The sequence below is a fragment of the Rheinheimera baltica genome (assembly GCF_030731985.1).
Classification (GTDB): domain Bacteria; phylum Pseudomonadota; class Gammaproteobacteria; order Enterobacterales; family Alteromonadaceae; genus Alishewanella; species Alishewanella baltica.
On sequence record NZ_JAPJDY010000001.1, the window covers coordinates 336,144 to 451,486 of the forward strand.

The following is a 115,343-nucleotide window of genomic DNA, read 5'->3' on the forward strand; positions in this document are numbered from 1 at the left end:
TGGTGGATTGTACTGGGTTCGAACCAGTGACCCCCGCCTTGTAAGGGCGGTGCTCTCCCAGCTGAGCTAACAATCCATGGGATAAGTCTTTAATATCAAATTGGTGCATTGTACTGGGTTTAATCAGTGTCAATCGTCTCGTCGTAAAGAGCGGGCGGCTCTTCATGATAAGACATCAAGTGGTGGATTGTACTGGGTTCGAACCAGTGACCCCCGCCTTGTAAGGGCGGTGCTCTCCCAGCTGAGCTAACAATCCACGCTGTTTGATGGCGCTCATTATAGGGAGCATGAAAAAGCTGTCAACATTATTTTGGTAATTGTGGTTTGCTTGCTGCAAAAGTAGACACTAGGGGCGATTTTCCAGCAAAACAGATCGCCATAGAACACCTTAGCGGGTGCATCCTACCTTGGGCATTGTTACAATACCCTACATTATTGCACTGTGATGGATAAACTATGTCTCTTGTTACCCGTTTTGCGCCAAGCCCCACTGGTTATTTGCATGTAGGCGGCGCTCGTACTGCGCTGTTTAGCTGGTTATACGCCAAAAAGAAAGGCGGTAAATTTATATTACGTATTGAAGATACTGATTTAGAGCGTTCGACGCAGGAATCAGTTGATGCAATTATAGAGGGCATGGCATGGTTAGGTTTAGACCATGATGAAGGCCCGTATTACCAAACAAAGCGTTTTGATTTATATAAAGAAGTGGTTGCGCAACTGCTAGCAGAGGGTAATGCTTATAAGTGCTTTTGTACCATAGAAGAAGTTGACGCTATGCGTGAAGCACAAACTGCAGCAGGCGAAAAACCGCGTTATAACGGTATGTGGCGCGACCGTACCGACCACCCGGCGGATAAACCCTTTGTCATTCGTTTTAAAAATCCACAAAGTGGCGTTGTGGTTATTGAAGACATGATCAAAGGTCGTATTGAAATTGCTAACGCTGAATTGGATGATCTGATCATTGCCCGAAGTGACGGTACTCCAACTTACAACCTAACCGTAGTGGTAGATGACTGGAAAATGGGCATTACCCATGTTATCCGCGGAGATGATCACGTCAACAACACGCCACGACAGATGAATATTCTGGCGGCTTTAGGTGCGGATATTCCTAAATATGCTCATGTGCCGATGATTCTGGGCGACGACGGTAAGCGTTTGTCTAAGCGCCACGGTGCGGTAGGCGTTATGCAATATCGTGATAATGGATTTCTACCAGAAGCCTTACTAAATTATTTGGTTCGGTTGGGCTGGTCTCATGGCGATCAGGAAATTTTCAGCAAAGATGAGCTGATACAGTTATTTGATCTTGATAGTTGTAACCGGGCGCCATCGGCGTTTAACACCGACAAGTTGATTTGGTTAAACCAGCATTACATGAAAACTTTGCCGGCAGAGCAGGTCGCGCATCAGCTGCAATGGCATATTACTGAGCAAAAACTGGATATAAGCCAAGGACCTTTGTTAACCGATTTAGTTGTGGCCCAGGCTGAGCGGGTGAAAACGCTGAAAGAAATGGTTGAGGTTAGCCGTTATTTCTATGAGGACTTCTTAGAATTTGATGCTGATGCAGCAAAAAAACATTTACGTCCGGTCGCTTTGGAACCATTGCAAACCGTTGCTGCCAAACTGGCAGAGTTAACGGATTGGTCGGTAGAAGCTATCCATCAGACTATTAATGCGACGGCAGAACAACTTGGCGTTGGCATGGGCAAAATTGGTATGCCGCTTCGTGTCGCAGTAACCGGTGGTGGTAACTCGCCTGCATTGGATATCACCCTGGCATTGGTGGGTAAAACGCGCAGTCTTGCTCGTTTAGAACAAGCTATCGCTTATGTACAACAACGCGCAGCTGAGTAAAGCCTGGCGTAAAACACGTTAAATGCACAAATTGCTCAGTCCGGGCTACTGGGCTGAGCAAATCTACTTGATACAATACCAAGATTAGCAGTGGCAAAAAATTGTGGTCTACAATTATGTGCATTTATAGGTCAATGCATAAACAGGAGTGATGTAACGACACAATGCAACGTTTCTTAACGGCTATTAGCCTTACACTGCTGTTACTCTTGTCTGAGGTATACGCTGCAGAAACCGACATCTCGGCGAGTAGCGAAGAACCTTTACAGCCTATTGGCTTTTTTGGCACGGTTACCGGCGATGTTGAACTGGGTTTTTTGTTTAGCTCTGGTAACACTGATTCCTTTGCCATTCGGGCAAACAGTGAATTGGTGCACGATATGGAATACTTTCGTAACCGCTATCAATTTCAAAGTTTGCTGCAAAAAAATAATGTCGTAAATAGCGATAGCAGTGGCAAGCATCAAGTCACTACAGCCAGCCGATACGGTTTTACCAGCCAAAGCAACTATAAGTTAGTCAAAGGGCGTGAGTCTATTTTTGGTCGTGCAGCCTATGCACATGATAAATTTGGTTCGTTTCGGCAGCAGGCCTCGCTGACTGTTGGTTATGGTAATAGGTTGTATGAGAAACTTAGCAGCTATTTAGATTTAGAAACTGGCCCGGGTTTTTCTTATCAACAAACGGCAGCTGGCGTTAGTCATGGCGGTCTGATTTGGTTTTTAGCGGCGAATCTTGATTATGCTTTATTTGATACCACCAGTTTTCGCCAGTCGTTAGAAAGCGCGATGTCACTGGATGGCGAAAACTCTACCGTATTAAGCCGTAGCAGCATTACGGCAAAGATGGCCGATAAGCTGTCTATGCGGTTTAACTTTGTGGTTAAGTATAACTCTCAGCCGGAAGGCAATTTACGTACCACGGATACAGAAACATCGGCATCACTGGTATACACCTTCTAAGCCGGGTGGTACTTCATTGTGCGATCTATTAAACCAGCTTACTTAATCAGCTTAGTTAACCAGTTCATTCCCAGTTTCGGTATTGCTGGCAAATGCGAGTAAATTGTCGCTGGTGATCTGACTGATTTCCTGTAATGCCTCTTTGGTAAAAAACGCTTGATGCCCTGTAATTAATACATTGGGAAATGTTAGTAAGCGCTGAAATATATCATCATCAATCATTTGATCAGACAGGTTTTCAAAAAACAAATCGGCTTCCTGCTCATATACATCCAGCCCTAAATAGCCAATTTTACGGTTTTTTAAACCCGAAATAACCGCTTTTGTATCAATGAGAGCACCACGACTGGTATTAATAAGCATTACACCATCTTTCATACTGCCAATACTGTAATGGTTAATCATATGTCGGGTGTCAGGTGTCAGTGGGCAGTGCAGGCTAATAATGTCACTTTGCGCATATAAATCGGCCAGGGGCACATAGCGTCCACCCAGCTCAAGGATGGTATTTGACGGTGTGGTATCGTGGCATAATAACTCACAGCCAAAACCGCGCAGAATACGTGCGGTTGCAAGCCCTATGCGGCCGGTGCCAATTAAACCAACGGTTTTGCCGAATAGATTAAACCCCAGCAGGCCATCAAGGGCAAAGTTGTCATCACGTACCCGATTGTATGCTTTGTGCAGTTTACGGTTTAAGCAAAGGATCATGCCAACAGTATGTTCCGCTACCGCTTCTGGCGAATAAGCCGGTACGCGTGCAATGCGGATCCCCAATTCTTTTGCCGCAGCGATATCTACATTGTTAAAGCCTGCACAGCGCAGTGCTACCATCTCTATACCTAATTCAGATAACTGCCGAAGCACCTGTTCATTAAGCTCGTCGTTTACAAAGACACAGATAGCATGGCAGCCTGCAGCCAACTTAACACTGTCTGCTGTCAGGCGAGTGTCCAGGTACTGAAATTGTAAGCTAGTGTCGGCCCATCGGCTGAATCCATCTTGATCATATTGTTTGGCGCTGTATACGGCAACTTTCATGGCATGTCTCCCATTATTTGCGCTAAAGCTTAGCGCAAATATCAGTGCGGTTTTTAGCGCTGGATCAAAGTTACAGCAAGTCTTCTATTGTTGCAGCGATACTGGTTGGTTTGGTGCGGGGCGCGTAACGTTTAACGACATCACCGTCTTTATTGACCAAAAACTTAGTGAAATTCCATTTAATCGCGCGGGTTTTCATCAGGCCACGGGCACTGTCTTTTAAATGTTCAAACAAGGGTGAAGCATCAGGGCCGTTTACTGCCAGTTTGGCCATTACGCCAAAGCTAACACCATAATTAAGTTCACAAAACTGTTGGATGTCGCCATTGGAGCCGGGCTCTTGGGCACCAAACTGATTACACGGGAATGCTAAAATCACTAAGCCTTTGTCATGATATTTCTGGTGCAGCTCTTCCAGCTCTTTATATTGCGGTGTAAATCCGCATTTGCTAGCCGTGTTCACAATTAACAATACCTTGCCACGAAACTGACTTAAATCAATGTCGTTACCCTGACCGTCTTTTATCTTGTACTGATGCACATTTGGCATAATGTTTCCTTCTGTTAGTGCTTTCAATCCGGCCGATATCTTTGTAAGCTCAGCGCCACAGTATGTCACAGTTTTAAGTCATTAATATGTCAAATAACAGTGTTAAAAAAGTTGCCTTTATTGGTTTGGGTGTAATGGGTTACCCCATGGCTGGGTATTTGCAACAGAAAGGCTACCAGGTTTCGGTGTTTAATCGCACAACGGCTAAAGCACAGCAATGGGCTAAGCAATATGGTGGCAACTTTGCTGACACCCCGGCTAAGGCGGCGCAAGGCGCTGAGCTGGTGTTTATGTGTGTTGGTAACGACAATGATGTTCGCTCGGTTGTTTATGGCGAGCATGGTGTGCTAGCTGGTATGCAGGCTGGTGCGGTTATGGTTGACCATACAACTGCCTCTGCCAACTTAGCGCGAGAGCTATCTCAGGCCGCTAAGCAACAGGGTATTGGCTTTTTAGATGCGCCGGTATCGGGCGGTCAGGCAGGCGCTGAAAACGGCGTACTCACTGTTATGATTGGTGGTGAACAAGGCGACTTTGCACAAGCTGAAGCGGCAATTATGTGTTATTCACGCTGTGCTAAGTTGCTGGGGCCAGCCGGCTCAGGTCAGTTAGCCAAAATGGTGAATCAGATTTGTATTGCCGGGATAGTGCAGGGGCTTGCTGAGGCATTAAATTTTGCCCAAAACGCGGGCTTAGATACTTCGGCAGTTGTCGAGGTGATATCGCAAGGTGCGGCGTCATCGTGGCAGATGCAAAATCGATCGTTAACAATGCTTGATGGCAAATACGATTTTGGTTTTGCTGTAGACTGGATGCGTAAAGACCTAGGTATTGCATTAGCCGAAGCGCGTGAAAACGGTAGCCATTTACCGGTAACGGCATTGGTAGATCAATTTTACAGTGAAGTACAGCAGATGGGCGGTAGCCGCTGGGATACCTCCAGTTTGCTGGCACGGCTAAAGCGTTAATCTGGGATCGGGCAGAAAGTCTAGTTCGGTAATATTACTGATACATTGATTAAAATCTTTGTGCTGCGGGTTAAGCAAAATATTGTTTTCCCGCGGCGCAACAACACTGGGCACCGCTAACGCCAGACTGGCACATTCTGTAAGCCAGCTGTCACCAATACGCGCTGTTTCTGCTGTAGCGGGTTGTTCACGCCAGCTTAATGGCAAGCTGTTAATACCAATTCGCAATAAATCGGTATCCTGAAGCGTCAGTTGGAATAGCCTGTACTGTGCCAGGGCAATACGGTTATTTAAGTGTACCAGCACTTCTAACATCGCCAGTGCTTCTGTTCCTGCAGTATAAATACATAACTGGCCTTTGCTATTCCAGCGGCCACCATATAAGCGAGCGCCTTCACCATCAAATGCCTGAGAAGCCCATTTAGTATGCACTAAGCGGTAAATGTTGAACTCAGCCATGGGCTAATTGTTGCTGAACAGGGAAGGAAGGTGTTCGGTGATACATTACGCAAACACCCCATGCTCTAAACGGCCAATTAAATCCAGTATGGCTTGAGTTTCAGCAGAGGTTGCCAACATATCCAGCGGGGCCTTGTCACCCAAGCCATATACCGGTTCGGTTAACCAGCGTTTAGTTGCTAGCATGTCGTCGTTAAATAATGCTGTCGCGGCAACTAATACCGTTGCAAAGCGAAACAGTCGGTCACTTTCATCTTGAGAGAATTTACCGCTTTTTGCCCGGCGAGCTAAAGTAGCGGGTGCAAGCTGACATACTGACGCCAACTGTTTTTTGTCCAAAGCTGAAATTAAGGCAAGACGTTCAAAAACGCTGTAGGCGAAACCGTTGTGTAATGCTTGATAAAGCTTAGGGCCACGTTCAGCTATACCTAACTGTTGCCAAATAGTATTGCCAGCATATAGCTGTGGCGTAAATTCTTTTACCAGCGCAATCATAACCACCTCGCTATCAAATGATAGCTATAATTTTATCAGTTGATTTTGTTTTGGTCAAAGTATAGGTAGAGTTATAACAGAGGTGGGTATAAAAAGGCGCGTAGCTGCTACAGCAACGCGCCTTTGGCGTTAATTAAATACCATTTCAGGAATATCGCCTGTAATGACCAACTTACCGGCGGTTTTTTGCTGGATCTCTTCAACAGAAATACCTGGTGCGCGTTCTAACAAATGGAAAGCGCCCTCACGTACTTCTAATACAGCTAAATCAGTAACAATTTTTTTCACGCAGCCTACGCCCGTTAAGGGCAGGGTGCAGTCGCTCAATAGTTTACTGTTACCGTATTTGTCAGCGTGGGTCATTGTCACCACAATATTTTGCGCGCCGGCAACTAAATCCATCGCGCCGCCCATGCCTTTTACCAGTTTGCCTGGGATCATCCAGCTGGCGATATTGCCGTTTTGATCTACTTCAAAGGCGCCCAGTACGGTTAAATCAACATGGCCGCCGCGGATCATGGCAAAGCTTTCGGCGGAGCTGAAAATTGCCGCGCCTTTAATGGCGGTGACGGTTTCTTTACCGGCATTAATCATATCGGCGTCAAGTTCAGCTTCGGTTGGGTAGGGGCCCATACCTAATAAACCGTTTTCTGATTGCAGCATAACTTCTATACCAGCCGGCACGTAGTTAGCTACAAGTGTAGGAATGCCGATGCCTAAGTTAACGTAGTAACCGTCTTGCAGCTCTTGCGCGACGCGCATGGCAACCTGTTCACGAGATAAAGCCATTGTTGCCTCCTTAACCTTGACGAACCATACGACGTTCAATGCGTTTTTCAAAGTTGCCTTTGATCACGCGCTGCACGTAAATACCCGGGGTGTGAATTTGTGAGGGGTCCAACTCGCCCGGCTCGACAATCTCTTCTACTTCAGCCACAGTAATTTTGCCGGCGGTAGCCGCCATCGGGTTGAAGTTCATTGAGGTGTGGCGAAACACCAGGTTACCGTAACGGTCTGCTTTCCAGGCGCGCACTATGGCAAAGTCACCTGTAATGGCAGGCTCTAACACATAGTGACGGCCGTCAATTTCACGGGTTTCTTTACCTTCAGCAACTGGGGTGCCGTAGCCGGTGGCCGTAAAAAATGCCGGAATGCCAGCACCGCCAGCACGCATTTTTTCTGCCAGGGTGCCTTGTGGTGTCAGTTCTACTTCTAACTCACCATTAAGCAGCTGTTTTTCAAACAAGGCGTTTTCACCCACGTATGAGGCGACCATTTTTTTGATCTGGCGATCTTCTAGCAGGATACCTAAACCAAAGCCGTCTACACCGCAGTTGTTTGATACTACGGTTAAGTCTTTGGTTTTCATTTCTTTAATCCGGGCAATTAAGCCTTCAGGAATACCGCATAAGCCAAAGCCACCAGCAATAACGGTCATGCCGTCTTGCAGGCCTGCCATGGCGTCTTCGTAACTGTGTACGACTTTATTAAACCCTGCCATTTGTTGTCCTCTGTTCTTTGCTGAACTATCTGTTGCGAACTGCTCTTCGACTGCGCGGCTGCTGCGTGAAGTTTTTTCTGCGACACGCCATAAACCATCCATGGGGCTCGATTCTGGCCATCCATGGCCTCCAACGGTCGCCGAAAAAATCACATCCGCATCCGCTGGCATCTGTGCCAAGGTAAGCGCGCAGTACACTTTGACCGGAACCGTGTTTTTAAGGGACGAAAAACACGAGCCTACAGGGACGTATTTACGGCGTGTTCCGGCAAAGTAGTACGGAGTGATTACCGTGTTCGAAGAACCTTAGTTGTTGCTGTTAACTAACTACCAGTTTGCGTGCACTTGGCCCTAAGTGCCAATCCTACTTTAGAACTAGGCTGCTTCCCCAGCTTGTCGGTAATAAACCAGCCGGCTTTGGCCAGCGCAGTTAAATCTATACCGTGCGAAATGCCAAGCCCGTCAAGTAAATACACCACATCTTCAGTGGCAACATTGCCTGACGCCCCGGCGGCGTATGGGCAGCCGCCTAAACCGGCCACGGCACTGTCAATTACACGAATACCACGGCTTAGCGCGACGTAAATATTGGTTAACGCCTGGCCATAAGTATCATGAAAATGCACGGCAAGTTTATCTGCTGGTACCATCGACAATACCGCATCCAGCATGGCATTGACTTTGTCTGGGGTGCCGACACCAATGGTATCGCCCAGTGAAATTTCATAGCAGCCCATTTCCAGCAATGCTTTGGCAACCAGCGCTACCTCAGTGGGTGCTACATCACCTTGATAAGGGCAACCGACAACACAAGACACATAACCGCGTACTTTAATGCCATCGGCTTTAGCTGCAGCCATCACAGGCGCAAAGCGTTCTAAGCTTTCAGCGATAGTACAGTTAATGTTTTTTTGACTAAAGGCTTCAGAAGCCGCACCAAAAATAGCCACTTCGCTGGCGCCCGCCGCTTTAGCAGCTTCATAGCCTTTTAAATTAGGCGTAAGTGCCGCATAGGTAACACCGGCTTTACGTGTAATGCCGGCAAATACCTCTGCAGAGTCTGCCATTTGCGGCACCCATTTTGGGGATACAAAGGCGCCGCTTTCAATGTAACTATGACCTGCAGCCATTAGCATGTTAATCAATGTGATTTTATCTGCTGCACTGACACTGGCTTCGTTTTGCAGGCCATCACGTGGGCCTACTTCAACAATGCGGACGTGTTTGGGGAAACTCATGCGTCCTCCGGTGTAAAATCAACTAACTCAGCGCCGTCTTTAACCAAATCACCTGCCGCGTAAAATACGTCATTCACTACGCCATTTTTTGGCGCTTTAATGCTGTATTCCATTTTCATCGCTTCCATAATTATCAGGGTATCGCCGGCATTCACGTTGGCCCCTTTTTGCGCGATCACGGCAACGATGGTGCCATTCATCGGTGCGGTTAAGCTGCCGGCATGCTCGGCGCCGTCGGTTAGCACCGCGACTTCTGTTTGATAAATAAAGTCGTAGCGTTGGTGTTTAATAAACACGCTAATAGTGTCTTGATATTGGCTGACCCGCACTTTGCTGCGGTGATCACCCAGCACCGCGCTAAGCTCATCGCCGTTCAGCTGCGCCGTACAGCAAAGCTGTTGGCCTTCAACATCAACGATATAGTGCTGCTGTAATTGTTGAATGGTTAACTGATGCGTTGTTTCTCCCTCAAGCAAGGTAAGATTGACCGTTGGCGTTTCATTCAGTCGCCAGCCATGGCTAAACTGCCAGGGACTAGACAGGTTTGCTTGCGTCGAAGGTACTTTTTGCTGTTGTAAAATAAACAGAGCGGCTAACACTAATGCCTGATTATTTTGCTTATTCGCCGGGGCAAATAAACTATCTTGATGCTGGTTAATAAAGTTGGTATCCAGCTCTGCCGCTTTAAATGCCGGGTGCTCGGTTAAACTGGTTAAAAAGCTCAGGTTGGTAGTAACACCGGCTATACGGTAATCATCTAAAGCTCGCAGCATACGGGCGATAGCACGATCACGGCTTTCATCCCAAACGATAAGCTTTGCGATCATAGGATCGTAAAACGGTGATACTTCGTCATTTTCTACCACACCGGTGTCTACCCGCACATGGCGGTTGGCTTCAGGCTGGCGTAAGTAAGTTAGTTTACCGGTAGCGGGCAGGAAATCGTTTTCTGGATCTTCAGCGTACACACGCACTTCAATGGCATGGCCATCAATTTGTATTTCATCTTGTGTTAACGGCAAAGGCTCGCCTGCGGCGACCAGTAATTGCCAATTAACCAGATCCTGACCGGTAATCATTTCCGTTACCGGATGCTCAACCTGCAGGCGGGTGTTCATTTCCATAAAATAAAATGAGCCGTCTTCGTCAAATAAAAACTCAACGGTACCCGCACCACGGTAATCAATGGCCTTGGCGGCTTTTACCGCAGCTTCACCCATCGCTTTGCGCTGCTCTGCGCTGAAGTTTGGTGCAGGGGCTTCTTCAATGACTTTCTGGTGACGACGCTGAATAGAGCAGTCGCGTTCAGCCAGATAGACGGCGTTGCCATGGTTATCAGCAAATACCTGAATTTCGATATGGCGCGGTTTGGTTAAGTAGCGCTCAATCAGCATTTTATCGTTACCAAAACCGGCTTTGGCTTCTCGCCGGGCACTGGCCAGGGCATCGGCAAACTCTGCTGCTTTCCACACCACACGCATACCTTTTCCGCCGCCGCCATAAGCTGCTTTTAGCAGTTGCGGGTAGCCAATTTTTTCTGACTCTTTGGCCAGTAACGCATCGGATTGATCATCACCATGATAGCCAGGCACTAGCGGAACGCCTGCCTGTTGCATGATTGCTTTAGCCGCGCTTTTCGAGCCCATAGCCGTAATGGCGCCTACCGGAGGGCCAATAAAAACAACGCCGGCAGCATCACACGCTTTGGCGAACTCTTCGTTTTCAGATAAAAATCCGTAGCCTGGGTGAATCGCTTCAGCGCCACTTTGTTTGGCAATAGCGATTATTTTGTCTGCACGTAAATAGGAGTCTTTGCTTGGCGCAGGGCCGAGCAAGTAGGCTTCATCTGCCATTCTTACATGACGGGCGTTGGCGTCAGCCTCGGAATATACGGCAACACAACGGATACCGAGTTTATGCGCGGTATCTATTACGCGGCAGGCAATTTCGCCACGGTTAGCGATTAAAATTTTGCGAAACATTATGATCCTTCCTTGCCAAGCCAGGCGGGTGTGCGTTTTTCTAAAAACGCTGATAACCCTTCCTGGCCTTCGTCTGATACACGAATTTCAGCAATAGCTTGTGTGGTATGCGCGATAACATTATTGCTGATTTTACGGTTATAAATATTATGAATTAGGGCTTTTGCCGCACTCATGCCTTGCGGGCTATTTTGTAACAGACTGCTAATGAGGTGCTCGGTACTGGTGGCTAATTCGCCTTCACCAACCACTTCATGTAATAAGCCCATTTCGTGTGCGACTGTGGCAGAAAAACGCTCTGCGGTTAAAAAGTAACGCCGGCTTTGGCGCTCGCCTATGGCGCGCATAACATACGGGCTAATAACGGCGGGGATTAAACCAATTTTGACTTCGCTTAAGCAGAAGCTGGCTTTAGACTCAGCAATGGCGATATCGCAGCAGGCAACTAAGCCAAGCGCACCACCAAATGCTGCGCCTTTCACCTGTGCGATGGTTGGCTTGGGAAATTTATCTAGCTTGTGCATCAGGTTTGCCAGTTCATCGGCATCAGCCAAGTTCTGCTGGTAGTCTTTTTGCGCCATCGAACGCATCCAGTTTAAGTCGGCACCGGCAGAGAAGTTTTTACCACTGGAGGTAAGTACCAATAAACGTACGTCGTCGTTATCGGCAAGGCTTTTAAGCACGGCTAATAACTCTGCAATCATGGCGTCGTCAAAGGCATTATGCACTTCTGGGCGGTTTAGCATGAGTGTTGCTACGCCGCGGGTATCGATACTGACTTGTGTGTAAACCTGGCTCATTCGTGGTTCTCCGACAGTGTTAGTGTTCTTTGAGCGAAAATATTCATTCAACCGGCAATCTCTCAGTACGACTTTGCCAGAACACGCCGTGAATACATCCGTGTAGGCTCGTGTTTTTCGTCCTTGAAAAACACGGTTCTGGTCAAAGTGTACTGCGCGCTTGCCTTTACCGCTGAACCAGCAAGTGCGGATGTGTTTTTTTCTGAGACCGTTGAAGGCCATGGATGGCCGGAACCGAGCCCTAGGGACGGTTTATGGCGTGTCACAGAAAAAAAACACGCAGCAATTGCGTGCTATTTCAGCAGCACTGCGCATTACATCCTAAACACACCAAACTTCGTCTCTTCAATGGGTGCATTTAATGCAGCAGCCAACGCCAAGCCTACAGTCATCCGCGTTTGTGCCGGATCAATAATGCCATCGTCCCACAAGCGGCCGCTGGCGTAGTAGGGGTGTCCCTGCTTTTCATACTGCTCGATAATCGGTTTTTTCAGCGCTTGCTCAGCGTCTGCTGACAAGGTTTCCCCCTTACGGGCCAACCCGTCTTTGGTAACCTGCGCCATTACGCCAGCAGCTTGTTCACCACCCATTACTGAAATGCGTGCATTTGGCCACATCCACATCATTGTTGGGTCATAGGCGCGGCCACACATGCCGTAGTTGCCTGCGCCATAGCTACCACCAATAAGTACGGTAAATTTCGGTACCTTGGCACAGCTTACTGCCATCACCATTTTTGCACCGTGTTTAGCGATACCTTCGGCTTCGTATTTTTTACCTACCATAAAGCCGGTGATGTTTTGCAAAAACAGCAGAGGAATTTTACGCTGCGCACACAACTCAATAAAGTGCGCACCTTTTTGTGCAGATTCAGAGAATAAAATCCCGTTATTTGCGACGATACCTACCGGATAGCCGAAAATGCGTGCAAAGCCGCAGACCAAGGTTGCACCGTAGTATTGTTTAAACTCATCAAAATCAGAGTTATCGACAATTCTGGCTATTACTTCTTTTACATCAAACGGCTTACGCAAATCCGTGCCGACTATGCCGTATAACTCTTTGGCGTCATACAGAGGTTCTTGCGGTGTTTTAACATCCATCACTTGCGGCGCGGGGCGATTTAACCGCGATACGGCATTGCGTGCCAGTTGCAGCGCATGTTCATCGTTCATGGCGTAGTGATCGGCAACACCGGAGATTTTACAGTGCACATCAGCACCACCAAGCTCTTCAGCAGAAACTTCTTCACCCGTAGCAGCTTTAACCAGCGGTGGGCCAGCAAGGAAAATAGTGCCCTGATCTTTTACAATAATGCTTTCATCTGCCATTGCCGGTACGTAAGCACCGCCTGCCGTACATAACCCCATTACCACGGCAATTTGCGGAATACCTTTAGCCGACATATTGGCCTGGTTAAAGAAGATGCGGCCAAAGTGCAGTTTGTCGGGGAACACATCGTCCTGACGTGGCAGGTTAGCGCCGCCAGAATCGACTAAATAAATACAGGGCAGGTGACAGCGCTCGGCAATTTCCTGCGCGCGCAAATGTTTTTTCACAGTAAGCGGGTAATAGGTGCCGCCTTTTACCGTGGCGTCGTTGGCGACAATCATGCACTCAACACCGCTAACACGGCCAATGCCGGCAACAACACCGGCGCTTGGTACGTAGTCGTCGTAGCATTCCCAACCGGCAAACTGGCCAACTTCTAAAAACGGTGAGCCGGGATCGAGTAGTTTTTGAATACGGTCACGAACAAACAGTTTTCCACGCGAGGTATGACGTGCGATTAACGCTTCGCCACCACCGAGTTTAATTTGTTGTACTTTGCTATTAAGATCATCAACAACCGCTTGCATGGCCGCGGCGTTTTTTTGAAAGTCCTCAGAGCGAGGATTGATTTTTGAGGTGATTCTGGTCACTTAAGTTACCTTTTGTGCCACAAGTGAGAGCCAACGGCTTCGCTGCTTCCGCACATTTAACACGCTCGCCGGCTCGGATCTCCCATCCTCGCTCTTGATCGCTCGCTACGTTAAATCTGCTCCGCGCTTCGCCTCGTCCGTATTTCAAACACTTGCCGGAATATCCGACCGGCGGGGAACCGGAACAACTAAGCAGACGATCAAGAGCGAATTTGGGAGAGATTCGCGGGTCTGCGTGATGTTACGGTGGAAGCGCAGGCTTACACCGTAGTCCGGTCTGAAGTGCTTTTTATGCTAGTTTGATTCAGTAAACAATTCCCGGCCAATCAGCATACGGCGGATTTCCGAAGTGCCAGCGCCAATTTCATACAGCTTGGCATCCCGCAGTAAGCGTCCGGTAGGATACTCGTTAATGTAGCCATTACCGCCGAGTAACTGAATGGCATCCAAGGCCATTTTAGTTGCCAGCTCCGCCGAATACAGAATAACGGCTGCTGCATCTTTACGCGTGGTTTCGCCACGGTCACAGGCTTTAGCTACGGTGTAAACGTAAGATTTAGCGGCATTCATCTGGGTGTACATATCGGCCAGTTTGCCCTGTACAAGCTGGAATTCACCAATGGCTTGGCCAAACTGCTTACGGTCATGGATATAAGGCACTACCACATCCATACAGGCTTGCATAATGCCCAGTGGTCCAGCGGCCAGCACGACACGCTCGTAGTCCAGGCCACTCATTAATACTTTAACGCCACCGCCAACCTCGCCTAGCACGTTTTCTGCCGGAACTTCGCAGTCTTCAAAAACCAATTCGCAGGTGTTAGAGCCGCGCATCCCCAGCTTGTCCAGTTTTTGTGCGGTACTAAAACCTTTAAAGCCACGTTCAACAATAAAAGCGGTAATACCTTTGCTGCCGGCATTAATATCGGTTTTGGCATAAATAACATAGGTGTGAGCGTCAGGACCGTTGGTGATCCACATTTTGTTGCCGTTTAAAATGTACTTATCGCCTTGCTTTTCAGCGCGCAGCTTCATGCTAACCACGTCTGAACCGGCGTTGGGTTCGCTCATCGCCAGTGCACCAATATGCTCGCCAGAACACAATTTTGGCAAATACTTAAGTTTTTGCTCTTCGGTACCGTTGCGGAAAATCTGATTAACGCACAGGTTAGAATGCGCTCCATACGATAAGCCTACAGAGGCTGAGGCACGGCTTATTTCTTCCAGCGCCACTACGTGTTCTACGTAGCCTAAGCCTGAGCCACCGTATTTTTCATCGACAGTAATGCCTAATAGCCCTAAGTCACCGAATTTACGCCATAAATCATTTGGGAATTCGTTTACTTCATCAATTTGTGCGGCACGCGGTGCAATTTCATCACGGGCGAAGGCGTTAACCTGCTCACGAATCATATCAACGGTTTCACCTAAATCGAAATTAAGCCCTTTATAACTGCTTATCATTGTGTCAATCCCCGTTTGCTATGTCTTCTAACCGGTGCTGTATTAATTCAGACCGGTTTTATGTTGTTTGGCGTCTGTTAAAGTATCGCGGCAACGTTTCTCCACCGTTACCAGCTCCATTAACACCACTTTGATGTCGTCCAGTTGCTGATGCAGCTCGGCTTTTTTATGCTCTATCAACTTCAGCATGGTATTTAATTGGGTAACACTGCTCTTATCAGCGTCATATAGTTCGAACAGCTGACCGGTTTCTGCCAAACTAAAACCTAAGCGTTTACCGCGTAAAATAAGCTTTAGCCGCACTCGGTCACGTTTACTATAAATACGGGTTTGGCCGTTACGTAAAGGCGTTATCAGCCCCTGATCTTCATAAAAGCGGATACTACGCGTGGTAATATCAAACTCTTTGGCCAGTTCGCTGATACTGTATGTTTTTTCTTCTTTTTCTGTCATAACCGCCATCCCCGAAAACGCAGTCAATATAAGTGAAGTTTACGTAAAGGTAAAGCTGTTGCCTTGGTATTGCAGCCAGCGACGACGCATTTTTTATCACTTTGTAAAGCAAAAATGCCAGTTAGCGCTGGTAAAACTGTACAAATAAATGAACCAAACGTATCGCATCCTACCATAGTGTTAGGTAGTTGACGTTGGCGTAAACGTAAATTTGGTGTAGGCTCTGGAGCAACTTTTTTCGCCGACAGATTTTTTGGAGATGTTATGGCTTCTGACAATATTGTAATCGTTGCTGCTAAGCGCACTGCCATGGGTGGTTTCATGGGCGGTTTGTCTGATGTGGATGCAACCGTATTGGGCGCGACTGCGATAAAAGCGGCAATTGAACAGGCCGGGATCAGCGGTGACAAGGTTAGCGAAGTCATTATGGGTAATGTATTGCCTGCCGGATTGGGTCAGGCCCCAGCTCGTCAAGCTACGTTAAAAGCCGGTCTGCCTTTGACTGCTGGCGCAACCACTATTAATAAAGTGTGTGGCTCAGGCTTAAAAGCGGTGATGTTGGCCAGTGATTTATTAAAAGCGGGCAGTGCAGACGTTGTGGTTGCAGGTGGCATGGAGTCGATGACTAACGCGCCATACATTTTGCCAAAGGCCCGTGCCGGTTATCGTATGGGGCACGGCGAAATTAAAGATCACATGATGTTAGATGGCCTGGAAAACGCCTACGATGGTAAAGCCATGGGCTGTTTTGCACAGAGTACTGCAGATGAAAAAGGCATAACGCGTGAACAAATGGATGCCTTTGCTGTGCAATCGACGACCCGTGCGCAACAGGCTATTGCCAGCGGTGCTTTCACTGCTGAAATTGCACCAGTTACCTTTCAAACGCGTAAGGGCGAAATGACCTTCTCGGTTGACGAGCAACCAGGTAACGCCAAGATTGATAAGATCCCAAGCCTGCGTCCGGCATTTGCCAAAGACGGTACTATTACCGCGGCAAACTCCAGCTCGATATCAGACGGTGGTGCAGCGTTGGTGTTAATGCGTGAGTCTGATGCGAAAGCACAAGGTTTAACGCCATTAGTCCGTGTTGTTGCGCACGCGACCAATTCAATGGAGCCAGCATTATTTACAGTGGCTCCGGTTGGCGCGATGCAAAAAGTATTACAAAAAGCCGGTTGGGATAAAGAACAGGTAGACCTGTGGGAAATTAACGAAGCCTTTGCCATGGTCACCATGCTGGCGATAAATGAACTGGGTTTAGATGCTGCAAAAGTAAACGTGAATGGCGGCGCCTGTGCGCTGGGGCATCCTATCGGTGCTTCAGGAGCGCGTATTCTGGTTACTCTGATTCATGCGCTGCGTAACCGCGGTTTAAGCAAAGGTGTGGCCTCACTGTGTATCGGTGGCGGTGAAGCCGTAGCGCTGGCAGTAGAAGTTTTATAGTAAAGAAGAATCAGGCTTCGTGCGAAGCAGATTTAACTTAGCGAGCGATCAAGAGTGAGCCGGGGAGCGGCGAACGGGCGAGCGTGTTAAATGTGCGATAGCAACGTAGCCGGGAACCGGAGAACGGTGTAAGCCGACGCTTCCACCGTAACAACACGCAGACCCGCTCGGATCTCCCATCCTCGCTTTTGATCGTCTGCTTAGTTGTTCCGGTTCCGCTTTGGCTGGATAGTCCGGCTAAACATATTAGAAGCTCGCCAGCATAGATTGATAATTAGACATACAACAAGCTGGCGGCATACCCAAACAATCGGGAGAAGCAACATGACACAACAGGTTAAGCATTTTATTGACGGCGAGTTTGTCGCACCAACAGGTGACAAACTGATCGCTGTTACCAACCCGGCAACACAAGATGTGATTGCTCAGGTAGCGTGTGCTACACCAGCGGAAATGGAACGTGCCATTGAATCAGCCAAAGCCGCCTTTTTAACGTGGAAAGAAGTGCCGGTTTCGGAGCGCGCCCGTCTAATGATGCGTTTTGCTCACCTGTTGAAAGAGCATCAGGGCGAAATTGCCGACATTATCTGCCGTGAACTGGGTAAAACAGTAGAAGATGCTAAAGGCGATGTGTGGCGTGGTATAGAAGTGGTAGAGCAGGCAGCGAATATTCCGTCATTAATGATGGGTGAGACGGTAGAAAACGTAGCACGCAGCATTGATACCTACAGCTACATTCAGCCTCTGGGTGTATGTGCCGGTATTACCCCGTTTAACTTCCCGGCGATGATCCCGCTGTGGATGTTCCCAATGGCAATCGCTTGCGGTAATACCTTTATTTTAAAACCGTCAGAGCAAGACCCTATGACGGTAAACAAAATTGCCGAGCTGTTTGTACAAGCTGGCGCGCCCAAAGGCGTGTTACAAGTTGTGCACGGCGCCAAAGAGCAGGTTGATGCCATTTTGCATCACCCGGACATTAAAGCCATTTCATTCGTTGGCTCGGTTAATGTGGGTCAGTACATTTATAAAACCGGTACTGATAACTTAAAACGCGTGCAAGCTTTTGCCGGTGCGAAAAACCACATGGTAATTATGCCGGATGCCAATAAGCAGCAGGTGGTTAATGCCTTAGTGGGTGCCTCTGTTGGCGCCGCCGGTCAGCGCTGTATGGCAATTTCTGTTGCAGTATTTGTTGGCGCAGCAGCTGACTGGATCCCAGAAGTTGCCGCAGCTATTAGCAAAGTACGCCCGGGTGTTTATACCGACCCTGACGCTGCATACGGCCCGCAAATTAGCCCACAGGCGCGTGCGCGCGTGTTGTCGTTAATTGAGCAAGGTAAGAAAGAAGGCGCAACCTGTGTGCTGGATGGTTCAGGTGTCAAAGTTGACGGTTACCCGAACGGTAACTGGGTTGGCCCAACGGTGTTCTCGAACGTGACTACCGACATGGAAATTTATAAGCAGGAAATTTTCGGTCCGGTGTTAACAACAATGCATGTTGCCTCACTGGATGAAGCATTAAAAGTAGTCAACGACAGCCCGTACGGCAACGGAACCTCTATTTTCACGGCCAGCGGTGCAGCTGCGCGTAAGTATCAGCATCAGGTTGAAGTGGGGCAGGTGGGGATTAACATTCCTATTCCGGTGCCTCTGCCATTCTTTTCATTTACTGGCTGGAAAGGCTCGTTCTATGGTGATCAGCACGCCTACGGTAAGCAGGCAGTACGGTTTTATACAGAGACGAAAACCATTACAGCGCGCTGGTTTGACGACGATATTCCGGTGTCAGGCCCGAATATGTCGATTAACTTGCGTTAAGTCAGATTAAAGTGAATTTGTAGTGCGGCGCTTCCACCGTAACAACACGCAGACCCGCGAATTTCTCCCAAATTCGCTCTTGATCGTCTGCTTAGTTGTTCCGGTTCCGCCCGCCTGCAAGTCCTGAGTAAATTACTAATCGGAACAAGCGCAGCGTAAGGGGAATTAATTAGCGAGCGATCAGAAGTGAGGCTGGGAGAGCCGAACGGGCGAGCGTTTAAATCCCCTGAAAGCGTAGCGATTGGTTAAGCGGTAAGGTCCAAACAGATGAATTTCAATTTAACAGAAGACCAACAAGCCTTTGTCGATGTGGCCAAACAGTTTGCAGAACAAGAACTGGCGCCACACGCAGCGCAGTGGGATCGTGAGCATCACTTTCCTAAAGACGTCATTCAAAAAGCCGGTGAGCTGGGTTTTTGCTCATTGTATACGCCCGAAGAAGACGGCGGCATGGGTTTGTCGCGGTTAGACTCCTCAATTATTTTCGAACAGCTTTCGATGGGCTGTACGGCCACCACCGCTATGCTGACCATTCACAATATGGCCACCTGGATGATTGCCACCTGGGGTACCAGTGACGCTAAAGCCGAATGGGTTGAGCATTTAGTTACCGGGCAAAAACTGGCATCGTACTGTTTAACCGAGCCTGGTTCGGGTTCAGACGCAGCAGGCTTGCGTACCAGCGCGAAAAAAGATGGCAATGAGTACGTGTTAAACGGCTCGAAAATGTTTATCTCAGGCGCAGGCGAAACCGAAGTGTTAGTCGTTATGGCGCGAACCGGTGAAGCCGGGCCAAAAGGCATTTCTGCGTTTATTGTACCGGCAGACGCCAAAGGCGTAATTTACGGCAAAGCCGAAGAGAAAATGGGCTGGAATGCACAGCCTACCCGGCTTATTACCTTTGATGAGGTGCGTATTCCGGCACATTACCTGTTAGGTAACGAAGGCGAAGGTTTTAGTTTCGCGATGAAAGGCTTGGACGGCGGTCGTATCAATATTGCCACTTGCTCTATCGGTACTGCACAGCAGGCACTGAATACCGCACGCAATTATATGTTGGAGCGTCAGCAATTTGGTAAGCCACTGGCAGCATTTCAAGCGCTACAGTTTAAGTTAGCGGATATGGCCACTGAACTGGTTGCGGCTCGGCAGTTAGTGCGTTTAGCCGCGTTTAAACTAGATCAAAAAGACAGTGAAGCCACGGCCTATTGCGCTATGGCAAAACGTTTTGCTACTGATGTGGGTTTTCAGGTATGCGACCAGGCGCTGCAACTGCATGGCGGTTATGGCTACATTAAAGAGTACCCATTAGAGCGGCATTTCCGTGATGTGCGTGTGCACCAAATTTTGGAAGGCACCAACGAAATTATGCGGCTGATTATCGGCCGGCGTTTACTGGATGAAGCCGCAGGCGAGATTCTGTAAAAGGAGACAAAATGGCTCAATTAAAACTCGAAAAACGCGGCCACACGGCGCTTATTACCATGTCAAATCCGCCTGCCAATACCTGGACGGCTGAAACATTAACGCAACTGCGTGACGCGGTAAAAAGCCTTGATGCTGATAAAAATATCTACGCGTTGGTGCTCACTGGTGAGGGTGATAAGTTTTTCTCTGCCGGCGCTGATTTAAAGTTGTTTGCTGATGGCGATAAAGCAGTGGCCAGCAATATGGCACGTATTTTCGGTGAAGCCTTTGAAACCTTAAGCGCTTTTAGTGGCGTGTCTATCGCCGCAATTAATGGTTACGCTATGGGCGGCGGCCTTGAAGTTGCATTGGCCTGTGATATTCGCATTGCCGAACAGCAAGCTCAAATGGCGCTGCCTGAAGCTAAAGTAGGTTTACTACCTTGTGCCGGTGGTACACAAAATCTGGCGTGGTTGGTTGGCGAGGGCTGGGCTAAGCGTATGATCCTATGCGGCGAGCGGTTAAATGCTGAAAAAGCACAACAAATTGGCCTAGTTGAAGAGGTTGTTGCAACTGGGATGGCGTTGGAAAGTGCGCTGGCACTTGCAGATAAAGCCGCTGAACAAAGCCCATCGTCGGTTACCGCCTGTAAAAAGCTGATTCAGCAAGGTCGCAGTGGCAGCATTCAAAGTGCCTTGCCATTAGAGCGAGAGCTGTTTGTTAGTTTGTTTGATACCAAAGATCAGGTTGAAGGTGTGCAGGCGTTTTTAGAAAAACGCAAAGCAAAATGGGTAAACGGCTAATGGACGGACAAAATGATGTCGTGATGTATCAGGAACTGACCGCGCAAAACGGGAAGAAAATTGGTATAGCCACGTTAAATTCAGAAAAGTCATTAAACGCACTTAGTTTGCCAATGGTTGAATCGCTTCTGCCTAAATTGGCCAGCTGGCAAGCCGATAACAGCATCAGCATGGTTTTGCTGCAGGGCAGTGGCGAAAAAGCATTTTGTGCCGGTGGTGATATCCGCGATTTATACAAAGCCATGCTGGATAAACCTGGTGAATATGCGCCCTATGTCGAAGAGTTTTTTACCAAAGAATACACACTGGATTACTTAATCCACACCTTTGGTAAACCGGTTTTGGTGTGGGGTAATGGCATCGTAATGGGCGGTGGTCTGGGGTTAATGGCCGGAGCGTCGCATCGTGTCGTTACTGTCAGCAGCCGCATAGCCATGCCTGAGATGGCTATTGGTTTGTATCCTGATGTAGGTGCCAGCTGGTTCTTAAATCGCATGCCTGCTGGTTGCGGTTTGTTTCTGGGGCTTACTGGTGCGTCAATTAATGCAGCTGATGCAAAGTTTATCGGCTTAGCAGACAACTTTTTGCTGCATGAGCGCAAAGACGCATTAGTGGAAAAACTGTTGCAGATTAAATGGGGCGATACCGTTGCGCTTAATCATCAGAAGTTAAGCGATGCACTACGTAGCGAAGAAGATCAGTGCCGCACTCAGATGCCGTTAAGCCAAATTCGCCCGCATCAAACTGAAATTGAAATGCTGGCTAAGCACAGTAGTTTAGCTGATGTTATTGCCGCTATTAACGCTATGCCAGGCGATGATAAATGGCTGGTCAAAGCCAAAGCTTCATTGGATTATGGCAGCCCAATTACCGCTCATATTGTGTTTGAACTGCTAAAACTGGGGCAGAGTAAAATTCTGGCTGACAGTTTCCGTTTAGAACTTGGCTTAAGTGTGCAATGTGGCAAGCTGGGCGAATTTACCGAAGGCGTGCGTGCGCTGTTGATGGATAAAGATTTAACACCCAACTGGCAGTACAAAACAGTGAGTGACGTGCCGCAAAGCATTATTGACGAGCTGTTTACATCGCCATGGGCGGCAAACGAGCACCCGCTGCGCGAACTGGGTCAACTGGATAACTGATTAGGAAAATATCATGGCTAAGGTTGCATTTATTGGTTTGGGAAATATGGGTGGCCCTATGGCCATCAATCTGGTTAAAGCCGGGCACGCCGTTACGGCGTTTGATTTATCAGCGGCGGCACTGGCACAGGTCAAAGCTGAAGGCGCAGTGGTTGCTGCTACAGCAGCAGAGGCCGTAACAGGCGCGGAGTTTGTGATTTCCATGCTGCCGGCCGGTAAGCATGTCATCGGCTTATATCTGGGCGAGCAGGGTGTAGCAGGCAATATCAGCAAAGAAGCACTGGTCATTGATTGCTCTACCATTGATGCTGACAGTGCGCGCAAAGTTGGCTCAGGTTTAGCTGCACAAGGCATTGCCTTTATTGATGCGCCGGTTTCCGGTGGTGTCGGCGGTGCTAAGGCGGGGACCTTAACCTTTATTGTTGGCGGTGAAGCAGAGCATTTTGAGCGTGCTAAAACTGTGCTCGGTAATATGGGTAAAAACCTGTTTCACGCCGGTGAAGTTGGCGCCGGTCAGGTTGCGAAAATCTGCAACAATATGCTGCTAAGCATCTTAATGGTCGGTACCTCAGAAGCGCTGCAAATGGGTGTGGATAATGGTCTGGATCCTAAAGTGCTGTCAGACATTATGCTGAAAAGCTCCGGCCGTAACTGGACGCTGGAACTTTACAACCCGTGCCCGGATGTGATGCCCAATGTGCCATCATCAAACGGTTATCAAGGCGGCTTTATGGTCGATTTAATGGCCAAAGATTTAGGCCTGGCACTGGAAGCGGCGATGCAAAGTAGCAGCAGTACCCCGATGGGTGCACTGGCACGCAGCCTTTACGTGGCGCATCAGCGGGCCGGCAATGGCAAGCTGGATTTTTCCAGTATTTTTAAACTGTTTGAAAAGAAGTAATTGGTTAAGTAGTGAAGTCACGCGGCTACTGCGGCTTTTTTACGCCGCCGGGCGTTACTTCAAAGACAGACGCGGATGTACTTTTTTGGCGGACCGTCTTTTTCATGGATGAAAAAGAGGAGCCTATAGGGAAGTATTTACGTCGTGTCCGACGAAAAATGTACGCAGCGGCTGGCGGTGCAGAACAATACTTGTAAATTAAGGTAGAAAAATGAACCTGCAAAACAAAACCATCGTTATAACTGGCGGAGCACAAGGCCTTGGCCTGGAAATGGCACGTATGTGCGCAGCTGAAGGCGCCAAGTTGGCATTGATTGACATGAATGCAGACCAGTTAGCGGCTGCTAAAGCCGAGCTTACAGCCAGCACCACAGTACATACTTATAGCGCCAATGTTGCCGACGAAGCTCAAGTTGAAGCAACTTTTAGTCAAATCGACAGCGATTTTAATGGCATTGATGGCCTGATTAACAACGCCGGTATTTTACGTGACGGCCTGCTGCTGAAATACAAAGACGGTGAGTTGGTTAGCAAAATGTCACTGGCGCAGTTCCAGTCAGTTATCGATGTTAACTTAACCGGTGTGTTCCTGTGTGGCCGCGAAGCTGCTGCCATTATGGTTAAACGTGGCACTAAAGGCGTTATCATCAATATGTCCAGCGTCGCCCGTGGCGGTAATATGGGGCAAACCAATTACGCCGCCTCTAAGGCCGGTGTTGTTGCTATGACCGTAACCTGGGCACGTGAACTAGGTCGCTTCGGTATCCGCGTGGGCGCAATTGCGCCGGGTGTTATCCGCACCGCGATGACTGATGCCATGAAGCCTGAAGCGCGTGATCGCTTGGAAAAAATGAAGCCGGTAGGGCGCTTAGGCGAGGCCAGTGAAATAGCTCATACCGCCAAATACATCTTTGAAAACGATTTCTTCACCGGCCGGGTAGTGGAAATTGATGGCGGCATCAGCATGTAAGCGGAGGCTATTGATATTATAAAAGGCGCTATGGCGCCTTTTTTAATACTCGTTTATCACACATACGGTTATGCAGAATTGCCAAAGATGATAATTAGTGTATATAAAAGATACATTTACATTATTTATAACCACAGGAAACGTATATTGAAAAACTATTTTTTACTTAGCGCGCTGCTTTTTACACCCACCTTGGTTCTGGCAGATGATAAGGCTGAACTTAGCGCACTACTGGCCGAGTTTTTAGACGGCGCTACGCGTAACGACCCGGCAATTCACGATAAATACTGGGCCGATGAGCTGATCTATACCAGCTCACGCGGCACCCGCTTTGGCAAAGCCGAGTTAATGAAAGGCGTCACTAGTAGTGGGGTATTAAAACCAGAAGATATTGAAACGGTTTACGGCAGTGAAGATGTGCGTATTATGCAATACGGCGACGTTGCAATTGTAGCGTTTACTCTGGTGGGTAAGTCTGAAACTGAGACTCAGCGCTACTTAAACAGTGGCACCTTTGTAAAGCGCAGTGGTAAGTGGCAGGCCGTGAACTGGCAAGCCACGATTAAAAGCGAATAATTTGCAGCAATAAGCCTTAAGCATACCAGAATGCTAGTATTGGGTTTCACGTGGTAATTGTGGGGTTTGGCTGTGTTATGCGGCTTTTTTTTAACGCTTTGCTCTATACTCAATGCTTGTTATTGCAATCTTAATTTTTGTAGAGTCAGCTATGTTTTCAAGACGACAGTTTATTTTTAGCGCAGGTACGCTTGCGTTTATGGGGCTTACACGCAGCGCATTTGGTAAAGTATCCTTAACGGGAGTGACGAATACAGTTCCCGCTTATGGCCCCTTAATAGCGGATGCTAAAAACTTACTCGACTTACCGGCTGGCTTTAGTTACCAGGTTATTTCACAGCTTGGTGATAAAATGAATGACGGACTTGATGTGCCAGATAAAGCGGATGGTATGGGGTGTATTGCTCTTGATGATGACCGGGTAGCGCTTATTCGAAACCATGAGTTATCGCCGGATAACATTAAAAGAGCGTCAGCGAGTATTCAGTCACATAGAACGCCATTAGCTTATGACGCCTTTGATGATGGCGTTGCTTTGCCGGGCGGCACCAGCCACATTATTTATAATGTAAAAACGCAAAAACGTGAGCAGGAGTTTTTAAGCCTTTGCGGCACTATGCGTAATTGCTCTGGTGGTATTACGCCATGGGGCAGCTGGCTTACTTGCGAAGAAAGTGTCCTCAATGAAAGTGATGGTTTTGCCAAGCCACACGGTTTTATTTTTGAAGTACCGGCCACCGCAAAAGGGTTAGTCAATGCTGAACCTATAGTTGCAATGGGCCGCTTTAATCATGAGGCGGCTGCGGTAGACCCTCGCACAGGTATTGTTTATTTGACCGAAGATAGAGGCGATAGCCTGTTTTACCGTTTTATTCCTAACCAAACCGGTAAGCTGAATAAAGGCGGTAAACTTCAAGCTATGGCAGTAAAGCGAAAACCTCAATTTGATAGCCGAAATTGGATCGATGCAGCCATGGCGTTGCAAGTGAATATGGACGTTGAATGGGTTGATTTAACTGAGCCTGAAAGTCCAAAAGATGATTTAAGACTGCGTGGTTATGCCCAAGGTGCTGCACTTTTTGCCCGAGGTGAAGGAATACATTGGGGTGACAAAGAGCTCTATTTCTGCTGTACCAATGGCGGTAAAAAACAGCTGGGCCAAGTGATGAAGTACCAACCTTCCCCCTTTGAAGGAACAGACAAAGAACAGGCGGTACCGGGTCAAATTCAGTTGTTTTTGGAAAGTGTCGATAAGTCGTTATTTAATTTTGGTGACAACTTAACCGTTGCACCTAATGGCCACTTAATTGTGTGCGAAGACCAGTATACAGCTATTGTGGATAACCATTTACGCGGTGTAACACCACAGGGAGACGTATACAACTTTGCGCGTTTAACCGCGCAAACAGAACTTGCCGGAGCCTGTTTTTCTCCAGACGGTAAAACGCTGTTTGTTAATGTGTATTCGCCTACTAAAACCTTGGCAATCACCGGCCCTTGGGATCATTTTGAACGGTGAAATGGGTGTTGCTCGCTTGCAAAAATATAACGCACACTTTTTATCAAATTAACCTGACATATTGTCAGGTTTGCTATTGTTCTCCCACTTGAATTTAGTTGTCTGTTGAAATACAGTGTTAATTTTGTCTTGAAATTAGTGCCAGAACCATGCAGAGTTGATAACAAATGTTAAACAATTTGGCTGTGGCGATAAATGCTGAGTGCCAGGTAGTTTTCGCTGTCGGCTAATTCCATGCAACAAAAGATGCCGGCAGACATAATTATCAGCTAAATGCAGCGCTAATGCTTTTAAGTGAGAATAATTCTATGGATACTCAGGCTCTGTTGTCTGGCACCAACCAAGCGGATATTGTGGTTCTTGAAGAAAAGTTTGTTGTGAAGCCTGATGATCGTGTGCAGGTGTCTGAGCAAAAAAGCTTTATTCGTGGGCAATTCAATACTCTGCAAAACCCGGTAACCCGCGAACTTACGGTAACCAGTACAGTATTGCACTGGAATGGTTCTAACCCCGTACTCGAAGCCTTATGCGTTTCTCGAGATGTTACCCGAATTGTATTAATTGCAGATGAAATTCGGATAGAGCAAGCATTGCAGTGGAAAGGGGCACAAGTTGAGATTTACGCTCGATCGTTGGTGTTTCGTGGTAATGGCCACATTGATACCAGCCCGGAACCATATGCGGGCCCAGCCTTCAGTGAAAAGCGCAATGACCACGATTACCCATTGAACGGCGCAAATAAGATTGAAGCTGCTGACGGGCGTGATGGCGAAGATGGCGGTGATATCAGTCTGTTTATCGCTAAGCTGGATTTGGGAGACAGCACTAAGCTTCGGCTGAAAACAGACGGTGGTGCCGGACAGATTGGTGAAAAAGGTAATACGTTGCCGTTTGTACCCCGCAAGAATGGCCCGCCAACCAAAGATGTAGTGCCGGTCACTAAAGACCAACTGCTGGCAGTATTTAGTGATAGCGAAAATTCAACGAATGACCTGAAACATATCAAACATTGGAAAACCATAGGTGGTGTGGGTGCTACCGGACTTAATAATACCTGGAAGTCCTTGAACCGTGATGCCATTGTTGATGGTGAGCTTATTGACTGCAGCGATTATAAAGTTACCGATGTGCGTGTGGGCTTAGCCTTTATGAAGGTTCTGCAAGATTTTTATAATGAAATGCCATTACCGGCGAGACAGAGGTCTGGTCGAATTAAGGTGCCGCAACAGCTAACCTTTGGTAAAGCATGGGAAAACACCAGCAAGCTTAGTAACCCTTGGATACCGTCTGATGGTGAGGATGCTTATCCATCTGGATTCACTGGACATGGTGGACGCGGCGGCGCTATTTCTATTACTACTTTGCTTGCAGCCCCTGATGTGTTCGAACCGACCGATGGAACGCCTAACTGGTATTCTTGCTGTGGTGGTAGTTCGCAACTTTCGCCTGACGTTGAAGGAGGCAAACCGGGTCAACCTCAATACTATATCTGTGCCGCGTTTAGTGCGGAACAATTTGTCAATGATTCTGCAGACACAGGTATAAATCTTTTTCGATTTTTTGATCGACTGTCAGATAGCCGCATCATTGGTGCCACTAAGCCTGGAAAAAAAGCTTCAGGACACGCCAAAGGTAAAGGAAAGGATGGCATGCTAACCCATGCAGCAGGGTTAAGTTGGTTAGATACGCGATTGTTGCGTACTATGGCTGATTATGCCCGGGAATATTATGCTGCCGGGCAACGCGAACGCGCGTGGGAAGTTATAGCACCTTATTGGCAGGCGTGTCGCGAACTGCCAGATGCCACACTGAGCACGGAGGCTCTGAGCACCCGTCAGGCCATCGAAAGCCTGGTGCAGAATTATCAAGCCAACCTCGATCTTTATGGCAATCCACCAGGTTGGGTACCCCGTTTTAGCGCATCGAGTTATCTGCGCACTTATCTGGCAGATCGTCGCTTTAGCTATCGTTTTGTCGGCATAATGGAAAATGCGACTCAACTGATGGGAGGGCTGGAACAGGCCAATGCGATGCTGGGCGATATTGCGGCATCTGCTGAAACGGTAATTGACCAGCTACGCGAAGAACTATACAGCGCTTTTGTGCGTTACGACGCCGCGCGCGAGTTGCTTGATAAAGCCAACGCGACACTAATGAGTGTGCAACAGCAGCTTGCTGCATTGGAAAACGATGCTGAGCTCGCGTCTATTATAAAGGTCCACGATAAAGCTGTGGTTAAGGCGATTTTTGACATTTCTGGTGCTGTACTAAAGGCTATACCAGTTTACCAACCTGCTTTAGCCGGCGTAGGCGCCGTTGTGGAAAGTATTGGCGGCGTGGTTGTCTCCGGCATGGATCCTGATCCGGAACAGCCATTTGACGGTTGGCAGGCGGTGGCGACTATTAGCAGCTCTGTCGGTAGTGTACTAAAAGATAATGCGGGCAGCTTCAAGAGCCAGCTTGAAGATAAGTTACGTACCCGTTATAAAGACCAGCTTGACCCTGACGGCGCAGATTTGCGTACTCAGGTTAATCAGCTGCGCACGGCCCTTGCGCAAGGCCAAGCGGAGCATGACGCTGCTGTCATTGAAGCTAACGCCACACTTGAACGCGACGAAGTACTGGCTGACTTGCTAAACACCGATCAGGCACTTAGCGAGCGTTTAGTCGGAAACTCTCAACAGCGTGAACATATTCTGCAAGAATTAAAACACTTTAACCAGACGCTGAATGACTTGCGTGTAGATAGCGATGACAATAATTCTATTAAAAATGCTGCAGCAAACCGAGCTAAGCAGCGTTTACTTATTGCCCGCGCAAAACTTTACACTTTGCTGGCCAATAGTCAGAACGAAAGCCGTGAATTGGAACTTCAGATTGCCGGCAATGGCCAAAAACGTGCAGAACTAGAGGCTCCGCGCCAAGCGCTTGCGACAAGACGAAGTGAGCTGGAAGCTCAGCAAAAGGCGTTAGATAAGCTACTACCTGATTTTGAAGAATCAGCTGCTAAAACTAAAATTAAGAAAGCTGGTGTTACTGCGGGCAAAGCACTTGAAGGTGCTCAGCGCATGGCGGAAGGGGCAGCTTCCATTGCAACAGCAATCAGCAGCGTATCCCGTATGCCAGAACATGACAGTGATGAAGTTCAAGCGGTTAAAGCACAGATCCTCAAAGGCAAATATGGTGAGCGTTATACTGAACTGCAAGATCAGGTAAAGCAAGCCACAGCAACAATGACTGAAGCATTAAGCGAGTTGATGAACTGTAATCAGGGCGTCACGACCTTAACCGCGGACTTTTCCAGCGCGATTCAGGCGAGCATCGATATTAGCCGTAATCGACTGGCGTTCGCACGCGGGCTTGATGCCAACTTGAAAAATTCACTGGTTGCGATGCAACGTCAGGCACGGCAACGCATGGATTACTATCTGTATTTGCTTCGTAAGGCTTATATGTATGAATACTGCGAAACCGTGGGAAATGATGTAGCCAGTTTAAATGGTTTTATTGAGCAGGCAGATAAATGGCTGCGCAACAGCCGGGAAGCCATTAGTGACGCCCGTCAGACCGCAAAAAACGGGAATGCTTTGGCAGATATAGCTCAGTTGTCGGTAATGACCGATTCGAGTATTGAAGCTTTTGGTAACGATGCATTGCGCAATACTTTAAGTGAACTGGCGAGTAAGCTTTTACGCCAGCGACAAGAGCAGGGTATACCTCGGGGTAATGTCTTACGTTTTGAAATAGATGCAACTCGACGTAATGCGCTGGCGCGTGAGCGACGCGTGGTATTTGGACCCATGCTGGATCTTATCCCTGCTGCGGATGAGTTCTTTCGCAATAATCGACTGCTTAAAGTAACCGGTATTGAACTTGCAAACGGCGGTTTGCGTTTTCGTGCTTCTGAGACGCCACGCTCTTCGGTGCGTATCGTGTTTGAATTTGGGCGTGAAATGCTACTTTGGGATGGTCGACGGTTTGTTATGTTTCGCATTGGAAAATCAGAGCGTCCGCTCAGCATCGGCTTTGTCGCCAATAATTTTACATTAGATGCTAATGGTGAGTGGAGCGGTGATTTTAAAGCTGACAGTAGTGGCAGCGCAGACGAATTCTTTAAGACAGTGAGTGCTGAAGCCCTGGGGCAATCTGTTAGTTATACTGAAATTAACCCGTCTTTCCTGTCTACCCTTAACGCTACCATTACTTTGGGGGGCAGTCAGATTGAAGAAATTACGTACTTGTCTTTGAACTTAGGTTGGCAGGCAAATTGAAAACTGAAGTTGTAATTTAGTCCTAGCCTATCGCTTAGTGCAAGGTCTTAACATAACCTTAATTTTAAGGAGAAACACATGCCCAGAATCCACCGTGCTGATCTGCGTGGTTTAACCCTCCAACAACTGATGGATCTGCTGCAAGCTGCTGCTGATGATGGCACCTATCCGCGCCACGATATTGAGAAAGTGCTAGCCAAAATCCGCAAACGCATACTGGATGGCAACGCCCAGGATTATGTCGATGATGATACCATTGACGATATAACTAAACCGGGCGGCGGGTTAGGGATGGCGTAACCGTTTCTAACAGGAGCAAGCTACGAGTCAGCTTGCCGCAGTAAGATTACAAAGCTTCGCGTTCTTTAGGCCTGCGCCGGGGGATAACCTCCGGGTGCATTTCTTTAATTTGATTAAGATAACGTTTAAATCGTTGCATGATCTCATCATCAAGCTCGCTTCGTGCCAGTAACTTTACTGCCATTCGAACGTATCGTTGAGTGAAAGGGGTTACCTTGGCGCCTTTAACCATGCTTTGCATTAAATTTAACGCGATAGATGGACTGGTAGGCATATAATCAAATGTCTCTGCAAAACGGTCAAAAGCTTCGTTGTAGTTTTCACGTTGGTAGGCTTCATTGGCTTCTGCATTTATAATTTTTAGCTTAGCTTTAAGTTCTTCATGCCGTGCTTGCTCCATTTCGAGCATAATGCGTTGCGTTTCAGTAAGAAAGTCATCCCGGTCTAAAATATGTTGTAGTTTGTCGATATAGCTTTGGCTTGCGAAGAGATCGCCCAGTTCAAAATAGGCTTTTGCGGCGTCCATGCAACTGTCAATGCTAAGCTGCTGTTGATATGACAGCGGAATGTCGCTTATCAACTGTTTGGCTTCAGCCAGTTCACCTTTGGCCGCCATAAAACGGCTGCGCAGTATGGTTATTTCGCCTTTTAATTTACTGATATCAAAGCGCTTGGCTAGCTGATCCACAATCTTGGCAGCATTGTTAATGGTCACTGCGCGTTCCAATACGTTACCGCAATAGGCTGCGTCTACTAGTGCTCTAGCTTGGTTTAAGTAGTTATCTGCGATGTCGTGAATAGAGTGGCGTGCGGCACTAACAATTTTGGCATTTATGCGTGCTGCTGCAGGTTTATCGCCAACAATGGATGCCAGATTGGCCAGTGTTTTTTGCCGGGTTATGTTTTTCGGGGATAGTAACACTGCTTCATACAAGGTATCGTGTGCAATTTGAAACCGGCGATACTTCACATACAGGCGTGATAGCCAATCCAGCGACTCCACTTTGGTTTCATCAAATTGTGTTAAATCGGCTAGTTGTAACTCAGTATCATCCCATCGCTCCTGATAAAAACAGGCTAGAGCATAACCAAGCCTGGCCCAGGTTAATGGTTTATATTGTTGCTGGATTTGCTGATAAAATTTTTCGGCTTTAGCAAATTGACGCTGGTTGAGCAACAATTCGCCTTTGATACGTAATGCAGCAAGAGCAAAATCTGGTTTAGCTTGCACCACGCTATCGCATTCTTTTATCGCGTTGACAAAATCATGCTCGAATAAGCTGACGTATATTTTGCGCAGGGCAATACGATTTTTAACGGCTCGGTCTATGCGCTCTTCTAGTTGTTGATAAGTAAAGGGTTTGAGCAGATAGTCGTCAGGTTGTAATTCAATCATGCCGTGCACAATTTGGCGTTGGTTTTCGGCACTAACCATAATAAAACAGCCAAGTGGTGCTAATAATTGCTGTGCTTTTAATGTTTCAAAGACTTGGTAGCCATCTTTACCATCACCCAAATTAAAGTCGCATAGTATAAAATCGAACGGGATTTCATGACATTTGGCGATAGCTTCATTAGCATCACGTGCGAGATGGATAGATTCAAAACCTATTTGCTGCACCATTGCTTTTATTGATGTACGCACAGGCGCGCAATCATCAATCACTAATATTTGTTTGCAACGGTAAAAGCTAGCATCCATAAAGGCCACATCTTAATGACATTGAGCTGTTAATACTATGGCATGTTAACCTCTTTAGTAAAGCATCTAGTAGCTATGACCGGTTTTTCATTCTTACGCGTTGGCAATAATGAACGTTTAGCTATACTTATTTTGCAAAAGTTAAAATATAACAATGGAGCTTGCTATTATGAACTTTCATCGGGTTAGTCACTTAAACAGGCAAGATGTGCGAATTGAAGAATTAACTGTTCATTCGTTGGAAATGGGCATGTATTTAGCAGAAGTAAACTATGATGACCGTCTAGGCTTTTTGGTTGATGAAAATAACAAACCACAACAGTTTCATAGCGTAGAAGAGGTAAAACAGGCGTTGAACCGGTGTACTATTTATAATGCTCACTTGGTGCATAAGTCTGCATATGACGAAATGTGTGGCGGTACCGAAAAAGTCGATAACACGTTAAAGGTGCCTTTGTTTGTTGCTGCAGTAGGCTAATACGGCTGCTTTATCATCGTTTTACTGTAGTCAATATATTAACCTTTCAATAGGCTTATAAATTACCCGTAGAATACACAGGCTATATTATAATTTAATTTAGCCTGTGTATTAGTTTGGTGCTGTCACTCTTTGTGCTTAATTAACGGCGTGATATAAGCGCTGCCACATTTCAGCATTTTTCTGTTTTAACGCCACAGCATTCGTTTTAATCTCATTAGTCAAAGCAACTTTATTTTCTAGCAATTGTTGTAATGCATTTAACAAGCTTTGGGCGCTTAAGTCGGCCACACAATAATCACCCATACCAAAATCAGTCATCATAGCGTGATACTTATGACTCCAACTGGTTGCTATGCATGGCACGCCCTGACTAAGCGCATTAACGGCGCCATGAAAACGCGAGCTTATGGCCAGTTCAGCACTGCCAATAAAGGCCTTTACTGCTAATGGATCTTCAATTTGTACAATGTGGCAAGGGGCTAAAGCAGCAATCTCTGAACACAGTAGCGCATCCTCCTTACCTTCGTGGTTAACTAATACACATTGCATGCCATGGTCGGCCAGCTTATTGGCGGCAGCGGCGAAAGCATTGATATAGTCGCTACGTAACTGCTCAGCATTGGCGTGATTAAACTTCGACACCACTTTGTTGTTGGGGATAAGTGCAGCGTAGGGTGTGGCGATAACGGGTATTTCATCGTTAGGCCGTGCGGTTAATCCTACGGTAAAGTCCGGGGTTAATACTACAGAGTCTGGCAAGGTATCTACACAGCTTTTCACATGCTGAAGAGATACCGGATCACGCACAAATAACAGGGTGGCATGCTGAATTATGTCGCGCATAGCGGCTTTGCTCTGGGTACTGCTAAAAGGGCCTAAAGCCTGGGGCATAAAAATAAACGGTTTACCGGCTTTGGCAAAGCGCACAACTTCTTTTGCGGTATTTTGTAAAAAGCGCAGCGGCCATTGATCGCCGTAAGCAAAACCGCTGGCTTCCAACACCATATCAACTTGTTGTTCGCTTACCATGCCATAGCGGTTAAAGGTGCGCTGCACTGCGGCCGGTAGTTTGCCAATAAGAGGCGTTAAATCCAAGCCGCCGCGGCGTAAAGACAGTTTTTGCCAGGCGCCCAAGCGGGCGCGTTCAGGGTAGGGCAGATTAGGACCGGGCGACAATACCAGTTCTACAGGGCGCTGAAGTTTATTCAAGCCATCAAGGCATGCCAGTAGCATAAGGTAGGCGCCTTTATTGCGAAACTGTACGCCCTTTATTTCAACAAACAATGGCTTTTGCATAACACCCCTTAATTGATAGATGCCGATTTACGCACGGTAAGTAGCTGCCATAGTTGCTTACGTGTGCTTGCAGCAAAAAATAAAAAGAAAAACGAGGCATAGGCATAGGATATTAGCGTCGCCCAAGCTGCACCAACAATGCCCATGGTGGGTATTAACCAGAAATTCAGCGCAATATTCAGCAAAGCGCCTACACCGTGACTTAGCAGGGACAACGGCTCTTGTTCGGTGATTAATAAATGTTGGCTGATAAGGTAGCGCACAAAAATAAAACAGCCCGCCCAGATATGTATACGTAATATGTCAACCGCGCGGCTAAAAGTTTCGCCAAATAACAGGTTAATAATCCAGGGCGAACTAACCGACATGATAACAGCAATGACAAAAGCCGAGCAAAAAAACAGCATGGCAAAACGTCGTAGCTTAAGGTAGTAGGGTTGCCAGCCTTGCTGATGTGCTTTGATCATGTCCGGGTAATAACGTGCAGCCAGCGTTGCCGGAAACACATACCACAGCTCAGATAACCTGCTGGCTGCAGCATAAATACCGGCCTGGTCTGTGCCGGCCATAGAGCCAATCATCACAATATCGATTTTTAGATAGATAACCGAAACAATACCTGATAACCATAACCAGGATGAACGCTTAAGCAATAATTTAGCCTGGGCTGCATTAAACCAGCGAGGGTGATAACCGGGCCATAGCGTTTCACCTTGTTGAAACGGTTGCAGTTTACGGCGATAAAGTAGGTACTGCGCTAGCGCGACGACGAAAAATTCTATACCAGTGATCAGCAACAAGCTGGCAATACCAAAACCACTGTATAACAAGGCCAGTTTTACACTAAAGCTAAACAACGAAATAATTGACTTGGCGTAAGCCGCACTGCGAAAAGTGCCTTGGTAGTTAAGATAAAGCTCAAATAACAAGAAGCCAAAAAAGCTTTGCAGTAAAAACAGCACCGGTATTGCGATGGCGGTATTACCGTTAAACATATCCTGATACAGCAAGTAGAACGCGAGTAACATCAAACTGCCGCCAATCAAGCCCACCAGCAGACGTAAACTGATGGCGCTGTACAACAGCGTCATGGCATCTTGACCTTGCTGCTGTTTCGCCATTTGCCGCACGACAATGTTATTTAAACCAAGGCCGGTAATGGGCACTAAAAAGGCGCTCCAGGCCATAACAATAGAGTAAACACCCAGTTCACTTGCACCAAGCATTCTGGCCACTAATACCGTAAGTACAGCGCCAGCGCTGAGTTTTACCAGCTTATCACCCAACATGGCAGTTGCCCTGGCGAGCAGAATTTTTTTAATTAAGTTCACTACTTAACTACCTTGGGGCGGCTATGTTGCAGGCGCTGTCGGCGAATGTGCGAAATGATACGCCAGATATGTTGCAGCAGATACAGGTAGCCTGCGAACAATAATAAAAATAATGTCAGCATGACGCCCTCAGGTATCAACAAATATTCACCAATAATGCCAAAACAGGCAAAGATACAAGCCAAAGCCGTGATCAACGCCAGTGACTCACGTGAGCTTAAACCCAGACGCAATGATATATGATGCAGATGTTCCCGGTCGGCCTGAAACGGCGATTGGCCCTTACGAATTCGACGCACCATAATGGCTATCATATCCATCAATGGTATAGCGATGATCCAAAGCGCAGTAACCGGTCTAAAACTCGCGCTTTCGCTTTGCGTGCCAATAATTAGCAGCCAAATAACACTTAAGCCAATTAGCATGCTACCGGCATCGCCTAAAAAAATACGCCTGGCTGGGATTACATGTAAGTTGCAAGCCAAATAAGGCAACATGGCCAATACAATGACTAGTGCCATTACGGCGTAATGTTGCTGCCCCCACAACGACATAAAAATAGCGATGCTGCTAAAGCTCACTAAGCTGAGCATGCCAGCCAAGCCATCAATGCCGTCAGTCATATTAAAGGCATTAATGGTGGCGATAACGGCCAGTAAGGTGATGGGCAGCCCCAAGGGGCCAAGCTCGACCTGACCGAAGCCAAATAAATTACCTAAGCTGGCAAGGTGCAAGTCCAGACTAAACGTCATGGCAAGGCCAATCAGGGTTTGTACTGCCAGACGCAGCTTGACACTTAAATCCAGATAGTCATCAAATGCGCCTAAAATAACAATAACACCGGCGCACGTCAGGTAATATAGTGGTTCAATAGCGCCGTCGGCAAACCATAACATGGCAATGGCAAGCCCGCAGTATGTGGCAATGCCGCCAATAAGTGGTACAGCGCCCTGATGTTGTTTGCGCCCGCGGGGGATATCCACTAAGCCTATTCGTACTGACAGGGGATAAAGTATGCCTATGGCCAGGCAAGACGCTATAAATGAGACAAAATACATTAAGAGGGATTCAGGCATTTCACCATCCGGATGTTCACTAAAGACTCTATTTATTCAGCTAAGCGTCAGCTGATATCGGTTATTACTATTACATCGGGTTTAGGGCGCAACGCGCTATAAACAAAGTGTTTTTTAATCATGTTACACGTATTGTACACAGTCTTTGATACTGTCAGGATAAAATTCAGCGTGCACACTATTAACAGTAATATTCTGATCATCAGTAATATGGGACCAAAACCTTCGTCGCCATTTCAAGGCAAGTTTGTGCACAACCAAGTGTGGGCTTTAGCAGCACTTCATCCTGGTTATCATTATATGCGTTGGCACAGTGACTCTTTGCTGAACAAGGCGTTGAAGTATCCGGTTTTTTTGCTGGATTTTGTCTGGCGCTATATCCTGAGCAGGCGTCGTTTTGATATTGTACACGTACATTTCTTTTACCCGACCATTTGGCTGGCGCTGTTTTATAAAGCATTAAGAAATCCCAGAGTAAAGATAGTTGTTACGTGCCATGGCAGTGATATTTATAAATATCAACCGCCCGGTAAACTGTATCGTTGGTGTGCTGCAAAAGTGGACAGTTGGATATTTGCCAGCCAGGCGCTGGCACAGCATTTTAGCTTGCCGGCGTTGCGTGCACAGGTGCTAACTGCCGGTATTAGTGAAGTGTATCGGCAGGCTGAGCGTGTAAGCTGGCAGGATAAAACGATTGATGTGCTATACGTTGGCAGCCTTGACCACAACAAAGGCATGGATCGGTTGCTGGCACTGTTACCTTATCTTAAAGATAAAAAGGTGGTTATTGCTGGCGCCGGGCCATGGCGCGATAAACTGCAATTAGCGGCAAGACAGTTTCCCAATGTGCTGGTGGTAGGGCCCAAAGACAGTGCGGCATTAAAAACGTTATATCAACAGGCAAGATGTTTTATTAGCTTTTCTCGCCATGAAGCTTTTGGCTTGGTAATGGCGGAGGCAATGGCGTGTTACACCCCTGTTATTGCTACCCATACTGACGGCTCGGTAGAGCAAATTCAATCTGGCGTGAACGGGTTGCTGGTTAGTCAGCAAGGTGATGAGGCGCAAGTTAATGGCCGTTTGGCGCAGGCGTTAGCCGATTTTTTCCAGCTGTCGTCTATGCACTATTCGCAGTGGCAAACGCACAGCAGAGCCAGCGCAGAGCAATATTTGTTGGGTGAGGTCGTCAATGAACTTCAAAGTGTCTATCAAAGAGTGATGTCATGAATAATGCAACAGAGGTTTTGCAACAGCCCATAGCCGCAGTAAACGTAGGCCCGGTTCCGGTGTCAGCATTTGTTGATATGCAACAGTTGTTAACATTTATTATTCGCGACGACGCCAGTGTTTATGCTGGTTCAGCTATTGCGATTAACCCGGAAAAAGTGCTTAGCGCTATGCGCAGTGCGGATATTGCAGCGGTGATTTCCGGTGCTGATATTCGTTATGCCGATGGCATTGGTGTGGTGAAAGTAATGCGAAGCCGACTAAAACAAAATGTGCAACGGATTCCGGGTTGTGAATTGTGGCAGCAACTAATGAAACGCGCTGCGGCTTATAACGTGCCGGTGTTTATTGTGGGTGCAAAACCAGAGATATGCCAGCAAACCGCTGATAAACTGCTCGAGCAACACGTTAATTTGGTGGGTAGGGTAGACGGATATTTTACCGATGAAGGTGCGCTAATTACGCAAATTAAACAAAGCGGCGCTCGTATTGTTACCGTTGCGATGGGATCGCCAAAGCAGGAGCTACTGATCCAGCGGATTAGAGCACAGCACCCAGAGTGCTTTTATATGGGCGTTGGCGGTACCTATGATGTGTTTACGGGCAACGTTAAACGCGCTCCGCCACTATGGTGTAAGTTAAATCTGGAATGGGCCTATCGGTTATTGGCGCAACCAAGTCGTATTGGCCGACAGCTGGGGCTACTTCGATACGTCTGGTTGTATTGGACTGGTAAAATATAATGTCACGGATGCAATAACATGACTCAACAACAATTACCGCTTATCAGTGTTTATATGCCCACGTTTAACCGGGTTAATATGGCTATCCGGGCTATAGAGTCGGTATTGGCGCAGGACTACCCAAATATTGAGCTGTTGGTGGTAGACGATGCTTCCACCGATGAAACCTGGCCAGTGTTGACCAATAAGTATATTAATGACGATCGCATACGGTTCTTTCGTCAAAGTACTGGGCAGGGCGCTTGTGCTGCACGTAACCGGGCAATTGAAGAAGCTAAGGGAGAATTTGTTACCGGTATTGACGACGACGATGAGTTTTTGTCGCACCGGCTTAGCAGCTTATATCAGGCCTATGATGACAAATACAGTTGTGTTTGTTCTGGTTATATCTGGGACTATGGCACAGTGCAAAAACCCTTATTTGCATATCGTCATGTGGTGAGTTTACCCGAGCTGCTTGATTTGCATACTTTGTCCAATCAGGCGCTGGTACGACGCGACCGCATGCTTCAGCTAGGTGGTTTTGACGCATCACTAGCCGCATTTCAGGACTACGACATGTGGGTTAGGGTGGTACTGGCATTTGGCCCTGCGCTGCGCATTGCCGAACCTAGCTACAAAGTAAATGTTGGCCATGAATTGGGGCGCATTACTAATTCGCCGAAGCGCTTAGATGCACACAAACAATTTGTCGCAAAACACCGTGTGCTGATGAACGAACGTAATTTACATAATCAAATGTTTTATCGTCAGTCGATGGAGCATATTCCAATGACATTGGTGCAGTTGCTCAATAGCAGTCGCTATGGTTTGATAAAACTAAAATGGCGATACTACATAAAACACAAATTAGGCTTACTCGGGCGTTGGCGTATCAAAGTGTTTAGTAAGGGGTTGTCTGGGCTGTTTAAAAAATAATGCCACAACAAGATAACAGCATGCGCTGGCAACAACGCTGCGACATTGCGCTTTTTTGGCTGGTGCCGGTATTTTTGCTGGTAGATGGTCTAAATGGCGCCATATTGCAGTTTTTTGGGGTGAATCCCGGGCTTTCTGTCGGCTACAAACTTACCGTGTTGCTGCTGATGCTCATATCGTTGGGCTATAAGCAGGCTAAGTTGGTTATAGCGTTTGCTGTTGCACTATTGTTTCTGTTAGCAGGCCCGGCAATGCTATGGCATAGCATGTCACTCCACTGGATACGAGCTGATGTTCAGCTGGCTATCAAGGCTCTTAGCCCCCTAATCGCTTTTAGCTATTTATGCTTGCTAAGCCAGCGCGAACCCTTGGCTTGCCTGAGATTAAGTAAAAATACTTTATATTTTAGTGCTCTGTTGATGTTGATAAATACCTTAGCTGGGCTGGCGGGGTTGGGTTTTCATGCTTATCAACCGCTTGATGGGGTTGCCCAGTCGTTTTTAGGTATTAAAGGATTTTTCTATTCCACCAATGAACTGTCCGCCGTGTTGTTGGTGCTTTGTTGTGCAGTGCTGAGTAGTTGTTGGCGCCAGCACAAAGCACTTTATCTGTTGTGCAGCGCAATGTTTATTATCATTGCTGCGTTATTGCTAACTAAAACCGGTCTATTTGGTGTGACAACGTTTATCGTGTTAATACCACTGTTGCTGCAGCCAACGCTATTTTGGCAGCGAAATACTAAAACGTTGATGTTAATTGCAAGCGGTCTGATATTCGTGGCGTTGTCTGTATGGCTTAATGCGGAATACTTGCTGCGGATGTTGGGTATGTACGACAAACTGCAGTTTGTTTACCAGCAGCGGGGGATCAGCGGCATTTTGTTATCCTCACGTGATTATTATGCCAACCAAATCTGGCAGGTGGCCACTCAGCACTATGCAGACGGGCAACGCTTATTGGGTGTTGGTCAGGGGGGCATTGCAGTGTATCTGAAAAAGTACTTTGCCGAGATGGATTGGTTTGACCTTACCGTGTTTCACGGTTTGGCTGGGCTGGCGGTGTTTATTGTCAGTTTTGCGGTATTCTTTCGCGTTGGTTTGCAAACACGCCATAGTGGCGCTGGTCGTTGCCTGTTACTACTTAACGTATTGTTATTGTTAGTGTCGTCAATTGCAGGACATATTCTTACCTCTGGCATGTTATGGTTGCCATGGGCACTGTGTAACGCATTATTACTGGTAGTGGCACAACAAGAGTGTAAAACGATGGAGCTAAGATGAAGGATTTTTTCGAACCATTTTTATATCCACACAACCTGACTTTGGTCGGGTTAATGCTGGCCTGTTTTTGTTATCGTAAAAAAGGTTTGTTTGTGCTGCTGGTATTTTATTATCTGGCGGGTAATACCTTTTTTGCTAACCAGCTTCGTCACTGGTACGTCAGCCAGGTCAGCAGTTATGCTATTGCGCCAGGTAGTGTAGTGGTGCTGTTAGGTTGTGGTGGCACTGAGCAGGGGTTAACCGCTTGTGCTGAGGCCAGAGTGCAACATTTGGCAACGTTACTGCCCAAAGAAGGCAGTAGCGTGGTAATTACCAGCCAGTATTGCAAACCCTACGTTGATAAATTACACAGCTTGGTATCGAATGTGGCGATTGATTGTTTTGATGGCGGTGAAAATACCTATCAGGAGTTTACTAGCTTGTCCCAGCGAAAAGGCCTGCGACCGGACTACATTTTAAGCAGCGATTTTCATGCCTGGCGCGTTAAGCAGTTAGTTAAACAGTATAGAATGCCAAGCCAGGTACTGTCGGTCTCCAGCCAAACATTTCGCCAGATTAAGTGCAGTGCTAACTGTATGCTGACTGTTAACCTGTCAAACTATGATTTTTACAGCAAACTTATTTCTGAATTTAGCAGTTTTACCGTCTATTCGCTTACCCGCAGTTGGACTGACTGGTACACGCCACATCCGGCTTAATGGCATGTTATTCATTGTATAAATTCGCCGTTACTTAGTAAGGACTTCAAAGCCATGCCACAAACAAATATCGCGGTGCTCCCCTGGATTGCAGGCTTTTTAGCACCATATCGTTGGCGAGTTGTGTTGGCGGTGATGTTTCTGCTAATTGGTTCACTTAGTTGGTTAATGCTGGGTCAGGGCGTGCGCCTGCTGGTAGATGATGGTTTTGTTGCCAATAACACTGACACACTTAATAAGATAACGTTGGCGATTTTACTTGTGTGTCTGCTGGCGTCAGCGGCCATTTTTTGTCGCTTTTATTTAATGAGTTGGCTGGGCGAGCGTGTCAGTGCAGACATGCGTAATCAGGTGTATCAGCATATGCTTAAGCTTACGCCGTCTTTTTACAGTGAAATGCGAACCGGCGAGGTGATATCGCGATTTACTGCTGACACCACCTTGTTGCAAAGTGTCGTCGGGTCTAGCTTGTCTATGGCGTTGCGATCTGCGGTTACGGCAATAGGCGGCTTGCTAATGATGGCTCTGACCAGCTTTAAAATGACGGCATTGGTATTGCTGGCTGTGCCGCTGGTGTTGCTACCCATTATTGTACTTGGACGAAAAGTACGCAAACTGTCCCGAGACAGTCAAGACAGGTTGGCCGATGTAGGTGCCTATGTTGATGAAAGCCTGCATGAAATTCACACCGTGCAATCTTATGGCCATGAAGCACAAGACACCAGGCTATTTACCTCGCGAATTGAGCAGGTAATGCAGGCGGCTCAAGGGCGTATACTTTACCGGGCTATGCTAATTGCGGGCGTAATGCTGCTTAGCATCAGTGCTATGGTGCTAATAAGCTGGGTAGGCGCGCATGATGTTATTAACGGTAATGTAAGTGCGGGTGAGCTCACCGCGTTTATGTTTTATGCCGTAATGGTGGCAGGTGCCGCCGCGACAATCAGTGAAGTGATTGGCGATATTCAGCGTGCTGCAGGCGCTGCCGAAAGATTAATTGAACTTGCAACCATGCCGGTTGATATTGTTTCACCTGTAGCGCCACAGCCACTGGCACAGCCGGTAAGAGGGGCTATTCGTATTGACGCTTTGCAATTTGCCTACCCGCAAGTACCCGACAGCACAGTGCTGCATCAATTGAGTTTAGAGATTAAACCGGGCCAGCGATTGGCGCTGGTTGGCCCCAGTGGTGCCGGTAAGACAACCTTATTTCAACTACTACAACGGTTTTATCAGCCGCAATCCGGACAGATTTATTTAGATGATGTTGATATTAGTCAGCTTGATTTAGCGCAGCTACGGGCACAATATGCATTGGTACCACAGGAGTCGGTTATTTTTGCTATGTCGGTGTTGGAAAACGTGCGTTACGGCCGTCCTGATGCCAGTGAAGAGGATGTGGTGCAGGCCTGTATTGCAGCAAGAGCTGATGAGTTTATTCGTCAATTTAGCCAGGGCTACGCCACTGAGCTGGGCGAGCGAGGCGTTAGGCTGTCCGGCGGACAAAAACAACGCATTGCCATTGCACGGGCTATATTAGCTGACCGTCCCATATTATTGCTGGATGAAGCCACCAGTGCATTAGATGCCGTGAGCGAGCAGCACGTTAAGCATGCGTTAGACTATCTTATGCGGGGTAAGACCACCATAATTATTGCGCACCGGTTAGCCACTGTGCTTAATGCTGATAAAATTTTACTGCTTGAACAGGGCAAACTCATTGCCAGTGGAACCCACCAACAGCTATTGCAAACTAGCCCCTTGTATCGGCAACTGGCAGAGCTGCAACTTTTGCACTAATTCGGCTGTAACTAACAGATAAGGTAATTAGCATGATGCAACCTAATTGGCAGTGGTTGGCCCGTGTTGCCGGGCCTGGCGCTTTGTTATTTACAATGCTCACTGATGCGCCGCAAGGCATGACTGAGCAAGCGTGGTTAACCAGCGGTCTGGCGGTGTGGATGGCAGTGTGGTGGATAAGCGAAACAGTGGCGATTGCTGTTACGGCGTTACTGCCCCTTGTTTTGGCACCATTACTAGGGCTTACTAGCATTAAAGAGGCTAGTGCACCTTATGCCCACCCGCTAATATTCCTGTTTCTAGGCGGTTTTATACTTTCCATTGCTATGGAACGCTGGTCGTTACACAAGCGAATTGCCTTAACCACTATGCTAATGGCTGGCAGTAAACCCAGCCAACAAATAGCGGCCGTCATGGCAGTTACCGCGTTTTTATCAATGTGGATGTCTAACACGGCCACTGCCGTTATGATGTTGCCAATTGGATTGTCTATTTGCCAAATGGTGCAAGCGGGAAACAATGGCAGCTTCGCCAAAGCGTTACTGTTAGCCATTGCGTATGCTGCTTCTATCGGCGGTTTGGCAACATTAATCGGAACGCCACCCAATGCGTTATTAGCGGCCTATTTAAATGAAACTTATCAGCTAAATATCGGTTTTGCTCAATGGATGTTGTTTGGTGTGCCGCTAACATTGGTCCTTATTGTTTTTGCCTGGTTCTGGCTTACCAGCGTTATGTATAAGCTGGATCAGTCCGGTACCCTGTGTGCCAAGGCAGCGTTGCAGCAACAACGTAACGCGTTAGGGCCCATTAGTCAGGCGGAGAAAACGGTCGCACTGGTGTTTGTGACTACTGCATTAGCATGGATCTTCCGGCCCGTGTTAGTTAGCGTAACGGGACTGGCGATAGATGATACGATGATTGCAGTTATTGCTGCGGTAGTGTTGTTTATGTTACCCAGTGGCCAGATGAAACAACCTATTTTACAGTGGGAAGATACGCAAAAGTTACCCTGGGGCATATTGTTGTTGTTTGGTGGTGGCTTATCGCTTGCCGCCCTAATGTCCAGCTCAGGCCTGGCTGCTTATATTTCACAGCAGGTGAGTAGCTTTGATACGTTGCCGTTATGGCTGATGGTGGTTTTGGTTACCGCTGTAATTATTTTCTTAACTGAAGTCACCAGCAATACCGCTACCGCTGCCGGTTTCTTGCCACTATTAGGTCCTGTCGCACTGTCATTATCAGGAAGCCCTTTAACCTTAGTTATTCCTGCGGCAATAGCCGCCAGTTGTGCCTTTATGATGCCCGTTGCAACGCCACCCAATGCAATTGTGTTTTCATCGGGTGAGCTTAAAATTATCGATATGGCTAAAGCGGGGCTGGCACTTAATATTTTCGCTATCTTTATTATAAGTGCACTAACCCTTACCTTGGGCAAAGCGGTGTTTGGCTTTTAACTTATAGCCGGTTGCTGTTTAAGCGTATCTAACCAGTGTTGTGCTGGCTGAGGCTTTGAAAAAAAGTAGCCCTGCATTAGCTTACAGCCCAGCTGTGCCATAAAACGACGCTGGACATCTGTTTCTACACCTTCTAATACCAGATGCAGATTAAGCGCTTTAGCCAGTTGAATAACCGTCTGAACTAATTGTACTTGCATTTTATTATGTGGAATATCCCGCAAAAAACTCTTATCGAGCTTCATGGTATCTAGTGGCAATTTTGTCAGCATGCTTAATGATGCTTGGCCAGTACCAAAATCATCTAACGCAATACTAAAACCCAGTTTTTGTAACACGGCTAACTTATCAAACAGCGGTTGCTGGTGGCTAACGATACTGTTTTCTGTCAGTTCTAACGTTAAATACTTCAAAAGCTGAGGTCTGTGCGTTGCCAGATCAACCAAGGCGTTATAAAAATTCGATGTTATAACATCAGAGCCGGAAAGGTTTATCGCAATGGGGTAAAACAGCTGCTGTTGACGAAATTGAGCTATGACATTCAGCGCGGCATTAAATACATAAAGCGACAACTGCCCAATAAGCCCATATTGCTCAGCCAGAGCGACAATCTTGTCCGGTGGTACATATTCGCCGCTACTGCGTTGCCAGCGTAACAAAGCTTCAAAGCTTTGTATGGTTCCTTCTGACGTTACTTTAGGTTGTAACCATAGTGTCAACTCTTTTTGTGCCAGCGCTATTTTCAAATCGGCCAGTAGCTGTAGTTCTACATTACGTTCGTGCAATGAATCCTGGCGAAAATATGCAACAGGTTGATGGTAGGTGTTAGCTAGCTCCAATGCTGACTCGCATTGTTCCAGTAAAAGCTCAGTGCTGGCGTCAGCTATTTTGGCAGTGCTGACGCCAATTTCATAAGCGGGCATTATGTCACCGTGCGACAAGGTTAATTTTGCCGGCAGCAATTGCCTTAGCCGCGACACTTCATCGGACACAGAAATGCTGTGTTCGCGTAACGGATGCCAAAGTACAAATTTAACTCCACGCAAACGACTTAGTATAGTGCCATCAGGCAAGCTTTCACGAAATTGGCCCGCAAACTTGCTTAATAGCTCATCACCTGCCGCGTAACCATATTGTTGGTTAAATGCCTTTACATGACATAAGCGGACAATTAGCATCACGCCAGATTGTGTATTTTCCTGCTGCACTTTACGCATCAAATGTAGAAAAAACGTCATATTGGGTAATGAGGTTAAGCGATCGTAATTTCGCCAAAGCAGATTTTGTTGCTTGGAAGCGGTAAGTTTCTCATGAATAAGCTTTAAGGGTGTTACGTCATCTAATTGAATTAAATGATGTTCCTGGGCTGTCGTTGTGATGTGATTGAGTAATAAGTGGATACCTGGTTCACTGGATAGCTGGCAGTGCATGTCGTGCCCCAACCAAAACATCGGGCTATTAGTCGCTGTAGTGTGTAACAGTGCTGTTAGTCGGTGCTGCTCAATGTCTTCAAGTTGAAGTAGTTGTTTGGCTTTCGCATTGGCTTTTAAAATGCGTCCCTTTGATGCAACCAGCAAGGTAGCATTGCTGTGATGATTGAAAATTTCCTGATACAACTGGTTACTTTCACTAATCGTATTATTGAGCGCTTTAAGTGCATTGGCGTTGCGTTTAAAGGTGCTTATCATCCGCATGATAGCCAGCGGAATACATAAATTTATAAATAAAAATAATAAGCTATGTAGATAGGTGTGAGTAGCGGGTAGCGTAATAGAAAAATCGAACAGCTTAATGGGGGCGTCAATGTTAAGCAAAAACAAAAACGGAATAAAGTTGGCCGCCATCACCCAAAACGTTACTGCACGATTGAAAAATAGTAGAGCAATCAGCGGTGCAACATAGACAAAAATTGCGCCAAGTTTTGACAGTTCAAAATCATCAATAAATAGCTGCATGCAAAGGCCCGCACCAAATACCGCAAACAACATAATGACCCGACTAATGCCAAGTTGACGCGTTGAAAGGTAGAAAGCCGCGGCCAGCAACAGATAAAAGCCAAAAGTTATTACAATAATGTACCAGGCTCCCTGCTGGAAAGCTTGCCACGAGCTGTGCAGCACGATACCCAGCACCAGCAATAAGCCTGAGCTTAAAATAATTCTTAAGGCACTCTGTTGCAGGATGGTAACGGAAGGTGAATTGAGATCAGACTCTGTTAATAACAGCAACTGCTTGATACGGCTAAACATGAGGTTCCACTAATAATAAAGTAAGTTTGTTGCTTCCATGCCGTATTTTGGATGCTGAAATTGCTAGTTTATTAACGTCCGGTTAATTATGGTGCTAGGGTAAACAAAATTAACTGGCCCTACAACAGAAAAATTGTAAAGAAATATACACTTACCTGTGTTGTTATAGTGAGAATTTCGAGCATTTACACTGATCCTGGACAAGTGTGTTAACCTGAAGCTCACTATTTAAGCTGTGGGAGTGTTTATGGAAGCAAATCATGTGGAGATCCGCCATCTAACTCAGCAAGATATGACTGAGCTGCGTGAAGCGTCAGAGCAAGTTTATCCATCAGGGCCCTTGCTTGCCTGGACTGAAGATGTGGTTGATACGTTACTAACAAAATTTCCAGAAGGGCAGATTTGTGTCTGTGTTGATGGCAAGGTGGTTGGTTGTGCGTTTTCACTTATCATTGATTACAGCAAATTTAGTGATGAACATACTTACGAGCAAATTGTCACTGGTTTCTCGTTTAGTTCGCACGATCCTAATGGGGATGTTTTGTACGGTATCGAGGTGTTTATTCACCCGGAGTATCGCGGTTTACGTTTGGCCAGACGTTTGTACGATGCAAGAAAAGAGTTGTGCGAAAATCTGAATTTGCGCGCCATTATGGCTGGAGGGCGCATGCCAAACTTTGGCCAGTTTGCCGACAAGGTGAGTGCCAAACAATATATCGAAAAAGTAAAAGGCAAAGAAATTTATGATCCGGTATTAAGTTTTCAGCTGGCTAACGGTTTTCATGTGCGTAAGTTATTAAAAGGCTACCTTCGCGGCGATGTTGAATCGCAGGAATATGCCACGTTGCTGGAATGGGCTAATATCTATTACACCAAGTCCGTTAAGTTAATTAATGTGCCTAAAGCAGAAATAAGACTGGGTTTAGTACAGTGGCAAATGCGCAACATGAAAGACATAAACCAGCTGTTTGAGCAAATGGAGTTTTTCGTCGATGCCGTGTCAGATTATAAAAGTGACTTTATCCTGTTTCCCGAGTTGTTTGCTGCGCCATTAATGGAACATTACAACCACTTAAGTGTAACGCAAAGTATTCGTGAATTAGCCAAATATACTGAAATTATCCGTGACAAATTTATTGATTTTGCTATCGCATACAACATCAACATTATCACCGGTAGTATGCCTTACTTGGTTAATGGCAAGCTGTTTAACAGCGGTTTTTTATGTCGCCGTGACGGCAGTTGGGAGCAATACGATAAAGTACATGTTACGCCCGCAGAGAAGCGCAATTGGGCAATGACAGGCGGCAATCAGGTTAAAGTATTTGATACGGATTGCGGCAAAGTGGGCATTATGATTTGCTATGACGTTGAGTTTCCTGAGTACGCCAGGCTACTGGCTGATCAAGGCATGAATATCCTATTTGTACCTTTTTTAACCGACACGCAAAACGGATACACACGCGTGAGACATTGTGCCATGGCCCGTGCGATAGAAAACGAATGTTATGTGGCTATAGCCGGTGCTGTCGGTAACTTAGCGCGGGTTAATAATATGGATATTCAATACGCGCAGTCTGCACTTTTTACCCCGTCAGACTTTTCATTTCCTACTACTGGTATTAAAGCTGAAGCGACTCCGAACTCCGAAATGCTGTTAATTGTTGATGTAAATATTGACCTGTTAAAAGAGCTGCATAGTCATGGCAGTGTGCATACGCTACGTGATAGACGGCATGACGTATATCAGCTGTCGCTAGTTAACTCAGACAAACATTAGTTACACTATTTGCCAAATTAACTCAGTGGGAAGGTAACACATACCGTTGTGCCTTTGCCCACATCAGACTGCACATGGATGTCGCAGTTATGCTGTTTTAGTATTTGTAATACGATCGACATACCAACGCCTGTTCCAGTGCCAACCGGTTTGGTCGTGTAAAAGGCGTCATACATTCTGGTTAGTGTTTCCTCCGACATACCACAACCGTTGTCCGAAACTGATAGCGCAATGTGGTTAGACTGATGCGTCAATAGCACATTAATTTCTGATGCTTTCTCTGGCATAGCCTCGCATGCTTGTATCGAATTAACCAAGATGTTGATTAACACCTGATTTAATTCCCCTGAGTTAAAAGAGATGGTCGGTACGCTATCAAGTTGATGCGTTAACATAACGTTTTTTAGTTTTGGACCTAATAATTTTAATGCCAGCTCTACCGCATCTTTTAATTGTAAAGTTGACACGACTTCAGCATCTGTTCTGGCGAAAAATAGTAGGTTTCTGACAATGTCTTTAATTCGGCATAAACCTTGATTAGTGTCAGATACAAGCTCAGGGAAATCTTCCAATATCATTGTAAGTGTATTGTTATCGATGTTTTTCGCAGAACGGGAGGTTAATGCACTTAATAAATTTTCGGTATAACTGGTCAGGGTATTAACATTGCTCATGACAAAAGCGAGTGGATTATTAATTTCATGTGCCACACCTGCTGCCAGGGTACCCAAAGTGGCAAGTTTTTCCTGATGAATAATGGATTGCTGTTGTAGTTTAATTTGGTGAATTTTTTGTTCAAGTAATTGATTTTTTTCATATAACTGCCTAGTGCTATCTTCAAGCAACTGCTCAATTTCTTGTTTGGCTTTTTTTTCACGTAAGTAGGCAATGTAATAAGGGTTTGATGCATCAGTCATGTTGTAACTCTATCGCTAAAATACAGTGATCTGCGCCATTGTGCATGCAAACAGTATGCACAATGGTGATATTCTGGCCAAAATGCTGCGCCGCACCAAAAAGTAAGCCTTCAGCACAAAAGCACATTTTTCGTGGCGAGCGATAAGTTACTTCTATTTGCTTCGGTGAAATAATGCGGCTAATAATCGTTGGCAAGGCTGGCTCATGATAAAGCTTATTTACTTCTACATGAATAACATCATGAATACCCATTACTAAAGAGGTGAAATCTTCAAATCGTTTTATCACACCGACATGTCGACTAGCTAAACCGTTAAATAAGTAATGCCCAAATGCTTTTACAACGTCCTGTAGTGGCATGTTAAGCATTAATGCCACATCGTTTGTAATCGCCATTAATTCTGTTTCAGCGTAACTTTTGGCAGAGATGTAGACTCTTTCTGGTGGAGCATGTTTTTTTAATAAGTCATTCCAAACAGCCATGCCACATTGTTCTACAATCATATCTTCAAGCACATTGAAAATAATACCTTTCATATCACCTCTTTTATTGCTTTGTGTAAGTTAACAGAAATGGCGCTGGCTTTGTCTCATTTGTCTCTTTGTGAGTATGGCAATGAATTAATACTAAAACCAGCTTTTGTGAAGAAATATCGAGATATTTTTGACTTTGGTTGCAGTAGTTACCATACTGCCTATAAGACAAATGAGACAGGTTGGAGAATGTAATGCCAATACCAGTAACAATTGCAGATGATTCTATGATGTCACGAAAAGCTGTGCGACGGGCACTGCCCGCAGATTGGGATATCGAGATAACAGAAGCGACCAACGGCAAAGAAGCATTAGCGGCAGTTGAGGCGGGGAAGGCTGAAGTGCTTTTTTTAGATTTGACCATGCCAGAACTAGATGGTTTTGGGGTGCTACGCTACTTACATGAGCATCATGCCAAAACCATTGTTATCGTAATTAGTGCCGATATACAACCAGAAGCTAAAAAGTTGGTTGATTCACTTGGCGCATTCCGTTTTTTGCACAAGCCACTTAACGCTGAGCAGTTATCGCAGGTTTTATTTGATGTGGGGCTAATATGAACAATGCTTTAGGCGATGAGCAGCGCGATGCGTTGCAGGAGCTGATGAATATTTCAATGGGTCAAGCGGCCAACTCGTTGGCAAGGCTTATTGAGGCGAAAATTACACTCTCTATTCCAAAAATATCTTCAGTAACACCGAGTGAATTTGTTGCAATGTTAAGCTCAGAAGGGATGTGGCACACCAGGCAGTCATTTTTAGGCTCGGTTAAAGGGGAAGTGGTTTCTTTGCAATCTCGCCTCGGTTGCGAAGCTATTGCAGAGTTAATGGAGTATCAGTTGCCCTTATCAGATACCACACGTGAAGAATTACTGCTTGAATTGTCAAATATTCTGGCAGGTGCCTGCTTAAGTGGCTTTGCTGAACAACTCGCACTAACGGCTAAGCTTAGTATGCCAACGGTGTTTGACCCTGAAAAGCTGTCACCTGACCATTACCGTTGGGCTAACACCTTGTCCATGGAGGTCGAGTTTAAAATTGAGTCCAGCCAGTTTGATTCAAAAATTGTTATTTGTTTAGAAGAGGATTCTATATCAACGCTATTAAACCGTTTGAATAGTTTGCTGGAGTAAAGATGACGACACAAAGCGTGTTAGAAAATCTGACAGCAAAATTGCCATTAGGTGTTTGTGTGTTAAATGACCAAATGGAGGTGTTGTACTGGAACGACTTTTTTGCTGACAGGTTAAATATAAGCAGTGATGACGTTAAAGGTCAGAATTTATTAACACTGTTTCCAAATGAAGCAAAGTATCTGAAAAAGAAGATTAATAGTGTATTTGTGCTAAACAACGCCAGTTTTTCTTATTGGGAGCATCGTCCTCATGTTTTTTTGTTCAGTAGCAGCCGTCCAATAACGGGGGAAGAAACGTTAATGTATCAAAACATTGAGTTTTTACCGTTAGATGTTACAGACAATAAGGTAAAAACAGTTTGTATGATTGTGCAGGACGTGACAGAGCTAGCGAGTTATTACCAAGGACAAAAAGAACTGTCTGAGCAGTTGTCTCAAGAGCATAAGGCGTTACAAGAATTGAACCGAAAGCTGGAAGAGGCTCAAAATCAGCTGTTACAAGCCGACAAAATGGCAGCTATTGGACAGTTGGCTGCAGGGGTGGCACATGAAATAAATAACCCAATCGGCTTTATTAATTCCAACTTACAAAGCTTAGAAGACTATGCGGTAAAGTTACTTAAACTGGTTAATTTCTACGAAAAAGTGGTTCATAAAACGCAAAACAAAACATTTATTGCTTTACAAAAAGATATGCAGGAGCGTATGAAATATCAGTTTATTCGTGAAGATATGCCAGAGTTGGTTGCTGAATCTATTGACGGTATTAATAGGGTATCAGAGATTGTTAAAAGTCTGAAAGCGTTTTCTCACGTCGATAGCAGTGAGTGGCAATATGCTGATATTGTTGAGGGTATCGAAAGTACGTTAAAGATTGCTAACAACGAACTTAAATACAATGTTGAAATTCATCGTGAATATCAACAGCAATTACCTAAGTTGTTTTGTCAGCCGATGCAGTTGAATCAAGTGTTTTTAAACCTTATCGTCAATGGGGCTCAGGCAATTGTTGATAAAGGCCATATTTATATTACGGTGTCTGCTACTGACAATGACTATCAAGTGGCAATAAAAGATACCGGCTGTGGTATCAGTAAGTCAGCAATGCATAAAATCTTTGAACCGTTTTACACCACTAAGCCTGTTGGGCAGGGCACGGGGTTAGGGTTGTCGTTATCGTACAGCATTGTGCAAAAACATAAAGGTAACCTAGTCGTTACCTCTGAACCTAACGTTGGTACTACCTTCACGGTTATTTTACCAATACTTACTCCCGAACAGTTATTACCTGAGGCATCGGCACCGGCTTAACCACCAGCGGCAATTGATTTATTAAGCGCTATAATAAAGGTGTCACATACTTGTTCTATGGTAAAACCCGTTTTTAAATCACGTTGTGCGTCGTTTGCAGCGTTACTTATTTCTGTAAGGCCAAAACAGGCACTAGTGCCTTTAACTTTGTGAAGCAGTCTGATTATGCCATCTTGGTCTGCCGCTTTAACAAGCGACGATATTTCGCCGGGCAAATTCTGCAAACTGTTTAAATAGGCTTGCTGCAAGTCTTCGTCTTCGTCAACCGAATGCTCAATCTTGTTAGCAATACTGTTAGCCGCTGGCATGCCAATTTCCTTATGAGTTAATAACTTCGCTATTACTTCGAGCAACTGAGATTTCGCGATAGGTTTTGTTAGCGTTGCAGTAAAAGGTGTGCTCTTACCTTCTACTGGTTCATCTTCAAAGACATCAGCGCTTAAAGAGATAATAGGCACATTAATGCCCTGCTTTCTAAGCTTAACTGCTGCACTATAGCCATCCATTACAGGCATTTGCTGATCCATAATAATAATATCCGGTTTTTGTGAAACAGCGGCCTCTATTGCTTGTTGTCCATTTTCAGCGAACAACAATTCCATGTTGGATTGTTTAACATAGGATGCTAACAGTAAACGAATATCCGCCACATCATCTACAATAAGCAGCTTTCCTGAGAGCGTATTCTGGCTAATTTCTACTGGGGGTAATGTAGCTTCTGCGATACTGAGGTCTCTTGATGATATTGCGGTGCTGTTGAAGGTAAGAATAAAAGTCGTCCCTTTGCCTATTTGACTTGTTAGTGAAAGGGTAATATTCATCGCATCAGCGAGCTTCTTGCTAATATACAACCCGAGCCCTGTACCACCATATTGTCGGCTTGTGCTGGAGTCAGCTTGCGTAAAAGCATCGAAAAGCTGCAGTTGCTGCTGCTCACTGATACCGATACCCTCATCTATTACTTTTATAGCGAGGGTATCATCGTATTTTTCGGCTTTCAGTGTAATAGTGCCATGGGCAGTAAACTTAATAGCGTTACTGAGTAAATTTAGTAGTATTTGCTGCAGGCGAAATGGATCTGCCATGACTGTTAGTTGGCGCGCTTGACTAAGATCACAATTAAAAGTGAGACGTTTTTGTTGCGCCAGTTGCAAAGTGCTATCAATGACATTGTTTAAAAAGGGCGTGATTTCTATGGGTTCGAATGACATAGTCATCTTGCCTTCATCAATTTTTGCTGTGTCGAGGATATCGTTGATAACATTTTGCAAATGCAACGTGTTTTGGTTTATCCGCATCAGCGTGTGATGAATATCTCCGTGTGTTTCGGCAAGGAGCTCCTCTGTAAAGCCTTTGATAATAGTAATAGGTGTGCGTATTTCGTGGCTCATATTGGCTAAAAATCGCGTTTTAATTGCGGCAAGTTGTTTTGCTTTATCTCGCTCTTTCTCTAGTTGTTGTGTTCTCTCTTTAACTCTGTGCTCCAATTCATTGTTTAGCAACTTAACCTCTGCCATCGAGTTGATCATCGCTTGCCTGGAGGCAATAACACGTTTTTGCATTCCGTTTAGGCTGTCTGACAACATTTCAAACTCGAGTGCTGTTTGTTTAAAGGTTAAAGCAGGCGTTTCGGGGGTTTCAGACTGCCATTGGTGCGCATGTTGAGCAATTTTCTCAAGTGTGTCAGTGTAGTTATGAATAAATCGGCCAGCCAAAACTCTGATATATTGTAGTAATAACAGTGCACAAAGCATGGCGATAACTAAATAAATAAAATATCTGATGGCAAAAGGCGTTGTCTCTAAGTAGTAATGCGCTGACCATTTCACCCCATTTAGAGGTTTTCGTATCACGACATAACGCGAATCAGCGGTGAACCGCATAGAGGTTATGGGTGTTAAAAACAGGGTTTTAAACCATGACGCCTGCTCTGGTGGAAGCAAAGGACGCTCAGTCCAGACATTGCCCAGCTGGCCTAGTGTATCGCTACCCCATATTTTTTTATTTTCGCTGTCAAGCAATATGCGGTTTGTTGCCATATTTTTTGACGGCATTAAGCTATTGGTCAGTGTTGCTAGATCTACCGATATTTCTACTACGCCGTCAAATGCTGTATTTTTATAAAGTGGAGCACTGACTGCAAATAACAGATCCTTACCTAAGGTTCTGCCTTGAAATGTTTCACTAACATAACTTTGCATCAGTGCTTTCGGTTGAATAAAATAGCTACGGTCTGCAACCGACGAATGTTGAATGCCAGTATCCGGTAAGTCAGCTTTATAAAATAAGGTAATGTTGCCTTCTGCGTCGGTCAAAAGCGCTGATATAAATTCGGGCTGCTGCTCTGTTAAATTCTGCAGTATATGTTTAGTAATATTATCTCGTCCCAAACTAGCAACAAATTCAGCTTGGCTAAGATATCTTTCGAGTTGGCGCTGAATATTGTTAATAAAAACGTCTTGTTTACGGTCTATATATTGCAATTGTGATGACAGGTGCATATCAATTGCGCCTTGTAAAATAAACGCAATTAAAATGGTACCAGGAACTGCGCTGTATAAACCAATTCGGTGTGTTAGTTGCAGCTTTAAGCTTTGGTGTTGTTGTTTTGCTGGAGAAATCGCAATAGCATCAAGCATTGAGGTTGTTTTGATACAGAGTGCAAACACACAGCAGTTTAATAGCGCTGTACAGATTATCATCAAAGCAGAATCAATTAATAATCCATAATCAAATGCAAGATACAGCACAGTAATGCCAATAGTGTAAATAAAAAGCAGCCGCCATAGCGTGTGTTTCGTGTTGAGTTTTACACTCATAAAGCATAACAACTGCAAAATGCTGTTAAGCCAAACAATATCGCTATTAAGTGGTAGACAAACAATTAAAAGGCTCAAGGAGGACCAGATAAACCCCAGGCGAAGTAATATAATTAGAAATGCAATATTGCCGATTAAAAAGGGAACAACAATCGGGAGGTTCACTGCCATAGAATTTGCAATAAAGCCCAGCAGTGAGGTTGTGATAAAAAACCACATGCGTCTGGACGAGAATGGCAAAGAGCAATTTAGCCTTTCAAGAAACGTTTGTATTATTGTTGTTGGATAACGCATTTAGTATGCACACGTTATTATTGCATGTAATCGTTTCATCAGTTTTCCTCCGGAAGTGGCTGAGCGATAACAATAGGCTCAACTTGAATCAAAAGTTGCTCTTGGTGTTTGGCTTGGTAACGTACCAGGTTATTTAGCGAGCTTTGACTAACAGTATGTCCTTTGGGTAGCAACAGCATGTGTTTCCGATTGTATAAATTGTGTGTTAGCCGCATACCTACAGTAATTTGTTCTACAGAAAGTCCTTCTTCAATTCTATTGTCGTTAACAATTCCATTGTTTGATATTAGTTTGCCAAGTGCGGCTATGACGGTTGGGTCATAGACGCTACCTTGTTGCATTTGTAATACTGCGTAGGCCTCTTGTCTGGTATGACGTTTTGCGTTGAGTTGTTGATAAATGGCCAACCAAAAGTCTCTTGCAACAGCGAGAATGCGTGATCCAATAGGAATGTCTTCCGCAACTTTTTGCATCGGCTCTCCTGTGCCATTAAAACGCTCATATTGGTTAGAAATAATTTCGCTTACACCATTAAGGTGAACAGCGGGTGCCAACATGTCTTCAGCTAATTGTGGGTGTTGTAAAAAAAGCCGTCTATCTTGGCTGTCTAATTTATAAAAGGGGGTATTGATACAATGTGCTGGCAATCCAAGTTTGCCTAAATCGCAGTAAAGCCCGGCTTTGCCGATAAATTCTCTATCTACCGAGTTTAAACTCATAATGCTGGCGAGATTAGCACTGGTTTCACTTACATTTTGTGCAAACTTACCGCTTAACGCTGGATTGATACTAATGATGTTGTAAAGCACTTCTAACGTCGCTTTTTGTTCATTTTCTCGCGTTACAGCAAGTTGTTTAAATTGATGCAATGTTTTTTTCAACTGTGCAGTACGTTGATGCACCATCTCTTCAAGGCCATGGTTTAATTCCTTAAGTTGTTTGTTCTGTGCCGCGACCTTTGCAGTGAGGCGTTTATTTGCTGTCACTAAGCGAAACATCTCTAACCCATCTTCTACCTGTGAAAGTAGTTCAGTGTTATCCCAGGGTTTTTGAATATAGCGGTGAATTTTCCCAACATTAATTGCGCTTACGGTTGATGCTAAATCGGAATAGCCGGTCATTAAAATGCGGTAGGCATCGGGTTGCAGTATCGCTGCTTGTGCTAAAAACTCTGCGCCAGTCATATTGGGCATGCGCATGTCAGAAATGATTAAATTAACTTTCTCTTTTTGCATAAATTCAATAGCTTGCTGGCCGCTTGATGCTTGCAGAAGTTTGACATTTTTAGACATAAATAAGCGTTGCAACGACTTCAATATACTCGTTTCATCATCGACACATAAAATTACTGGCAGCAAAGTTGTCTCTGATTGGCTCATAAGATCCTCAAACACTCAAATGTCTCATTTGTCTCTTTGTTAAAGTTATGCTATAACTGTTCAATGATCAAGTTTTATTATGGAATATAGTTAATGAAGACATTGCGGCCAGGAGAAATTGCACAGTATTGCGATGTGCATCAGCGGACGGTGAGTCGTTGGATTGCCCAAGGGCAGTTAAAAGGACATAAGTTGCCAGGAAGAGGAAATTACCGGGTATTGCTGAACGATTTTATTCTATTTCTGCAACAACAAAATATGCCCATTTCCGATGACTTTATCAAAGCCAACCGTGAGGAAGCAGACCAAGAAATAAGCACCAAACGAATATTAATTATTGATGACGAACCTGAAATTAGAAACGCAATCAAACGTGTTTTGCTGCCTTGTGGCCACGATATTATTTTAGCTGCTGATGGATTTCAGGCCGGCGTTAAAATTCTGTCAACCAAGCCAGATTTAGTCACACTGGATTTATCTATGCCCGGACTTGATGGCTACGAGGTGCTACAGTTTATCCGCCAGCAACCTGAAACCACAAATATAAAAATTGTGGTAATTTCGGGCTTGTCAGACGTTGGCCTTAATAAAGCGCTGAGTTTGGGGGCCGACGTGGCATTGTCTAAGCCGTTCGATAACACCCACTTACGTGATGTTGTCAATAAACTATTAACTTAAGTGGTATTGATATGCCAAATAAACTCTTACTAGTTGATGATGAGCCTGCCATTTTGCGGTCATTAGCTCGCGTTTTTACCCGAGAGGGTTACAGTGTTTTTACGGCGGACAGTGGCAATGCTGCGCTTGCAATTATGCAATTGGAAGCCTGCCAGGTGGTGATTTCAGATTTCAGGATGCCGATAATGGATGGCGCCACGCTGTTAGCTGAAATTAAGATATTATACCCAGCTAGCCTTTGCATCGTGCTCAGTGGATTCGCTGATTTTAATGCGGTACTGGCCTTACTTAATTCAGGTTCTGCATTTCGTTTCTTACAAAAACCGTGGGATGAAACCACCTTGCTCGTTGAGGTCGCTGAGGCTTTTCGAACTTATGATGAAACACGCGACGAAAAAATAATCACGCAGCTAATGGCCAGCAGTGCCGATGGTTTAGTTGAGGTATTTGCTGGGGGGCAATTGGGGCGGGTAAATGGTATCGCAAAGAACTTACTTAAATTAAATGATGTAAACCATTCAACTTTTGTTGAGCTTTTTTCACCAGTCTCAGACGACGGGGTGGCTCATCTTCTTGACAGCCCAACAGGGCATGCAGTTTTAAAGACTGTTGCTGGTAGAGAAATTGAAGCCTTTGTCAAAATTGTGTATGAACATTCGAGGGTGTTGCAAGTGCTGTTGGTTGATGATGCTGAACCGGTATTTTCAAGCCTTATAAATTTACCTGCTGTTTTGGATCAAAAATCAATTCTGTGCTCTGCTGATGTCCACCTCCAAGCTGGAAAGCCGTTTGCTATGGTAGCGATACAGCTTAAAAACTATGGGTTTTGGTCTGAGATGGTAGGGTTCTCGGAAGCGGAAGCTTTATTTGAGGACATTTCAGCCGTTTTGCTAAAACAAGCCAGCAAAATTTCAGCATTAATGGGGTATTTGGCGAACGAGCAATTTGTTTTGCTGCTGGACAATATTTCCGCTGAGCTGGATGTGCATGCAAAACTTGCTGCGTTAATAGAGCCATTTGGTCCGCTAAATTATACTAAAAGTGCTGTCCGGGTGGAATTCGTTATAACGTATTGTATGGCACCTGAAGATGGTCAATCAGGTCGTCAACTTTTAAATAACGTATTAATTTCAAACAGATTGCACGCAAATGGGCATGCTAACTTTTTTATGCGTTATGACGCCTCGATGATTGAACGTAAAAGAAGCCAGTTGCTTATAAGTGAAGCCTTGTTTTACGCCATTGATAATGAGCAGCTTTTTTTGCATTACCAACCAAAATTTGATCTTAAACAGCGAAAAATATGCAGTTGTGAAGTGTTATTACGTTGGCAGCATCCCTCTTTGGGTTTTGTATCTCCTGCGGTTTTTATTCCAATAGCTGAACAAGAGGGGCAAATTGTTGAGTTGGGTTATTGGGTGCTTCAGCGTGCTTGTATGGCCATTTCGAATTGGAGCAAGCAAGGGGTTCAACTGGATAAAGTTGCGATTAACATATCCGGCAAACAATTGGCGCAAGACGATTTTATTCCTCGTGTGGAGACATTATTAGCCGGGTTTGATATTGATACCTCGCTGCTTGAGTTTGAATTGACGGAAACGTGGTTAATTGAAAATCTTGAGCAGAGCATTGAAAAACTTAGCAGGTTAAAAAAAGCCGGAGTCAGTATTGCTATAGATGATTTTGGTACTGGCTATTCATCATTGTCATATCTATCCAAACTACCAATTGATGTTATTAAGATTGACCGGTCTTTGATTACTGACATTGCTCAAAATCTCAATACGCAAAGTATGGTTGCCAATATAACACGTATGGCGCACGACATGAGTATGCAGGTCGTTGTCGAAGGGGTTGAGACGTTGGAGCAACTTAAAATGTTGGAGCAACTTAACTGCGATGTTATTCAAGGCTTTTTGATTGCCAAGCCGCAATCTGAGCAAAGCTTTATACATTTTGTTGGTATTGCAGGGGCTGGGCTTGCTTCTCTGATGGAAGGCCAATAACTATGCTAAATATTTTGTTTATTGACGATGACAGCTTTATGCTCAAGGCGCTACAGCGCACGGCGCGTCGGTTAAAGCCTGATTGCCAGTTTTTTCTCTGTGAGCAAGCTTCATTTTGGCAGTCCGCGCTACCCGAAGGCGTTGTGCCTGATGCAGTATTTTGTGATTTTTTAATGCCACAAAAAAATGGTGATAAAATTCTCGAAGAAATTGAGAGCGTTTATCCTTCTACAGTGCGAATCCTTTTAACCGGTGACACAGCTGAAGATGTTGTTAGTCGGGCGACTGAGGTTGCGCATTTTGTTTTGAGTAAGCCGTTTTCTGAAGATGATCTAAATCATGTGTTTAATTGTTTAGAACGATTAAATGCACTTAACTTTAGTCCGGAACTAAGGGAGAAATTAGGTCGAGCTCAGTATTTTTTTGCATTGCCTGAATCTGTCAGCAAGCTAAGATCGTTATTTTCACAGACTGATGTTGATGTCTCTGACGTTGCAGAACTTATTAGCCATGAAACCTTGATTGCGGCAAAGCTAATTCAGTTAGCAAACTCGGCATTTTTAGGCTATGCGCGACATACAGCTTCGCTTGTTGAGGCAATAAAGCGTTTAGGTTTACGACTTACTGAAGCAATTATTGTTGCTATGTCGATAGAGCAACTAGCGTCTTCTAAAGTGCCAGCAGCTTCGCATAAACGATTTAGTGCCTGGGCGTTTAGTTATGCTAATGCCTGTCGGCAAAACAGTAAATTGCTTGGTTTTAATATGGAAATGCAAGATTTCATCTCTGTGGCAGCACTGTTAACTGGGGTAGGGCATTTAACATTGGCAGCAGAAAAAGCCAGTTATAGCCCACAACCGATTAATTTGGATGAAGGGCTTAGGGTCGATGATGCCACGTTAGTGACAGCATATTTATTGACTTTGTGGGGGTTTTCGGCCGAGTTATGCCAACTCGTCTTACTTCAAGATAAACCCGATTTTACAGTGACAGGCCTTGATATTAAAACGCTTTGTTTGGTTATGTTTGTGGTTAAATTTAAACTGTCGGGTCAATTAAATACGGAGAATGAACAAAGATTACAAGCTCAGATTATCGACCCTTCAATTAAAAAATGGTTAACTCACACTCTTTAGCTTTACTCTTCTGTACAGATGTCTTACATCGGCAAAACAACAGATGGTAAGCGTTGTAGTGTTGAGTTAACACTGTAATATCAAAGACTAGCGGTCGCGGCTGCTAGAAAAACGGTTAATAATAGATCGGACATGGGCAACGGTTTCAGCCAGTTGTTTACTTGCATCAAGTGCTGAATTTGCTGAGGTATGCGTGGCAGAGGTGCTATCGGCAATTTCGACAATTTGTTGATTAATATGTTCCGCAACCGTGCCTTGTTGCTCAACTGCGGCAGACATTTGCTCTGTCAGGCTGGTTATAGTGCGCACAGAGTCCCGAATATTAGCCAGTGCATCACGGGTATGTTCCACTGTTGTCACACCATGTTTCGCAGCTTGTTCACCTTTTTCTGATACGCCTACTGCACTCATAGCACGTGCTGTGAGTACCTCAACAATTTTATGTATTTTGTCGGTTGATTCCCGCGTTTTCGACGCTAATGAACGGACTTCGTCGGCAACAACACTAAAACCACGGCCTTGTTCTCCGGCTCTGGCCGCTTCTATAGCCGCATTAAGTGCCAGCAAGTTTGTTTGATCTGCAATGGTTGAAATCAGATTGGCGGCTTGACCAATTTCGCTAGTCGACTCTGCCAGTTCCCGCACAGTATTAGCAATACTGGCCACTGAATCGCTTAATGCATCAATCGCGGTTTTGGCGTCATTAGCCAGTGTAGCACCTTCGGTTACACTGCTAAGTGCGTCCCGTGCGCTGCCCGCATTGGTTTGTACATTGCCCGCTACTTCTTGAATAGCCGCCGACATCTGTGTGATAGCTGACGCAATTTGCTGCGTTGCATGGCTTTGCTGGGCTACAGCTGCCGACGTTGATTCAGATTCAATTTGTGTATTTTTCACAATAGTGTCAAGCACCGCTGCGGCATCTGCAATTCGGGTTAAAGCGGTTCGATTTCTGGCAATTTCACAAGCAAGCGCCAATTTAGCTTGTGCTTTAGCGCCAGCGTTACCAAAATAGGTCTCTGCTACAACACTATTGGTATAAGATTCTGGGCTAATGGTGAAGATATCGCTGAACTGTTGTTGTTGGGTATAAGCTAACCAAAGCGCCGAAAGTGCTGTGGTACTTAATGCAATAATGCCAGCGGTGGTATCATACAAAGTAAAAAAAACCGCAGAGGCGATAATACCCGGTACAAGTACCGATGACACAGATTGCAGGCCATGCGCTGTTCGACTGATTATTGATAAGTTAGACTTGCCGTCGCGGATACGCGCATAGGCTTTTTCAGCGCGGTCTTTTTCTTCTGCACCCGCGCAGACACGAACTGACTCAAATCCTACAACGCTTTTACCTTCAAACACGGGGGTTACAAAAGCGCTAACCCAATAGTGATCTCCATCTTTACGTCGGTTTTTTACCAATCCCATCCAAACACGGCCGGCTGAAATGGTCTGCCACATTTCTTTAAATACTGCCGCTGGCATATCGGGGTGGCGAATCATATTGTGCGGCTTGCCAATCAGCTCATCTTTATTGAAGCCACTGACATCAATAAAAGCCTGATTGCAGTAAGTGATATTGCCCTTTGCATCGGTCCCGGAAATCAACCGTGCTGTTGCTGCAAAGCTGTATTCTCTGTTAGTGACAGGTTGGTTGTTTCTCATAAGTGTCCTGTATAAGTCGAAAAATATATTAAAAACATACTTTTATAAAAAGTAGTATAGCTGATTAAATTAAGGCTGCTATTGAACTTTCGTCAAGTTAACCGTCTTTTAGGGTGAGTATTAGCAGGCAACACTTAAAGCGTCAGCGTCGAACTAAACGCGGCTTTATTAACCTGAAAGTTGTTTTGGTACTGCGACAGATCAAAGTTGAACCAATCCAACCAAACTACAATGCAACAACTTTCGTTCATTCAGGTTACTTTGTTATGCAATGCGATCCCGCGCTAATCCGTAAATACAATATTAATGGCCCACGCTACACCTCGTACCCAACCGCATTAGCAATGCAGCATAATTTCGACCCGTGCCATGTACAGCGGGCTATTGCATTGTGCTCAGATGACCTGAGCCTTTATTTGCACATCCCATTTTGCCAGCAACTTTGTTACTACTGCGGCTGCAATAAAATCGTTACTCGTCACCAGCATAAAGCCGATATCTATTTACAAGCACTCGAGCAAGAGATGCTTTGTTATGCCGCGCGTATTGCTGGTAAGCATATTAAACAGGTGCATTTAGGTGGTGGTACGCCAACCTTTCTAACTGAGCTGCAATTAACCCGGCTTATTGTGTTGATCCATAAACATTTTACCCTCAACGCCGATGCTGAATTAAGCATAGAAATAGATCCACGTAGCTGCAGTGATGACAAGCTGCGCTTTTTGCACAAATTAGGTTTTAACCGAGTGAGTTTTGGTGTGCAGGACTTGGATGAAAAAGTGCAAATTGCGATAAACCGGGTGCAAGATACCGATTTAATACGCCGGCAAATGTTACTGTGTCGTGAAATTGGTTTTGCATCAGTTAATTTGGATTTAATCTATGGCTTACCGTTTCAGCACCCTGATAGCTTTGCCCAAACACTGGATACTATTATTCAGTTGAACCCTGATCGCATTTCACTGTTTAGTTATGCCCATCTGCCTGAGCGCTTTGCGGCACAACGAAAAATCCCTGATGCCAGTTTGCCGGATGCGGAAACTAAGCTGCAGTTGCAAACTATGGGTATTGAGGCTTTTGGCAAAGCGGGATATCAGTTTATTGGTATGGACCACTTCGCAAAGCCTGACGATGCCTTAGCAAAAGCACAGCAAAATGGCACGTTACAGCGTAATTTCCAAGGGTACACAACGGCAGGCCAAGATACGCTAATCGGGCTTGGTGTCTCAAGTATTAGCCAGGTAAGTGGTGTACTGTGGCAAAATGTTAAAACCTTACCAGAGTATTACCAGATGGTAGCGCAACTGCAATTACCAATCGAGCGTGGTTTTTGTTTGAATGATGACGATAAAATTCGGGCAGCGTTGATTAGTCAGCTGATTTGTCACTTTAAACTTGATACGTCAGCATTTTGCCAGCAGTGGGGTATTACCGCCTTTTGGCACTATTTTGCCGATGCATTAACCCTATTGCAGCCGTTTATGGAGGATGGATTGGTCGAGATATACGCAGAGCGGATAAAGGTCACAGGTAGCGGCCGGCTTTGGGTTCGTAGTATTTGTGCTTGCTTTGATGCGTACTTAAACCAAGGCCAGCAACGATACTCTAAAGTCGTATAATTTTAGCTGCGCAGGTGTCTGCAATGCTGAGCCGGTACAGCACATCTAGCGCATCGCTACTGGCCGCAAAGGCGCTGCTGAGCTGCGCTGTACCGGTTCGGAGGTGGTGTTCGGCTTGTTGGCGCAGTGAGGAGCTTAATGGTGGAGGTGTTGTTTGGTCAGTCATGCAAGTCTGTGCTAACAAAAAGTCGTACTGCAGTATAGGCTTAATCGTCGGCACAGGACACTGAAATTGCCTGTGGCTGCGCCTGATAAAACGTCACCGCAATCATTTTGCCGTTATTGCTGGTTACTGCCATTTGCCAGCCTTGATGCTCACAAAGCCGTTTAACAATAGATAATCCAAAACCAACGCCAGTAATTTAGCGCTAGGAAGCGTAGTTCTAGCTGGAATGTCGTTGTAAATTCCACCATTTTAAGTAACAATGCGAATAATTTGTATTTCCATGTTGGAGCGATGTGCATGATGTCACTTTGGGACACTGCCGGTGGCCAGACGGTAACGGTTACAACGCTGGATGCAGGCTTGGATCAGGCTGTTAGCAGCAGGCTACGTGAAATGGGGCTGGATAATGGTTTGCCTGTATTGTGTTTGCGCCGAGGCCCTTTCAATGGTGCATTGGTGGTTGCAATAGCCGATTGTGTGTATTCGCTAGAGCAAAAAGTTGCCAGTAAAATTCGGGTTAAACCCCTGTAGTAGCCACTGTTTAGTCAGTAATGTTGTGCCGGCGTTTACACCGGTAAGCCTTGTCATTTCGCAGGTTTTTTATGAAGCGTATTATATTGGTCGGAAAACCCAACTCCGGCAAAAGTTTGTTGTTTAATCAGTTAACAGGCTTACGCCAAAAAGTGGCTAATTTCCCTGGGGTTACGGTAGAGCTTAAATCAGGCCGGTTTGACCAATATCAGTTAGTCGATTTCCCCGGTGCATATTCAATGAGTACGCTCACGCGTGATGAAGATATCGCGGTAGAAAAAATCAATCAGGCATTATTGGATCAGGACACGTCGCTGATTATTTGTAACCTTGACGCCACCCGGCTGCAAAGTAGCCTGATGTTTGGCATGCAAATGCAAGCATTAGCGCATCAGTATGGTAAGGCACTGGTATTTGCCCTGAATATGATTGATGAGGTTACGCGCTTTGGTCATCAAATAGACGTAGCTGGGCTAAGTCGTGATTTAGGTGCACCGGTATTTGCATTGTCAGCCAAGACATTAGATGGCATAGCCGAATTTAAAACGGCAGTAATACAATTGGCCGCTGAGGCTGATAGCAGCAATTTAAACACTGTCGCGCTTCCACCGTTGGATTACAGCGTGCAGGTAAAGCAAAGCCGCTTGCTGGCAACGCAATATGGTATGCCGTCTTCTGTTGTGTTGAAAAAGCAAAATGCTATTGATGCTTTTATGCTAAATAATGTCAGCGGAGGCATCGCATTCTTATTAGTGATGTTTTTGTTATTTCAAAGTATTTTTACCTTTGCTACACCGCTGATGGATGCCGTAGAAAATGCTATTGGTGTCAGCGCAAGCTTTATTACCGATTTAACCGGCCCGGGTATGCTGGCTGATTTTCTTAATGATGCCTTGTTTGGTGGTTTGGGATCCTTTTTAGTATTTGTGCCACAAATTATGGTGTTAACGTTAATTATCGGCGTGTTGGAAGACAGTGGCTATCTTGCGCGGGCGGCGTTAATTTGCCATCGGCCGCTTAGCTATTTTGGCTTGTCCGGCCGCAGTTTTATTCCGTATTTATCAGCACATGCCTGTGCTATTCCGGCTATTTTAGCGGCGCGTACTATTGAATCACCCCGAAAGCGCCTTATTACTATGTTAACTGTGCCGCTAATGTCATGCTCAGCGCGTTTACCGGTATATGCGTTGCTGGTAGCGGTGTTAATCCCTGATACCCGTTATTTGGGCGGCATCGTTAACTTGCAGGGCGTGGCCTTCTTTGGCTTATATCTGTTTGGTATCGTTACGGCATTGCTTGTTAGCCTGTTGCTGTCTCGCTCGGCAGTGACGGATAATGAAAAATCCGATATGCCCTTTATTCTTGAGCTGCCAAGTTATCGGTTTCCTCACTGGAAACCGCTAATACACCGCGTACTTAGCAGTGCCAAACAGTTTATTTATCGCGCTGGCCCGGTTATTTTTGCGGTATCGCTTGGGATCTGGCTGCTAGGGTATTTCCCTACCTCCGCCGGCGGTTTAGAAGACTCTTATCTTGGTGTCATTGGCCAGTGGATTGAGCCTATATTCGAACCACTGGGGCTAGACTGGCGCTATGGCGTAGCTATTTTAATGTCGTTTTTAGCGCGTGAAGTGTTTGTTGGCGCACTGGGTACCTTATTTGGTATTGATGGTGCTGATGAAAATATTGCCGGGCTGGCTGCCAATATTCAGGCCGATGGGCTCACCTTTGGTGCCGGTATGGGTATTTTGCTGTTTTATGTGGTGGCGCTGCAATGTGTTGCGACCGTTGCCACGTTAAAAGCGGAAACCGGCAGTGCCCGACTGGTTGGCGCATTGGTATTAGGCTACGGCATGCTGGCATACCTGCTTGCCATGTTTTGTGCACAGTTTTTATAATATTAAACAACGACATATAGGGTATTAGATACCCCATATGTCGTTGTCAAAGCCTCTAGCGTAGACGCGAAAATACAGACGGTCTACGCGTGCTTGGTAAGGACTTTCCTTAACCGATTATTGTCTCACCTGGCCAATATGAGTGTATTGATCAGACTATTATTTAGTTTGAATGAGCGTTTTAAGCCCTTGCTTGCCGGTTTCATTATTGGTTACTTGCTCCAGCCTTAAAATAGTCAGGCCGGAATAATGGCTATTTTGCAAGGCCTGTTGCATGTTGTCCCAGCCACTGACATGCTCGACCCCTGCCGAGAGGGCGTTTTCACCTTTTATTGTTACCTGTTGTCGCTTGGCTTCTTCACCCAGCCAGCGAACCAGAGTTTTTGCCATTGAATAGCTAGGGGGCATTGGGCTATCTTGCATTTCTAGTGCGGTAAAATGCAAAATGACTTGGCGTTGTTTATGGCCAGGTTGGCTAGATCCGGCTTGTTTGGAATTAAGCTGTTTCGCAACGGCTACCATGTGGATATAGCCGTATCCATTGCCTTCATGGTAAGGCCAATCGCTGTGCAGTAAACCCGCGGCCAACTCTGCACTGCGGGCGCTGTAGTCATCAATGGCCATTTTCCAGTGTATACCCGGAATTTTATAGCCCAGTGGAACCGCATTAAAAGTGTCAGCTAGCGCCGCGTCTGCCGCTTTCAGCATACGGTTACCATGTGCTATCAGTGACAAATGATACCAATCGATAAAATCTTTGCCATATTGCGAGTATCGATGTTGGCCGCTGTTAATAAACTGATTACCGTCTAAAGGTGGCATAACCTGTTTAAAATCCGTGTGCTGCGTATTCCATGACGCATTAAGTTTAACTATGTCACCGTATTTGCTTTGCATAGCCTGGCGAAAGTCTTGTACGGCAAGAGTTGAATATGCCTGAAAGCTGCCGCGAGTTGGATAAGCAGATTTACCGTCATCATGGCTGTTGTACGAAGGGTAGCGCAATTCCCCGGCCGGGCCCATAGAGATATTAATCTCAGCTAAGCGGTTAGATAAATGCTGAAAGTGTTGGCTGAACGCCTGTATAAATTCACTATACTGTTGAATAACAACATGATCTGCCCATAAGGACACGGTTTCGGCGGAATAATTGCCATATTCGCTTTTGTACTGTAAGTCGGTTTGTGTGATGCCTTTGTTGATGTAGTGTTGCCAAATCCAACCTGGAAGGGGGATGTTGCAATTATCCCCTACATTTCCACCACATTGATGAAAAGACATAATCGGGACGATGTTTAAACCCGCTGCACTGATGTCGGCAAAGATGTCATCATAATAGCGCCAATCAAATACCTGATCGGCCTCTGCCTCTACCATGCCCCACCAAACGTCAACTGAAACACCACCCACGCCAAGGCGTTTGGCTTCAGCCAGCTGCAGCCGAAATGACGGCCTGTCCTCTACTAGTAGGGGGGCCATCACATGAATGCTGACGTTGGCTTGTGCACTGCTGCAAAACAACATAATTAACAACGTTTGGAAAAAATTCATCACAAGCTAAAGTAAACAATTGATGCGTTACTTTACGTTATATAGCGGCGGGACTCTTGTTCAAATGCGACGTATTATTGGCGGCGATGACGCTGGCGAAAACGCGCCACGCTATGCTCAAATTGCAGCTGTTTGATGGCCTAACCAGCCAGTGGCGCCAGTTTAGTCTGAATAAAGATAGCGGTTGCAGTGTTTGTAGCACCGGCTAAGGCTTTTCACCTACGGTGAAACTTGCGTTAGAATCGAATATGAACAAACAACGGAAACAAACACAAACAGATGTCTGAGCTTATGCAGCAACAACCCGTACAACAAAAAATCGGCAATATCGCGCTGTTGGTAGCCGATTACGACGACGCTATCGCGTTTTATACCAGCAAGCTGCAATTTAGCCTGATAGCCGATACCGACATAGGTGACGGTAAACGCTGGATCGAAATTGCACCGCCCAACAGCAACGGCAGCCACTTGTTGTTGGCCAAAGCGAGCAATGCGCAGCAGCAAGCTGCCGTGGGCAACCAAACCGGCGGCAGGGTATTCTTGTTTTTGCATACCAACGATTTTTGGCGCGACTATCACGCCATGCAGGCCAAAGGCGTTAAGTTTAACGAACAGCCCAGAGAAGAAAGCTACGGCACTGTGGCAGTGTTTGAGGATTTATACGGCAATAAGTGGGATTTGCTGCAATTGCATCCGAATTAGATCCGTATCTGGCAGAGGAGAGTACATGACAGCGCATCAGCAGCAAATGCAGGGTTTTGCCAAATATAATCGTGAGTTTAACGCCCGATTATATAAGCTGGCGGCCACTTTAACTGAAGACGAGCGCAAAAAAGATCTCGGCGCGTTCTTTGGCTCTGTGCACGCTACGCTAAATCATATTTTGCTGGCCGACCGCATCTGGCTGGGCCGCTTTGCTACTGCCTTTCCCACTATTGCAGCATTACAGCGTGCCGATTTAGTGCAGCAGTTTAGTTCGCTGCGTGATGAGCTGTATGCCAATTTTACCGAGCTTAGTGAGCAACGAGTGGCGACCGATGATGTCATTACCCGCTTTACTGATGAGTTAACCGCCGCACAGCTGGCCGGCACTATGCGCTACAGCAATTCCCAGGGCCAGCAGCGCCAGCACCCTACCTGGGTAGCCGTAGCTCATATGTTTAACCACCAAACCCATCACCGCGGCCAGCTTAGCACGCTATTGCACCAGCTCGGCCATGATGTTGGCGTGACGGATTTTGTTGCTTATGTAACATAAATGACTGCAAACATAATTATGTTGTGGTTGAAATTATCACGCCAATACTGAATTAACACTTCGCCGGGAATCATACGTGGGTTCATTATTTCAATTAGTTTTCGCAGCACTAGGCTACGTTTTTCTGGCGACTATTGCAGGCTTTGTGCTGCTGTCGCTAGCTAAAGTGTTGAGCTTTTTTTTCAGCAAAAGTATGGTCTCGGTTGAGTCTTTTTTTTGGTTTCCAATTAAGCTGGGTCCATATTTTCTATTGGCAATCTTTGCGAATATTATAATTTGTGAGCTGGTTAGGGATGTCGATCCTCCGCTAACAGATTACTGGTCACTGCCTGTGAATAAAAAACTGACTCTGGGAGCGATAGATGTAACCGATAAGTGGTATTTGTGGCCAGGTAGAGAGGGTGGTGAGGCAATCGTCAGTGACATTGTGTTGGTAGGCATAAGTGATAAGGCGGTCTACGGTGCGACAGAGTCGGGTAGATATTTCATCTACCCGCTAAACGCCGGGCAGAAATTGAATAACCTTTCTGAAGATGAATTTGAGTCAAAAATCATTAAGATAGAAGGTGTAGTCCCTGCACTGCAGCACCCGGCGCATTACTATTACGACAAGCGCAATCTTGGTGACTTAATCACTTTACTGCTAATGCTGATTTATCCGCTGTGGCAATTTTATATGTTGTGTAAGGATTTCCGTGACAGGTTGATGCAGCCAGTTTTAAGCTGCACTTTATAGAGCGCGGAGTTGTTGCCAGAGGCCTGGGAGGGCAAAGCTGCTTTATAATTGTCGGACTTATGTTGCGCTATTGCTGCACATGCTGATGTTGGCTATGCTGGTGCTATTTTCAGCATCTGGCCTATATCAATGAAAACTATCCTATTTTTACTGACGCTGTGTCTTGTTGCCTGCAGCAGTACAACGGACTCTGTGTTACTTGCTGAGGCTGGGCCTGTTAATGTTGAAAAAATTAAAGTGCTGAATATAGGCAGCTTTCACTTTGGCGCTACCAGTGATGCTAACAGCGTTGATTTTGATGAACATAGCCAGGCTAATCAGCAAGCTGTTAAAGACATCGCAAAGTTGCTTGCCCAATTTAAACCCACCATCGTTTGCCTGGAGTTTCTACCTGAAGACATGGCCCGCATAAATCAGGCTTATCAGGCGTTTTTAGCCAACCCTGTGCGCTTAGATACCCGCTATGGTGAGCTAAGTATGCTGGGCTTTGATATCGCCAGATTAAGTGGCGTAGATAAGGTGTACGGCATCGATCACCATCTGGGCTATAACTACAGCTTGGGAGACTTTATCGAAAACAGCCCCGAGCTGGAAAATTCGGTTGACCGGCAAACCTATCTGCAATTAACCCATCAGCCTTTTTTGCATTACCCCAAATTAGCTGAACGTAATCAGCGCTTTGACCAGCTGTCGTTGCTGGAACAGTTACAATTAACCAATCACCCGCTGATGTTGGATTACATGCTCAATACCAATGCTGATAAGCTGTTTTACGTTGGCATTGATGATGGCTTTGAAGGTGCAGAACAAGCAGCACAGTTTTATCTGCGCAATATGAAAATTTATACCAATTTAAACCGCATACCCATGAACAAAAATGACCGGGTACTGATTTTAATGGGCTCTGCCCATACCGCGATGCTCAGAGAGTTTATTCGCCGCAGTCCCAAATTCGACATGGTTAATACGCTGGATTATTTAACAGCAAAGTAGAAAAAAAATGGGGGCAGAGACAATTAAAGATGAGCTATGTTAAATATATGTATTTCGAGTCATTAACTAGCAAACCAACAGCAGGTATCAGGTAATTAGCTATGAAACCAGAAATGTCCGGCGGCTTGGTGCACGAATTACCAGGTGATTTGGCTAAGGCACTAGTTGAAAAAGAACTGGTTAGCAGTTGGGAAGCCTTGTCAGCAATTGGCCGAAATGAATTTATTTGTTGGATTGAAGATGCTAAACAACAGAAGACCAGAATAAAACGCATAGTTCGGGCGACCGAGGATCTTCTGGAAGGTAAAAAGCGACCTTGCTGCTGGGTAGGGTGTATACATCGTACCGACAAGCAGCCTGGTAAATGGCAACAGCAAGTTTTTATAGATAAAAAGAAAAAGTAGCTTCGATATTAACCACGCTGATAGTCGGCGTGCATAAACTGGTGCCAGCTACCGTTTTTTTTCACCCAGTCGGTGACAGACCTGCCATCCATTTTAGTTGCCTCATATCTGGTTCACCTCGATGGGTAGGTAGACATCCGTGCGCCACTCTGCAACAGGTGTGCTTTCCGGATCATCAATATAATGCGCAAACAGCGGGGCGTTGCGCAGTTCTATGCCAGCTTCCAGTGCCATGGCGTAAAGCCAGTCAATCGTATCCAGCAATGCGTCATAATCGCCGACATGGCGCGCGCTCAGGCAAGTGCCCGAGGGTAACTCTGCCCAATGCGTCCCCGGCGGCGCTGCGCCTGCTGTCTGCGCTACAGAGAAAGCGCAGTCGAAGCGAAAGTCTTCGGGCGCCGTGGTGCGCGGATCATCCGGCCATAAACCATGAATGCCGCGCACGTCTTCTGGCGGCATACACTGAGTGACTAACTCGAACAGACGGCCATAACCATTGAATAGGCTTTCATAGGCGCCGGTATTGCGTGTCGCCAGGATTTTCAGTGGCTGCAGCTCAACTATTGTTACCTCAATGCCTGGTACGTCGTCGTCCTGCGCTCGCAGGCCATGCGTAATGCGGGCAACAAATGCGGCCATCTTAGCAGGGTCGGCCCTTAGCTCGCTGGCACTGGCCCCGGCGAAGGCTTTTAGTGAACGCGCAAAGGATTGGCCACTGGCATAGCCGGCGGCCTCTGCAACTTCAACTACCGGTGCACGCTCGTTCTGCAGCGCAACCAGCGCGCGGCCCATTTGCACACGCCGCAGGCTTTCGAACACCGTCTCCCCGGTCATCACCCGCCATACCCGATGAAAATGAAACGGTGAAATTGCCGCCACGGCGGCCAACTCGTCCAGTGTCGGTTGGGCCTGCGCGCCCAACGACTCAATATAGGCCAGCACTTTCTCCACCCGCGTGGCATAGCGTTCAACCTGAATCACCCGTATCTGCTGCATAATTTTCTCCATTGCTGCTCTAAGTACGATAACACCATATACGAACTTAGGGCCAACCCGCGTACCCGATCTTGCTAAGTTGCTGTGGTGGTGGCGCGCTTTGCCAGAGATGATCCCAGACTGGGGAAGTACCACTTTTTTTACTCAAGGTGAATATCCACTCGATGAAAAACAGCTGGAAATATTAACTAGGCGTGGGGTCAACATAGAACATACTAGAATCACCAGAGTTATTGGCGATGGTGAGAACATCAACTCCGTAGTTCTTGCTGATGGTTCAGAGCGTAAACTAGAAGGCCTTTATGTTGCGCCGAAAATAAGTGCCAAAAACCCGATCGTTGATGCTTTGAATTGTGAATTTGAAGAGACCACTCTAGGCGAAATTATAAAAGTAAATGAGCTAAAACAAACTTCCGTTGCAAATGTATATGCCGCCGGAGATATGTCAAATCCTATGCAAAATGGCACTTTTGCTGTTAATTCTGGTGTCATAGCTGGAATAAGTATGCACCAATCATTGATGTTTGGCTAAACGGTTAGGAAACCAGAGGGGCAGGTCTTGCTTTTTTGCCTCGCGACCCAGAAGTCAAAAATCAAAACCTGACCCTGAGGTTGACCCCGAGGTTTATTCTACCTCGGCGAATTAACGGCAGCACTTTTTATATTGCGTTAATGCAGATAATTGCTACTCTGATGCGTGTTAAAACAACATCTTGGAGCATTTAATGCGCAAAATATTCATTGTTATTTCTATGCTGCTTTGCAGTATGCCCGCCGTGGCTGATGACAAAGCAGACCTTACTGCATTACTCAGTGATTTTTTAGACGGCGCTACCCGCAATGATGCAGCCATTCATAATAAATACTGGGCAGATGAGCTAATTTATACCAGCTCTTCAGGTACACGCTTTGGTAAAGCCCAGCTGATGCAAGGTGTGAATAGCCGCGGTACGTTAAAACCCGATGAAATAGACACCGTTTATAGCAGTGAAGATGTGCGAATTATGCAGTATGGCGATACTGCGGTAGTGGCCTTTGTGCTGGTAGGTAAATCAGCCAGCGAGACCAAACGTTATTTAAACAGTGGTACCTTTGTGCGCAAAGACGGCCAATGGCAGGCAGTAAACTGGCAAGCCACCATTAAAGCTGAATAATGGTGCGCTTATTTAACGGGTAGACAGCCCATTTTGCTGCCTTTTATTAGTAGTGTAAGCACCGTTGAAGTGATGGATATAGACTGTGCCAGCTTGGCCAAATGGATCAGTTAAGATGAAGATTGTTCAGGATGATTTAGCCAGCGGTGAGGTGATAGCGCTGTTGCATGAGCATTTAGCCGATATGTACGCCACCTCACCACCAGAGAGTGTGCATGCGCTGGATGTTGACGCGCTTAAAGCCAGCAATATACGCTTTTTTAGTGCATGGCTGGATGGGGAATTAGCCGGTTGCGTGGCCATAAAAGCATTAGATAGCCAGCTGGCAGAGCTAAAATCAATGCGCACAACAAAGGCGTTTCGCGGCAAGGGTATAGGGCAGGCATTACTGCAATTTGTTATCGAACATGCCAAAGCGCAGGGATTTACCGCTGTTAATCTGGAAACCGGTACTCAGGACTATTTTGCGCCGGCCAGAAATTTGTATCGAAAGTTCGGCTTTACCGACTGTGGCCCGTTTGGCCAGTACAAGCTGGATCCGAATAGCCACTTTATGTCGCTGGCACTTTGCTGATAAACACTGGCGGCACAACATCAGGAGAATTGCTGATGCACTTTATTCTTATCTACGAAACAACAGCCGATTACCTGCAACGACGCGGCGATTTTCGCTCAGCGCATTTGACATTGGCGTGGCAAGCCGCTGAGCGCGGTGAGTTACTACTAGGCGGCGCGGTAGGAGAACCGGCAGACAGTGCAATGCTGTTATTTCGCTGTGAATCAGCGGATATTCCATCGGCCTTTGCCAAAGCCGACCCATATGTTGTAAACGGTCTGGTAAAAAGTTGGCAGGTTAAACGCTGGCATACGGTAGTCGGCGAGGGTGCAGCTGCACCGGTTAAACCAGAGGCGGCAGGCTAATGGCAGAGACAAAAACCACAGCAAGCAACGCCAGTGTGGCAGATTATTTAGCCAGCCGTGCTAACCCACAGCAACTGGCCGATTGTCAGCAACTAACAACCTTACTTAGTGATATTACCGGCCAGCCAGCAATCATGTGGGGGCCAAGTATTGTTGGCTTTGGCAGCTACCGTTACACCTACGACAGCGGCCACAGCGGTGAAGCGCCGTTAACCGGTTTCGCCATTCGTGGCCGAGACATTGTGATTTATCTGCTGGCTGAAGGTGAACAGCAAACGCAATTACTACAGCAGCTTGGCAAACACAAAATGGGTAAAGCCTGTTTGTACATAAAGCGTTTGGCTGATCTGGATATTGCCGTGCTAAAGCAACTCGCGGATAACTCTGTTGCAGAATTTCAGCGGCGCTACGGCCCGGCTGCCTGATACTAGCCAGTGTTTACTGTCGCCACCTGGTAACAGAATAGCACTAGCTGGCTAAGCATAAAGAGGGCAGAGCTAATAGCTTCCGGTCGTCCGGGTTACTACAGCCCGGAACATTCGTTGGAGAATAAATACCTTGCCTACATATTACATAGGTTTTGCCCGGTTAATCGCACTCGTTGTCGTCACAGGGTTATTAACAGGTTGCATGGCTAAGGGAATAATAAACCTACAAAGTGGCAACCCGTTGGCAGCGCAAACATGGCTTAGCAGTGAAGACAGTTTTGCAGTGCCGTTCGTTTGGCATGACGGCCACATCATTATCAAAGTGGCGGTTAATGATGCTAACTCACTACGATTTGCTTTTGATTCGGCAGCAGCTGCGACGGTACTTTTTGAAACCTCCCGAACTCAAACCGTGAAGTTAGACGTAGAGAGGCAGCTGGATCTGCAAGGACGGCGGGTCAATGTGGTTAACAATGGGGTTATTCGGGTTGGAGAGCTGGAACTATCAGAACTGACGTTTATCCACGTTCCTATTGGCCAAAATCCCTTGTTTAGCGACTATGACACGGCCTATTTTGATGGCGCGATTGGTTACGACTTACTTAATCGCTTTAACATCACGATACTTTTTGCCGAACAGTCGATAGTTTTCTCACCAAAGGGTACAGGAGGGGAGTTCATCAATGAACAATGGGTTAAATTGCCACTGCTGGTGCAAGGTCGAATACCCTATGTCGATGCCACAATGAAAAATATAAATGGCGGTGCAACAAAGTATGCTTTTGTCGTGGATACAGGGGCACCTGACTATATTTATCTGAATGAACAACTCGCTGAGGGCTTTGCCTTTCCAGCTGAAAGTTTTGAAACGCAAACTCAAAACTTTGATGGCAAGCAGGTATTGAAAACTAGTCGTATCGACTTTCTGGGTTTTGCCAACGAGAGCTTTCAAGTAGTGGCTGCACATGATTTACCATACTTTAAAGATGCGGTTGGAGTTGGCATGATTGGTAGTGGATTGCTGCGTAAGTTTGGTGTGCATTTCAATTATCAGGCAGGCTATTTAGCGCTTACTAAAAATAGGCTTTTTAGTAATAACACCTATATTGACCGAAGTGGCCTTACAGTAGAGCCGCACCGGTTGGGAGCTTTAGTTAAGGAAGTTGCAGCCAACTCCCATGCCACAGAGCTGGGGATAACAACAACGGCGATATTGACAACAATTAACGGTGAAGATCTTACCGAAGAGAACTTTGACAATTTGCGCTGGATGTTGAGCAGTGACGCGCCTTATGTAACCGTATGCTGGCAAGCGAATGGCCCGGAAAAATGCGGGGATTTAATGTTGATAGAGCGCATATCAGCTATAACTGAGTGATGTTTATATCTGAAAATGGGCGCGTCTTTTCGCGCTAAATTTTAGCGTTTGGTCGCTTGATACAAGTAGGTTAAAATTAATCTTTTGTTGGAGAAATATCTTGGCTTCTGATAAAAAGAACGATAAACACAAATCAAATAAAGTGGCTGCGGGTTTAGCGCTTGGCGTGGGTGTTGGTTTAGCCATCGGCGCCGCAATGGGTAATGTCGGCGCAGGATTAGCTATCGGCATTGCACTAGGCATTGCTTTTGGCGTTAGTATGCAAAAAAAGCAAGAGTCTGAAAAAGACGACCAATAGCCAAAGTTCACAAGCAGGCCAATTCGTTGAGGTTGTCGGAATTATTAGGGGCAGATCAAATTCAAACTACAGCTTCGCTCCTCGCTCTTAGCCAGCATCACTTAACCACCGGTAATTCTTTCCAATTTGTGGTGTAAGCCGGCGATAGCAGTTCACGTTTCATGCCCCATTGTTGGCTTGTGCCTTGGCTTGCAAACCACAGTGTTTTGCCGTGTTTGCTGTTGAGGGTATCCATCAGTTGCATCAGCTTTTGGTCAGATTCTTTTTGTACAATCGGCTCGTCGAAAAGGCCGGGTTGGTGAACCCCCGGGTCGTAAAAGTCGGCTAGCATGACACCTGCCTTAGCGTAGCGGTAGCCGTTAAGCCACAGACTATCGAGCAGCTGCATCGCCTTGGCTAAAAACACCCGGGTGTCGCTGCTGGGGCTTTCCAGCTCACAGCTTTTACTGGCGGAGTAGGGCGCGTCTTTGTCGCTAAATGGGCTGGTGCGCAAAAATACCGTCAGGTATTTTGCCTGTTGTTGCTCCTGGCGCAGCTTTTTGCAGGCCCGGCTAATGTATTCGCTAATGGCCTCACGCATCTGCTGTTTGTCGGTAATACGGTCACCAAAGGCGCGGCTGCTGACAATTTGCTTTTTAGTCGGCGCGACATCTTCCAGCGCAATGCATGACTCACCATTAAGTTCGCGCACGGTGCGCTCAACCACCACAGAAAAGTGCTGTCGAATGTAATCAGGGGCCGCATCAGCCAATTGCAGTGCGGTGGTAATACCCAGTTGCTCTAAACGTTTTGTCAGCTTGCCGCCAATGCCCCACACTTCGTTTACCGGCAGCAGGGCCAGCAACTTGCGCTGGCGCTCTTTGCCGCTTAAGTCGACCACGCCACCGGTTTTAGCCCAGGTTTTGGCGGCATGGTTGGCCAGTTTTGCCAGGGTTTTACTTGGCGCTATGCCAACACAAACCGTAATGCCGATATCTTTTTGCACGGTGCGCCTAACGTGCTGGCCAAATTCAGTGAGCCCTTCGCGATAAGCCAGGCCGGTTAAATCTAAAAAGGCTTCATCAATTGAATACACCTCTACCCGCGGTGCCAGGTTTTCCAGCGTGCTCATTACCCGCTGCGACATATCGGCATACAGCGCATAGTTGGATGAAAAGGCCACTATCTGATGCTGTTGCAATAAATCACGCACCTGAAACACCGGCAGGCCCATTTTAATGCCAAGCTTTTTAGCCTCTTTCGAGCGGGCAATAATGCAACCGTCGTTGTTGGATAACACCACAACCGGCTTATCGGCTAAATCGGGCCGGAACAGCTTTTCACAACTGGCATAAAAGTTATTGCAGTCTACCAGGGCAAATACAGATGGGCTCATTTGCGTTTCATTTGCCGGATAACATTAGTTACCACACCAAAAACATTCAGCTCTTCACCATTACGTGGCCGTATCGGTTGGTATGCCGCATTGCGTGGCAGCAACATCAGTGAAGGGCGTGTGCACAGCTCTTTGACGGTAAATTCACCATTAACGGCGGCTACCACGATATCGCCATGCTCGGCGTCAATAGCGCGGTCTACCACGAGCACATCGTTATCGTAAATTCCGACGTCAATCATCGAATCGCCCTCTACCCGGACAAAAAACGTCGCGTTAGGGTGGCGGATACATAGCTCGTTTAAATCCAGCGTACGCTCGACATAATCCTGCGCCGGTGAGGGGAAGCCGGCCTTTATCTTGCTGGCAAATAACGGTATAGCAAGCCGGGCACTTTGCTGCGCATCCCCCAGAAATAGGACAGTCATACAAAACCTCTATATATGTATATTTGTACAGTATATATCAGATTAAGACGATGCCAAGCTCCAATCACTAAAGTTGGATTATTAAGGGCAGAACAAAACTAAACCGCATCTTCACTTTTCGCCAGATCCTCGCTTTTACCAGGGATGTTACGCTGCCGCACGGCTGCAATTATCCCTTGTTAAGCGACTACCAGTTGCCTAAAGTGCTGCTATGCCAATTTAACAACAAGTATTAGCAAGCAAAGCTGATGGCGCAAGATGGTGCAAATGCAGATATTTTTGGTGTGCGCGTGGCATTGTCTGGCGATACCGCACTGATCTCTGCCAGACGAGCCGATGTAGACGGCATGGGTAAAGACGCCGGTGCTGCCTATCTTTTTGAGCGCACAGAAGGTAAATGGACGCAAATACAAAAGTTAGTTGCGCCTGATGGTAAAGCGGATGACCGTTTTGCTCATGGCGTGGCACTAAATAAAGACACGGCCATAATCAGTGCTATGCAGCATGACGCTATTGCGAATAATGCCGGGGCACTGTTTGAACCAGAGGGTCAGGTCTTGCTTTTTACCTCGCGACCCAGAAGTCAAAAATCAAGACCTGACCCTGAGGTATGGTGAAGACCTGACCCTGAGGTATGGTGTGTTTATAGGTAGGAATAGCCACTGGGAAAAAACAACGACATAACGTTGAAAAAAGTGATTAGCAATCAATAAACAGCGACTTCATAAAATCATAGAACACGTCAGTTTTACGAGTGGTTAAGCTATTTTGTGGCCGTAAAAACCATACTGGCGCATCACTTTTTGCCATCACGTTAGGCATCACTTCAACTAATGTGCCGTCAGCGAGTTCATCATTAATCGCTATACGTGATTTAATCGCGATACCGTGCCCAGCAATAGCAGCCTGCGTCATATTGTCTGAATTTGAAATAGTAAAACGGGTTTTTGCGTTAAAGTTTTGTATTTCCCCTTGCTCGTCATGCACCTTCAATTGCCTTTGCCAGGGTAAGCAAACCCAGTTATGTTTGGCGAGCTCACTCAGGTTAGTCGGCATGCCATATTTCTCAATATAGGTAGGCGCTGCACAGAGTATGCGGCTATTGTTTACTAATTTGCGTGATAATAAGCCCGAGTCATTTAGCTGCCCCACTCTTATCGCAACGTCTTGCGCGTCATCAACAACGTTAACAAATTGGTCGTTAATAAGGAAATCAAGTTTTAGATCAGGGTAAGTATCTTCAAACTGAGTGAGCTTAGGCATAACGTATTTAGAAAATACCCATGGCGGCATGGTAACTCTGAGTAAACCACTCACTGATGAACTGCGCGCCCCAATACTGTGCTCAGCGTCATGCAATGCTTCCATAATAGCACCTACCCGGCTATAAAAAACTTCCCCGGCAGGCGACAAGCGTATACGACGACTGTCTCTGAATACCAAAACGGTTGCGAGTTCCCGTTCTAATTTACTTAAGCGATGGCTCACGGTTGCAGGTGATAAACGCTGTTCACGCGCAGCAGCTAAAATACCTTTGTTTTCTACCACGGCAATAAAAGTTTCTAAATCGCTTAAGCTATACATCACATCGCCAATATCTGCTTTTCAATGTTTAATATTTTCGAATTAAGCTTTCACTTTTGCAATGTTTATTTAAATAAGTAAAACATTATAATGATGAAATTATTTTATCGTCGAGGTTTATTATGAGTTTAAAAGCGCAGATTGATGCTTACAATGTGCAAAAAGAAGCGAAATTACCAGCTGATGTATTGGCATTAATGAATACGACTAACGAAGAGTTAATTGCCAAACATATCAGAGACAATGCCTTACAGGTGGGTCAAAAAGTTGAAAACTTTAGCTTGGTGAATCACCGTGGCAATATCTTAGAATTAGCTGAGCTATTGACAAAAGGCCCAGCAATTATAAGTTTTTACCGCGGTGGTTGGTGTCCATATTGTAATTTGGAATTAAAAGCGCTGAATGACTATTTGCCGCAATTTAGCGCACATAACGCGCGGTTAATTGCAGTATCGCCACAATTGCCCGACGAAACATTATCAACAGCACAAAAGAATGAGCTTAAATTTGATGTGCTGTCTGACGTGAGCAATACTGTGGCAAATCAATTTGGTTTGTTATTCACTTTAGATGAACGTATCCAAAGCTTATACACCGGATTTGGCATCGACTTTGAACATTACTACGGTGATAAAAGTTATAAGCTGCCATTACCAGCGACGTATGTCATTAATCAAGAAAGTATTATCACATACGCCTTTATCAGCGAAGATTACACCTTACGTGCAGAGCCTGAAGCTGTACTCAATGCCCTACAAGTGGAAAATGTCTAATGTCAGTTTTACACTCACTAAAAAAACTTGCGCTTTCACTTACGGTTGGTGCAAGCCTGTTATCTGGAATTGTCATGGCTAATGAAGCACCAAGCAAACCGAAAGTTCTTATTTTTGATGTAAACGAAACCTTACTTGATTTAACGTCAATGCGAACGTCTATTGGTAAAGCCTTAGGTGGCCGCGAAGACTTATTACCACTATGGTTTTCCACCATGTTGCATCACTCACTGGTTTCAACTGTGATGAACGATTATCACGATTTTGGACAGATTGGTGTAGCGTCATTATTGATGGTTGCACAAAACAACAATATCGAAATTACCCCTGAACAAGCAAAAACAGCCATTGTAACGCCACTATTAACCTTGCCACCGCATGGCGATGTAAAAGAAGGCCTGACGAAACTGAGAGCGCAAGGCTACAAGCTGGTTAGTTTTACGAACTCTTCAAACAAAGGTGTTAAAACACAGTTTGAAAGTGCAGGTTTAACCTCTTATTTTGATGAGCGTTACAGTATTGAAGATATACAAATTTATAAACCTGATTTACGCGCTTATGAATGGGTTCTTAAAAAACTCAATGTTAAAGCTAATGAAGCTATGATGATAGCCGCTCATGGTTGGGATGTTGCCGGCGCGAAAGAAGCGGGCCTGCAAACTACTTTTATTGCTCGTCCGGGTAAAGCACTTTATCCGTTAGCGAAAAAGCCTGACCATGTTGTTAAAGATTTAGCTGAATTGGTTGTATTACTCAAATAAACAACCACGGCATTTGCTAAGCCTAAAGTTATAGTATGTATGTGGATATGGATGTCATTGAACATTTTCGCACAGAGGCGCGCCGGTAGGCGTCGCCACTTTTAACGTGACCGTTTCGTGTTAAGTAATTAACCATCGCTAAAAAAGTGTTGAGTATCATTTTTCCCATGGCTGGGGTTGTCAGAGGTTCACATATGACTGATATTTATATGCAGGCGGCTATTGCCCAGGCCAGGAAAAGTTTAGCTGAAGGCGGTATTCCGATTGGCTCGGTGTTGGTTATTGACGGCAAGATTGTTGGCGCCGGCCATAACCAGCGGGTGCAGAAGGGCAGTTGTGTACTGCATGCGGAAATGGATTGCCTGGAAAATGCCGGCCGCTTAACCGCCGCTGATTACCGCCGCGCTACGCTGTACTCTACTTTGTCACCCTGCGATATGTGCAGCGGCACCGTATTGCTATATGGCATCCCAAAGGTGGTGATTGGTGAAAACCAAACCTTTCAGGGGCCGGAGGCTTATGTGCAAAGCCGCGGCGTGGTTCTGGAAAACCAACAAAATGCCGAGTGCATTCAGTTGATGCAGGATTTTATTGCTGCTAAACCGCAGCTGTGGTTTGAAGATATTGGTGAATAAGGCAGAAAAATATGACGGCTTAGTGGCAGATTGAGCAGTTTTTTAGCAGTTTCTCCTGAGGGGCATTATTACAATGTCGCTGGCAATACAAGGATGCGCAAAGGGGTCAGCTAGTGTTAGCTGCACAGCCGGAGTGTCAGGGTGTTTCAAGGGAGATATAGCATGAAAACTGTAATACAACTGTTGGTAATATTCGTTCTGCTCGGCTATTGCCTGGGCGTAAATGCGGCCGATGCCGCTTGGGTAGCGCGACATAATATCGCCGCACAAAGCTTTGCGGAACAGAATCTCGATCTGCACGCTAAGGGCTATCAGCTAACCTATCTGAATGGACATAATTCTAAGGGCCAGGCGCGTTATAACGCCGTGTGGCAACATAAACCTCAGGCGCCGCTATGGCTGGCGTTTCATGATCTTACCGAAGCGGGCTATCAGAACAAAGTTAATAGTCTGAAAAAAAGTGGCTATCAGCCGGTGATGGTGAACCCGTTCAATCTGAACGGTCAGCTGGTGTTTACGGCAATTTTTCATAAGAAAAACACCGCCTGGTATGCCCGGCACGATATGAGCCACGCTCAGTATCAAAGCATTTACAATACACAAAAGGCAAAAGGTTTTCGGCTGATGCATGTTTCCGGTTATGCCAAAGCGGGCCAGCAACGCTACGCTGCGCTATGGCAAGAAACCAGCGGCCCGGCACTACGTGCCACCCATGGCGTGAGTAGTAATACTTATCAGCAATTGGTCAACAATTACAAAGCACAGGGCTTTGCGCCAGTATTGGTCGATGTATTTCATTTGAATGGCACGGATTACTATTCGGCTATCTGGCACAACAGCAGCCCACGCTGGACCGCGCGTCATCTGGTTAAGTTGAATGACTATCAGCAGTTATTTAACGATCAATATTACGAAGGTGCCCGCCCAACCGTGGTAGTAGGGTATGGCCCGGCGCATGATGTAAAAATGGCGGCAATTTTCAATAATACCGCCTGGCAAAGTGCGTCTTTGTCTAACTTAAACAGCATGATTGAAGATTTTCGTAGCAACAACAATTTGTCTGGCTTATCCATCGCGATAACCATAGACGAGCGTCTGGTGTATGCCAAAGGCTTTGGCTTACGTGATGCGCAGCGCAATATTGATATGACTACCGGCACCGTAGCGCGTATTGCCAGTAATTCAAAAGCCATAACCGGTGCTGCAGCGTCCCGGCTGATTGAACAGGGCCGGCTGGATCCAGAAGCGCGGGTATTTGGTGCCACCGGTTTGCTAAACCAGCTATACACGTTGCCAGCTTGTCGGGTTGGTGATATTGGCTGTCAATTGAACCTGCAACGTCTGACGAATATCCGGGTGCTGGACGTGTTAGAGCACACTATGGGCGGCTGGTCTAATTCGTCGGCGCTGGAGGCTTGCTCACCGCTTATCCATCTTGGCTTTGGCTGGAATATCTGTAATCAGGATACTGACCCAACACTGGGCAATGCCAGTCGTAACGACTACCTGAGTTGGATAGTGCAAAATGTGCGCCTGATCCAAGCACCTAACGGCAGTATGACGTACTCAAACATTGGCTATAACATTGCCGAGCAGTTAATAGAAGTGGCGTCAGGCCAAAGCTATGCGGGCTATATTAACGCGGTATTTATGCGGCCATCGGGGGCTGACTGTGTGTTAGCCCGGGCAAACAATGCTTTATTTAACAATGAAGTAAATTATGTCGCCGGGGCAGCTTATGTTATGAATCACCGTCGTATGGCCGGGCATGGCGGCTGGGTGTGTTCAGCTATTGGTTATCAGAGACTGATGGCGCGGTTAGACGGCGGCAATAAGCGTCCAGATTTAATTTCTGCCGCTGCCTTTAACAGGTTCATCAGCAGCGAACGTGGCGGTGATAATTATGCCAAGGGCATTCGCAATACCGGTGGGCGCTTAACCCACAACGGTGCGCTGCGTTCAATGAACTCGGAGTACACTCTGTGGACCAGTGACAGAATGTCAATCTTCCTGTTTGCCGACACACAACTGAACAATTACAGCTTTGTTGGTTACACGCCGCTGTATAACAGTATCCGCAGTGGTACAGTTAACTTCCCCAATATCGATTTGTTTTGATATGCCCAGACAGCCTGCATTGCAGGCTGTCTGCTCCAACCGCGGCACCGCCCAGGCTGCCGCACCCTGAATGTTTATCGTGGCGTACTATGACTCAGGCTTTTGCTTTAACGCAGTGCTTTTTGGCGCTGGAGTGCTTTGATCTGTTTTACAAACCTGCGGTAACGGTAAGGCGTGCTGTAAGGGTTAAAGCCGCGACTATACTTAAGCCGTTTTTAACTTTATCTTACGGATAACGCGATTTTGGGCAACGGAGCAAAGATGAAAAAGCAAATTTGGGCACTGGTATCCTTATTCGCTGTAACGTTAATACTGCTGGCGGCGTGTGTCAGTAGCGATTCGGTACAGCAGCAGGCAAACAGCGCAGCCCAGCTGTTACGGTTGGACTATGTTAGTAGTATCGACAACAGCAACCGGCAGTATTTTGTTTATTTACCGGCCGGTTATCAGCAAAACAGTGACAAGAAATGGCCGCTGATGCTGTTTTTGCACGGTAATGGCGAGCGCGGTAACGGCCTGGACGAGCTGGATTACACCTTAATCCATGGTCCGTTATACGAAGCCTGGGTGCAAAAGCGTGACCTGCCATTTATTATCGTGGTACCGCAACTGCAGATGTTTGAAATGGGACAGGTATCCTATATTGCTAACCGCTCGCGCGCTGATATTCCTAAGCGCCTGACCGATGGCATACCGCCGCGGCCGGATATGTTTGCGTCCATCAGGCCCATAGCCCCGGCTGAGCCCGTCAGCGATATGAGCGCAGTACCGCCGCTGTTACCCGATGGTTGGGAGCACGCAGAGCAAGACCTGCTGGCCATACTGCAAAATGTACAGGCCAGCTACAATACCGACGGCAGCCGTTTATATTTAACCGGTATTAGCTATGGTGGCTTTGGTAGCTGGTTTATGGCCAGTAAGCATCCAGAGCTGTTTGCTGCTGTGGCGCCGGTAGTCGGCTGGGGCCATCCGGATTTAATGCCACCTATTGCACAAGCGCAAACGCCGCTGTGGGTATTTGCCGCCGGGCGTGATTCTGCCGTGAATAAAAACTATTTTTACCCCGGTATTGAAACCCTGCGCCAGCTGGGCCACAGCGAGGTACGTTTTAGCATGCTGGAGCAGGCCGAACATGACGCCTGGCGTCAGGTATATGCCGGCGAGGACTTGTATAACTGGCTGCAGCAACAACAGCTACCAGTGCGTCCGGCCGTAAATTAATCATTTGAAATGAAACGTTGTATTAAATAGAAGAAGTCAGCGCGGATAACTGAAGCATTGACCACCAGCTGGAAAGTCCTTTCAGCAATTACGTTGCTTGCCCGAATACGTAAACGGTAGCTGTAGAAACAAAAACGCCACCCGTAAGGTGGCGTTTTTATTAGAATTATTGGTGCGTCCTAGTGGACTCGAACCACCGACCCCTACCATGTCAAGGTAGTGCTCTAACCAGCTGAGCTAAGGACGCACACTTGGGTTGTTTACCTTTGCACTAAGCAAAGCTGACAACGGCGGCTATGTTATTGTGCCACTGCTATATTGGCAAGTGTTTTTATGGCGGCAGCGTGAGTTTGCTGTATTTTTCGCCGCTTAAGGCCCTTTGACTGTTGCATTTAGTGCAAGTGGGCACTGGCGGTTGAGGTTTTGCCACCAGGTGACATGATGGCTAAGCTCTGTGCGCATACCATCGTAGTGTTGCTCAAAACGTTGTTGTAATGGCGTATTAAGCGGGGTGTGTTGATAAAGCTGCTGTAAAAGTGGCCACAATTGTTGCTGATAACGGCTGAGCTCTACCGTGTACAGTTGCACTTCCGGGATAAAATATTTACCAAAAATATTGGCCAAAATCTGCAGTTGTTCGCTGTCTCTGCCGCCAGGGCATAAAGTGGTGCTGTTGTGTTGCTCTAACATTTCATTAAGCTGTGCTAACTGATGCTGACTTAAGCGCAGACTGTACTGTAAGCGGCCAACAAAGTTAAATTGATACAGCCGTTGTAGCTGCTGTTCTATATCAATTTGGCTGGCAGCGTGCCAGTTTTGCTCGGCGATAAGTTGTTGCAACCGGGTGAGTTCACTTAGCGCTTGCCAAGTTTCACTATAGCCTGGCGCGTCTTTTAGTGGCAGCGTTTTCCTGATCCCCAGTAATTCTTTTCGCAGGGTATCGTCGGTAAGCAACATATTGTTAAAGGCGATATCGATGCTGAGTTGTTTTTGCTGATACACCTGCTGCAGTTGCGCTAATAACTCGTCGCTGTCCCAGCGTTGTTGCAAGCATTGGGCTAATTGTTGTAAAAACCGGAGCTCGTAACTCAGCTGTTTACTGGCGCTGTATACCTTGCCCAGGCTGCTGTTACGCTCGCCTATTAAGGTATCCAGGCCGCAGCGACGGCTGGCATAAGCGTCTGTTAAATCTATGCGTAGGTCTGGCAATGCCTGCTTTAAATCTCGCTCTGCCAGCAAGGGGGCAGGGGCGGCAAGGTCGCCGTTTGGCAACGGGGTGTCCAACACCCGCGCCAAACGCTGTTGGTAGTTGGTTAACGCTTTATCACCGTTGTTACCTGTGCAGGCAACCAGGCTAAGTGCCACTAGCGGCAGCAACCATAGTTTCATATGTTAAACCGTTTCATGTGAAAACCTGCGTAACGTACGTTTTAAGATTATCGTTAGCATGATGGCGGCAACCGTTAAGCCCACGATAATACCAATCCAGAAGCCATGTGCACCCATCGGCTCGACTAACCAGTGAGTTAATCCCAATACGGCGCCTAAGCCAAAACCGATTGGCCAATAAGCAATTAAGGTAATAAAAAATACCGGTTTGGTAACTTTCATGCCACGTAGTGCGCAGGCCGATACCACCTGAATGGCATCCGACACCTGATAAAAGCAGGCCAAAATCAGTAGCGATGCGGCCAGGGCAATAACGTCGGCATTGGTTGAATACAGCGTTGCTATGCTGCCACGAAGTACAAAGGTTAAACTGGCGATAACAAAAGACATTAGCACCGCCAGTATAATCGCCGTGGATATGGCTTTTTTTAGCTCTTGCACATTTTGCTGGCCAACTAAATGCCCCACCCGGATAGTGGTGGCCATACCCAGGCTCAGCGGCAGCATGAACACGATACCACTGTAGTTTTGTGCGATTTGATGTCCGGCAACCATAATCGGGCCAAGGTGCACTATGGCCAGTGGAATACAGGCAAATAAGGTTACTTCAAAAAAGATTGAAAACGCGATAGGCGTGCCGATGCAGACAATCTGCCAGATATCTTTTAGATTAACCCCATAGCTAGCAGGGTGAGAGCGGTAGCGCGTAGTACTGCGGCTAAACCAACCATAAATAAGCATGGCAATAAACATGGCCAGAAACACCAGCGCCGTAGCAATACCACAGCCGGCTCCACCTAATGCTGGCATGCCGAGTTTGCCGTATATAAACACATAGTTAGCCGGGATATTGACCAGAATACCCACAAAGCTAATCCACATACTGGCTTTGGTATTGCCAATGCCTTCAAACATGCTGCGCAGCACCATATAACCTGCTGCCGGAAACAGGCCAAAGCTGACGTAATACAGGTAATCCAGCGATTTTTGCCGCAGTGTTTCATCCATATTCAACAAATCTATCGGCACATGCACATACAGCATCAGTACAAACAGCATTGCAGCCAATGCCATGGCTAAATACATAGTCTGCAACGTAAAGTGGGTTACCGGTTTAACCTGTTTGCTGCCATAGTACTGCGCCACAATTGGCGTTAATGCCAGTAACAGGCCCTGCATGGTCATCACTACCGGAAACCATAAACCTGAGGCGACAGCAATGGCAGCCATATCAACTGCGCTGTAGCGGCCAGCCATAACGGTGTCGACAAAGTACATTAGCGTTTGGGTAAGCTGTGCCAGCACAATGGGGCCGGAAAGTTTGAGGATGGTTCTGGCTTCAAAGCGAGAAAAAGGTAACATAGCGGATCTGTCGTTTTAGCAGCGTGCAATGGCGCGCAATGTAGCACAAATGGGGGCTTATGTTTACCGGAATAGTTCAAACCAAAGCGGAGTTAACCGCTATTCGCGACGAAGGGGCTTTTCGTCAATTAACCGTGCAGCCTGGGATAGATTATTTACAACAGTTAACCCGTGGCGCCAGTATTGCGATTAATGGAGTGTGCTTAACGGTGACCGATTTTGATGCAGCTGCTGGCTGGGTGCGGTTTGATGTTATTGAAGAAACACTGCGTAAAACTAATTTAGGCCAACTTAAACCAGGCAATAAGGTTAACTTTGAGCGTTCGCTAACCTTTGGCAGTGAATTGGGCGGCCATATTGTGTCGGGGCATATACAAACTACCGCTACGTTTACTCAGATAGATAAAACAGCGAACAATTGTGCGATGCGGCTGAAGGTTGCGCCAGAGTTTATGCGCTTTATATTAAGTAAGGGCTTTATTGCGGTTGAAGGTTGTAGCTTAACCGTAGGCGAAACCTATGCCGATGGTTTTAGCCTGTATTTAATACCGGAAACGCTAAATATTACCACGCTGGGCGAAAAGCAAGTGGGTGATATATGCAATATCGAGCTGGATCAGCAAACGCAAACCATAGTGCAAACCGTCGAGCGCATTATGGCTGAGCGCTTTTCGTCGAATTTACCAACTTAGTAATATTGCTCGTCATCAGCGTCAATAAATAATTGAATGCTATGATGTTGTTCGTCTTTATGTACCCTTACATGCATAGGATTGCAACAGTTGCTGCAATCCTCAATATAGCTTTGATCTTCGTCAGTTACTTCGACAGTAAGGTGAACAGCATGGCCACAAAACGGACAGCTGATAGTTTGCTGTAAAATAATCATTTTGGCTCCTACGCTAGTATGCTTCAAGCTTTGCTGGTGCTGCTTAAACTACGTCCGCCGTCTACTGCCAGAATTTGCCCGGTAATATAAGGCGATTGCACTAAAAATAGTACACTGTTGGCGATATCGTCCGGCGATCCCAGTTGCTGAAGCGGTATTTGCCGCAATATAGCTGCTTTATCTTGTTCGCTAAGTTGCACAGATTGCTCTGGTGGCCACAAAATTGCGCCGGGGGCTATGCCGTTAACTCTTATTGTAGGCGCTAATTCGCAGGCTAGCGATTTAGTCATCATTAAAAGCGCCGCTTTAGCCATACAATAAAGACTGTGGCCTGCTAGTGGTTTTTCTGCGTGAATGTCTACCATGTTTATAATAACGCCGCCACGCTTTGCCAGCTCTGGCGCTAATGCCTGGCTGAGAAAATAGGGGGCTTTCACATTAGAACCAAATAAGTCCTGCCAGTGTGCTATTGTCGCCTGCGCGACCGGGGTAGGAAAAAAACTAGAAGCATTGTTAACCAATACATCAAGTCCGCCAAAACAGGCAATAGCATCTGCCGCAAATGACTGCCAGCCGTTTTCGTCGAGCAAATCCGCCTGTAATACCGCGGCACTTTCTTGTCGTTGGTTATTTAATATTTTCGCCAGAGTGTCAGCTGCATCGCGCGAGCGGTTACAGTGAATAATCACATTGTAACCTGCGTTATGTAATGTAATGGCTGTCTGTCGTCCAAGCCGTTTGGCACTGCCTGTTATCAAGGCAACCGGTTGCTGCTTTTTATCTAACATGAAAACGTGTCCATTTGTGCCAGTAATTAATACATCTTACGGGCAAAAGTTACTTATTTGCAGATAGGGTGCTAATAAAACAGCTGTTTTATCATTTCTTGCGCCTGAACCAGATAAGCGCCCCTAAACAAATAAGCATGGTTAAGTACATGATAGAGATTATAAAGATCTTGGCGCTCGGTGTATGTTTTATCTAAGGGGTATATTTCCTGGTAGGTTTGATAGAATTGTTCCGGAAAACGGCCAAATAGCGTGGTAAAAGCAATATCCGTTTCCCGGTCACCGTAATAACAGGCTGGGTCAAACACCGCTGGGCTATCAGTAACAAAACCTACGTTGCCGCGCCAAAGATCACCGTGTAATAAGCTTGGCGGTGGCTGATAGTGCTGCAGCCTTTGCCTGCACTTTTCAACTAAAGAATCAATTTTACCAAAGCCAAACCCTTGCTCTAATAACAGCTGTAGCTGCCAACCGAGGCGTTGCTCAGAGAAAAAGCTACTCCAGTTTGCTTGCCATTTGTTTGGCTGCGCCGTGGTACCCAGGCTATTATCCCAGTCAAAGCCGTACATTGCTTGAGTATGTTGTTTATGCAGTAACGCCAGCTGCTGCGCTAAGTTACGCCAGCCTGGGACGGTCTCGTTACTTAATGGCAGGTATTCAAGTACCAGAAATGCTTTATCTATGGTCTGGCCTGTACAAATACTGGCAGGAACCCGAATACAGTTTGCTTGTTGTAAAGCTTGTAGGCTTAAAACTTCGCTTTCAAACTGCTCTAGTTGTTCTCGTTGGTTAATTTTGACAAAAAATTGCTGGCCTTTGCCACTAATATGATAAGCGATATTAATGTTGCCGCCAGTAAGCTGCTGTTTTTGTTCAATGTCGAATTGCCCATCCTGCTCACTATTAATGTGTTCAACAATGGCTTGCCACATCTTTTCTCTCCTTGGGGTGAAGTTTCAAGTATGGCTGATAAACCAAAAATTTCACTGAGCTGGCCAAGGTTAAATTAGGTCCGCTAATTCATCGTTGTTTAGTCAAAATTAAGCAGTTCTTACAGCAATATGATTGCTTTGCTAAGTGTTAGCTATCAATTTGTTGTTGAAACAATGCCTTACTAAACGACTCTATTACATGTATAACGAAACAGCTGTAGTGCCAATAATTTAGTAAAAAGTAATGTATTGCACAGGCGTTGGTTGAGTGATAAAACAAAGCAAGAGCGTTGCATTGTTAACATATCAATGGATAAGCATATGACGTATTCGGCTAGAAATACTGTTGTTAGTACGCAAGACGTACATAGTTTATTTGCTGCACAACCCATATTTGATCAAAATCTAAACCGGGTTGGTGTTGAGTTGTTATATCGCAGCGACACCGGTGTCACCGCACTTGAGCTTGGTGATAACCTCGCCACCACTGAGTTGGTCCTCAATTTATGCAGTAGCATTTCAGAACAATCAGCACATTATCATGTGCCTACCTTTATAAATGTCTGTGCCAATTTTTTGATGGCACAAAGTTTCTTGCCGCTCGATGCTGAGAATGTGGTGATAGAGTTAGTTGAGCGTATTGCCCCCACACCAGAATTTATTGCCTGTGTGTCTGCATTGAAACAAAGAGGGTTTCGCTTTGCGCTGGACGATTTCGAATTTGATGCCGCCTGGGAACCCTTAATTGCGCTTGCTGATATTATCAAAGTTGATATTTTGCTTTGTGACTTACGTTTGGTGCGGGCACAAATGTTTCGCTTGCGTAAGTATAATTTAACCTGGTTAGCCGAGCGGGTAGAAACGCAAGAGCAGTACGAAATTTGTCAAACAATGGGCTTTAGTTTGTTTCAGGGATATTTTTTAGCGCGGCCTGAAATTGTTACTGGCAAGAAGGTACCGCCAACGGCGTTACGAATGGCTGAACTGATTAACACGTTGTTTGAAGAGCAACCCGATATTGCCAAGCTGTCGGCTCAACTGCATGATGAGCCTGCGGTTGTTATGGGCATGCTACGCATTGCAAATAGTCCTATGTACAGAAAAGCGCGAGAAGTCAGTTCGATTAAAGAGCTAATTGTAAGGCTAGGGTTAGATTTAACGCGTAAGTGGGTACTTATGTTTTCTGTCTTTAATCAATGCAAGCCCGCCGCTGCCGGGTTAGTACTAACGCGAGCTTATACTGCCCAGGCGCTCGCGCAGCGGTGGCAGCATAACGAAAAAACGCAAAGCCAATTTTTTCTAACGGCGTTGTTATCTGGTGTGGATATTTTGTTTGGTATTACACCGGCCGATTTTGTCGTGGGTTTAAATTTGTCTGATGACATAAAAGCGGCTATTTGTGATGGCGAAGGTGATGCTGCCTCCGCGGTCGATATTATAGGTAGTATCGAGCAAGCCTATTCGATGAAACGCTTACCTCCTGATGTACCAGAGGACTATTTTAGTCTTTACAACCAACAGCAATTTGACGTAGAAGAAAAGCTTAATGCTGTTATAGCGCCTTGACAGCAAAACCTATTTAAATACGTCTCAATAACGCTAGCGATTGTAATCTAATTTGTTTTTTCCAGGCTTGGAACATCTATTATTTTCAGATCAACGTATAGACATCGCTTTTAGTTAGGCTGTTTGGATTTGAGTTCTTACTAATTAAGATTAAGCTTGATACATCGGCCAGTTTTAATGAATGGAGTGAATATGACTATCGCAACACCACGTTTTCGTGTGCAAGCATTTAATATTATGACCGGACTAAATGTTTTTTTACTGGTTATGGCACTGTTCCTCGCATCTTGGTATGACTCATGGCTAGCTGCACTTTTAATAGGTGTTCCGACAGCAATTGTTCCCATTTTGCTTTACCGCATGCTTGGTGATCATATTTTGGCGAGGGTAAGTTTTGGCATAGGATTTATGTTCTTTGCTGCACTTCATATACACCAAGCCGCAGGAATGATTGAGGTGCATTTTGGTATATTTGTGTTATTGGCTATTTTAATTGGTTTTCGTGACTATTTAGTCATAGTCGCTGCTGCTGCAACGATTGCTGTACACCATCTATTGTTTATGTATTTGCAAATGCAAGGCGGTGCTGTTTTTCTTGTGCCAGCTGATGATTTATCGTTTGGCATTGTCTTCGTTCATGCCACTTATGTTGTTGTTGAGTCTGCCGTACTGGTTATTTTAAGTCGTCAAAGCTACCGCGAAGCTGTTGTTGGTCAAGCATTATTTGATATTACGGATTCATTACTTACAAATGATGGCAAGGTTGTTTTAACCGATCGCTGTCCAGAGCTTAACTCAAAGGTGATTAGTGGTTTTAATGCTGTGCTTAATACGCTGCAAGCCACCATTAAAACAATAGAACAGCAAGCTGATACTCTAAAAGTTGAGGCTAAGACACTACTCGATGAAGGTGATGCTCTTTCCGATGGTATGGCAAAAAAAATGAGTGAGGTAGACAGGATTGCAGCGGCAACCGAACAAATGTCGCATACGGTTAAAGAGGTTTTTGATTTATCTCAAAATGTATTGAAATTTGCCAATACAGCAGAAAATGCAGCGGTAGAAGGCAAAATATCTGTTAGTAATACGATCCATGCTGTTCAACAGTTAGCGAAAGAATTGGAAGATACAGGCGATAAGGTTAATGATGTTGCCAATGCTACGGTAGATATACGTAAAGTGCTTGATGTAATTGAAGCTATTGCTGAACAGACTAATTTGCTTGCCTTGAATGCGGCTATCGAGGCTGCAAGAGCGGGTGAGCAAGGGCGAGGGTTTGCTGTAGTAGCTGATGAGGTAAGGACTCTGGCGTCGCGTACCCGGGGGTCTACTGACGAAATTAAATTAATGATAGAGCGCTTGGTAACTAATAGTACTCAATCTGTTGAAGTTGTTAAACGCAGTATGGCGCAGCTTGAAGATACCCGGCATCATGCTAAGCAAAGTGGCGAGTTACTGCAGGCTATTTTAGGGCAAGCACAACACGTTGTAACGTCAACTGATGTTATGTCGAACTCATTGCAGCAGCAAACAGCATCGAGCAACGAAATTGCTCAGAGTGCACAACAATTAAGCCAGATGACGATGTCACAAAATGAGCAAGGCCAAAAGGTGCTTCGCAGTGCTGATAGTTTAGAGCGGATAAGTAGTGCGCTAAGTATCGAGTCATCGAAATTTCTGGTGTGATGCCATCAATGACATATCGCAATAGAATCAGGCTGGTTAGCCTGATTTTTTTTCTGTGGCTGATATCAATCAGTGCTGGTTTGTTTTTCTTTGGCAATCAAAATTATGGCATATTCGATAGTGCTGGTATGTGGTATCAACACGACGCTAGTCAATTCAGTATTACGCAGCTGGGTATTGATGAAATAGCGGGCACGCAGGTTGTGCATGTACGGCAAGAGGCTTGTCCGTGTAATAAGTTAACAGACAGACATAAAGAGGCTTTTTCGCGACTTTATCACTTACCTGATGCGGTGCAATTTGAGCGAGAGATGTTAGATATTCATCGCACACAATTTAGGCTACCAGCTACGCCTGCGATATTGATTTTTCGTGCAGGTAAACTTATTTATGCTGGCCCTTATTCTAGTGGCCCTATGTGCTCTGGTTCAAACAGTTTTATTGCACCAATTATACGTGACGAGATGATATTAAAGGGTGCTTGGTTAAATGGTGAGGTAAATACTTGCCGCTGTGTAGTCAATAGCACGAGCTAATGATACTATCATGCCTCATTTTTAGGTGGTCGTGCCCGGTTTAACAGATGGCTTCTTGTATAAGCCATTAACTGTTTTGCTGCACGAGCACTTTTTGTTGTGTTTGAACAAGTGACCCTTGGTTTGGGCCACCACTGTATAAGGATTTATCATGCCAGTTATTACTCTGCCTGACGGTAGTCAGCGCGCCTTTGACCATGCTGTTTCTGTTATGGATGTTGCCAAAGACATCGGCCCGGGGTTAGCTAAAGCTACCATCGCGGGTAAGGTTAACGGCCAGTTAGTTGACGCCTGTGACCCTATTACGACTGACTCAACGTTAAGCATTATCACCAGTAAAGATCAGGATGGATTAGAGATTATTCGCCATTCATGTGCACATTTATTGGGTCATGCTATTAAGCAGTTATGGCCGAACGTGAAAATGGCTATTGGCCCGGTGATTGATAACGGCTTTTATTATGACGTTGATCTTGAACAGCCCATTAGCAGTGATGACTTGGCGGCGCTTGAAGCACGCATGGTGCAGTTAGCTAAAACAGAATATGACGTTGTTAAGAAGAAAGTCAGCTGGCAAGAAGCATTCGATACCTTTAAAGCCCGTGGCGAAAGCTACAAAATGGAAATTTTAGAGCAGAACGTCAGCAAAGACGATCAGCCGGGTTTATATCATCACGAAGAATATATCGATATGTGCCGCGGCCCACACGTACCCAATATGCGCTTTTGTCAGCATTTCAAAGTGATGAAGGTAGCAGGGGCTTATTGGCGTGGCGACTCAAAGAATAAAATGCTGCAACGTGTTTATGGTACCGCCTGGGCGGACAAAAAACAGTTGGCGGCTTATCTATTGCAGTTAGAAGAAGCCGAAAAACGCGATCACCGTAAAATTGGTAAAGCGCTGGGCTTATTTCATTGGCAAGAAGAAGCACCGGGTATGGTGTTTTGGCACAACGATGGCTGGACGATTTTCCGTGAGCTGGAAACCTTTGTGCGTGAAAAGCTGGGTGAATATGACTACGACGAAGTAAAAGGCCCATTAATGATGGACCGCGTACTATGGGAAAAATCGGGTCACTGGGAAAAGTATGCAGACAACATGTTTACGACCCAGTCTGAGCACCGTGAGTACGCAATTAAACCCATGAACTGCCCGGGTCACGTACAAATTTTCAACCAGGGGTTAAAGTCTTATCGTGACTTACCACTGCGTATGGCCGAGTTTGGTTGTTGCCACCGCAATGAGCCATCAGGTGGTTTGCACGGTTTAATGCGCGTACGCGGTTTTACCCAGGATGATGCCCATATTTTCTGTACTGAAGATCAAGTGCAGGCTGAAGTGACTAAATGTATTCAGATGGTATTTGATACCTACAGCACCTTTGGCTTTAAAAACGTGGCAGTAAAACTGTCAACGCGTCCTGCACAGCGTATTGGTACCGACGAGATGTGGGACAGAGCCGAGCAAGGTTTAACAGAAGCATTAAAAGCCAATGATATTGCTTATGACTTGCAGCCGGGCGAAGGTGCCTTTTATGGCCCTAAAATTGAATTCACCTTACATGACTGTTTAGGTCGAGCCTGGCAGTGTGGTACCGTGCAGTTAGACTTTGCATTACCAGGCCGCTTAGGTGCAACTTTCGTTGCCGAAAGTGGTGATAAGCAAACACCTGTGATGATTCACCGTGCGATTTTGGGCTCGATTGAACGTTTTATCGGTATTTTGATTGAAGAATACGCGGGCTTTTTTCCGGCTTGGTTAGCACCAACTCAGGTTGTGATTATGAATATTACCGATAATCAGGCCGAATATGTGCAGAAATTAGTAAAAACTTTCAAATCTCACGGTATTAGGGTCATAAGTGACTTGAGAAATGAGAAGATAGGCTTTAAAATCCGCGAGCACACGCTTAAGCGCATTCCTTATCTTGTCGTCGTAGGTGACAAAGAAATGGAAGCCGGTGATATTGCACTGAGAACGCGTAAAGGTGAAGACTTAGGTAAGATGTCAGTTGAGGCTTTTGTTGAAAAGCTAACGACTGAAATTGCAAACCGGGCTTAACCATTAAGCGATAAGAATAATTTTCGGAGGAACATACTATTAAAGTAGGAAAGAAAACATTACCTGCAAACCGTCCTAACAGGATAAATGAAGAAATTAACCTACCAGAGGTACGGTTAATTGGTATTGAAGGTGAGCAGCTGGGTGTAGTAAGTATTGCTGAAGCCATTCGTTTGGCAGAAGAAGGCGGAGCCGATTTAGTAGAAATTAGCCCGACAGCCGAACCGCCAGTGTGTAAGTTGATGGACTACGGTAAGTTCCTGTTCGAAAAGAGTAAGGCTCTTAAAGAGCAGAAGAAGAAGCAAAAACAGATCCAGATTAAGGAAATAAAATTCCGGCCTGGAACTGATGAAGGCGATTACCAGGTAAAACTACGCAACCTGCGTCGCTTCATTGAAGAGGGTGACAAAGCTAAAGTAACGCTGCGGTATCGTGGTCGTGAAATGGCGCATACTGAGATAGGCATTGAGATGTTAAATCGGATTAAAGAAGATTTATCAGACATTGCTGTGTGCGAATCTTTCCCTTCACGGGTGGAAGGTCGCCAGATGATCATGATGCTGGCCCCAAATAAGAAGTAATAAGTGCTTTCAAGTGTAACCCCACACTGTAAAGGGTGGGGTTGACGCCTTATTATTCGTTGTAACTTAACAATGCGAGTTTTTAACTATGCCAAAGATGAAAACCAATAAAGGTGCTGCGAAGCGTTTCAAAAAAACAGCTTCTGGTAGCTTTAAACGTAAGCAATCACACCTTCGCCACATTTTGACGAAGAAGACCTCTAAGCGTAAGCGTCAGTTAGGTCCAAAAACCTTAGTCGCTAAAGTTGACATCGCGGGCTTAGTCCGTTGCATGCCGTACGCATAATTAATTAGGAGTCTGACATGCCAAGAGTTAAACGTGGTGTAACGGCGCGCGCGCGCCATAAGAAGGTGTTAAACCAGGCTAAAGGTTACTACGGTGCCCGCAGTCGTGTTTATCGTGTTGCTTTCCAAGCCGTTATTAAAGCCGGCCAATATGCTTACCGTGACCGTCGTCAACGTAAGCGTCAGTTCCGTCAATTGTGGATCGCGCGTATTAACGCTGCGTCACGCATGAACGGTCTATCTTACAGCCGTTTCATTGATGGTTTGAAAAAAGCCTCAGTGGAAATCGACCGTAAGATTTTAGCTGACATCGCCGTATTCGACAAAGCAGCATTTACTGCTTTAGTTGCCAAAGCGAAACAAGCCTTAGCTGCCTAATATAGCCGCTAATAAAAAAGCCACCGTAAGGTGGCTTTTTTTATGGCTGATAGAGCCGAAAATACAACTTAATTTACTGCGGGTTTGAACTGCAAAATAAGTTGATTGTTTTTGAAGATTTGTAACGTATCACCATTTACTTCTGCTCGATCTGCAGATTGCAATGATTGAGTGAATTGTGATTCTAACTCACTGCTGTCAGCACAAAACTTACGTGTGCTGACTAATGGTTGGACGTTAAGCTGGTTAGAGCGTTGCTTGTAGCTACCATTGAAATTATTGCAACCAGCAAAGCCGTATAAACGGTCATTTTGCTCGAAGATTACTCGCACATTAAGCTGCTGTGGTACATAGCGGTTAGCTATTTTTTCAGCACGCCAAACTATACCTTGCATCTTACCGGGTTGAATTTGGTCCGGACAGACCGCTCCGGGCCAAAATTGCTCAAACTTATCGATAAACAGCAAATTGGCTTGGTCATCCTGTCCACGCCTACCTAGCATGGTCGCTATAACATCATTACCGCGAAGCCGTTCGTCTTGCTGATATTGGCGCATTACCGGTAAATGGTGTTGTGTGTTAGCTATCGCGAGCATCTCGCCACTAGCGCAGCTGGTAAAACTGGCCTGGTTATCGCTTAGGGTATAAATACCCAGCATGGCTTGGCGCGTATCCAGTTTTTTAAACTCTGTTTCTCTTGTGAGCTGGTAGTTCACGTTGGATAATAAAGGCTTGCCACTCATATCCAACATGGCTAATTGGGTGTTAGAAAGAAAATGAAATGCCGGTAATGTTTGCTGCTGGTTTACCAGGTGCAGACTACGTTTTTCCAGTAACCAGATACCTCGGACGATATTGACCTGATTACGATCGATATATTCCTGCCGAGCCGCAAAACGGCCATCTCTAAATAAGTTAATATGATAGGCAATACCCGGGCAGTCAGCACAAGGCAGAGTTCCGCTGAATGTCATATCTGTATCGACAAAGATATGCTCAAAGTCTGTTGCCATGGCTTCTGCTGTGGCGTCATTTTCAATAACGATATCTTGCTGAGGCTCAGTAGTAATTTGCTCTGCTGCAGGCGCTGACAGCGTTTGAAGGTCAGCACTGCGCTCTTGAGGCAACTGGCTACAGCCTGATAACAGCAGTGCAGTAAAAATTAAACGCTTTTTCATCTGGTGTTCCAGGTTAACATTTTCGCTATTATAACGGAATTAGGTAACATCTTTAACCGTTATTTCGACTGGGAATTTAGTGAGCTAATCGCAATGGCTATACGCTCTGCGGCCAATATTGGCTGCTCTTGCATAAAGCAGTGCCCACCGTCGAGAGATTCAATATTTATTGCATCATTAATTGCTTGCCATTTACGCAAGGATTTTATGACAAAGTCATAGCTGTCTTTACCATAGAGCACCTTAACCGGTGGGCAAGGTTGCGCCAGTTGTCGCCATAATTTGTTCGGATAGGAGGCGAATATTTCAGCTTCGCGTTGTGGTTGGCATTTTAGGCTTAAGCCATGCTCCGTCGGTTTAAGCGCGTGGTCGATATAGGCTGCCAGTGCGTCTGGATGCCAGTTGGCAAACATGCCTCTATTGGTGAGGTAGCTTACAGCACTTGGTCTGTCTGGCCAATGTTGTCGCCGTCGCAATGCCGCTTTGGCCATTGGGTTTCTATGGTAAAGCCGCACCCCATTTAGCGTGGTCATTAACGTGAGCATAGCTGGAGTAAATAGCACCGGGTCCAGTAATACTGCGCCTTGAAAAGGGCTTGGCGCTGTGGTGTGAATGAGTGCCGTTAACACCCCACCAAAGCTGTGGCCTATGCCGTATACAGTAGCGCCTGGATAAAGATGGCGATGAGCTAGCCAGGCATCGCTTGCTAGCGTTGCACTTTGGTTCCAGCCAACGAAAACACCACCGTGATCGCTGTCGCCATGGCCCTGAGCGTCGGATAAAAACAAATCATATTGTTGCGCCAGATGCTGTAGCATGGGTTGGTACATGCGGCTGCAAAAGCCATTGCCATGCAACATGTGTAGTACAGGTTTGCTACTGGCCTCGGTACGATAGCCGCGTAAAGTAAAACCTAATGATGTGTGATATGACCATGGTACTAACTGCACGGAGGGTTCCTTAACAAAGAAAAAGCGCTTACAGTGGTATAACTAAATACAGAGGACAAAATTTAGCAGGCCTATTTTGTGCCAAATAACTTGTCACCGGCGTCACCTAAACCCGGCAGTATATAGCCGTGCTCGTTCAGGCAGCGATCTGTTGCTGCGGTGTATAGTTCTACATCTGGATGAGCTTGTGCTAGTGCATTAATCCCCTCAGGTGCGGCGACTAAAACCAGTGCCTTTATGTGTTTCGCACCTTGTTGTTTTAATAAATCAATTGTGGCAATCATCGATCCGCCGGTTGCCAACATTGGGTCTACTACGATTGCGATACGCTGCTCCAAATTAGCGGCTAATTTTTGAAAGTAGGGCACCGGTAGCAATGTTGTTTCATCGCGGTAGACACCTACTACACTGATCCGCGCATTAGGTAGTAATTCCAATACACCATCCAACATACCCAATCCCGCTCTGAGTATTGGCACTATAGTTACTTTCTTGCCCTGTATTTGTTCAATTTCAACTGCGCCACTCCATGTTTCTATGCTCACCGTTTCGGTTAACAAATCCTTCGTTGCTTCATAGGTAAGCAGACTGGCCAATTCAGCAGTGAGTTGACGAAATTGCTTCGTGCTAATATCCGCTGCCCGCAGTAAACCAATTTTGTGTTTTACCAATGGGTGTTTAACCTGCAAAAGTTTCATAAGCAAAATCCTCCGTTTAACGCGGCTAAGCATAACGTAATCTGCTTTTACTTGCAGTTTACATTGAAGCGTTATAAAAAAGCGGCACAATGATAAAGTAAGTTATCACAGGGATACACTATGAGAATTACACTGCCGAGATATTTATTGGCACTATGTTTACTGTTTGGAGGAATAACTGTGGCTGAAGCAAAGCAACTGGAACTCGAACGTTTGTTTGCTGATCCTGCTTTAAGTGGTGCTACGCCGCGTTCTTTGAGCATGGCGCCGGATAGCAGTCGGGTTACCTACTTAAAAGGTAAGGCTATTGATGCTAACCGGCTGGATTTATGGGAATACCATATTAAAGACGCTAAGCATCGGTTGTTGGTTGACGCTGATAGCTTGGTAACAGGTCTTGAAACTTTATCGGATGAAGAAAAAGCCAGACGTGAGCGTATGCGTTTGTTTGCCTCGGGAATTATTAGCTATAGCTGGGCTAAAAATAGCGATGCGTTGCTATTTCCATTAAATGGCGATTTGTATTACTACCAATTAAGCACTAAAAAAGCGAAGAAACTGACGGATACCAACGAATTTGAAACGGATGCGACTATTTCGCCTACCGGCCGCTATGTGGCATTTATTCGTCAGCAAAATTTATTTGTCTTAGATATTGCTACTGGCAAGGAAACCCAGCTGACTTTTGACGGTGGCGGTAATATTAAAAACGGTATGGCAGAATTTGTGGCTCAGGAAGAAATGGGCCGCATGACAGGATATTGGTGGGCGCCAGATGACAGTAAAATCGCCTTTACCCGCACCGATGAAAGCGGTGTGGCAGAAGTGGTGCGAAATGAAATCTATGCTGATGAAATTAAACTTTTTAATCAGCGCTATCCCTACACCGGTACAGCTAACGCCGAAATAGCTCTGGGTGTTGTTACGCTTGCTGATGGTAATGTCAGTTGGATCTCACACGGTGAGAATCAGGATATTTATTTGCCCAGGGTAGACTGGACCAAAAACTCCCGTTTTTTGACCTATCAATGGCAAAGCCGTAACCAGCATCAGCTGGAGCTCAGGTTAGTTGATCTGGCGGATAATAAGCAAAAGGTCTTACTGACTGAAACCAGCAAAACCTGGTTAAATTTGCATGACGATCTTCACTTTCTTGATAATGATCAGGGCTTTATTTGGGCCTCAGAGCGAGATGGCTTTAAACATTTGTATTTATACGATTTTAACGGCAAGTTACAGCGTCAGCTAACGCAGGGCGATTGGATTGTTGATGAGTTGGATGCGGTGAATGAAAAACAGGGTTTAGTCTTTTTCACTGGCCGCAAAGATACACCGCTTGAGCGTCATTTATATCAGGTAAGCTTGCAAGGTGGCCAGAGTAAACGCTTAAGTGAGACAGGTTTTGACCATGCCTTAGTGATGGCAAAAGACGGCAGTAGTTTTATCGATAGTTTCTCCAGTGTCAGTGCGCCTAATCGCGTTGCGTTGAGGGGGCTCACCGGTGAGGTGTTAACCTGGCTAGAGCCTAATTCACTCGATAATTTGCATCCTTTAACACCTTACCATGCAGATTTACATCCACCTCGGTTTGGCACTATAGCGGCAGAAGATGGCCAAACAATGCATTATAGGATGTTTGAACCCGCAATCTTTGAACCTAACAAGCAATATCCGGTAATTGTTAGCGTTTATGGTGGGCCGCATGCGCAGCGTGTGACAAACAGCTGGAGTCCCCGTGATTTATATCTGCACTATTTAGTTCAGCAAGGCTACCTTGTGTTTCAGCTGGATAATCGAGGCTCTTACAACCGCGGTAAAGTTTTCGAAGATGCGATTTATAAAAAATTGGGCATGGCTGAAATAGCTGATCAAATTAAAGGCGTTGAATATCTGCGAAGTTTGCCTTATGTCGATGCAAAACATATCGGTATTTATGGTCATAGCTATGGTGGCTATATGGCCATTATGGCGATGTTTAAAGCGGGTGACTATTTCGCTGCAGGTGTATCCGGGGCACCGGTTACCGATTGGGCATTATATGATACGCACTATACTGAACGTTATTTGGGGCATCCGCAGCAAAATGCCCAGGGTTATACTGACAGTGCGGTGTTTCCTTATGTAGATGGCTTAAAAGGTGATTTATTGATCTACCACGGCATGGCGGATGACAACGTCTTGTTTACTCATAGTACCAAGCTATATAAACAGCTACAGGACAAGGGGTTGTTGTTTGATATGATTAATTACCCTGGTAGTAAGCATTCCATGTTTGGCCAGCCAGTGCAGACGCATTTACATAAAAGTATTACGCAGTTTTTTAATCGACATCTGAAGTAGCGCCAAAAGCCGGTAAATTTTACCGGCTTTTTTATGTGCTTCCCTGAATATGGTAACTCACCTGTGCTCTTGGGTTTAAATACTCTGCGATGTGTTGCGGTAATGCCTGAATTTTAATAACCTTACTAATATTAAGTTTATCAGGTACTAAGGTTATTATTGGTGCTTCCAGTCGCGGCACATCTGCGTCGTATACCATAACATTGGGACAGAGCAGGTTTTCACTATTTACCGACATTACAATACCAAGCCGTTGGTCAGACAATAAAACAATGGTGCCAGGCGGGTAAACGCCCATCATTTTAATCATCACTTTCATTTCCCGCTCTTCTAATCGCCCTTTCATCGCGCGGTATAAATGGGCTAGCGCCTGATGAGGCGAGCGTGCTTTACTCATATCGCGCGGGTGACACAAATTATCAAATTCATTAACCACGGCAACAATTTTTGCCAATGGATCAATGGCGTTTCCTTTGAGTCCGTTGGGATAACCACTGCCATCGATATATTCATGATGCTGTTCAATAATGGCATAGGCTTCAATAGGATAGGTTTCTACTAGTTTGACTAAATCAGCACCATATTTGGTATGTAATTTTAGTAAGTTTTCTTCGGGTGTGGTTAATGGGGTTGTTTTGCGGATTATCTGGCTGGGAATTTTAACTTTGCCAATATCGTGAAACAGTGCACCCAACCCAACGAGTTTTATTTGTTCAGCGGATAAATTTAAATTTTTTGCCAGCATCATTGAAAGGGTAGACACGTTTAACACGTGGTAGTACATCCCTTCCTGCTCCTTATTGGCATTAGATATAAGATGTAAAACTAAAGAGTCAGAACTCAACAGCACGTCTGCCATTGCACCAATTAAACCGGTCGCTTCATCAATAGCATTAAGTGGCCGGCTTCCTAGTTTGCTCATCAGGTTTTTTACCTGAACGAGTGATTGTGCAAAGGCTTTTTCAGTTTTTTGAATATCACGCCGATGTGCTTTAGCTTTCTCAATGCGCGCCATTTTATCTTGCTGCATTTTAATCTGAGCTTCACTGGCGGCCATATTAAAGCTAGCGCTGTCTTCGTCGTTCAGCTCAGCTGGCATATCGATTTTTTTACTTTTATCCGGGTAGAAGAACACATATTCCAAGTCAAGAGAGCGGATAATTTGTAATTGCTGCATATTTTCGATAATCATATTACCGGACAAAAACGGATGTTTTAACCAACCGCCCGGCAATTTAACGGCATATCCAAGCTTTAAATCGGCAGGCTTAATTTTCAGTACGGACAAATAAAACTCCAGAACGTAATGAGTACAATCATTAGTTTATGCACAAGCGCAAACATTACCAATATTAAAACAAAAAAAGGCCAGAAAATTCTGGCCCTTGCTAAGTTCTGTTATCTTAGAAGCGCATAGTGTAGCGTACTGTCCACAAACGGCCTATCCAGTCATGTACTGAGCTAGCGTAGCCATTAGTTGGTGATGACGCGTAAGGGGGTTCTTTGTCAGTAAGGTTTCGAACTGAAAATAACAAGGATTGGTTGTCAGTAATGTCATAGCCTACGCTACCGCTGAAAACCATCCATGAATCAACAGTCTCATTGTCAAATTTGAAATCGCCATCACCCAATGAGCTGATATAATGTGCAGATAAACTTGCTGACCAGTTTTCCATAGACCAATCTGCGCCGAAGTCAGCTACCAGCTCTGGGCGTGCTATTTCTGATGCACCGCTTAACTTACCCAATAAATCTTGTTTTGGGCTGTCAGCCGTTATTTGACGCTCGTAAGACAGCGTTTTGGTAGCATTCACAAACAAATCGAATGTGCCGATACTGCCTGTATCCAGACGGTAATTTACTTTAACATCGACACCATCAGTTTCCTGGCTACCTACGTTAAAGAAGCCAGTACGCAAAAATACTAAGTCGTTACCGCTATCAACAACGCAACCAAAAGCGCCCGCAAGAGCCGCTTCACTACTTGCGACAGGCGCGTTGCCATTGGTGCAAGCGCGAAGCGTTGTATTGGCATCAACATCAACAATATCGGTGTGATCATAGCGCCAGTAATCTACTGTTAGTTGAAGATTATTAGTAATGTTCCACGATGCACCCAGGTTAACTGCTTCTGAGCTTTCGGCGTCTAACCCAGTATTACCAAGTGTTTCCTGATCAAATTCGAGCTCGCCAAATTGAGCGCCAAAATCACCACATAGACCATCAAAAGGTTGGCCTGCACCGCAGTCAATATAGTTTGCAGTCAAGGAGGTACCAGCGCCCAACTGAGATAACGATGGTGCTCTAAAACCCGTGCTCCAGGAAGCGCGAAGGATCAAATCATCCGTTGCACGATAACGTAGTGAAAGTTTTGGATTAACGTCACCGCCGAAATCACTGTAATGGTCATAGCGCAGGGCAGCAATCGCGTCTAAGTTTTCTGTCAGCGGAATATTAAATTCGCCATACAAAGCATACTGGCTGCGGTCGGCTTTCGCATCAGATGCACCTAATCCATAAATACCGTCGCTTTGCGCTACAGCAGAAGGGTTGTCTGAAATTTCTTCGCTACGTACTTCGCCGCCAAACACCGCGCTTATAGCACCAGCAGATAGTTCGATAGGTAAGTCACCAGCAATGTTAAAATCTAAAGACATTACTTCTGACTCACCTAAACGTGGTGCCAATTCACGAATAGTTGCTAGAACAGCTTCGCTGTTATCACGGCCTAAGTTAAATGGATTGAAGCTACCACCGGCGATGGCGGCATCCAATTTATCTTTGCCAATGTAACCTGAAACATGGGTGATTTCATTTTCTGTTTTGCCATAAATTGCTGCTGTTTCCCATGACCAGTCAGCAACTTCGCCGCGTAAACCTGCCAGCAGTCGATATGATGTTGTGTCGTAATCTTGGATGCGACGTTCAGGAAAACGCGAGCGTACGCGAATGTTATCTACCGTGCCGTCTTCAGCATTTGCCGCTGCAAAACGTGCCGGTACGAACGGTGAGTCACCCGCAATATCTATATCAAACGACGCTGCAGAATCATAGGCTGAACCGGTATTGTGTTGATACATGGCTTCTGCGAAAAACTCTTTGCCGTCATCAAATCTATAGATATGGTTCAGTGTAGTACCCAGTGCAGAGGTATCGGGTTGAATAGCACGTTGTATAACGTAGTCATAATTACAACGACCGCCACTATTTCGGGTGTCATCACCACACCAGTCTTCTGCGTAGTCGACGCCGTCAACGCTAACACGTGTGTTAGATTTAAACGTTACATCAATTGGACGGTCGCTGTTAAACAGCGCCTTTCTGTCAAAGTAATCAACGACTAAGGTTGTGTTGCTGTTAGCAGTATTAAAACCACCAACATAAGTCAGATTGTAACGGCCAAAATCGCTATCTTCGGTATCATCGCCGTAAGATGCTGATATTTCATGGCCTTCTACGTCTTTACGCAAAATGAAGTTTATTACACCGGCAATAGCATCAGAGCCATATACAGATGACGCACCATCGGTAAGAATTTCAACCCGTTCAAGTGCAGACATTGGGATGGAGTTAACGTTAACAAACGAATCAAAACCGTTAGTGAACGAGTCAACTGCGACACGGCGACCGTTTACCAATACCAACGTAGAGCTGCTGCCTAAACCGCGTAAACTGACACCAGCTGAACCCGCTGGGCTTCCATCATTGCCACCTACACCACCATTTTCAGTGAAAGTTCCTGCACTGGAAGCTTGGGGTAAGTCACGTAAAAAATCACTCAGTGTACTGTAACCACGAGAGGTTAAATCATCCCGGTCAAATATCTGAACCGGGTTAGCGCCTTCCATATCCACACCTTTTAAGCGCGAACCGGTAACCTGTATTTTCTCAACTTTTTGCTCTTCAGCGGTGGCTTCTTCCGCCGCATATGCCGATTGTCCTGTTGTTGCCATGATAATGGCGACACTTAAGGTTGATAGCTTCATTTTTGCTTTAAAGTACATACACATTCCTCTGGATAATAAACGTCGCTTTAACAGCGATCTGATTAAAAACGGGTAGAAAAATGCGTCAAAACAGAAGGCATAGCCAAAGCTTACCGAATCGCTAAAAATGCGATGTAAAGTGAGATTAGCTTTTTAGATATAGAATATGACCTCTGCCAGACGCAGAGGGAGAACTAATTATTGAACCACTCGGATAAATAGTAGGGAGAGACGTAATAGCTACGATGGTTTATTGCACATTTTTGCATCACTACGCCTCCTTTGAATAGATTGACAGATAAACTGACCGCTAACGTCGCGGATCTGCGTAATTCTGTCAAGCAGTATTTAACATTTGGCGAAAATGTACCCAAAAAATTATTTTTTATTCGATGAGGTAAGACCAGAGAGTGATTTGTCGCTTGACAGTAATTTAATTCAAACGTACATTTCAAACAGGTGTTTAAATTGATGGTTTGAAAATGGCAAATAAACACAGTACACAACATAAAATTCTTGATGCAGCGCAGAGTCTGTTTGCTGAGACGGGGTTTAATGGCACATCTCTTAGGCAAATTACCAGTCTGGCTGAAGTGAACTTAGCGTCAGTGAACTATCATTTTGGCTCAAAAAAAGAATTGATACAGGCGGTATTACAGCGTTATTTAGTGGTGTTGATGCCGCGACTTGACCAAGAGTTTACGCGTTTGTTGGCAATGCAACAGCAAAATAGCCTTAATCAGGTGTTGTCGGTATTTGTCAGCCCGTTGTTGGAACTAAATAAAGTTCATCAAAACGGTACTCGTGTGTTTTTGCAGTTGTTAGGTCGGGGCTATACTGACGTACAAGGTCATTTACGCTGGTTTTTTAACCATAACTACGGCCGGGTTCTCGATAAGTTGGTCCTGCTCGTGCAGCAAGCTTGTCCACAGCTGCCTGCAAGTGAATTATTTTGGCGTTTGCATTTCTCATTAGGTACCGTTGTTTTTACCATGGCATCTAACGAAGCCTTGGTTGAGATTGCTGAAGCCGATTTTGATGAAAGTATTGATATTGAAGGTGTAATTTTAAGGTTGTTACCGTATTTGTCCGCGGCTATTGCCGCGCCGGTATCCACCGTAACGCAGTTTAGTCAAACGATGCCAATGCTGGCGAGTGAAGGAAGGTAGTATGTTAATTTTATTAATATTGGTAGTTGCCCTGGCGGTAATTTTCGGTGTGGCCGATATTCGCCGCAGCCTGATCACAAAACCGATTTTTGCGGTTTTTAAGCGTATTTTGCCACCACTGTCAGACACTGAGCGCGAAGCGATGGAAGCGGGCGATGTGTGGTGGGATGGTGAGTTGTTTAAAGGTAAGCCGGACTGGCAGAAACTGCATAGTTTCCCTAAAGCGGAGCTGAACGCTGACGAGCAGGCGTTTATGGATAACCAGGTCGAAACCCTGCTGAAAATGTTGGACGACTATAAAATTGTACAAGAACAACGAGATTTACCTAAAGAGGTGTGGGACTACCTAAAGCGCGAAGGGTTCTTTGCGATGATTATTCCTAAATCATATGGTGGTCGCGAGTTTTCTGCTATTGCCAATTCTACAATAGTATCGCGCATAGCTACCCGCAGTTTAACCGCGGCTGTAACGGTTATGGTTCCTAACTCATTAGGTCCCGGTGAGTTGCTAATGCACTATGGTACCCAAGAGCAAAAAGATCGCTGGTTGCCAACATTATCTAATGGCACCGATGTACCTTGTTTTGCGCTTACAGGCCCTGAGGCTGGCTCTGACGCTGGCGGTATTCCAGATACGGGCGTGGTGTGTAAAGGTGAATTTGAAGGTAAAGAAGTACTTGGTATTCGCTTGAACTGGGACAAGCGATATATCACTTTAGCGCCAGTGGCTACAGTGCTTGGCCTTGCGTTTAAATTATATGATCCGGAAAATTTACTGGGTGACAAAGAAGAGTTAGGTATTACCTGTGCGCTCATTCCGACCAGCCACAAGGGCGTTGAGATTGGCGACCGTCATTTCCCGATGAATATGGCGTTTATGAACGGTACTACCTATGGCAAAGATGTGTTTATTCCGCTGGACTGGATTATCGGTGGTCCCGATTATGCTGGCCGCGGTTGGCGCATGTTGGTTGAATGTTTGTCAGCAGGACGTGGTATCAGTTTACCGGCGCTGGCAACCGCTACTGGACATTTAGCGGCTCGCATGACAGGCGCTTATGGTTATGTTCGCCAGCAGTTTGGTATGTCTATTGGTAAATTTGAAGGTGTGCAAGAGTCATTAGCGCGCATAGGTGGTTTGAATTACAGCCTGGAAGCGATGCGGGTAATGACCGCAGGGGCAATTGACATGAAGTTAAGTCCGAGTGTCGTTACCGCTATTGCAAAGTACCATATGACAGAAATGTCGCGCACCTTGATGAACGACGCATTTGATATTCATGCTGGTCGCGCTATACAGGTTGGACCGAAGAATTATCTGGCACATGGTTATATGGGGATCCCCATTTCCATTACGGTAGAAGGCGCGAATATACTTACCCGTAACCTAATGATTTTTGGCCAGGGCGCAACACGTTGTCACCCATATGTATTAGCAGAGCTTGAAGCAGCGGCAAATCCGGATGTAGAACAGGGGCTTAAGCAGTTTGATAATTTATTGCTTAAACACATTGGCTTTGCCTTAGGCAATACGTTTGGTGCGTTGTGGCAAGGTATTACCGCGGGTGCGTTTAATGCAGCTCCGGTATCAGGTGAAACAGCTCAATATTACAAGCAACTAAGCCGAATGAGCCGCGGTTTGGCATTAAGTGCAGACTTTTCGATGTTGATATTGGGCGGTGAATTAAAACGTCGTGAAATGTTATCAGCCAGATTAGGCGACGTACTAAGTCAATTGTATATTGCATCAGCTGTGCTGAAATATTACGAAGATAATGGCCGTCAGCAAGGCGATCTGCCGTTTGTGCATTACAGTTTGCAACGTGCTTTGTTTGAAATTGGTCGGGCTTTTGATGGTTTCTTTGCGAATTTCCCTAACCGTGTTGTTGCTACCTTACTACGTAAATTAGTGTTTCCGTTTGGTATAGGTTACAAAATGCCGAATGATGATACCGCGATACAAATTTGTGAGGCGTTATCTAAGCCAGGTGTGATTCGCGACAGATTAACACACCTGTGCTACATCGGTACCGACGAGCAAGATGCTACCGGTTTAATGGAAAGTGCTTTTGTTGCGATGCATCAAGCGCAGCCGCTGATGAAGAAAATTTATCAGGCACAACGTGAGGGGAAGTTGGCACGCAAGCAACCTATGGTGCAAACCATTGAACAAGCACTAGCAGTAGAGGTTATTACTGCAGATGAAGCGGCGCAATTATCTAAAATGAATACACTGCGTTTTAGTGCCATTAGTGTTGACAGTTTTAAAGCAGGTAGCCTTGAAGCGATGGCAATAGCATCAGCTGACGCCGCTTAAACAACTTGCTACACTCAAACGCCGGCTAAGCATGTTGCTTCGCCGGCGTTTTTTTAACTGGAGAAAATTATGGTTGCAGAAATCCGTCTACGTTTAGCCGAAATACATGATGTTCCTGCGATACTTAACTTTATTCAAGGTTTGGCAAAATATGAAAAATTGTCTGACCAGGTTGTTGCAACAGAAGAAAAACTAACGCAAACGCTATTTGGTGACAAACGTTTTGCTGAAGTTGTTATAGCGGAGTATCAGCATCAGGCGGCAGGTTTTGCCTTGTTTTTTCACAATTACTCTACTTTTTTGGCCAAGCCCGGCATTTATTTAGAAGACTTATTTGTCTTACCAGAGTATCGCGGCAAAGGGTTGGGAAAAGCCCTGTTAAGCCACCTGGCTAAGTTAGCCATTGAACGTGATTGTGGTCGACTGGAGTGGTCAGTATTAGATTGGAACCAACCGGCAATTGATTTTTATCAGGCGCAGGGTGCTTCAATGCTCCATGACTGGCGGATAAACCGGGTTACCGGTGAGCAACTTATTGCACTGGCGAAGCAGTAAGCAGCACAGAGTTTCAAATGTTTGTATTACGCTGTAGCCAGCGGTAACTTTAAGGTAAAGCAACTGCCTTGCCCTTCAGTGCTTTGCACTAAAAGTTGTCCCTTATGTTGCTGGGCAAACTGCAACGCATCGTATGCGCCTATACCCATACCAGAATTACCTTTGGTCGTGTCGAAGGGTTTGAATAAGCGCTGCTGTATGAATTGTTCACTCATACCGCAACCGTTGTCCATGATGTTGATGCACACCAGCTTGGGTGTGCAGCTGTCAATAATATCTACCGTGATGCTTACTTCGCCGCTGGGCGCTGTTGCGAATTGTGCATTATCGATTAGGTGATACATCACGCTGCTAAAACGCTCACGGTCTAGCGACAGCTCACAATTGCGTATTATGTGTAAACTGGGAACCGGTGCTCTAATGGCGCATTTTTGTTGAATCACTTGTGCCAATTCGTCTGCAACGGAAAATCTACTGGAGCTGCTGTTATCATGGCGTTTATCGGTAAGTTGAGAAAGCATATTGCTCAGGCGGTGTTGCATCGCAGCAAGGGTGTCAAAGCTATCACGAATAAACTCTGGGTTATCGATATGTTTTTTGCTATTACTTAATAGTAAATCTAGTTGGGCTTTTACATTTTTTAAATCGTGCAATACAAACGCAGACATTCTGTTAAAGGCAGCAAATTGGGCATTTTCGCTTAGGGCTTTGCTAGCTTGGGTCAACAGCAAATAACTGCCAATTTGCTCGGTAATAATGGTCAGGTAGTCTCTTAATTCCCAATTTAACGTTAAACGCTCGGCGTTGGGAGTGTTTAGCATGCACAATCCCCATAGTTGCTGCTCATCGTATATCGGAATGATCAGGTGGCCATCCATTTTTCGTGTCGGCCCTTTAAATTGCACAAAGGCGTCGTCAGGATCAGATAAATCTGTGATCCAGCCAGTTTTGACGAAGCTCTGGCAATAGTGTTCTAGCAGATTAAGTTCATCTTGAGTTACAGCTAACCGATTTACCCAGGCTAACGGCTGCAGTTGATCTGGCGAAAACGTTCTGATTAACGCACCACGTTGATAGCCAGTGGCATTAAGCCAGGCCGTAAGATAGGCACTGTAGTCGATATCTTGTTGCAGTTTTAATGATTTTAGGTACTGCGTAAGGCTTAACCATTTAGTGCGGTAGTCAAATTTATTGGCGTAGAAGTTCTTTTCAATATACACCTTAAACTTGCGCCGTACTTTCCCTGATAACGCAATTAACGCCAGTAGCATAAAGCCTGCGGCAATAAACACGGCCTGCAACAAGCCGCTCCAACTAAGATCAAACAATTTGATGGAAAAGCCTGCCAAAGCAAGCACGCTTAAATAAATACCTGCCAGCAACACTATGGTGCTATTAACGACGATATCGCGTGATACATACACATTAATAGCCCAGGCGCGGATACGGCGAATAGCCAATACCAGCAGCGGCAAGCTTAATGCGGCTATGTAGCCTCTGGCTGCCCATAATTGCGGGTCTATACGGCTAAATAAAGCCGCTTCAGCCAGTAAGATGAAATCGTATAGGATCAGTACGCCGAAACCCAGCACCAAGGGTTTAAATTGCCAAACATATTGACCGGCCTGACGGTATAGGGCTTCAAGCAATGCCAACTGGCCAATGCAGAGCAGCAAATTAACACTAAAGGTAACGTTACTGCTAAGCGGAAATACGGCGTTGATTATGATCCAAGCCAGCAAACCGGGCACCAGTAGTTTAACGGTGGTTTGACTAAGCAGTGGGCGCCAGAGTTTATTATTATTGCTTAGACAAGATAATAATAATAATAGCACCGACATATGCCGTATTGACTCGGCGACAATGGAGTCGATATTAATAAAAGGCTGGGTGTTAACTAATAGATAAAATGCTGCCCAAAGTACCTGAACGGCTGCAAACGTAATAAGCAGGCTTTTGGTCCGGTTAGCGGCTTTATCGGTTAATAACAATAAAAACAAAAACAAATAACACGCTGTTGCCAGTACAAAGCCAATACTGCTTACATTGAAAACCAGATTAATGCTTTCACTAGTCAAGGCTTGGTCTCATCGTTAAGCAATGCCTGTAAATAGGCCACAGGAATTGCGTAGGTAATGCCACTTGGGTCGGACAATACGGCTTCTTTGGTTGTTTTAACATGTACTTGATTAATAATACCAATTACTTTGCCATCTGCCATGGAGAATAACGGGCTACCACTATTGCCGGGATAGGCAGTCACGTCCAGCTGGTAGACCAGATAGGGCGCTTTTAGTGCTCTTATCGCTCGGGTTTGTAATTCTTGTGAGTTGTGTGCCGGTATGACCACCGGGCTGTGCGCGGCAATAATGCCGCTATGCGTGGCAGGATAAAGCCCCAATACAGAAGTGATAGGATAGCCTGTAAGGCTTATTGCACTGCCTTCTGCAATTAACCCTTTGGAAGAGAGCGAAAGTGCTGGAAGGGTGTCGGCAATTGTCAGCAGGGCTAAATCGTGTGTCAAATCCTCATGGCGCTGTTTTACCGGATGCACATTAACCTTTTCGCCCTGACCTGACAGCACAACATACTGTTCCATCCTTTCCTGATCGACGGGTTTGGCAATAACATGATAATTTGTTGCTATCTGTGAACCATCGCCGACAACAAAACCGGTGCCTAACAATTTAATGCGAGGTGATGCTGTGGGGTTTAATAGACCAATGGCTACAATAGATGGCTTTATTCGAGCAATATGTTCTGGAAGATCGGAAGCGTAAACATGCAATTGAAAAAAGGAAGAGCATATTAATAATGGAATTAAAGAGAATAAACGTCGCATAACGTTACTCCAACGATTAGTGAGCTAATGTTTGATTAGCATGGCTAGCTGAGAACTAATAAATTGCATAATTCCCTGCCATTTCAAAAGATTATAATTGTTTCTGAAATACATTGGTTAGAGTTTAACATGCAGACGGTAATAGTTATATAATTCTAAACAACATTGACATCATAAGGAGTTGATATGTCAAATAATACTAAGCAGACAGTCATCCATGTAGTAAGCAGTCTGAAAGTGGGTGGCGCTGAACGCTTTGTTATTGATTTATGTCAAGAGCAGCTTCAGCTTGGCATGGATGTAGCAATCTTGTCGTTTGGTTTACCGGAAGATGCGCTTGTTAAGGTGTGTAGGGAGCTTGGACTTCATTTTTTTATTTTGTCTGGTAAAAGTTGGCAAGCACAGTTAAAACGATACCAACTTTTATCAAAGTTTGATGTTATTCATCTACATTCTCCTGCTGTATTAAAAAGTCTCATTTTTCATGTGATGTTGCTAAAAAATAAAACACTAATCTATACACGTCATGGTGCTGCGCCACTACGTGAAACGCATTGGGTTTGGTTGCACCGATTGGCACGGAGATTTATTAGCGCGGTTACGTTTGTGTCGGCAGATGCTCAGCGCACTTTTGGCCATCACGATTGGCACAATGTGCCACAGTATATTATTGATAATGGCGTTAAGTTGCCAACAGAGGTTATAACGTCAGAACATACAGGAATGGCAGCAAATATAGATATACTGAGGTTAGGTTCTGTGGGACGAATGGTGAAGCTGAAAAGTCAGTTAAGCCTGCTTCAGGCGGTATCACAGATGGATATTGAAAGTCAGCACAAGATAGAGTTGCATTTTTTTG

At 45.7% G+C, this 115,343-nt stretch carries 102 protein-coding genes, 3 tRNA genes and 1 pseudogene (1 of these 106 only partly in view); 64 read left to right on the forward strand and 42 right to left on the reverse strand.

The features are described 5' to 3' along the window. Positions 1-76 (reverse strand) — tRNA-Val (locus ORJ00_RS01615). A 104-nt stretch (positions 77-180) separates the two neighbouring features. After that, positions 181-256 (reverse strand) — tRNA-Val (locus ORJ00_RS01620). A 200-nt stretch (positions 257-456) separates the two neighbouring features. On the opposite strand from ORJ00_RS01620, the gene gltX reads away from it, so the two are divergent. Together gltX and ORJ00_RS01630 are read left to right on the forward strand one after the other, a co-directional pair. Next, positions 457-1,866 carry a glutamate--tRNA ligase gene (gene gltX / locus ORJ00_RS01625; RefSeq protein ID WP_306138787.1) on the forward strand — a complete coding sequence of 470 codons (1,410 nt, stop codon included), beginning with the start codon at positions 457-459 and terminating at the stop codon, positions 1,864-1,866. Between the two features lie 164 nt (positions 1,867-2,030). Next, positions 2,031-2,828: a DUF481 domain-containing protein gene (locus ORJ00_RS01630; RefSeq protein ID WP_306138788.1), complete on the forward strand. Its 798-nt coding sequence runs from the start codon at positions 2,031-2,033 to the stop codon at positions 2,826-2,828. 51 nt (positions 2,829-2,879) lie between these two features. On the opposite strand, the gene ORJ00_RS01635 is transcribed toward ORJ00_RS01630, so the two are convergent. Both ORJ00_RS01635 and ORJ00_RS01640 read right to left on the reverse strand, forming a co-directional pair. Then, complete coding sequence (locus ORJ00_RS01635; RefSeq protein ID WP_306138789.1) at positions 2,880-3,869, reverse strand: 2-hydroxyacid dehydrogenase; 990 nt, start codon at positions 3,867-3,869, stop codon at positions 2,880-2,882. Positions 3,870-3,939: 70 nt separating this feature from the next. Further along, positions 3,940-4,419 carry a glutathione peroxidase gene (locus ORJ00_RS01640; RefSeq protein ID WP_027669557.1) on the reverse strand — a complete coding sequence of 160 codons (480 nt, stop codon included), beginning with the start codon at positions 4,417-4,419 and terminating at the stop codon, positions 3,940-3,942. Positions 4,420-4,505: 86 nt separating this feature from the next. On the opposite strand from ORJ00_RS01640, the gene ORJ00_RS01645 reads away from it, so the two are divergent. Continuing rightward, positions 4,506-5,387, forward strand: coding sequence for an NAD(P)-dependent oxidoreductase (locus tag ORJ00_RS01645; protein ID WP_306138790.1), 882 nt, complete (start codon positions 4,506-4,508; stop codon positions 5,385-5,387). Here ORJ00_RS01645 and ORJ00_RS01650 read toward each other — a convergent pair. The 10 genes from ORJ00_RS01650 to ORJ00_RS01695 form a co-directional block, all read right to left on the reverse strand. Further along, positions 5,376-5,846, reverse strand: a complete 471-nt coding sequence (locus ORJ00_RS01650) for an RES family NAD+ phosphorylase (protein WP_027669555.1) — start codon at positions 5,844-5,846, stop codon at positions 5,376-5,378. The two genes, ORJ00_RS01645 and ORJ00_RS01650, sit on opposite strands and share 12 nt — an antisense overlap. 45 nt (positions 5,847-5,891) lie before the next feature. Continuing rightward, positions 5,892-6,341, reverse strand: a complete 450-nt coding sequence (gene parS / locus ORJ00_RS01655) for a type II RES/Xre toxin-antitoxin system antitoxin (RefSeq protein WP_027669554.1) — start codon at positions 6,339-6,341, stop codon at positions 5,892-5,894. Positions 6,342-6,470: 129 nt separating this feature from the next. Beyond that, positions 6,471-7,130, reverse strand: coding sequence for a CoA transferase subunit B (locus ORJ00_RS01660; protein ID WP_027669553.1), 660 nt, complete (start codon positions 7,128-7,130; stop codon positions 6,471-6,473). Between the two features lie 10 nt (positions 7,131-7,140). Next, on the reverse strand, positions 7,141-7,842 hold the full coding sequence (locus ORJ00_RS01665; RefSeq protein ID WP_305974723.1) for a CoA transferase subunit A: 702 nt from the start codon (positions 7,840-7,842) through the stop codon (positions 7,141-7,143). Between the two features lie 323 nt (positions 7,843-8,165). Further along, on the reverse strand, positions 8,166-9,080 hold the full coding sequence (locus tag ORJ00_RS01670) for a hydroxymethylglutaryl-CoA lyase (protein ID WP_306138791.1): 915 nt from the start codon (positions 9,078-9,080) through the stop codon (positions 8,166-8,168). Beyond that, a complete protein-coding gene (locus tag ORJ00_RS01675; protein WP_306138793.1) occupies positions 9,077-11,062 on the reverse strand; it encodes an acetyl/propionyl/methylcrotonyl-CoA carboxylase subunit alpha in 1,986 nt (661 codons plus the stop codon). The genes ORJ00_RS01670 and ORJ00_RS01675 overlap by 4 nt, the downstream gene beginning before the upstream one ends. Further along, a complete protein-coding gene (locus ORJ00_RS01680; RefSeq protein ID WP_027669549.1) occupies positions 11,062-11,862 on the reverse strand; it encodes an enoyl-CoA hydratase/isomerase family protein in 801 nt (266 codons plus the stop codon). Before ORJ00_RS01680 ends, ORJ00_RS01675 begins: the two co-directional genes overlap by 1 nt. Positions 11,863-12,176: 314 nt before the next feature. Further along, positions 12,177-13,784 (reverse strand): carboxyl transferase domain-containing protein, encoded by a 1,608-nt coding sequence (locus ORJ00_RS01685; RefSeq protein WP_027669548.1) that lies wholly within the window; start codon positions 13,782-13,784, stop codon positions 12,177-12,179. Positions 13,785-14,078: 294 nt separating this feature from the next. Then, positions 14,079-15,248 (reverse strand): isovaleryl-CoA dehydrogenase, encoded by a 1,170-nt coding sequence (locus tag ORJ00_RS01690; protein WP_306138794.1) that lies wholly within the window; start codon positions 15,246-15,248, stop codon positions 14,079-14,081. A 42-nt stretch (positions 15,249-15,290) separates the two neighbouring features. Next, on the reverse strand, positions 15,291-15,701 hold the full coding sequence (locus ORJ00_RS01695) for a MerR family transcriptional regulator (RefSeq protein WP_027669546.1): 411 nt from the start codon (positions 15,699-15,701) through the stop codon (positions 15,291-15,293). 264 nt (positions 15,702-15,965) lie between these two features. Between ORJ00_RS01695 and ORJ00_RS01700 the strand changes: the two genes are divergently transcribed. The 11 genes from ORJ00_RS01700 (at position 15,966) to ORJ00_RS01750 (ending at position 30,857) form a co-directional block, all read left to right on the forward strand. Continuing rightward, entirely contained in the window at positions 15,966-17,147 is a 1,182-nt protein-coding gene (locus ORJ00_RS01700) for a thiolase family protein (RefSeq protein ID WP_306138795.1), read from the forward strand. Positions 17,148-17,471: 324 nt separating this feature from the next. After that, entirely contained in the window at positions 17,472-18,968 is a 1,497-nt protein-coding gene (locus tag ORJ00_RS01705) for a CoA-acylating methylmalonate-semialdehyde dehydrogenase (protein WP_027669544.1), read from the forward strand. 267 nt (positions 18,969-19,235) lie between these two features. After that, a complete protein-coding gene (locus tag ORJ00_RS01710) occupies positions 19,236-20,393 on the forward strand; it encodes an acyl-CoA dehydrogenase family protein (protein ID WP_306138796.1) in 1,158 nt (385 codons plus the stop codon). A gap of 11 nt (positions 20,394-20,404) precedes the next feature. After that, a complete protein-coding gene (locus ORJ00_RS01715; RefSeq protein ID WP_027669542.1) occupies positions 20,405-21,178 on the forward strand; it encodes an enoyl-CoA hydratase in 774 nt (257 codons plus the stop codon). Continuing rightward, positions 21,178-22,320: an enoyl-CoA hydratase/isomerase family protein gene (locus ORJ00_RS01720; protein ID WP_306125294.1), complete on the forward strand. Its 1,143-nt coding sequence runs from the start codon at positions 21,178-21,180 to the stop codon at positions 22,318-22,320. The genes ORJ00_RS01715 and ORJ00_RS01720 overlap by 1 nt, the downstream gene beginning before the upstream one ends. A 13-nt stretch (positions 22,321-22,333) precedes the next feature. Beyond that, a complete protein-coding gene (mmsB, locus tag ORJ00_RS01725; RefSeq protein ID WP_306138798.1) occupies positions 22,334-23,221 on the forward strand; it encodes a 3-hydroxyisobutyrate dehydrogenase in 888 nt (295 codons plus the stop codon). 211 nt (positions 23,222-23,432) lie between these two features. Then, positions 23,433-24,191 carry an SDR family oxidoreductase gene (locus tag ORJ00_RS01730; RefSeq protein ID WP_305974707.1) on the forward strand — a complete coding sequence of 253 codons (759 nt, stop codon included), beginning with the start codon at positions 23,433-23,435 and terminating at the stop codon, positions 24,189-24,191. Between the two features lie 147 nt (positions 24,192-24,338). Then, positions 24,339-24,767 carry a nuclear transport factor 2 family protein gene (locus ORJ00_RS01735; protein WP_027669538.1) on the forward strand — a complete coding sequence of 143 codons (429 nt, stop codon included), beginning with the start codon at positions 24,339-24,341 and terminating at the stop codon, positions 24,765-24,767. Between the two features lie 151 nt (positions 24,768-24,918). Beyond that, a complete protein-coding gene (locus ORJ00_RS01740) occupies positions 24,919-26,286 on the forward strand; it encodes an alkaline phosphatase PhoX (RefSeq protein WP_027669537.1) in 1,368 nt (455 codons plus the stop codon). A 308-nt stretch (positions 26,287-26,594) separates the two neighbouring features. Beyond that, positions 26,595-30,557 (forward strand): coiled-coil domain-containing protein, encoded by a 3,963-nt coding sequence (locus ORJ00_RS01745; RefSeq protein WP_306138800.1) that lies wholly within the window; start codon positions 26,595-26,597, stop codon positions 30,555-30,557. A 78-nt stretch (positions 30,558-30,635) separates the two neighbouring features. After that, entirely contained in the window at positions 30,636-30,857 is a 222-nt protein-coding gene (locus tag ORJ00_RS01750) for a hypothetical protein (RefSeq protein ID WP_027669535.1), read from the forward strand. A 46-nt stretch (positions 30,858-30,903) separates the two neighbouring features. On the opposite strand, the gene ORJ00_RS01755 is transcribed toward ORJ00_RS01750, so the two are convergent. Then, on the reverse strand, positions 30,904-32,559 hold the full coding sequence (locus tag ORJ00_RS01755; protein ID WP_306125298.1) for a tetratricopeptide repeat-containing response regulator: 1,656 nt from the start codon (positions 32,557-32,559) through the stop codon (positions 30,904-30,906). A gap of 169 nt (positions 32,560-32,728) precedes the next feature. On the opposite strand from ORJ00_RS01755, the gene ORJ00_RS01760 reads away from it, so the two are divergent. Further along, positions 32,729-33,037, forward strand: coding sequence for a DUF6482 family protein (locus ORJ00_RS01760; protein WP_027669532.1), 309 nt, complete (start codon positions 32,729-32,731; stop codon positions 33,035-33,037). Positions 33,038-33,175: 138 nt separating this feature from the next. Here ORJ00_RS01760 and ORJ00_RS01765 read toward each other — a convergent pair whose 3' ends face one another. The 3 genes from ORJ00_RS01765 to wecA are packed head-to-tail and all read right to left on the reverse strand — an operon-like array spanning position 33,176 to position 36,743. Next, the gene (locus tag ORJ00_RS01765; RefSeq protein WP_306125299.1) at positions 33,176-34,336 is read right to left on the reverse strand and encodes a polysaccharide pyruvyl transferase family protein; all 1,161 of its coding nucleotides are present in this window, start codon (positions 34,334-34,336) and stop codon (positions 33,176-33,178) included. An 8-nt stretch (positions 34,337-34,344) separates the two neighbouring features. After that, positions 34,345-35,667, reverse strand: a complete 1,323-nt coding sequence (locus ORJ00_RS01770) for a flippase (protein WP_306138802.1) — start codon at positions 35,665-35,667, stop codon at positions 34,345-34,347. Further along, positions 35,667-36,743, reverse strand: a complete 1,077-nt coding sequence (gene wecA / locus ORJ00_RS01775; protein WP_306125300.1) for a UDP-N-acetylglucosamine--undecaprenyl-phosphate N-acetylglucosaminephosphotransferase — start codon at positions 36,741-36,743, stop codon at positions 35,667-35,669. Before wecA ends, ORJ00_RS01770 begins: the two co-directional genes overlap by 1 nt. A 171-nt stretch (positions 36,744-36,914) precedes the next feature. Here wecA and ORJ00_RS01780 point away from each other — a divergent pair, with 171 nt between their 5' ends. From ORJ00_RS01780 to ORJ00_RS01810, 7 genes are read left to right on the forward strand one after another with little or no spacing between them, the layout of a single operon-like run. After that, positions 36,915-37,970, forward strand: coding sequence for a glycosyltransferase family 4 protein (locus ORJ00_RS01780; RefSeq protein ID WP_306138804.1), 1,056 nt, complete (start codon positions 36,915-36,917; stop codon positions 37,968-37,970). Beyond that, positions 37,967-38,713, forward strand: a complete 747-nt coding sequence (locus tag ORJ00_RS01785; RefSeq protein WP_306138805.1) for a WecB/TagA/CpsF family glycosyltransferase — start codon at positions 37,967-37,969, stop codon at positions 38,711-38,713. The genes ORJ00_RS01780 and ORJ00_RS01785 overlap by 4 nt, the downstream gene beginning before the upstream one ends. A gap of 18 nt (positions 38,714-38,731) precedes the next feature. Then, positions 38,732-39,631, forward strand: coding sequence for a glycosyltransferase (locus ORJ00_RS01790; RefSeq protein ID WP_305974689.1), 900 nt, complete (start codon positions 38,732-38,734; stop codon positions 39,629-39,631). Between the two features lie 20 nt (positions 39,632-39,651). After that, complete coding sequence (locus tag ORJ00_RS01795) at positions 39,652-40,911, forward strand: O-antigen ligase family protein (protein ID WP_306138807.1); 1,260 nt, start codon at positions 39,652-39,654, stop codon at positions 40,909-40,911. Then, positions 40,908-41,609, forward strand: a complete 702-nt coding sequence (locus ORJ00_RS01800) for a hypothetical protein (RefSeq protein ID WP_027669525.1) — start codon at positions 40,908-40,910, stop codon at positions 41,607-41,609. Before ORJ00_RS01795 ends, ORJ00_RS01800 begins: the two co-directional genes overlap by 4 nt. Before the next feature lie 54 nt (positions 41,610-41,663). Beyond that, on the forward strand, positions 41,664-43,409 hold the full coding sequence (locus ORJ00_RS01805) for an ABC transporter transmembrane domain-containing protein (protein ID WP_306125304.1): 1,746 nt from the start codon (positions 41,664-41,666) through the stop codon (positions 43,407-43,409). A 32-nt stretch (positions 43,410-43,441) separates the two neighbouring features. Then, positions 43,442-44,866 carry an SLC13 family permease gene (locus tag ORJ00_RS01810; protein ID WP_306138808.1) on the forward strand — a complete coding sequence of 475 codons (1,425 nt, stop codon included), beginning with the start codon at positions 43,442-43,444 and terminating at the stop codon, positions 44,864-44,866. Here the strand turns inward: ORJ00_RS01810 and ORJ00_RS01815 are convergent. Beyond that, positions 44,863-47,115, reverse strand: a complete 2,253-nt coding sequence (locus ORJ00_RS01815) for a GGDEF domain-containing phosphodiesterase (protein ID WP_306138809.1) — start codon at positions 47,113-47,115, stop codon at positions 44,863-44,865. The two genes, ORJ00_RS01810 and ORJ00_RS01815, sit on opposite strands and share 4 nt — an antisense overlap. Positions 47,116-47,362: 247 nt before the next feature. Between ORJ00_RS01815 and ORJ00_RS01820 the strand changes: the two genes are divergently transcribed. After that, complete coding sequence (locus tag ORJ00_RS01820; protein ID WP_306138810.1) at positions 47,363-48,895, forward strand: bifunctional GNAT family N-acetyltransferase/carbon-nitrogen hydrolase family protein; 1,533 nt, start codon at positions 47,363-47,365, stop codon at positions 48,893-48,895. A 17-nt stretch (positions 48,896-48,912) separates the two neighbouring features. Here the strand turns inward: ORJ00_RS01820 and ORJ00_RS01825 are convergent, their stop codons facing one another. Together ORJ00_RS01825 and ORJ00_RS01830 are read right to left on the reverse strand one after the other, a co-directional pair. Then, on the reverse strand, positions 48,913-49,812 hold the full coding sequence (locus ORJ00_RS01825) for a sensor histidine kinase (protein ID WP_306125307.1): 900 nt from the start codon (positions 49,810-49,812) through the stop codon (positions 48,913-48,915). Beyond that, positions 49,805-50,350, reverse strand: a complete 546-nt coding sequence (locus tag ORJ00_RS01830) for a heme NO-binding domain-containing protein (RefSeq protein ID WP_306138812.1) — start codon at positions 50,348-50,350, stop codon at positions 49,805-49,807. Before ORJ00_RS01830 ends, ORJ00_RS01825 begins: the two co-directional genes overlap by 8 nt. 191 nt (positions 50,351-50,541) lie before the next feature. On the opposite strand from ORJ00_RS01830, the gene ORJ00_RS01835 reads away from it, so the two are divergent. The 3 genes from ORJ00_RS01835 to ORJ00_RS01845 are packed head-to-tail and all read left to right on the forward strand — an operon-like array spanning position 50,542 to position 52,792. Then, positions 50,542-50,907: a response regulator gene (locus ORJ00_RS01835; RefSeq protein ID WP_305974675.1), complete on the forward strand. Its 366-nt coding sequence runs from the start codon at positions 50,542-50,544 to the stop codon at positions 50,905-50,907. Continuing rightward, positions 50,904-51,479 carry a chemotaxis protein CheC gene (locus tag ORJ00_RS01840; protein WP_027671851.1) on the forward strand — a complete coding sequence of 192 codons (576 nt, stop codon included), beginning with the start codon at positions 50,904-50,906 and terminating at the stop codon, positions 51,477-51,479. The genes ORJ00_RS01835 and ORJ00_RS01840 overlap by 4 nt, the downstream gene beginning before the upstream one ends. 2 nt (positions 51,480-51,481) lie before the next feature. Further along, positions 51,482-52,792, forward strand: a complete 1,311-nt coding sequence (locus ORJ00_RS01845; RefSeq protein ID WP_306138814.1) for an ATP-binding protein — start codon at positions 51,482-51,484, stop codon at positions 52,790-52,792. Here the strand turns inward: ORJ00_RS01845 and ORJ00_RS01850 are convergent. Both ORJ00_RS01850 and nosR read right to left on the reverse strand, forming a co-directional pair. After that, entirely contained in the window at positions 52,789-55,431 is a 2,643-nt protein-coding gene (locus ORJ00_RS01850; RefSeq protein ID WP_306138815.1) for an ATP-binding protein, read from the reverse strand. The two genes, ORJ00_RS01845 and ORJ00_RS01850, sit on opposite strands and share 4 nt — an antisense overlap. 512 nt (positions 55,432-55,943) lie before the next feature. Continuing rightward, on the reverse strand, positions 55,944-57,284 hold the full coding sequence (gene nosR, locus ORJ00_RS01855) for a response regulator c-di-GMP phosphodiesterase, NosR family (protein WP_305974667.1): 1,341 nt from the start codon (positions 57,282-57,284) through the stop codon (positions 55,944-55,946). Between the two features lie 93 nt (positions 57,285-57,377). Here nosR and ORJ00_RS01860 point away from each other — a divergent pair, with 93 nt between their 5' ends. The 4 genes and pseudogenes from ORJ00_RS01860 to ORJ00_RS01870 all read left to right on the forward strand — a co-directional run bounded on the left by ORJ00_RS01860 (position 57,378) and on the right by ORJ00_RS01870 (position 61,104). After that, positions 57,378-57,962 (forward strand): response regulator, encoded by a 585-nt coding sequence (locus ORJ00_RS01860; protein WP_306125313.1) that lies wholly within the window; start codon positions 57,378-57,380, stop codon positions 57,960-57,962. A gap of 11 nt (positions 57,963-57,973) precedes the next feature. Further along, positions 57,974-58,303 (forward strand): annotated as a pseudogene (locus tag ORJ00_RS18980) (response regulator); the annotation flags it as partial. A 72-nt stretch (positions 58,304-58,375) separates the two neighbouring features. Further along, complete coding sequence (locus tag ORJ00_RS01865; protein ID WP_306138817.1) at positions 58,376-59,968, forward strand: putative bifunctional diguanylate cyclase/phosphodiesterase; 1,593 nt, start codon at positions 58,376-58,378, stop codon at positions 59,966-59,968. Positions 59,969-59,970: 2 nt separating this feature from the next. Beyond that, positions 59,971-61,104: an HDOD domain-containing protein gene (locus ORJ00_RS01870; RefSeq protein ID WP_306125315.1), complete on the forward strand. Its 1,134-nt coding sequence runs from the start codon at positions 59,971-59,973 to the stop codon at positions 61,102-61,104. Between the two features lie 87 nt (positions 61,105-61,191). On the opposite strand, the gene ORJ00_RS01875 is transcribed toward ORJ00_RS01870, so the two are convergent. Continuing rightward, the gene (locus ORJ00_RS01875; RefSeq protein ID WP_306125316.1) at positions 61,192-62,769 is read right to left on the reverse strand and encodes a methyl-accepting chemotaxis protein; all 1,578 of its coding nucleotides are present in this window, start codon (positions 62,767-62,769) and stop codon (positions 61,192-61,194) included. A gap of 266 nt (positions 62,770-63,035) precedes the next feature. On the opposite strand from ORJ00_RS01875, the gene hemN reads away from it, so the two are divergent. The 3 genes from hemN to feoB all read left to right on the forward strand — a co-directional run bounded on the left by hemN (position 63,036) and on the right by feoB (position 66,983). Next, positions 63,036-64,388, forward strand: a complete 1,353-nt coding sequence (gene hemN / locus ORJ00_RS01880) for an oxygen-independent coproporphyrinogen III oxidase (RefSeq protein ID WP_306125317.1) — start codon at positions 63,036-63,038, stop codon at positions 64,386-64,388. A gap of 463 nt (positions 64,389-64,851) precedes the next feature. After that, positions 64,852-65,085, forward strand: a complete 234-nt coding sequence (locus tag ORJ00_RS01885; protein WP_205623235.1) for a FeoA family protein — start codon at positions 64,852-64,854, stop codon at positions 65,083-65,085. A 71-nt stretch (positions 65,086-65,156) separates the two neighbouring features. Continuing rightward, positions 65,157-66,983: a ferrous iron transporter B gene (feoB, locus tag ORJ00_RS01890; protein WP_306138818.1), complete on the forward strand. Its 1,827-nt coding sequence runs from the start codon at positions 65,157-65,159 to the stop codon at positions 66,981-66,983. Between the two features lie 159 nt (positions 66,984-67,142). Here the strand turns inward: feoB and ORJ00_RS01895 are convergent, their stop codons facing one another. Next, the gene (locus ORJ00_RS01895) at positions 67,143-68,462 is read right to left on the reverse strand and encodes a family 14 glycosylhydrolase (protein WP_306138819.1); all 1,320 of its coding nucleotides are present in this window, start codon (positions 68,460-68,462) and stop codon (positions 67,143-67,145) included. 351 nt (positions 68,463-68,813) lie between these two features. On the opposite strand from ORJ00_RS01895, the gene ORJ00_RS01900 reads away from it, so the two are divergent. The 5 genes from ORJ00_RS01900 to ORJ00_RS01920 all read left to right on the forward strand — a co-directional run bounded on the left by ORJ00_RS01900 (position 68,814) and on the right by ORJ00_RS01920 (position 71,925). After that, a complete protein-coding gene (locus ORJ00_RS01900) occupies positions 68,814-69,236 on the forward strand; it encodes a VOC family protein (RefSeq protein WP_306138821.1) in 423 nt (140 codons plus the stop codon). A 25-nt stretch (positions 69,237-69,261) separates the two neighbouring features. Beyond that, on the forward strand, positions 69,262-69,792 hold the full coding sequence (locus tag ORJ00_RS01905; RefSeq protein WP_306138822.1) for a DinB family protein: 531 nt from the start codon (positions 69,262-69,264) through the stop codon (positions 69,790-69,792). Positions 69,793-70,123: 331 nt separating this feature from the next. Beyond that, entirely contained in the window at positions 70,124-70,528 is a 405-nt protein-coding gene (locus ORJ00_RS01910; RefSeq protein WP_306138823.1) for a hypothetical protein, read from the forward strand. A gap of 129 nt (positions 70,529-70,657) precedes the next feature. Continuing rightward, complete coding sequence (locus ORJ00_RS01915) at positions 70,658-71,521, forward strand: DUF5694 domain-containing protein (RefSeq protein ID WP_306138824.1); 864 nt, start codon at positions 70,658-70,660, stop codon at positions 71,519-71,521. Between the two features lie 101 nt (positions 71,522-71,622). Then, positions 71,623-71,925, forward strand: coding sequence for a YdeI/OmpD-associated family protein (locus ORJ00_RS01920; RefSeq protein ID WP_306138826.1), 303 nt, complete (start codon positions 71,623-71,625; stop codon positions 71,923-71,925). A gap of 102 nt (positions 71,926-72,027) precedes the next feature. On the opposite strand, the gene ORJ00_RS01925 is transcribed toward ORJ00_RS01920, so the two are convergent. Beyond that, complete coding sequence (locus tag ORJ00_RS01925) at positions 72,028-73,056, reverse strand: AraC family transcriptional regulator (protein ID WP_306138827.1); 1,029 nt, start codon at positions 73,054-73,056, stop codon at positions 72,028-72,030. On the opposite strand from ORJ00_RS01925, the gene ORJ00_RS01930 reads away from it, so the two are divergent. The 7 genes from ORJ00_RS01930 to ORJ00_RS01960 all read left to right on the forward strand — a co-directional run bounded on the left by ORJ00_RS01930 (position 73,031) and on the right by ORJ00_RS01960 (position 77,100). Next, positions 73,031-73,453 carry an FAD-dependent oxidoreductase gene (locus ORJ00_RS01930; RefSeq protein ID WP_306138939.1) on the forward strand — a complete coding sequence of 141 codons (423 nt, stop codon included), beginning with the start codon at positions 73,031-73,033 and terminating at the stop codon, positions 73,451-73,453. The two genes, ORJ00_RS01925 and ORJ00_RS01930, sit on opposite strands and share 26 nt — an antisense overlap. Positions 73,454-73,646: 193 nt before the next feature. After that, on the forward strand, positions 73,647-74,075 hold the full coding sequence (locus tag ORJ00_RS01935) for a nuclear transport factor 2 family protein (protein ID WP_306125326.1): 429 nt from the start codon (positions 73,647-73,649) through the stop codon (positions 74,073-74,075). 115 nt (positions 74,076-74,190) lie between these two features. Beyond that, complete coding sequence (locus tag ORJ00_RS01940; protein ID WP_305976800.1) at positions 74,191-74,649, forward strand: GNAT family N-acetyltransferase; 459 nt, start codon at positions 74,191-74,193, stop codon at positions 74,647-74,649. Positions 74,650-74,684: 35 nt separating this feature from the next. Next, complete coding sequence (locus ORJ00_RS01945; protein ID WP_305976799.1) at positions 74,685-74,996, forward strand: YciI-like protein; 312 nt, start codon at positions 74,685-74,687, stop codon at positions 74,994-74,996. After that, positions 74,996-75,421, forward strand: coding sequence for a DUF1801 domain-containing protein (locus ORJ00_RS01950; protein WP_306125327.1), 426 nt, complete (start codon positions 74,996-74,998; stop codon positions 75,419-75,421). Before ORJ00_RS01945 ends, ORJ00_RS01950 begins: the two co-directional genes overlap by 1 nt. Before the next feature lie 205 nt (positions 75,422-75,626). Next, on the forward strand, positions 75,627-76,802 hold the full coding sequence (locus ORJ00_RS01955) for a hypothetical protein (RefSeq protein WP_306138828.1): 1,176 nt from the start codon (positions 75,627-75,629) through the stop codon (positions 76,800-76,802). A 100-nt stretch (positions 76,803-76,902) separates the two neighbouring features. Beyond that, the gene (locus ORJ00_RS01960; protein ID WP_305977856.1) at positions 76,903-77,100 is read left to right on the forward strand and encodes a glycine zipper domain-containing protein; all 198 of its coding nucleotides are present in this window, start codon (positions 76,903-76,905) and stop codon (positions 77,098-77,100) included. A gap of 97 nt (positions 77,101-77,197) precedes the next feature. Here ORJ00_RS01960 and umuC read toward each other — a convergent pair whose 3' ends face one another. Together umuC and umuD are read right to left on the reverse strand one after the other, a co-directional pair. After that, positions 77,198-78,475, reverse strand: coding sequence for a translesion error-prone DNA polymerase V subunit UmuC (gene umuC, locus ORJ00_RS01965; RefSeq protein ID WP_306138829.1), 1,278 nt, complete (start codon positions 78,473-78,475; stop codon positions 77,198-77,200). Continuing rightward, positions 78,472-78,903: a translesion error-prone DNA polymerase V autoproteolytic subunit gene (gene umuD, locus ORJ00_RS01970; RefSeq protein ID WP_305977517.1), complete on the reverse strand. Its 432-nt coding sequence runs from the start codon at positions 78,901-78,903 to the stop codon at positions 78,472-78,474. The genes umuC and umuD overlap by 4 nt, the downstream gene beginning before the upstream one ends. Positions 78,904-79,151: 248 nt before the next feature. On the opposite strand from umuD, the gene ORJ00_RS01975 reads away from it, so the two are divergent. Next, positions 79,152-79,520, forward strand: coding sequence for an FG-GAP repeat protein (locus tag ORJ00_RS01975; RefSeq protein WP_305977518.1), 369 nt, complete (start codon positions 79,152-79,154; stop codon positions 79,518-79,520). A gap of 82 nt (positions 79,521-79,602) precedes the next feature. Here ORJ00_RS01975 and ORJ00_RS01980 read toward each other — a convergent pair whose 3' ends face one another. Continuing rightward, positions 79,603-80,487, reverse strand: coding sequence for a LysR family transcriptional regulator (locus ORJ00_RS01980; protein WP_305977519.1), 885 nt, complete (start codon positions 80,485-80,487; stop codon positions 79,603-79,605). 122 nt (positions 80,488-80,609) lie between these two features. Between ORJ00_RS01980 and ORJ00_RS01985 the strand changes: the two genes are divergently transcribed. The 5 genes from ORJ00_RS01985 to ORJ00_RS02005 all read left to right on the forward strand — a co-directional run bounded on the left by ORJ00_RS01985 (position 80,610) and on the right by ORJ00_RS02005 (position 85,995). After that, the gene (locus tag ORJ00_RS01985; RefSeq protein WP_305977520.1) at positions 80,610-81,260 is read left to right on the forward strand and encodes a peroxiredoxin-like family protein; all 651 of its coding nucleotides are present in this window, start codon (positions 80,610-80,612) and stop codon (positions 81,258-81,260) included. Next, positions 81,260-82,021 carry a haloacid dehalogenase type II gene (locus ORJ00_RS01990; protein ID WP_306138831.1) on the forward strand — a complete coding sequence of 254 codons (762 nt, stop codon included), beginning with the start codon at positions 81,260-81,262 and terminating at the stop codon, positions 82,019-82,021. Before ORJ00_RS01985 ends, ORJ00_RS01990 begins: the two co-directional genes overlap by 1 nt. Before the next feature lie 194 nt (positions 82,022-82,215). Then, positions 82,216-82,656 (forward strand): nucleoside deaminase, encoded by a 441-nt coding sequence (locus ORJ00_RS01995; RefSeq protein WP_306138833.1) that lies wholly within the window; start codon positions 82,216-82,218, stop codon positions 82,654-82,656. A gap of 162 nt (positions 82,657-82,818) precedes the next feature. Continuing rightward, on the forward strand, positions 82,819-84,774 hold the full coding sequence (locus ORJ00_RS02000; protein WP_306138834.1) for a serine hydrolase: 1,956 nt from the start codon (positions 82,819-82,821) through the stop codon (positions 84,772-84,774). 261 nt (positions 84,775-85,035) lie between these two features. After that, positions 85,036-85,995: a carboxylesterase family protein gene (locus ORJ00_RS02005; RefSeq protein ID WP_306138835.1), complete on the forward strand. Its 960-nt coding sequence runs from the start codon at positions 85,036-85,038 to the stop codon at positions 85,993-85,995. A 170-nt stretch (positions 85,996-86,165) separates the two neighbouring features. On the opposite strand, the gene ORJ00_RS02010 is transcribed toward ORJ00_RS02005, so the two are convergent. The 3 genes from ORJ00_RS02010 to ORJ00_RS02020 form a co-directional block, all read right to left on the reverse strand. Continuing rightward, a tRNA-Val gene (locus tag ORJ00_RS02010) sits at positions 86,166-86,242 on the reverse strand. 122 nt (positions 86,243-86,364) lie between these two features. Next, a complete protein-coding gene (locus ORJ00_RS02015; RefSeq protein WP_306138838.1) occupies positions 86,365-87,384 on the reverse strand; it encodes a DUF3080 family protein in 1,020 nt (339 codons plus the stop codon). Between the two features lie 3 nt (positions 87,385-87,387). Then, entirely contained in the window at positions 87,388-88,746 is a 1,359-nt protein-coding gene (locus tag ORJ00_RS02020) for an MATE family efflux transporter (RefSeq protein WP_306138839.1), read from the reverse strand. Between the two features lie 59 nt (positions 88,747-88,805). Here ORJ00_RS02020 and ORJ00_RS02025 point away from each other — a divergent pair, with 59 nt between their 5' ends. After that, the gene (locus ORJ00_RS02025; RefSeq protein WP_306125335.1) at positions 88,806-89,438 is read left to right on the forward strand and encodes a riboflavin synthase subunit alpha; all 633 of its coding nucleotides are present in this window, start codon (positions 88,806-88,808) and stop codon (positions 89,436-89,438) included. On the opposite strand, the gene ORJ00_RS02030 is transcribed toward ORJ00_RS02025, so the two are convergent. The 3 genes from ORJ00_RS02030 to ORJ00_RS02040 form a co-directional block, all read right to left on the reverse strand. Further along, on the reverse strand, positions 89,435-89,635 hold the full coding sequence (locus tag ORJ00_RS02030) for a CPXCG motif-containing cysteine-rich protein (protein ID WP_306138840.1): 201 nt from the start codon (positions 89,633-89,635) through the stop codon (positions 89,435-89,437). The genes ORJ00_RS02025 and ORJ00_RS02030 overlap by 4 nt on opposite strands. Positions 89,636-89,658: 23 nt before the next feature. Next, positions 89,659-90,423, reverse strand: a complete 765-nt coding sequence (locus ORJ00_RS02035) for a pteridine reductase (protein WP_306125336.1) — start codon at positions 90,421-90,423, stop codon at positions 89,659-89,661. 71 nt (positions 90,424-90,494) lie between these two features. Next, positions 90,495-91,355 (reverse strand): fructosamine kinase family protein, encoded by an 861-nt coding sequence (locus ORJ00_RS02040; RefSeq protein WP_306138841.1) that lies wholly within the window; start codon positions 91,353-91,355, stop codon positions 90,495-90,497. A 321-nt stretch (positions 91,356-91,676) separates the two neighbouring features. On the opposite strand from ORJ00_RS02040, the gene ORJ00_RS02045 reads away from it, so the two are divergent. The 7 genes from ORJ00_RS02045 to rplT all read left to right on the forward strand — a co-directional run bounded on the left by ORJ00_RS02045 (position 91,677) and on the right by rplT (position 98,449). Beyond that, positions 91,677-92,921: an EAL and HDOD domain-containing protein gene (locus ORJ00_RS02045; RefSeq protein WP_306138842.1), complete on the forward strand. Its 1,245-nt coding sequence runs from the start codon at positions 91,677-91,679 to the stop codon at positions 92,919-92,921. A gap of 192 nt (positions 92,922-93,113) precedes the next feature. After that, the gene (locus tag ORJ00_RS02050; protein ID WP_306138843.1) at positions 93,114-94,607 is read left to right on the forward strand and encodes a methyl-accepting chemotaxis protein; all 1,494 of its coding nucleotides are present in this window, start codon (positions 93,114-93,116) and stop codon (positions 94,605-94,607) included. Between the two features lie 8 nt (positions 94,608-94,615). After that, positions 94,616-95,143 (forward strand): DUF6436 domain-containing protein, encoded by a 528-nt coding sequence (locus ORJ00_RS02055; RefSeq protein WP_051219962.1) that lies wholly within the window; start codon positions 94,616-94,618, stop codon positions 95,141-95,143. Positions 95,144-95,294: 151 nt separating this feature from the next. Continuing rightward, complete coding sequence (gene thrS, locus ORJ00_RS02060) at positions 95,295-97,205, forward strand: threonine--tRNA ligase (RefSeq protein ID WP_306138844.1); 1,911 nt, start codon at positions 95,295-95,297, stop codon at positions 97,203-97,205. Positions 97,206-97,243: 38 nt separating this feature from the next. Continuing rightward, positions 97,244-97,786, forward strand: coding sequence for a translation initiation factor IF-3 (gene infC, locus ORJ00_RS02065; protein WP_084153632.1), 543 nt, complete (start codon positions 97,244-97,246; stop codon positions 97,784-97,786). Between the two features lie 88 nt (positions 97,787-97,874). Then, positions 97,875-98,072, forward strand: coding sequence for a 50S ribosomal protein L35 (gene rpmI, locus ORJ00_RS02070; protein WP_027672243.1), 198 nt, complete (start codon positions 97,875-97,877; stop codon positions 98,070-98,072). Between the two features lie 17 nt (positions 98,073-98,089). Beyond that, the gene (gene rplT / locus ORJ00_RS02075; protein ID WP_008219135.1) at positions 98,090-98,449 is read left to right on the forward strand and encodes a 50S ribosomal protein L20; all 360 of its coding nucleotides are present in this window, start codon (positions 98,090-98,092) and stop codon (positions 98,447-98,449) included. Between the two features lie 68 nt (positions 98,450-98,517). On the opposite strand, the gene ORJ00_RS02080 is transcribed toward rplT, so the two are convergent. From ORJ00_RS02080 to upp, 3 genes are all read right to left on the reverse strand, one after another. Continuing rightward, positions 98,518-99,627, reverse strand: a complete 1,110-nt coding sequence (locus tag ORJ00_RS02080; RefSeq protein ID WP_306138845.1) for an META domain-containing protein — start codon at positions 99,625-99,627, stop codon at positions 98,518-98,520. Between the two features lie 59 nt (positions 99,628-99,686). Beyond that, positions 99,687-100,577, reverse strand: a complete 891-nt coding sequence (locus ORJ00_RS02085) for an alpha/beta hydrolase (protein WP_027672272.1) — start codon at positions 100,575-100,577, stop codon at positions 99,687-99,689. 71 nt (positions 100,578-100,648) lie between these two features. Next, complete coding sequence (gene upp / locus ORJ00_RS02090; RefSeq protein WP_306138846.1) at positions 100,649-101,275, reverse strand: uracil phosphoribosyltransferase; 627 nt, start codon at positions 101,273-101,275, stop codon at positions 100,649-100,651. A 120-nt stretch (positions 101,276-101,395) separates the two neighbouring features. On the opposite strand from upp, the gene ORJ00_RS02095 reads away from it, so the two are divergent. After that, positions 101,396-103,615, forward strand: coding sequence for a S9 family peptidase (locus ORJ00_RS02095; protein WP_306138848.1), 2,220 nt, complete (start codon positions 101,396-101,398; stop codon positions 103,613-103,615). Between the two features lie 31 nt (positions 103,616-103,646). On the opposite strand, the gene ORJ00_RS02100 is transcribed toward ORJ00_RS02095, so the two are convergent. Further along, on the reverse strand, positions 103,647-104,903 hold the full coding sequence (locus ORJ00_RS02100) for an HD-GYP domain-containing protein (RefSeq protein ID WP_027672269.1): 1,257 nt from the start codon (positions 104,901-104,903) through the stop codon (positions 103,647-103,649). Positions 104,904-105,018: 115 nt separating this feature from the next. Next, a complete protein-coding gene (locus ORJ00_RS02105; RefSeq protein WP_306125343.1) occupies positions 105,019-107,619 on the reverse strand; it encodes a TonB-dependent receptor in 2,601 nt (866 codons plus the stop codon). A gap of 464 nt (positions 107,620-108,083) precedes the next feature. Between ORJ00_RS02105 and psrA the strand changes: the two genes are divergently transcribed. From psrA to ORJ00_RS02120, 3 genes are all read left to right on the forward strand, one after another. Beyond that, positions 108,084-108,770, forward strand: a complete 687-nt coding sequence (gene psrA, locus ORJ00_RS02110) for a TetR family transcriptional repressor PsrA (protein ID WP_027672267.1) — start codon at positions 108,084-108,086, stop codon at positions 108,768-108,770. A gap of 1 nt (position 108,771) precedes the next feature. After that, positions 108,772-111,087 carry an acyl-CoA dehydrogenase gene (locus ORJ00_RS02115; RefSeq protein ID WP_027672266.1) on the forward strand — a complete coding sequence of 772 codons (2,316 nt, stop codon included), beginning with the start codon at positions 108,772-108,774 and terminating at the stop codon, positions 111,085-111,087. Between the two features lie 69 nt (positions 111,088-111,156). Continuing rightward, a complete protein-coding gene (locus ORJ00_RS02120) occupies positions 111,157-111,642 on the forward strand; it encodes a GNAT family N-acetyltransferase (RefSeq protein WP_027672265.1) in 486 nt (161 codons plus the stop codon). A gap of 26 nt (positions 111,643-111,668) precedes the next feature. Here the strand turns inward: ORJ00_RS02120 and prsK are convergent, their stop codons facing one another. Together prsK and ORJ00_RS02130 are read right to left on the reverse strand one after the other, a co-directional pair. Next, positions 111,669-113,720 (reverse strand): XrtA/PEP-CTERM system histidine kinase PrsK, encoded by a 2,052-nt coding sequence (prsK, locus tag ORJ00_RS02125; protein WP_306138850.1) that lies wholly within the window; start codon positions 113,718-113,720, stop codon positions 111,669-111,671. Continuing rightward, positions 113,717-114,484, reverse strand: a complete 768-nt coding sequence (locus ORJ00_RS02130; RefSeq protein WP_306138851.1) for a S1 family peptidase — start codon at positions 114,482-114,484, stop codon at positions 113,717-113,719. The genes prsK and ORJ00_RS02130 overlap by 4 nt, the downstream gene beginning before the upstream one ends. 186 nt (positions 114,485-114,670) lie before the next feature. Between ORJ00_RS02130 and ORJ00_RS02135 the strand changes: the two genes are divergently transcribed. Continuing rightward, on the forward strand, positions 114,671-115,343 hold the 5' portion of the coding sequence (locus ORJ00_RS02135; RefSeq protein ID WP_027672262.1) for a glycosyltransferase family 4 protein. 413 nt of this gene lie beyond the right edge of the window; only the first 673 of its 1,086 coding nucleotides appear in the window; the start codon lies at positions 114,671-114,673; its stop codon lies beyond the right edge, outside the window.

Excerpts from the sequence above, each read along its gene's own strand:
- parS (WP_027669554.1), bottom strand. The coding sequence starts at position 6,341 with ATGATTGCGCTGGTAAAAGAATTTACGCCACAGCTATATGCTGGCAAT.
- ORJ00_RS01825 (WP_306125307.1), bottom strand. The coding sequence starts at position 49,812 with ATGACTGATGCATCAAACCCTTATTACATTGCCTACTTACGTGAAAAA.
- ORJ00_RS01815 (WP_306138809.1), bottom strand. The coding sequence starts at position 47,115 with ATGTTTAGCCGTATCAAGCAGTTGCTGTTATTAACAGAGTCTGATCTC.
- ORJ00_RS01700 (WP_306138795.1), top strand. The coding sequence starts at position 15,966 with ATGGCTTCTGACAATATTGTAATCGTTGCTGCTAAGCGCACTGCCATG.
- ORJ00_RS01670 (WP_306138791.1), bottom strand. The coding sequence starts at position 9,080 with ATGAGTTTCCCCAAACACGTCCGCATTGTTGAAGTAGGCCCACGTGAT.
- ORJ00_RS01980 (WP_305977519.1), bottom strand. The coding sequence starts at position 80,487 with ATGTATAGCTTAAGCGATTTAGAAACTTTTATTGCCGTGGTAGAAAAC.
- ORJ00_RS02080 (WP_306138845.1), bottom strand. The coding sequence starts at position 99,627 with ATGAAAAAGCGTTTAATTTTTACTGCACTGCTGTTATCAGGCTGTAGC.
- ORJ00_RS01640 (WP_027669557.1), bottom strand. The coding sequence starts at position 4,419 with ATGCCAAATGTGCATCAGTACAAGATAAAAGACGGTCAGGGTAACGAC.
- ORJ00_RS01730 (WP_305974707.1), top strand. The coding sequence starts at position 23,433 with ATGAACCTGCAAAACAAAACCATCGTTATAACTGGCGGAGCACAAGGC.
- ORJ00_RS01790 (WP_305974689.1), top strand. The coding sequence starts at position 38,732 with ATGACTCAACAACAATTACCGCTTATCAGTGTTTATATGCCCACGTTT.
- ORJ00_RS01745 (WP_306138800.1), top strand. The coding sequence starts at position 26,595 with ATGGATACTCAGGCTCTGTTGTCTGGCACCAACCAAGCGGATATTGTG.
- ORJ00_RS01850 (WP_306138815.1), bottom strand. The coding sequence starts at position 55,431 with ATGCTTGATGCTATTGCGATTTCTCCAGCAAAACAACAACACCAAAGC.
- ORJ00_RS01680 (WP_027669549.1), bottom strand. The coding sequence starts at position 11,862 with ATGAGCCAGGTTTACACACAAGTCAGTATCGATACCCGCGGCGTAGCA.
- ORJ00_RS01865 (WP_306138817.1), top strand. The coding sequence starts at position 58,376 with ATGGCCAGCAGTGCCGATGGTTTAGTTGAGGTATTTGCTGGGGGGCAA.
- feoB (WP_306138818.1), top strand. The coding sequence starts at position 65,157 with ATGAAGCGTATTATATTGGTCGGAAAACCCAACTCCGGCAAAAGTTTG.
- ORJ00_RS01950 (WP_306125327.1), top strand. The coding sequence starts at position 74,996 with ATGGCAGAGACAAAAACCACAGCAAGCAACGCCAGTGTGGCAGATTAT.
- ORJ00_RS02015 (WP_306138838.1), bottom strand. The coding sequence starts at position 87,384 with ATGAAACTATGGTTGCTGCCGCTAGTGGCACTTAGCCTGGTTGCCTGC.
- ORJ00_RS02120 (WP_027672265.1), top strand. The coding sequence starts at position 111,157 with ATGGTTGCAGAAATCCGTCTACGTTTAGCCGAAATACATGATGTTCCT.
- umuC (WP_306138829.1), bottom strand. The coding sequence starts at position 78,475 with ATGAGCCCATCTGTATTTGCCCTGGTAGACTGCAATAACTTTTATGCC.
- ORJ00_RS01975 (WP_305977518.1), top strand. The coding sequence starts at position 79,152 with ATGGCGCAAGATGGTGCAAATGCAGATATTTTTGGTGTGCGCGTGGCA.
- ORJ00_RS01720 (WP_306125294.1), top strand. The coding sequence starts at position 21,178 with ATGGACGGACAAAATGATGTCGTGATGTATCAGGAACTGACCGCGCAA.
- ORJ00_RS01695 (WP_027669546.1), bottom strand. The coding sequence starts at position 15,701 with ATGACAGAAAAAGAAGAAAAAACATACAGTATCAGCGAACTGGCCAAA.
- ORJ00_RS02020 (WP_306138839.1), bottom strand. The coding sequence starts at position 88,746 with ATGTTACCTTTTTCTCGCTTTGAAGCCAGAACCATCCTCAAACTTTCC.
- thrS (WP_306138844.1), top strand. The coding sequence starts at position 95,295 with ATGCCAGTTATTACTCTGCCTGACGGTAGTCAGCGCGCCTTTGACCAT.
- rpmI (WP_027672243.1), top strand. The coding sequence starts at position 97,875 with ATGCCAAAGATGAAAACCAATAAAGGTGCTGCGAAGCGTTTCAAAAAA.
- ORJ00_RS01715 (WP_027669542.1), top strand. The coding sequence starts at position 20,405 with ATGGCTCAATTAAAACTCGAAAAACGCGGCCACACGGCGCTTATTACC.
- ORJ00_RS01905 (WP_306138822.1), top strand. The coding sequence starts at position 69,262 with ATGACAGCGCATCAGCAGCAAATGCAGGGTTTTGCCAAATATAATCGT.
- ORJ00_RS02030 (WP_306138840.1), bottom strand. The coding sequence starts at position 89,635 with ATGATTATTTTACAGCAAACTATCAGCTGTCCGTTTTGTGGCCATGCT.
- ORJ00_RS01900 (WP_306138821.1), top strand. The coding sequence starts at position 68,814 with ATGTCTGAGCTTATGCAGCAACAACCCGTACAACAAAAAATCGGCAAT.
- ORJ00_RS01940 (WP_305976800.1), top strand. The coding sequence starts at position 74,191 with ATGAAGATTGTTCAGGATGATTTAGCCAGCGGTGAGGTGATAGCGCTG.
- ORJ00_RS01660 (WP_027669553.1), bottom strand. The coding sequence starts at position 7,130 with ATGGCTTTATCTCGTGAACAGGTTGCCATGCGCGTCGCGCAAGAGCTG.
- hemN (WP_306125317.1), top strand. The coding sequence starts at position 63,036 with ATGCAATGCGATCCCGCGCTAATCCGTAAATACAATATTAATGGCCCA.
- ORJ00_RS01945 (WP_305976799.1), top strand. The coding sequence starts at position 74,685 with ATGCACTTTATTCTTATCTACGAAACAACAGCCGATTACCTGCAACGA.
- ORJ00_RS02115 (WP_027672266.1), top strand. The coding sequence starts at position 108,772 with ATGTTAATTTTATTAATATTGGTAGTTGCCCTGGCGGTAATTTTCGGT.
- ORJ00_RS01750 (WP_027669535.1), top strand. The coding sequence starts at position 30,636 with ATGCCCAGAATCCACCGTGCTGATCTGCGTGGTTTAACCCTCCAACAA.
- ORJ00_RS01830 (WP_306138812.1), bottom strand. The coding sequence starts at position 50,350 with ATGAAAGGTATTATTTTCAATGTGCTTGAAGATATGATTGTAGAACAA.
- ORJ00_RS01630 (WP_306138788.1), top strand. The coding sequence starts at position 2,031 with ATGCAACGTTTCTTAACGGCTATTAGCCTTACACTGCTGTTACTCTTG.
- ORJ00_RS01990 (WP_306138831.1), top strand. The coding sequence starts at position 81,260 with ATGTCAGTTTTACACTCACTAAAAAAACTTGCGCTTTCACTTACGGTT.
- gltX (WP_306138787.1), top strand. The coding sequence starts at position 457 with ATGTCTCTTGTTACCCGTTTTGCGCCAAGCCCCACTGGTTATTTGCAT.
- upp (WP_306138846.1), bottom strand. The coding sequence starts at position 101,275 with ATGAAACTTTTGCAGGTTAAACACCCATTGGTAAAACACAAAATTGGT.
- ORJ00_RS01810 (WP_306138808.1), top strand. The coding sequence starts at position 43,442 with ATGATGCAACCTAATTGGCAGTGGTTGGCCCGTGTTGCCGGGCCTGGC.
- ORJ00_RS02035 (WP_306125336.1), bottom strand. The coding sequence starts at position 90,423 with ATGTTAGATAAAAAGCAGCAACCGGTTGCCTTGATAACAGGCAGTGCC.
- ORJ00_RS01805 (WP_306125304.1), top strand. The coding sequence starts at position 41,664 with ATGCCACAAACAAATATCGCGGTGCTCCCCTGGATTGCAGGCTTTTTA.
- ORJ00_RS01800 (WP_027669525.1), top strand. The coding sequence starts at position 40,908 with ATGAAGGATTTTTTCGAACCATTTTTATATCCACACAACCTGACTTTG.
- ORJ00_RS02005 (WP_306138835.1), top strand. The coding sequence starts at position 85,036 with ATGAAAAAGCAAATTTGGGCACTGGTATCCTTATTCGCTGTAACGTTA.
- ORJ00_RS01760 (WP_027669532.1), top strand. The coding sequence starts at position 32,729 with ATGAACTTTCATCGGGTTAGTCACTTAAACAGGCAAGATGTGCGAATT.
- mmsB (WP_306138798.1), top strand. The coding sequence starts at position 22,334 with ATGGCTAAGGTTGCATTTATTGGTTTGGGAAATATGGGTGGCCCTATG.
- ORJ00_RS01895 (WP_306138819.1), bottom strand. The coding sequence starts at position 68,462 with ATGGCCCCCCTACTAGTAGAGGACAGGCCGTCATTTCGGCTGCAGCTG.
- ORJ00_RS02045 (WP_306138842.1), top strand. The coding sequence starts at position 91,677 with ATGACGTATTCGGCTAGAAATACTGTTGTTAGTACGCAAGACGTACAT.
- ORJ00_RS02025 (WP_306125335.1), top strand. The coding sequence starts at position 88,806 with ATGTTTACCGGAATAGTTCAAACCAAAGCGGAGTTAACCGCTATTCGC.
- ORJ00_RS01755 (WP_306125298.1), bottom strand. The coding sequence starts at position 32,559 with ATGGATGCTAGCTTTTACCGTTGCAAACAAATATTAGTGATTGATGAT.
- ORJ00_RS01635 (WP_306138789.1), bottom strand. The coding sequence starts at position 3,869 with ATGAAAGTTGCCGTATACAGCGCCAAACAATATGATCAAGATGGATTC.
- ORJ00_RS02130 (WP_306138851.1), bottom strand. The coding sequence starts at position 114,484 with ATGCGACGTTTATTCTCTTTAATTCCATTATTAATATGCTCTTCCTTT.
- ORJ00_RS02095 (WP_306138848.1), top strand. The coding sequence starts at position 101,396 with ATGAGAATTACACTGCCGAGATATTTATTGGCACTATGTTTACTGTTT.
- ORJ00_RS02055 (WP_051219962.1), top strand. The coding sequence starts at position 94,616 with ATGACATATCGCAATAGAATCAGGCTGGTTAGCCTGATTTTTTTTCTG.
- ORJ00_RS01665 (WP_305974723.1), bottom strand. The coding sequence starts at position 7,842 with ATGGCAGGGTTTAATAAAGTCGTACACAGTTACGAAGACGCCATGGCA.
- ORJ00_RS01840 (WP_027671851.1), top strand. The coding sequence starts at position 50,904 with ATGAACAATGCTTTAGGCGATGAGCAGCGCGATGCGTTGCAGGAGCTG.
- ORJ00_RS01985 (WP_305977520.1), top strand. The coding sequence starts at position 80,610 with ATGAGTTTAAAAGCGCAGATTGATGCTTACAATGTGCAAAAAGAAGCG.
- ORJ00_RS01995 (WP_306138833.1), top strand. The coding sequence starts at position 82,216 with ATGACTGATATTTATATGCAGGCGGCTATTGCCCAGGCCAGGAAAAGT.
- ORJ00_RS01955 (WP_306138828.1), top strand. The coding sequence starts at position 75,627 with ATGGCTAAGGGAATAATAAACCTACAAAGTGGCAACCCGTTGGCAGCG.
- ORJ00_RS01785 (WP_306138805.1), top strand. The coding sequence starts at position 37,967 with ATGAATAATGCAACAGAGGTTTTGCAACAGCCCATAGCCGCAGTAAAC.
- ORJ00_RS01710 (WP_306138796.1), top strand. The coding sequence starts at position 19,236 with ATGAATTTCAATTTAACAGAAGACCAACAAGCCTTTGTCGATGTGGCC.
- ORJ00_RS01690 (WP_306138794.1), bottom strand. The coding sequence starts at position 15,248 with ATGATAAGCAGTTATAAAGGGCTTAATTTCGATTTAGGTGAAACCGTT.
- ORJ00_RS01740 (WP_027669537.1), top strand. The coding sequence starts at position 24,919 with ATGTTTTCAAGACGACAGTTTATTTTTAGCGCAGGTACGCTTGCGTTT.
- ORJ00_RS01915 (WP_306138824.1), top strand. The coding sequence starts at position 70,658 with ATGAAAACTATCCTATTTTTACTGACGCTGTGTCTTGTTGCCTGCAGC.
- nosR (WP_305974667.1), bottom strand. The coding sequence starts at position 57,284 with ATGAGCCAATCAGAGACAACTTTGCTGCCAGTAATTTTATGTGTCGAT.
- ORJ00_RS01935 (WP_306125326.1), top strand. The coding sequence starts at position 73,647 with ATGCGCAAAATATTCATTGTTATTTCTATGCTGCTTTGCAGTATGCCC.
- ORJ00_RS01930 (WP_306138939.1), top strand. The coding sequence starts at position 73,031 with ATGATCCCAGACTGGGGAAGTACCACTTTTTTTACTCAAGGTGAATAT.
- ORJ00_RS01705 (WP_027669544.1), top strand. The coding sequence starts at position 17,472 with ATGACACAACAGGTTAAGCATTTTATTGACGGCGAGTTTGTCGCACCA.
- ORJ00_RS01875 (WP_306125316.1), bottom strand. The coding sequence starts at position 62,769 with ATGAGAAACAACCAACCTGTCACTAACAGAGAATACAGCTTTGCAGCA.
- ORJ00_RS02040 (WP_306138841.1), bottom strand. The coding sequence starts at position 91,355 with ATGTGGCAAGCCATTGTTGAACACATTAATAGTGAGCAGGATGGGCAA.
- ORJ00_RS01675 (WP_306138793.1), bottom strand. The coding sequence starts at position 11,062 with ATGTTTCGCAAAATTTTAATCGCTAACCGTGGCGAAATTGCCTGCCGC.
- rplT (WP_008219135.1), top strand. The coding sequence starts at position 98,090 with ATGCCAAGAGTTAAACGTGGTGTAACGGCGCGCGCGCGCCATAAGAAG.
- psrA (WP_027672267.1), top strand. The coding sequence starts at position 108,084 with ATGGCAAATAAACACAGTACACAACATAAAATTCTTGATGCAGCGCAG.
- ORJ00_RS01645 (WP_306138790.1), top strand. The coding sequence starts at position 4,506 with ATGTCAAATAACAGTGTTAAAAAAGTTGCCTTTATTGGTTTGGGTGTA.
- ORJ00_RS02050 (WP_306138843.1), top strand. The coding sequence starts at position 93,114 with ATGACTATCGCAACACCACGTTTTCGTGTGCAAGCATTTAATATTATG.
- ORJ00_RS01835 (WP_305974675.1), top strand. The coding sequence starts at position 50,542 with ATGCCAATACCAGTAACAATTGCAGATGATTCTATGATGTCACGAAAA.
- ORJ00_RS01870 (WP_306125315.1), top strand. The coding sequence starts at position 59,971 with ATGCTAAATATTTTGTTTATTGACGATGACAGCTTTATGCTCAAGGCG.
- ORJ00_RS01885 (WP_205623235.1), top strand. The coding sequence starts at position 64,852 with ATGATGTCACTTTGGGACACTGCCGGTGGCCAGACGGTAACGGTTACA.
- umuD (WP_305977517.1), bottom strand. The coding sequence starts at position 78,903 with ATGACTGTCCTATTTCTGGGGGATGCGCAGCAAAGTGCCCGGCTTGCT.
- ORJ00_RS02000 (WP_306138834.1), top strand. The coding sequence starts at position 82,819 with ATGAAAACTGTAATACAACTGTTGGTAATATTCGTTCTGCTCGGCTAT.
- ORJ00_RS01860 (WP_306125313.1), top strand. The coding sequence starts at position 57,378 with ATGAAGACATTGCGGCCAGGAGAAATTGCACAGTATTGCGATGTGCAT.
- ORJ00_RS01920 (WP_306138826.1), top strand. The coding sequence starts at position 71,623 with ATGAAACCAGAAATGTCCGGCGGCTTGGTGCACGAATTACCAGGTGAT.
- ORJ00_RS01845 (WP_306138814.1), top strand. The coding sequence starts at position 51,482 with ATGACGACACAAAGCGTGTTAGAAAATCTGACAGCAAAATTGCCATTA.
- ORJ00_RS01765 (WP_306125299.1), bottom strand. The coding sequence starts at position 34,336 with ATGCAAAAGCCATTGTTTGTTGAAATAAAGGGCGTACAGTTTCGCAAT.
- ORJ00_RS02105 (WP_306125343.1), bottom strand. The coding sequence starts at position 107,619 with ATGTACTTTAAAGCAAAAATGAAGCTATCAACCTTAAGTGTCGCCATT.
- ORJ00_RS01795 (WP_306138807.1), top strand. The coding sequence starts at position 39,652 with ATGCGCTGGCAACAACGCTGCGACATTGCGCTTTTTTGGCTGGTGCCG.
- ORJ00_RS01650 (WP_027669555.1), bottom strand. The coding sequence starts at position 5,846 with ATGGCTGAGTTCAACATTTACCGCTTAGTGCATACTAAATGGGCTTCT.
- ORJ00_RS01820 (WP_306138810.1), top strand. The coding sequence starts at position 47,363 with ATGGAAGCAAATCATGTGGAGATCCGCCATCTAACTCAGCAAGATATG.
- wecA (WP_306125300.1), bottom strand. The coding sequence starts at position 36,743 with ATGCCTGAATCCCTCTTAATGTATTTTGTCTCATTTATAGCGTCTTGC.